The following is a 115,343-nucleotide window of genomic DNA, read 5'->3' as shown; positions in this document are numbered from 1 at the left end:
GATGGGTAAAAACGGCAAATGGCTGGAAGTGCTGGGTTGCGGGATGGTTCACCCGAATGTGCTGCGCAATGTCGGCATTGACCCGGAAATTTACTCCGGTTTCGCCTTTGGTATGGGAATGGAGCGCCTGACTATGCTGCGCTACGGCGTGAGCGATTTACGCGCATTCTTCGAAAACGACCTTCGTTTCCTCAAGCAATTCAAATAAGGCGGGATACTCTCATGAAATTCAGTGAACTCTGGTTACGCGAATGGGTAAACCCGGCTGTCAGCAGCGACGCGTTATCTGATCAGATTACCATGGCCGGCCTGGAAGTGGACGGTACAGAAGCCGTTGCCGGTCAGTTTAACGGTGTGGTTATCGGTGAAGTGGTTGAGTGCGGACAGCACCCGAACGCCGATAAACTGCGGGTGACAAAAGTAAATACCGGCGGTGACCGCCTGCTTGATATCGTCTGCGGCGCGCCAAACTGCCGTCAGGGCCTGCGTGTGGCTGTTGCAACAGTTGGAGCGGTCTTACCGGGTGATTTCAAAATCAAAGCGGCCAAACTGCGCGGTGAGCCGTCTGAAGGGATGCTCTGCTCATTCTCCGAGCTGGGGATCAGTGCAGATCACAGCGGTATTATTGAATTACCGGCAGATGCGCCAATCGGTACTGATCTGCGCGAATACATGAAACTGGATGATACTGCTGTTGAAATCAGCATCACGCCAAACCGTGCGGATTGCCTGAGCATCCGAGGCGTGGCCCGTGATGTGGCTGTTATCAATAAAATGGATTATCAGGCACCGGATATGTCACCGGTTGCTGCTGTTCATCAGGAGACGTTCCCGATCCGCGTTGATGCGCCGCATGCGTGTCCGCGTTTTACCGGTCGTGTGATTAAAAACGTTGATGTGACAGCAAAAACGCCGCTGTGGATGGTGGAAAAACTGCGTCGCGGCGGTATCCGTTCTATCGACCCGGTCGTGGATATCACTAACTACGTTCTGCTGGAGCTGGGTCAGCCGCAGCATGCCTACGATCTGGATACCCTTGAGGGTGAACTGATTGTCCGTATGGCTGAGCAGGGTGAGAAACTGACGCTGTTGGACGGTAACGAAGTCACGCTGACTGACAACATTCTGGTGATTGCTGATCGCCGCGGCGCGCTGGGCATGGCCGGTATTTTCGGTGGTGAGCACTCCGGTGTGTCTGAAACCACCAAAAATATCCTGCTGGAAACGGCGTTCTTCAACCCGCTGGCTATCACCGGCCGTGCACGTCAGTATGGTCTGCATACCGATGCTTCACACCGTTTCGAACGTGGTGTTGACCCGAAATTACAGCGTATGGCCGCTGAACGTACCACGCGCCTGATTCTGGAAATCTGCGGTGGTGAGCCGGGCGAAATTATTGAAGTTGTTTCTGAGGCGGATTTACCAAAAACGGCAACTATCACGCTGACCCGTAACAAACTTGACCGTCTGATCGGTCACCATGTGGATGATGCACAGGTGACTGATATCCTGACCCGTCTGGGCTGCGATGTGAAAACCGCACAGGATCAGTGGCAGGTGACTGCACCGTCATGGCGTTTTGATATGGAAATCGAAGAAGATCTGGTGGAAGAAGTGGCCCGTATTTACGGCTACAACAATATCCCTGATGTTCCGCTGCGTGCTGACCTGATCATGACCTCCCGCCATGAAGCGCATCTGCCGCTTAAGCGCGTGAAAACACTGATGGTTGACCGTGGTTTCCAGGAAGCGATTACTTACAGCTTTGTCGATCCTAAGATTCAGGCTCTGCTGCACCCGGGTCAGGACGCGATTATTCTGCCGAACCCGATTTCTGCGGATATGTCAGCCATGCGTCTGTCATTACTGACCGGTCTGCTGAGTACTGTTGTATACAACCAGAACCGTCAGCAGAGCCGTGTCCGCCTGTTTGAATCCGGTTTACGCTTTGTTCCGGATGCTGCCGCAGACCTCGGGATCCGTCAGGAAACCATGCTGGCAGGCGTTATCGCCGGTAACCGTCATGAGGAACACTGGTCATCGGAAAAACAGGTCGTTGATTTTTATGATTTAAAAGGTGATCTGGAAGCCATTTTAGAATTGACTGGTAAATTAGATCGTGTATCGTTTAAAGCAACGACGAATCCGGCCCTCCATCCGGGACAAGGTGCTGAGATTTATCTGGAAGATGAGCATATTGGTTATATCGGTGTGGTTCATCCGGAACTGGAGAAAAAACTGGATCTCAACGGCCGTACGGTTGTCTTTGAAATCCGCTGGGACGCACTGACAAACCGTATTATTCCTGAAGCTGAAGCAATTTCACGCTTCCCTGCGAACCGCCGGGATATCGCCATCGTTGTGCCGGAAAACGTCGCTGCTGAAGACATTCTGAATGAATGTAAAAAAGTTGGCGTAAATCAGTTAGTTGGCATAAACTTATTTGACGTGTACTGTGGTAAGGGTGTTGCTGAGGGTTATAAGAGTCTGGCGATCAGTCTGACCTTACAGGATACAGAGCGTACACTTGAAGAAGATGAAATTGCAGCAACCGTAAACAAATGCGTTGCCGCGTTGCAACAGCGATTTAAAGCATCCTTGAGGGACTAAACCTATGGCGCTTACTAAAGCTGAAATGTCAGAAAATCTGTCGGAAAAACTGGACCTGAGCAAACGCGATGCGAAGGACCTGGTTGAACTGTTTTTTGAAGAGGTACGCCGTTCTCTTGAGAATGGTGAGCAGGTAAAATTATCCGGTTTCGGAAATTTTGATCTGCGGGACAAGAATCAGCGTCCGGGCCGTAACCCGAAAACGGGTGAAGATATTCCTATCACAGCCCGTCGTGTTGTCACTTTCCGCCCGGGGCAGAAGCTGAAAGCCAAGGTCGAAAAATCGACACCGAAAGAGTAAGACCTGAAACGACCTCGTATGAGGTCGTTTTCTTTTCTGTGGTTTGTCAGACATTAACGTCGTTCTGACTCAGGTATACTGCCTCCCGTCTTTAATAATGACAGGGATCTCATGCATATTCACAACCCCATCACAAAGCTGGTACAGACGCGGAAAAAGCGGGATGTACAGCGTATCATTTTTCTTTCCGTTACGTTACTTATCATGATCACTGTTGCACTCTGTGCCGGTGAGATGTGGATTTTACCGGACCAGTGGTTATCTGAAACCGCACAGCTGTTTGTCTGGGATCTGCGTTTTCCGCGTGTACTGGCCGTGATTGCGGTGGGGGCCGGGCTGGCGATGGCCGGTGCGGTGATGCAGGCTATTTTTGAAAACCCGCTGGCAGAACCCGGATTGCTCGGCGTGAGCAACGGCGCGGGGGTATTTGTTGTCTTTATTGTTCTGTTTTTCAAGGGCATGCCGCCACTGTGGGTGCTCGGGGGCGGGGCGGTGATCGGGGCGACACTGCTGACGCTGATTTTACTTTATTTTGCCCATTTCCGGCGGCTGAGTAACAGTCAGCTGTTACTGGTCGGGGTGGCGCTCGGGGTTATCTGCGGCGCATTTATGACCTGGATGGTGTATTTCAGCACCAGTCTGGATTTACGCCAGCTGATGTACTGGATGATGGGCAGTTTCTCCGGGGCTGACTGGCGGCTCAGTCCGCTGCTGGCGGCCATTGCGGTGGTGGCTGTGTGGCTGCTGTGGCAGGCACCGGTGCTTAATTATCTCGCGCTGGGAGAGGTGAATGCCCAGCAGCTCGGGGTATCAGCTCACCGCTGGCGTAATGTGTTTATTATCGCCGTCGGGTTACTGATCGGGCTGAGCGTGGCAGTGGCCGGGGCTATCAGTTTTATCGGGCTGATTATCCCGCATATGCTGAGGCTGATGGGAATTACTGATCACCGTACATTATTACCCGCCTGTGCGTTATTCGGCGCGGTCAGCCTGCTGCTGGCAGATCTATGCTCGCGGCTGATTTTATCGAATGCAGAAATTCCGATTGGTGTGGTGACCGCGACTATCGGTGCACCGGCCTTTATTTATCTGCTGACCAGGCATCACGGAGGACGGCGCTGATGGAAAAATGCTTACTCGATGTCAGTGCTGTCAGTGTTGGCCGCCGTTTGTCCTGTGAGGCACTGCAATTTTTTACCGGACAGCAGATTCACCTGCTGGGGCCGAACGGTTCCGGTAAGAGCACTCTGCTGGCGGCACTGGCGGATGCCGTGCGCTATGACGGGCAAATCTGCTATCGCGGCACAGATTTAAAAACGATCCCCAAACGGCAGCAGGCGCAGTTTCGTGCTTATCTGACGCAAACCACCGATGGTGTGCCGGTCATGACGGTTTTTCAGTATCTGCAACTCTATATGCCGGCAGTGCAGGAAAATACACAACTTATTTATCAGCTGTGCGGTGATTTTCAGCTGGAGCAGTTATTACCGCGCATGCTGACGCAATTATCCGGCGGCGAATGGCAGCGGGTGAAAATAGCGGCAATATTTCTGCAATTATGGAATACGGATGATTTATCCGGAAAATACCTGCTGCTGGATGAGCCGCGTAATCATCTGGATATTACCCAGCAGGCGATGCTGGATAAATGGATAGCCCGGTTTTGTGAGCAGCGCGGTACGATTATTACCAGCGGTCATGATTTAAACCACAGCTATCTGCACGCCGATGCGGTGGTGCTGCTTAAAGGTGGTCAGTTACTTGCGGCCGGTGAAACTCAGGTAATTATGACAGAAGATATTTTGAGCGAACTTTTTCAGTCTGAAATAAAAAGTATCAGGCCGGCACAAGAAACTCATTGGCAAATAACAGATTGGCATCAACATCACCGCTGATTTTTGTTATGCTGTCACATAAATTTGTTGTTATGTAGTCGACGTAAAGATTAAGAATTGTTTAAACGAAACCCTGGTGTTGAGCGTCAATTGAATCAATTCAGGATATAATCATCACTTCCGATTCTTATTAGGTTGTATTTATGCTTGAGTTTCTTCCGTTTTCCCGGCCTGCTATCGGGGAGTCAGAAATCGCCGCTGTTGAAAAAGTACTGCGTTCCGGCTGGATTACGACCGGCCCGCAGAATCAGCAACTGGAAGCGGATTTCTGTCAGCGTTTCGGCTGTAAACACGCCATCGCTCTGGCATCAGCAACCGCGGGTATGCATGTTGCACTGATGGCACTGGGTGTCGGCCCGGGGGATGAGGTGATCACACCTTCTCAGACCTGGGTTTCCACTATCAATATGATTGAGCTGCTTGGTGCGGTGCCGGTGATGATTGATATTGACCGCGACACGCTGATGATTCAGCCGGATGCTGTACGCGCCGCTATTACACCGAAAACCAAAGTAATCATTCCGGTTCATTATGCCGGAGCCCCCTGTGATTTAGTTGCTTTACGTGCGATTGCACAGGAACATAATGTTTTCCTTCTGGAAGACGCCGCACATGCCGTCGGCACCCGTTACCGGGATGAATGGATCGGCGAAAGCGGTACGGCGATTTTCTCTTTCCACGCGATTAAAAACGTCACCTGTGCGGAAGGCGGATTAATTGCCACAGATGATGATGAACTTGCACAGCGTATCCGCTGTCTTAAATTCCACGGGCTGGGTGTGGATGCGTTTGATCGTCAGATGCAGGGGCGTAAGCCGCAGGCTGAAGTGGTCGAACCGGGGTTTAAATATAACCTGTCAGATATCCATGCGGCGATTGCGGTGGTGCAACTGAGCCGGATGGACGAGCTGAATGCGCGCCGTGCACACCTGGCACAGCTTTACCGCGAAGCCCTGGACGGACTGCCGGTTAAATTGTTATCCGTGCCGGATTACCCGCATCTGCATGCTAATCATCTGCTGATGATCCGTGTGGATAAAGCAGTCTGCGGCATCGATCGCGATACCTTTATGGAGCAGTTAAAAGCGGTCAGTATCGGGACGGGCCTGCATTTCCGTGCAGCGCATACCCAGAAATATTACCGGGAACGGTACCCGTCATTATCACTGCCGGACTCGGAGTGGAACACCGCGACATTATGTTCGCTGCCGTTCTTCCCGGATATGAAAGACAGTGATGTGACCCGTGTGACAGACGCAATCAAAGCTATTCTTGCGGAGCAGAAATAAGTGTCATTTAACGAAATTAAAAAAGTCTCAGTCGTGATTCCGGTATACAACGAGGAAGAAAGCCTGCCTCAGTTGCTGGAACGTACAATCAAATCCTGTCAGTCACTGAAACAAGCCTATGAAATTGTACTGGTGGATGACGGCAGCCGCGACCGTTCAGCGGAAATGCTGACACAGGCGGCGAAAATTCCGGAAAACCATGTGGTTGCTGTTCTGCTGAACCGTAACTACGGCCAGCACTCTGCGATTATGGCCGGATTCAGACAGGCGGACGGTGACCTGGTGATCACCATGGATGCGGATTTACAGAATCCGCCGGAAGAAATTCCGCGCCTGGTTGAGAAAGCGGAAGAGGGTTATGACGTGGTCGGCACACGCCGTGCAAACCGTCAGGACTCCTGGTTCCGTAAAACGGCCTCAAAAATGATCAACAAAATGATCATCGCCGCAACCGGCAGTGCCATGGGTGATTACGGCTGCATGCTGCGCGCCTATCGCCGTCATATCATTGATGCCATGTTACAGTGCCATGAGCGCAGTACATTTATCCCGATTCTGGCGAACACGTTTGCCCGTAAAACGATTGAAATTGATGTTAAACACGCAGAGCGTGAATTCGGCGACTCAAAATACAGTTTCCTTAAACTGATCAATCTGATGTATGACCTGCTGACCTGCCTGACGACCGCACCGCTGCGCCTGTTAAGCATCGTCGGCAGTATCATAGCCGCGTCCGGTTTCCTGCTGGCGCTGTTACTGATTATCCTGCGCGTGGCCTTCGGCGCGCTGTGGGCAGCAGAAGGGGTGTTTACCCTGTTCGCTATCTTATTCATGTTTATCGGCGCACAATTCGTGGCAATGGGTCTGCTCGGGGAATATATCGGGCGGATTTATAACGATGTTCGTGCACGTCCCCGGTATTTTATTCAAAAAGTGGTCGGCGCTCAGGCGAAAGAGACCAGTGAAACTGAAAATCAGGAAAAAAACTAATGAAAGCAATCGTATTTGCCTACCATGATATTGGTTGTGTCGGATTGAAGGCCCTGAAACAAGCGGGCTTTGATATTCAGGCCGTCTTTACCCATACGGACGACCCGGGTGAAAACCATTTCTTTTCATCGGTAGCCCGCGTCAGCGCGGACATGGAACTGCCGGTTTATGCCCCTGAAAACGTTAACCACCCGCTGTGGGTGGATCGCATCCGTGAGCTGAAACCGGATGTTATTTTCTCTTTCTATTACCGCGATATGCTGAGCGAAGACATTCTGGCGCTGGCACCGAAAGGCGCATTCAACCTGCACGGTTCTCTGCTGCCGAAATACCGTGGCCGCGCGCCAATCAACTGGGCTGTTCTTAACGGTGAAACCGAAACCGGTGTCACTCTGCACAAAATGGTCGCCAAAGCGGATGCCGGTGATATCGTTGCGCAGGAAAAAGTCACTATCGGTGCGGATGACACTTCTCTGATTGTTCACGGTAAAGTCCGTGAAGCGGCAGAAATCCTGCTGAATAAAACATTACCGCTGATTGAAGCCGGTACATACAAAACCACCGCGCAGGATGAATCTCAGGCAACGTATTTCGGCCGCCGTTGTGCGGAAGATGGCCTGATTGACTGGAACCAGCCTGCGGCACAGATCCACAACCTGGTCCGTGCAGTGACTGAACCGTATCCGGGTGCATTTACCTTCCTGGGTGAGCGCAAAATGATCATCTGGCGCAGCCGCGTGCTGACCGACAACAAAGGCAAGCGTCCGGGAACCGTTATTTCTGCCGAGCCGCTGGTGATTGCCTGCGGAAACGGCGCGCTGGAAGTGATCAGCGGTCAGGGCGAATCCGGCCTGTATGTGCAGGGTACCCGTCTGGCAGCGGAAATGGGCATTGTGACCGATGTCCGCGTCGGACCGAAAGCCACTGCTCAGGTTGCCCGCCGTAAGCGTGTTCTGATCCTGGGTGTGAACGGTTTTATCGGTAACCATCTGACTGAGCGTCTGCTGGAAGACGGCAACTATGATATCTACGGTATGGATATCAGCTCTTCCGCGATTGACCGTTTCATCGGTGATGAGCGTTTCCACTTTATCGAAGGGGATGTCAGCATCCACACCGAGTGGATTGAGTATCACATCAAAAAATGTGATGTCATTCTGCCGCTGGTGGCAATCGCCACGCCAATCGAATACACCCGTAACCCGCTGCGTGTGTTCGAGCTGGACTTCGAAGAAAACCTGAAAATCGTCCGTTACTGTGCGAAATACAACAAACGGATCATCTTCCCGTCCACCTCTGAAGTGTACGGCATGTGTGATGACAAAGAGTTCGACGAAGACAATTCACGCCTGATTGTCGGCCCAATCAATAAACAGCGCTGGATCTACTCTGTTTCCAAACAGCTGCTTGACCGGGTTATCTGGGCATACGGTGCGAAAGAAGGTCTGAAATTCACACTGTTCCGTCCGTTCAACTGGATGGGACCGCGTCTGGACAGCCTGAATTCTGCGCGCATCGGCAGCTCCCGTGCTATCACACAGCTGATCCTGAACCTGGTGGAAGGGTCACCAATCAAACTGGTTGACGGTGGTGAGCAGAAACGCTGCTTCACTGATATCCATGACGGTATCGAAGCCCTGTTCCGTATCATTGAAAACCGTGACGGTAAATGTGACGGTCAGATTATCAACATCGGTAACCCGGTGAACGAAGCGAGTATCCGCGAACTGGCAGAAATGCTGCTCGATTGCTTCGAAAAACATCCGCTGCGAGACAACTTCCCGCCGTTTGCCGGCTTCCGTAAAATCGAAAGCAGCACCTATTACGGTAAAGGTTACCAGGATGTGGAACACCGTAAACCAAGCATTAAAAACGCGGAGCGTTTACTGGACTGGAAACCGACTATCGACACCCGCCAGACTGTGGAAGAAACACTCGATTTCTTCCTGCGCGGTGCGGTTGAAGAGCTGAGGAATGACGAGTAATGAGAAATGTCGGCCTGCGGGTTGACGTGGATACCTACCGCGGCACATTGGAAGGTGTGCCGCAGTTACTGAAGGTATTTGCGCAGCACGATATTAAAGCCAGTTTTTTCTTCAGCGTCGGGCCGGATAATATGGGGCGTCACTTGTGGCGCCTTTTGCGTCCTAAGTTTCTGTGGAAAATGCTGCGCTCCAATGCGGCTTCATTGTATGGCCTTGATATTCTGCTGGCCGGTACGGCATGGCCGGGTAAGAAAATTGCCCGTGACCTGGGGTATCTGATGAAGCAGACGCTGGATGCCGGTCATGAGGTTGGTTTGCACGCCTGGGATCATCAGGGCTGGCAGGCAAAAATCGGCCGCTGGACACCGGAACAAATCACCGAACAGATCCGCCTGGGTACAGATGCGTTATCACAGGCGACCGGACAGCCGGTGCAGTGCTCCGCTGTTGCGGGCTGGCGTGCGGATGAGCGGGTGATTGAAGCCAAGCAGGCATTTGGTTTTGCATATAACAGCGATTGCCGGGGGACGCATCCGTTTCGTCCGCTTCTTGCAGACGGGACTACCGGAACCGTGCAGATTCCTGTTACACTGCCGACCTATGATGAAGTGGTTGGGCCGCAGGTGGCTGATGCGGATTTTAATGACTTTATCCTCGATGCCATCAGACGGGATCAGGGCGTGCCGGTCTATACTATCCACACAGAAGTGGAAGGGATGTCCAAAGCCGCGCAGTTTGAAGCATTACTGGAACGGATTAAAAATGAGGATTTCCGCTTTTGTCCGCTCAGTGAACTGCTGCCGTCTGATTTATCAACATTACCGACAGGCAAAGTGGTCCGGGGGGATTTCCCCGGCCGGGAAGGCTGGCTGGGCTGCCAACAAGAGGGATAGCATTGCATGCTGAATAACCGGGCGAGTAAAATCGGAGCCTTTCTGCTGGCTCTTTTTTTCGTGTTAACTTACCTTTTCCCTATCAATGATCGTCTGCTCTGGCATCCGGATGAAACCCGGTATGCGGAAATCAGCCGTGAAATGGTGACACAGGGTGACTGGGTTGTCCCCAAATTACTCGATCTGCGTTATTTTGAAAAACCGGTGGCCGGTTACTGGGTGAATAACATCAGCCAGCTGGTCTTCGGTCATACCAATTTTGCTGTCCGTGCCGGCTCCGTATTCAGTGTCCTTATCAGCACACTGCTGGTTTACTGGATGACCCTGCTGATGTGGCGCAACCGCCATACTGCGTTTGTTGCGTCGCTGGTCTTTATCTCCATGTTTCTGGTATTCAGTGTCGGCACATACAGTGTGCTTGACCCGATGTTTGCTATGTGGGTGGTGGCCTCGATGGCTTTCAGCTTCAGAGCACTGAAAGCTGAAAATCTGAAAACCAGGATAACCTCCTGGTGCCTGCTGGGTTTGTCCTGCGGTATGGGATTTATGACCAAAGGCTTTCTCGCACTGGCTATTCCGGTGGTGGCGATGCTGCCGGTCATGCTGTACCAGCGGCGTTTCACTGAATTACTGAAGTTCGGGCCGCTGGCCGTGATCTGTGCTGTACTGATCAGCCTGCCGTGGGCGATAGCGGTACATCAGCAGGAGCCGGATTACTGGCGCTATTTTATTGTGGTGGAGCATTTCCAGCGTTTCTCCGGTGAAGATGCCCAGCACGCCTCGCCGGTCTGGTATTACATTCCGGTGATCCTGCTCGGCTGTCTGCCGTGGCTGGCGCTGCTGCCGGGAGCATTGTCCAAAGGCTGGAAAGAGCGGCGTAATAATCCGCCGATGTTCTTCCTGTTCTGCTGGTTTGTTGCCCCGTTCCTGCTGTTCAGTATTGCCAAAGGCAAACTGCCGACATACATGCTGCCGCTGATGGCGCCTCTGGCGGTAATGATCGCCAAATACGGCGTTGACTGCGTCCGCAAACACCGGATGCGGGCGTTACAGGCGAACGGTATTCTGAATCTGGCTTTTGGTGCTGTCGCTGTCGCCGGATTGATCGTGGCCAGTTATCTGGTCAAAAAACCGATTTATCAGCCGGATGAATGGTCCAAAGTGGTACTGGGTATTGTCGCCTTTACTATCTGGGGCATCATCGGCTATCTCTGTTATCTGCTGAAAGCAAAACACTGGCTGTGGGCAGCTTCCTGCTCGCTGGTAGTCAGTTTGATCTTCGGCAGTGCGGTGCCGGATCGCTCAGTGGACTCAAAACTGCCGCAGCTCTTTATCCGCCAGAATATGGCCGATCTGGAAAAGAGCCCGTTTATTGTCAGTAACAGCGTCGGTATCGGCGCCGGGCTGGCGTGGGAACTGAAACGCGGAGACATTTACCTGCTGAATAATTCCGGTGAGCTGACTTACGGTCTGAAATATCCGGACAGTGAATACCGCCTTCTGAAGGATGCAAATTTCGCAGAATGGCTGGCGGAAACCCGTAAAAAGGGGCAGGTCGCACTGCTGGTAACAGATAAAAATGATACCTACGATGCCAAACTGCCGCCGGCAGACAAGCGCACCGAAAACAGCCGGATGACGCTCTATATCTACGATAAACAGCCATAAGGTGTGATGGTGTTCGGGCAAATCGTTTTACTGATTATTGTGAGTTTTCTCACCTGCGGCGGCCAGATCTGCCAAAAACAGGCAGTGGATGTCTGGCAGGCCGCGCAGGAAAATGCGAAGCGCAAGGGGCTGTACTGGCTGGCACTGGCGGTATTTCTGCTTGGCCTGGGGATGCTGCTGTGGCTGAAATTATTGCAGGTGATGCCGCTGAATATTGCTTATCCTATGCTGAGTATCAATTTTGTGGTGGTTACGCTGGTGGCTCAGTTTTTGTATGGTGAGCGGGTGACCCGTAAACACTGGTGCGGTGTGGCTGCGATTGTCACCGGCGTGATTCTGATGGGAGCCGGACACTGATGCGCGGATATCTCTGGGTACTCGGCAGTGTACTGTTTGTTACCGCAGCACAATTGCTGCTGAAACTGGGTGTGACGCAGTTACCGGATATTGCGCTGAGTTCACAGTGGCTGGATATCAGCCTTCTGTTATCGCAATGGCAGCCGTTTGCTATCGTGTTCGCCGGATTGGCCGGGTATGTCATGTCGATGGTGTGCTGGCTGTTTGCACTGCGGGATTTGCCGCTCAATAAAGCCTATCCGCTTATCAGCCTGAGTTATGTGTTTGTCTATCTGCTGGCGGCATTCCTGCCCTGGTTTAATGAAGGTGTCTCGCTGATCAAAAGTATCGGTATTATTTTTATTCTGTTTGGTGTGCGTCTGATCCACAGTAAAGAAAAACCCGCCGTATAATCATAATACGGCTTAGTGTTTTATTAAGCCGTCATTAAACGGTTAAGCCTGTATTAATCCCTCCGTTTTTTCTTTGTTGTATAAACAAAATATCCTGTTACACCGTGAATTATTTTCCCGTACCCGGGTCTTAATGGAGGTAACAGAGATGATTACCTTATTGTTATCAGATCGTATCTTTGTCCGGAGGTGGTATTGGACATTACCAGCCGTAAGTCCGTGTTTAATGTGGCGTATCCGTCAGCTGCAATGTGGACTGTATTATTCCTGCTGTTTATTGCAGTAACCTATTTTTTACCTCTGGAATTCCGGGCATTATGGCAGCCCGATGAAACCCGCTATGCTGAAATCAGCCGGGAAATGCTGGCTGATGGTAACTGGGTTGTACCTCACCTGCTGGATATCCGCTATTTTGAAAAGCCGGTGGCGGGTTACTGGGTGAATAATATCAGTCAGATGCTGTTCGGGCATACTCAGTTCGCTGTCCGTTTTGGTGTTCTTTTCTCAACCATGGTCAGTACATTGCTGGTTTACCGGCTGGCCATGAAAATGTGGGACGAAAAGGTGATTGCCCGCACTGCTGCGTTCCTGTATGCCAGTATGTTACTGGTACTGGCGCTCGGCACATACAGCACGCTGGACCCGATTCTGACGATGTGGATCACACTGGTGATTTATCTCAGTTACGGGCTGACAACAGCGCAGACGCGCGGTGCGTTGCTGGGGTACTGGGTTGCTTTCGGGCTGGCCTGTGGTATGGCGCTGATGACAAAAGGTTTTCTGGCTCTGGTATTACCGGTTATTGCGCTGATCCCGGTACATATTTTCTACCGCCGTTTAAAAATAATGCTCTGTTATTGCTGGGCGGGAATTACGGCGGCCGGGCTTATCACACTGCCGTGGGCAATTGCGGTGTATCATGCCGAGCCGGATTTCTGGCGTTATTTTGTGGTGGTTGAGCATTTACAGCGCTTTATGAGTAAAGAGGCGCAAAATCTCTCTCCGTTCTGGTTTTTCATCCCGATTTTGTTTGCCGGTGTATTACCCTGGAGCGGTTTTTTATTCGGGGCATTAAAACAGGGCTGGCAGCAGCGCCGGGAAGATAAACCGCTGTTTTTCCTGCTGTGCTGGACCGTATTGCCGTTTTTATTTTTCAGTATCGCCAAAGGGAAATTACTGACCTATATTCTGCCGGTCATTGCGCCGCTGACTATTCTGATGGCGGCTTATATTCATACTTTGATAAAGAAACAGGCTGTTACCGTATTTAAACTGAATGCGGTGATTAATATTATTTTCGGCTGTTGCGCGGTCATTGCGCTCCTGGTGATCAACAATCTGGAAAATACCCTGGTTTATTCTGCCGCTGAACGGGGTAAATTCACCGGCGCTATTGCGATTTTTTTGTTCTGGATTGCGGTGTCGGTGGTTACTCTGATAAAAGGCTGCCGCTACTGGCTGCTGGCGGCATTTTGTACTGTTGCTATCAGCCTGTCGGTCAGTTCGCTGTTACCGGGCCGGACGGAACGGGCAAATTTACCGCAGATTTTTATTCAGAATAATATCGCACTGCTGAAGGATGCGCGTTATATCCTGGTCAACAGCGTTGGTGTCGGGACATCAGCGGCCTGGGAATTACAGCGCAGTGATATTTATATGTTTGATCGTCCGGGAGAGCTGAAATACGGGCTGAGTGATTTATATCCGGATACCAAATCAAAGTTTATCAGCCATGAGAATTTTGAATCCTGGCTGGAAAATGCCCGTAAAACCGGTAATGTCGCGCTGATCCTGCGTGACCGTCACGGGGTGGATGAAAATGATGTTTCTCCGGCGGATGAATTTATCACTGACGATAATCTGACATTACTTTATTACCGGAAAATGCCGTAATACCCGGTAAAATACGTCAAATATTGACTTTCACCCGCAGATATTAATACAGTAATGCGGGTTGAAGGTCAGCTGTACCGGGGATAATACAATGAAAATGATATTCCGCTCTCTGCTTTTTATTTGTGTATTAGCCGTTGTCGGCTGTTCATCGACACCGCGTAAATATCATGCACCTCCGATCAAAACGGAATTATCAGATCCGATTATGGTTATCGCCCAATTGCGGGAACAATTATCGCAATGGTACGGTACGCCTTATCATTATGGCGGAATGGATATAAACGGCATCGATTGTTCCGGTTTTGTCTACCGGACTTTTAACGACCGCTTTGCGATTTCACTCCCGCGCACCACCAAAGCTCAGACAACATACGGTACCCGGATTGATGCTGAAGATTTACAACCCGGCGACCTGGTATTTTTTAAAACCGGCGGTGGCGAAAACGGGTTACATGTCGGTATTTATGATTCTGACCGCGCCTTTATTCACGCCTCGACCAGTAAGGGCGTGATGCGTTCCAGCCTTGATAACGTTTACTGGAAAAAAGTCTTCTGGCAGGCGCGCAGGCTTTAAAATTACCCGGATAAGTATGCTATCTTAACGGCAGCCTATTTTTTCCGGGGAACACTATGTCGTCACTTCGTCTTTTTATTTCTGATTCCTGCGATCCGTGGTTCAACCTTGCCGTTGAAGAGTGTATTTTCCGTCAGATGCCCGCTGACCAGCGCGTGTTATTTTTATGGCGTAATAATGACACTGTCGTTATCGGACGGGCACAAAACCCGTGGAAGGAATGCAATACCCGCAAAATGGAATCCGATCATATTAAATTAGCCCGGCGCAGCAGCGGTGGCGGGGCGGTATTCCATGATATGGGAAATACAAATTTCACCTTTATGGCCGGAAAGCCGGAATATGATAAAACGGTTTCGACCAATATTATTCTTGACGGGTTATCCCGGCTCGGGATTTCGGTGTCGGCATCCGGCCGTAATGATCTGGTGGTCAACAGTGAAGACGGTGAGCGGAAAATTTCCGGTTCGGCGTATCGTGAAACCAAAGATCGCGGTTTCCACCACGGCACTGTGTTAATTAATGCTGACCTGAGCCGCCTGGCGGATTACCTCAACCCGGACCCGAAAAAACTGCAGGCCAAAGGGATCACTTCTGTCCGTTCACGGGTCACTAATCTGGCGGAAATTGTGCCGGGAATTGACCATGAGCAGGTCTGCGAATCGATTAAAGCCGCATTCTTTGATTATTACGGCGAGACGGTACAGGAAGAACGGATTTCGCCGGATTCACTTCCCGATTTACCCGGATTTGCAGAGACATTTGCCAGACAAAGCAGCTGGGACTGGAATTTTGGTAATGCACCGGCTTTCAGTCATCTGCTGGATACCCGTTTTAAGTGGGGAGGTATTGAGCTGCATTTCGATGTGGAGCGGGGCATTATCAGCCGGGCACAGATTTTTACTGACAGTCTCGACCCGGCACCGCTGGAACGACTGGCACAGTTACTGACAGGTCAGCAATACAGTGCTGATGCGGTGAAGGCTGTCTTCTCCGGCCTGATTGCCGGTTATCCGGATATGCACAGCGAGCTGATGCAGTTGCGGGATTGGCTGGTAACAGAACTTAAATAAAAAAATATCCCCGTCCGGCGTTTGTGGCAGACGGGGATACTTTTCAGATTCTTAGTGTGAACCACATTCCATAAAACAGCGGGATTCCGGCAGCTGGCCGTGGTCACGGAATTTTGCCGGAGTGGTGTTGAAATGTTTTTTAAAGATACGGGTAAATGTTGCCTGTGAGCTGAAACCATACTGTAACGCGATGTCCAGAATAGACATATCGTTATCGCGCAGAGACTTCGCTGCTTCCAGCAGGCGGCGCTTACGGACATACTCACCTAATGTACATCCCTTAATATCTTTGAAAATACGCTGGAGATGCCATTTTGAATAACCGCTCTTATCCGCAATCGTATCAATCTTGATCCCTTCATTGCGCTGTAACTGGGTTTCCAGCCATTTGATAATATCGTTAACTACACTTTCTGACATGTTCACCTCCCAATATCGGGCTTACAATCTATAAATTCTAATAATCACATATGTTATTAACCGTATTTTATGAATTTTCCAAGAATTGTGTAGGCAAATCGTGCCTTTCATGATTGAGAATCATTATCAGACCAATAGATGAAACCTATTGTTTTATCGCCAGCAGATAGCACCATATGTCACCAATTATGAATTCATAATCGATAGAATCTGCCGATTACAAATATAATTCAGGATACTTATGTCACAGCAATTTCGGTTTCTTTTCGGGGCAATGGGACGTTTTTTTATGCTGGCGCTGATCATGGCTGCCAGTACCAGTCTGTTATTTATCGATATTCTGGTTCTTAAGAATGATTTGGGCGAAAACTCGGTGACCGAAATTGTCGCCGAGGTGATGTTGCTGGCAGTGATTGTACTGTTTTTCCGCAAAGGGTTGCGGGAACCGGAGGACAGAGCGGGATTTTTCCTGATTGCCGGTTTTTTTGCCAGCATGCTGATCAGGGAATTGGATCAGATTTTTGATTATATTTCTCACGGAGCGTGGTTCTGGTTTGCCGTTCCGGTCTCACTGGCTGCGATCCTTTATGCATTCCTGCATCCGCGGACTGCAATCAACGGATTGTACCGTTTTGTCTCTCATCCGTCGTACGGCATGATGGTTACAGGTCTGCTGGTGGTACTGGTATTTTCCCGTCTGTTTGGTATGGGAATTTTATGGCGCGGTATGATGGGCGATGATTTTAACCGGCTGGTAAAAAATCTGGCTGAAGAAGGCTGTGAGTTGCTCGGATATACGTTATGCCTGCTTTCAGCAATCACTTTTTGCCGCAAACAACGTGTTACGGCAAAAAGCGAAGAGCATTAAGGCGCAAGTAACACAGCGTTATTGCCGGTCAGCGGATGGCGGAGCGTTATCAGATTTACCTGATAGGTTTCCGTCAGTACGGATTGTTGTAATACGTCGGCGGGTGTTCCCCGGCTGATAACACGTCCGTTATCCAGCATTATGATGTGATCCGCATATAAAGAGGCGAGATTCAGGTCATGCAGAATACAGCAGACGGCCAGAGAGGTTGTGCTTGCCCGTTTTTTCAGCATTCGCATCAGGCGTTGCTGGTGGTGAAGATCCAGAGCGGAGGTCGGTTCATCCAGCAATAACAGGCGGGGGATCGGTAAACAGGGGGTCAGTTGTATCAGCGCCCTTGCCAGATGAACCCGCTGTTGCTCACCACCGGAAAGCTGATACCAGCGCTTCTCCAGCAATGATTCACAGGCTGTCAGGTGTATCACCTCATCAATGGTTTCCCGGCGGGTAAACGGACTGCATAAATCCCCGAGTGCGATAATATCCCTGACCAGGAAAGGGGCTGAGATAACACTTTGTTGTGTCATTACCGCTCTGATCTGTGCCAGCGCTTCAGAAGACCATGAGGATATGGGTTTTCCGCGCAGCAGAATCTGTCCGCTGTCACAGGGATAATAGCCGCTGAGTAAGCGAAGAAGTGTTGATTTCCCCGCGCCATTCGGGCCGCTGATAGCCGTGACCGTTCCGCAGTGCAATGTCAGGGATATATCACTGATCACCGGTTGTCCGCCGCGGGAGAAACAGATATTTTCTGCATCCAGAACGGGTGGCAGGGTATTCGGGGTTATACGCGACATATCATTCCTTCACAGAGAAAACCAGCCAGAGAAAATAAGGTGCACCGAGTAATCCGGTCAGCAGCCCGACCGGAATTTCCGCCGGTACAGCCAGTGTGCGGGCGAGCGTATCAGAGAGCAATAACAGCAGTGCGCCGCCAAGAGCGGATGTCACCAGCAGAAGACGATGATGCCAGCCGAAAATCATACGCATCAGGTGAGGGATCACCAGGCCGATAAAACCGATAATCCCGCACAGCGCGACAGCAATGCCGGTGAGCAGTGCACTGACCAGCAGTACATATTGTTGTATCCGGCGGACATTGACCCCTGCATAATGTGCTTCTTCTTCTCCCAATTGGATCATATCCAGCGGACGTGACAGCAGGAACGCGGCACAAAAAACCGGAAGAGCCAGTCCGATTGCGGGTAGTAACAGCATCCAGCTGATATGCCCGGTGTTACCCATCATCCAGAGTGAAAACTGGCGTAATTCTTTATCATCACTCAGATAATTGAGTACACCGACAAAGGACATGCTGATGGCATTGACGGCAATACCGCACAGCAGCAGGCGCAGTAGTGGCTGACGGCGGCGGTTAAGCAGAAAAATCAGGCCGCTGACGCAAAGCGCGCCGCTGAATGCGGTAAAAATATGCAGGTATAGTGCGACCGGACCGCTCAGATAAGGTGCGATAAAGACAATCCCCAGCGCCACCGCAACGGCAGCACCGCTGCTGATCCCGAGTAAGCCGGGGTCTGCCAGCGGATTACGGAACAGCCCCTGCAATAATACCCCTGCTGTTGCCAGAGCCATGCCCGCCAGAACGGCCAGCACAATCCGCGGCAGACGGACCGTTAACCAGATTTGCCAGAGCTGCTGCGTGATTTCCCCGCGCAGGTATGCACTGACGGAAACCGGTAATCCGCCGGTGTTCATGGCGGTAAATATCATCACCATCAGCATAAAACAGAGGCACAGGTGGCGCAGGTGAAAACCGGGTTGATTACTCATAATACAGCGGCTGCCTCCATCGCTTTACGTAACTGGTACAGCGTTTCCGGGGTCTGTAATCCGAAGCCGAGAAACCCCATATCATCAGCCACAAGCACCCGCTGATGTTCTCCCGCAGGTGTCTGAGCCAGTCCCGGTAACTGCCACAGCATATCGGTGCTGCCGATGGAGGCCAGGCCGCTGCGGGTGATCACGACTAAGTCAGGTCGGGCGGCAATCATGCCTTCTGCGGAAAGCGGGCGGTAACGCCGGAAAGAGGCTGCGGCATTTTGCCCGCCTGCGCTGCGGATAAGCATGTCAGCGGCGGTATCTGTACCGGCTGCCAGTGGTGAGGTACCGGTGTGGCTGAGCAGAAACAGAACATTAACCGCCAGCGGTGTTTGTGGTACGGCATCCAGCTTACGGTTAATTTCATCAGTCAGTGCGGCTGCCGCGGATTGTAAAGCCAGCGCCTCTGCGATCTGCCTGACCTTTACGGCTATGGACGGAAGCCCGGCGGCTGCGCTCACGGTAATAACAGGAATACCCGCGGCACTGACCTGAGATAATACAGCAGAGGGATATGCCAGTTCACTGGCGAGGATCATAGCGGGCTGAAGTGACAGTAATCCCTCCGCATTCAGCAGCCGCAAATAGCCGACATCCGGTAATTGCTGAACTGCCGGAGGATGTTCGCTGGTGGTATCGCGGGCAATCACCCGGTCACCTGCACCGAGTGCAAAGACAATCTCTGTCACGTCACCGCCGAGAGTGATAATGCCGCCCTGTGCACTGAGCGCAGAGGGACAAAGGCAGAATAACAGGATCAGTACATATTTTTTCATGCGGCTGCCTCACCGCTGCTGTCTGTCAGCAACGCGTTAACCTGAGTGAGCCAGACGGTTTGTTCCGGCCGGCCTTCAGTGCGTTGTCCGAACAATTGCGCGATAGCCTGACCGTTTTTGTCAAATAATTCCAGACTGGTAACAACACCGTCTTTGGTGGGTTTACGGGTTATCCAGGATTCCGTAATGGCGGATTCGATCAGATGGAGGGTGAACGACGGATTGAAGATATTGATCCAGTGCTGTCCGTCGCGGGGGCTGATATACGGCTCCGACCGTGCAACGGCACCTGTAAAAATCTGCACACATCCGCGGTTGGCGACAAAGATCATAATATCATTCTGCTTTTCGGTGCACTGTGCCAGCAGTCGTGATAACGCACTGTTATCCACCCGCTGTGCCAGTGTGTTATCTACACAGCGAAATGCCTGTAAGCGGCTGATATTAAACTTTTTAAGCAGGACAAAAAACTGATGAACATCGGTCATTTTCTGCCAGTGGCGGGTAAATTCGGCCTGCTGTTCCGGTGTCAGTGATGCCTGCGCGGGAATGACAGCCGGTTCCGGGATAACCGGCGGGTTATCATATGCGGCAAACTGTGCTGTCAGGTAGTGCCAGACGCCCATATCTGTATTGCCGGTAGTATAAATCTTGTGGACAGCATCACCGTGGCGATCAAAAAACTGGAGACTGTGCCGCAGGCCGCGCGGAGTATTTTCCGCAAATGCAAATACTGTCTGCCACTGCGACAGGAAGAAGCGTAAATCCAGCCCGTACGGGTTCAGCAGCAGGCAGGCGTGTTCCCCGAATTCCGCATTATCATAGGTACCGGAATGTTCATGAACAGCATGATCATTACGGGTGATACCTCTGAGTTCCCCTGCGGTGGCCAGTACACGAAAAATAGCAGGGATATCCGGTGTAAGACGGCAGGCATCATAACCGGCCCGGCAGTGTGCCAGTTCCGCCTCGGATATTGCCATGGCTGCAGCAATATCACGGGCATGAATAAGATGTCCCTGTTCTTTCAGGGCGAGATAGCGGGAAAGTGTTTCATTGTGCATGGCAGATCCTTACTTTTTTGTGATCGGCGCCGGACCGGCGCAGACCGGATAATCAATGTCAAAAAGTAAGCTGGCTGCCTTAAGGATGCAGGTGGCTGGCCTGTATGTTATTTGGTCAGAATGAGTTTTCCGTTTTTTGTGCGGCGCAGATGATATTCCTCATTCTGATGACGGATGATAATGCGCTGTTGCGGTCCCAGGAGTGCCTCACTGCTGATAACCGTGATTTTATCTGTTGCTGTGTTGTTATACCCGGCAAGTGAGGGTAAGGGAAAATGTTTATTATTTTCAGTCATATGATTCTATTTGATATCAATTATCATTCGCGAATTATTATCAGCAGGTGGCGGAACCTGTTCAAGTGATTTTTATCCGGCAGAGGAATTTACACAGAAAAAGTGAGCTGTATCTCAACTATATGGGGCAGGAATGATAATTTCAGGTGATGAATAAAACAGGATGCGGAAGCATCCTGTCAGGCCGTTGACAAACCCGCAGGGATTGGCGACGACCGGCAGAGGTTGTAAAAATAAACCAGGAAAATCAATTTATTGATTTTCGGCTGATAACACAACGCAGGAAAAACCACGTTTTATCCTGCGTTGTCAGCAATCTCACAGGATGCGGGAGCATCCTGTTTTACAATAAAAGAAGCGGATTAACAGAAGCGGGCATCTGCCGCATCAGCCAGAATATCCAGCATGGTGACGGTGTCAGACCAGCTCAGGCACGGATCAGTAATCGACTGTCCGTAAACCGGTGCTTTATGGTTTACCAGTTTCTGAGTGCCTTCCTGGATAAAGCTTTCGGCCATCACACCGGCGATAGCCCGGGAGCCGTCTTTAATCTGCTGTGCGACATCACGGGCAACATCCAGCTGACGGCGATGGATTTTCTGACAATTGCCGTGGCTGAAATCAATGATCAGATGTTCCGGCAGATCAAACTGGCGCAACTGGTCACAGGCATGTGCAATATCACCGGCAGAATAGTTCGGTGTTTTGCCGCCGCGCATAATAATATGCCCGAACGGGTTACCTCTGGTCTGGTAAATCGTCATTTGTCCGTCTTTATCCGGGGACAGGAACATATGACCGGCCTGTGCGGCACGAATGGCATCAATGGCAATTTTGATATTGCCGTCTGTCCCGTTTTTGAAGCCGACCGGGCAGGAGAGCGCCGAGGCCATTTCGCGGTGGATCTGGCTTTCCGTGGTACGGGCGCCGATAGCCCCCCAGCTGATCAGATCCGCAATATACTGCCCGGTGACCATATCGAGAAACTCAGTGGCTGTCGGGACATTCAGTGCGTTAACGTCGATCAGCAGTTTCCGTGCCAGGCGGATACCTTCATTAACCTGGCAGGAATTATCCAGACGCGGGTCTGAAATCAGGCCTTTCCAGCCGACAACCGTACGCGGTTTTTCAAAATAGGTACGCATTACGATTTCAAGGCGTGAACTGTATGCAGGCAGCAGTTCGCTCAGACGCTGCGCGTAATCCAGCGCGGCGATTGGATCATGCACGGAGCAGGGGCCGACAATCACCAGCAGACGCGGGTCATCGCCGGTTAAAATGCGTTCAATTCGGTTGCGTGACGTTGTCACATTTTTGTTTATTGCTTCTGTGGCCGGAAACTCACCGGCCAGCGCAGACGGGGTAATCAGTTTGTCTATTGCCCGCGTGCGCAGTTCATCCGTTTTTTCCATAGATTAATGCTGTCTCTGAATTTGTTCAGTTGCTGTGTGAAACCACAGTGATACCGATCACAATAAACGAAAACGTGATGATTACAAGATGCAATTGCAGAAAGCGGATCACCGGGTGAGATGATCCACTTAACCGTTTCCGCCTGTCAGAACATGCGGCGGTTTAATCCGAGAGAATCGATGATTTTTGTTGATATCTCTTCGACAGAATAGTTAGTGGTATTGAGGTAACTGATTTTGTGTTTGCGGTAGAGTGCTTCGACCTCTGCCAGTTCCATCCGGCACTGACGGATTGAGGCGTAGCGGCTGTTCTCCCGGCGTTCTTCCCGGATAGCGGCCAGGCGCTCGGGATCAATGGTCAGACCGAATAACTTTTTATTATACGGTTTGAGGGCTGCGGGCAGCTGAAGATTATCCATATCATCCGCCGTAAACGGATAGTTGGCGGCCTGGATACCGAACTGCATCGCCAGATACAGACTGGTCGGGGTTTTACCGCAGCGGGAAACGCCGAGCAGAATCACCTGAGCCTGATCCATATTGCGCAGGGAAACGCCGTCATCATGCGCCAGTGCGAAATCAATCGCGGCGATACGGGCATCATACTGGCTCAGATTACGCTTGGATAAACCGTGGGTCCGGTTGAATATCGGCTGCGGCTCCATCTGAATCTCTTTCTGAATCGGGGCGACCAGAGTCTGCACAATATCCTGGCAGCAACCCTGACTGCCGGTGATAGCCTCACGCACGTCCTGACAGATAATGGAGTAGAACACCAGCGGACGTAACCCGGTGGTTTCAAAAATGGTATCGATTTTTTGTCTGATTTCCAGCGCACGCTCCACGGTTGCCACAAAAGGCAGGGTGTAAGCGATAATATCAATAGGGAACTGTGACAATACGGCATGACCTAATACTTCCGCCGTAATTGCCGTACCGTCAGAAATAAAGAAGACACTCCGTGTTTCTTTATTCTGTGTATCAGAAGATGAGCCGGTTGTGATAGACATGTTATTTATTTTCCTATGTTTTTTGCTGAATCGATAATCCGGAGCAACGGCACAAATAAATTAAAACATGATTATAAAGGATAAAAAAATATTGTAATCGGGTTGATCGATTCACCTGTCTATATTCTTACAAACATTGTGATAATCTGTTTCTGATGCTCAGCAGAGCCCGTATTTCCGATTTTACCTTCTTTTGAATGTTAAAAGGATTGCTTGCAATGTCCAACAATGGTCAAACCCCGTGTAATGTACTTTGGTATAACCAATTAGGTATGAATGACGTACCCCGTGTCGGTGGTAAAAATGCGTCTTTAGGCGAAATGATAACCAATCTTTCCGGATTAGGCGTGTCTGTTCCCAATGGTTTTGCCACCACGGCACAGGCCTTCAATGACTTTCTTGAGCAAAGTGGCGTCAACCAGCGCATTTATGAGCTGCTGGATAAAACGGATATTGACGATGTCAACCAGCTGGCGAAAGCAGGTGCGCAGATCCGCGCATGGGTAATCGATACCCCGTTCTCCGCTGAATTTGAGCACGATATCCGCCTTGCGTATGAACAGCTGTCCGAAGGTGAGAAAGGCGCATCTTTTGCTGTGCGTTCTTCCGCAACGGCTGAAGATATGCCGGATGCCTCCTTCGCGGGACAGCAGGAAACCTTCTTAAACGTGCAGGGCATTGATGCGATCATGGTCGCTATCAAGCACGTATTTGCTTCATTATTTAATGACCGCGCGATTTCCTATCGTGTGCATCAGGGTTATGACCACCGCGGCGTTGCACTGTCTGCCGGTATTCAGCGCATGGTGCGTTCTGACCTCGCATCGTCCGGTGTGATGTTCACCATCGATACAGAATCCGGTTTTGACCAGGTTGTCTTTATCACATCCGCTTACGGGCTGGGTGAAATGGTGGTGCAGGGTGCGGTAAACCCGGATGAGTTTTATGTTCACAAACCAACCCTGGAAAAAGGCCGTCCGGCCATTGTCCGCCGTACTATGGGTTCCAAGAAAATCCAGATGGTTTATGCGGATGACACCAGCCACGGCAAACAGGTACGTATTGAAGATGTGGATGCGGAGAAATGCAAACGTTTCTCACTGACCGACAGCGAAGTGGAAGAACTGGCAAAACAGGCCGTGACCATTGAAAAACACTACGGTCGTCCGATGGATATTGAGTGGGCAAAAGACGGTAATAACGGCAAGCTGTATATCGTACAGGCGCGTCCGGAAACTGTCCGTTCCAATCAGCAGGTGATGGAACGTTATCAGCTGAACGGCCAGAGCAATGTGCTGGTCGAAGGTCGTGCAATCGGTCACCGTATCGGTGCCGGTGCGGTAAAAGTTATTCATGATCTGAGCCAGATGGATCGTATTCAGCCGGGTGATGTGTTAGTCACTGATATGACTGACCCGGACTGGGAACCGATCATGAAGAAAGCGGCGGCGATTGTGACCAACCGCGGCGGCCGTACCTGCCACGCTGCAATTATTGCCCGTGAGCTGGGTATTCCGGCAGTTGTCGGCTGTGGTGATGCCACCGAGCTTCTGAAAGAAGGCCAGGAAGTGACGGTCTCCTGTTCTGAAGGGGATACCGGTTATGTGTATGGCGGCAAACTGGATTTTGACATCCACTCTTCCGAAATCGACACAATGCCGGAAGTCGGCACCAAAATCATGATGAACGTCGGTAACCCTGACCGCGCATTTGACTTTGCCTGTCTGCCGCATGAGGGTGTCGGTCTGGCGCGTCTGGAATTTATCATCAACCGTATGATTGGTGTGCACCCGCGTGCACTGCTGGAATTTGATCAGCAGACTCCGGAATTGCAGGCTGAAATCCGCAACATGATGCAGGGCTATGATGATCCGGTCGAGTTCTACATCGGTCGCCTGGTTGAAGGGATTGCCACGATTGCGGCAGCTTTCTATCCGAAGAAAGTCATTGTTCGTCTGTCTGACTTTAAATCAAACGAATATGCCAACCTGGTCGGCGGGGATATTTACGAGCCGGATGAAGAAAACCCGATGCTGGGCTTCCGTGGTGCCGGCCGTTATGTGCATGATGATTTCCGTGACTGTTTCGCGCTGGAATGTGAAGCGGTGAAGCGTGTGCGTAATGACATGGATCTGACGAATGTCGAAGTGATGATTCCGTTTGTCCGTACGGTGGCACAGGCAGAAGCTGTGGTTAATGAGCTGGCGGTTCATGGTCTGAAACGCGGCGAAAACGGCCTGCGTCTGATTATGATGTGTGAAATTCCGTCCAATGCCCTGCTGGCAGATCAGTTCCTTGAGTATTTCGACGGCTTCTCTATCGGTTCCAACGATATGACTCAGCTGACACTGGGTCTGGATCGTGACTCCGGTGTGGTGTCCACGCTGTTTGATGAGCGTAATGACGCAGTGAAAGCCCTGCTGTCGATGGCTATCAAAGCGGCGAAAGCACGTAATAAATATGTGGGAATCTGTGGTCAGGGGCCATCCGACCATCAGGATTTTGCCGCCTGGCTGATGGAGCAGGGGATCGACAGTGTTTCTCTTAATCCGGATACTGTAGTGAAAACCTGGATTTCATTAGCAGAAAATTGCTGATTCAATCATTTTAAATGATTAAAAGCCCGGATTGTTTCGGGCTTTTTTTTTATCATTCAATGTTAGAATGTCTGAGCGCATTTAAGGCAAATCAAAACAAAACCAAATGAGCTATCCTGAATTACAGGCAAAAAAAAAGCCTATCATGGGCTGACAGGCAAAGACTACACACAGCAATATTTATATTCGGAAGGTATCATTGTAATGAATAACAATACCTTTTAATTCGTTACTTGATGGCTGATATATTAAAATAATTAAGATATGCCTGCATTAAGAATTGTCTCAATATATATATTTACTGTTTGTTAGATAAGTGAAATATATTCAGAACCTCTGTCTGCAGGCGGAATAAGTCGGGTGACGACATACTGAAGTATATTAATATTTCAAATTATTAATGTTATTTATGAAGAGTAATTGAATAATTAATTAAATATATCAAAGGTGCATTTCTGCACCTTTGATTAAAAACTTATTCTTTTTCCGAGAGTTGTTCTTCCATATAAGCACGAACCTCCGTCAAATCGTCCGACGGCTTAGGTACATCATTCATCCATGCTTTCAACAGGGTATAGGAAACGGCCAGTACGACAGGGCCGATAAAGAGCCCGATCATGCCGAGTGATAACATCCCCCCGATAACCCCGGTCAGAATCAGTATCATCGGTAAATCGGCCCCCATTTTAATGAGATAAGGGCGAAGCACGCCATCCATAGTGGCAACAATGCCCGACCAGACAATCATCACCACCGCCCAGGTGGTATCACCGGTCCAGAACAGATAAATGACGGACGGGATCATAATCAGCAGCGGACCGAGCTGCGCCACACAGCAGATAAAGATAAGGACTGTCAGGATGGCGGCAAACGGCACACCGGCCAGCCCCAGTCCCAGTCCGCCGATGATAGCCTGGGTTAATGCGGTTACCACGACGCCCAGTGCGACGGCCCGCACAGACATTGCAGCCAGCAGTACGGCGGCATCACCGCGCATACCGGCCAGCCGGAGGGCAAAATGGCGGAAACCGCGCATAGCCTCTTCTCCCTGAAGGTAGAGCAGGCCGCTGAACAGCAGCATAATCGCCAGGTGGAACAGGAACTTACCTGCACTCAGCAGCTGTGTCAGGAACCAGGCCGCGCCCTGTCCGAGATAGGGCTGGATTTTCGCCATCATGGCATTGCCGCCGCTGGCGACCAGGCTTGTCCAGCTGGCAAACAGTTTCGGCCCGATAACCGGGACGGAATCCAGCCAGTAGAGTTCCGGCAGTGTCAGTTGCCCCGGAGATTTCACCCAGCGCATCAGCGGTTCACTGTTCTCGACAATACTGTTAATCAGCAGTGCCAGCGGAAAAACAAACAGCAGAATAATCAGCATGACCATAACGGATGCCGCTATCCAGCGGCTGTTACGGACACGGCGGCGGATAGCGGTATAAACCGGCCAGGTGGCAATGACTATCATACCTGCCCAGATGAAGCCGGGAAGGAACGGACTTAATACCCAGAAACTAACAGCAATGAGAATGGATATCGCTGCAACGGCGAATATTAGTTTAGGTAAATCATAACCCGGTTGCGATTTTTCCACGGATAAGTTTCCCTTTGTAAATGAATTAACTGGTTGTTCCCGATAAAGGAGCGCAAATATTGCGTTATTTTATTGCAGGCGCAAAATGAATACATTGTGTGTTAAGGTGAATATTCTCTCATGAATCATGCATCAGAATGAAGAGTTAACCACATAATTATATTGTCAGATTTGCAATGTGACCATTTATGATAAAAGAGCCGCAGATAATGATCCCACGATTAACGCACTCCCCTCAGGTAAGCCCGGCGGTTGAACGTTATATTCACGCCCTCAATGAAAGCGGATTTACCGGTGATACCACCACCCGCTACGGTGATCGCCTGACACTCGCTACCGATAACAGTATTTATCAGCTTCTGCCTCAGGCAATCGTTTTCCCGCGTTCGACTGCTGATGTGATTCTGGTGATGCGCCTTGCCGCACAGGATGAATACCGGTCGGTTACTTTTACCCCGCGCGGCGGCGGTACGGGCACTAATGGTCAGTCGCTGAATAACGGGGTGGTTATCGATTTATCCCGCTATATGAACCGCATTCCGGAAATTAATCCGGAACAGGGCTGGGTGCGGGTGGAAGCGGGTGTGATTAAAGATCAGCTCAATGCGTATCTGAAACCTTACGGCTATTTTTTCGCGCCGGAGTTATCCACCTCCAACCGGGCCACCCTCGGGGGGATGATTAACACCGATGCTTCCGGCCAGGGCTCACTGGTGTACGGAAAAACGTCAGACCATGTGCTGGGGCTGCGTTCGGTACTGCTCAACGGTGATCTGCTGGATACCGCGCCGCTGCCGGTCAGTGAGGCACGGCGCTGCGCGCAGGAGGAGAGTGCAGCCGGGGGACTTTACCGCACCACGCTGGAAAGCTGCGAAACCCACCGGCAGACCATTCTGGACAGCTTTCCGAAGCTTAACCGTTTTCTGACCGGTTATGACCTGCGCCATGTCTTCAGTGATGATATGCAGACCTTTGATCTGACGCGTATCCTGACCGGCTCGGAAGGCACACTGGCGGTGATCACTGAGGCAAAACTCAATATCACGCCGATCCCGAAAGTACGCCGCCTGGTAAATGTCAAATATGATGCATTTGATTCCGCGCTGCGCAATGCGCCGTTTATGGTGGCGGCTCAGGCGCTGTCAGTGGAAACCGTGGATTCAAAAGTGCTGAATCTGGCGCGGGAAGATATCGTCTGGCATTCCGTCAGTGAGCTGATTACGGATGTGCCGGATAAAACGCTGTCGGGATTAAATATTGTTGAATTCTGCGGTGATGATGAAGCGCTGATTGACGGGCAGGTTACGTCACTGTGTGAACGCCTGGATTCATTAATGGCAAATAATGAAGCGGGTGTGATTGGGTATCAGGTCTGCCGTGAACTGAGTGGTATTGAGCGTATTTATGCAATGCGCAAGAAAGCGGTGGGTTTGCTCGGTAACAGTAAAGGGGCGGCAAAACCGATCCCGTTTGTCGAAGATACCTGTGTGCCGCCGGAACATCTGGCGGATTACATCACCGAATTTCGTGCGTTGCTGGACAGCCATCATCTGGAATACGGTATGTTTGGTCATGTGGATGCAGGCGTATTGCATGTGCGCCCGGCACTGGATATGTGCTCACCGGAACAGGAAATGCTGATGAAGCAGATTTCCGATGATATCGTCGCGCTGACTGCCAAATACGGCGGTTTACTGTGGGGTGAGCACGGCAAAGGGTTCCGGGCACAGTACAGTGAGGCTTTTTTCGGTGACACGCTGTACCGCGAACTGCGTCGTATCAAAGGGGCATTTGACCCGGAAAACCGGCTCAATCCCGGCAAAATCTGTGCGCCTTTAACCAGTGATGCACCGATGATGCAGGTGGATGCCGTCAAGCGCGGTACGTATGACAGAACGATCCCCGTTGAGGTCAGAAATACTTTTTCCGGCGCGATGAACTGCAACGGTAACGGACTGTGTTTTAACTTTGATGTCAAAAGCCCGATGTGTCCGTCAATGAAAGTGACACAATCCCGTTTTCACTCACCGAAAGGCCGTGCCGGGCTGGTGCGTGAATGGCTTCGGTTGCTGGCGGAGCAGGGTACGGACCCGGCATTATTATCACAGGCAGTACCGCAGAGCCGGATCTCTCTGCGTGGCTTGATTGAGAAAATCGGCAATACCCGGCGGGCATCACGCGGAGAATATGATTTTTCCCATGAAGTGAAGGAATCGATGTCCGGTTGTCTGGCCTGTAAAGCCTGTTCAACACAATGCCCGATCAAAATTGATGTGCCGGAATTCCGCGCCCGTTTTCTGGCGTTGTATCACGGACGCTATCTGCGCCCGCTGCGTGACCATCTGGTGGCGAATGTGGAAGCCGGTGCACCGCTGATGGCGAAAGCACCGAAGGTGTTTAACTTTTTCCTGAAACAGCCGTGGATGCAGAAACTCAGTGAAAAAACAGTGGGTATGACGGATTTACCGCTGCTGTCGTCACCGTCACTGAAACAACAACTGGCAGGCAGTAAAGCCGTTTCTGTCACACTGGAAATGCTGGAAAGCATGAGTGAGGAGCAGCGGCGTGCCGGGCGCTATCTCTTTATTGTTCAGGATCCGTTCACCAGCTACTTTGATGCAAAAGTGGTGGCTGACTTTGCCGCGCTGACGGAAAAACTGGGTTTTCAGCCGGTGCTGCTGCCGTTCAGCCCGAACGGAAAAGCACAGCACATTAAAGGTTTTCTCGCCCGGTTTGCCCGGACAGCAAACAAAACCGCCGATTTTCTTAACAGAGTGGCACGGCTCGGCTGCCCGATGGCGGGTGTCGATCCGGCACTGGTGCTCTGCTACCGCGATGAATACAAAACGGTGCTGCCGCCGGAAAAACAGCAGTTCCGCGTGATGTTAGTTCATGAATTACTGGCAGAATATGCGGATTCTCTGCCGGTGAATGATGTCAGTGTGAATACTCCCCCCTGGTATCTGTTCAGCCACTGTACCGAGTCCACCGCGCTGCCGGACAGCGTGAAAACCTGGCAGAATCTGTTCAGCCGTTTCGGTGCGTCACTGCAATCCGTCAGCACCGGCTGTTGCGGAATGGCGGGAACCTACGGCCATGAAATGCCGAATCTGGCGTGCTCAAAGGGGATCTATCAGCTCTCCTGGGCTCAGCCGTATCAGTCACTGCCGTCAGAACGCTGCCTGACCACCGGATACTCCTGCCGCAGCCAGGTGAAACGGATGGAAGGTAAAGTCATGCTGCACCCGTTGCAGGCGCTGCTGACACTGGTATCCTGACAGCAGGATAAAAACACGACGCGGAGAGCTTATTAATGATATGGAAACGACCTGCAACACCGGCAGAACTGAATCGCATCTCGGAAGGGAATATGCTCAGTCATCTGGGCATTGTCTTTACAGCGGTGGAGCCGGAACAGCTGATCGCCGTGATGCCGGTTGATGACCGGACCAAACAGCCGCATGGCCTGCTGCACGGCGGGGCATCAGTGGTACTGGCGGAAAGTCTCGGCTCGGTAGCCGGTTATCTGTGCAGTGAAGGGGATGAAACGGTAGTCGGTGTTGAGATTAATGCTAATCATGTCCGTGCGGTGCGCAGTGGTGTTGTTACCGGTTATTGTAAGGCGGTACACCTCGGGCGTAATCAGCAGGTCTGGTCGATAGAGATTTTTGATGAGCAGCAGCGTTTGTGCTGTATCTCCCGGCTGACCACCGCCATTCTGCGCGGAACCGGAAACTAACATCTGAGTAACATTTCAGCCGGTGCAGTGTGAATTTCACCCGGAATCACGTTGCGCCGGCTTCTCTCTGTAAAAGTCGCATTTATAATATTCCTTTTGTGCCATCAGCAATGTACTGAACAGTACGGTAATAAGCATTTATCATTGATAAACAATCTCTTTTACAAACAATGAATTAATTCACTTTCCGCTCAAAAATGATAACGCTTGTCTGATATGCTTGTCTATTATTTAATCAATAATCGGAATATCCTTTCAAAGCAAGTGGTTGAAGTGAGAAATATTATCATTAACATGGTGTTTACGGAGAGCTCCCGTCGAATTTTATGAGGTCAATAATGACAACACACAGCACAAACCCGGTGGAAACTTTTTCACTGAATGATAACGACTGGACAGGGATCACGCTGACAGCGGCCGCTGCAAAACAGATTGTGACACTGATGAATAACACCCCGGACAGTATCGGGCTTTGCCTGAGTGTCAAACAGTCCGGTTGTGCCGGGTTTGGTTATGTTTTCGAAATGATTAATCAGGCGGATGCAGACGACATGCTGTTTGAGCGCGATGGCGCCCGGCTGTATGTTCCGCGCAAAGCCATGCCGTTTATTGACGGTACGGAAGTGGATTTTGTCCGCGAAGGGCTGAATCAGATATTTAAATTCAATAATCCGAAAGCTCAGCATGCCTGCGGGTGTGGTGAAAGCTTCGGGGTTTAAGAGCGAAGCCATATTATGTCTCAGAGCAATGCAGAGATTGGTGAAGACGTTCAGACCTGGCTGAATGACGGGCGCTATAAAGAGGGCTTCTTCACTAACGTCGCCACGGATGAACTGGCAAAAGGGATCAATGAAAATGTGATCCGCGCCATTTCCGCCAAACGAAATGAACCGGAGTGGATGCTCAATTTCCGGCTGGAGGCTTTTCAGCACTGGCTTGGTATGGAAGAACCACACTGGCTGAAAGCGAAGTATCCGCAGCTGGATTATCAGGATTACAGCTATTATTCCGCGCCGTCATGCGGTGCGTGTGACGATACCTGCGGTTCACAGCCGGGGGCGGTGCAAAGCCCGGCAGACAGCTTCCTGACCAGTGAAGTGGAAGAAGCATTTGAAAAACTCGGTGTGCCGGTCCGTGAAGGACAGGCGGTGGCGGTGGATGCGATTTTTGACTCCGTTTCCGTTTCCACCACTTACCGTGATGAACTGAAGAAACACGGTGTGATTTTCTGCTCGTTCGGGGAAGCGATTCATGATTATCCGGAACTGGTGCAGAAATACCTTGGTACCGTGGTTTCAAGCCACGATAACTTTTTTGCGGCGCTCAATGCGGCGGTGGCTTCTGACGGCACATTTGTTTATATCCCGAAAGGGGTGCGGTGCCCGATGGAATTATCCACCTATTTCCGTATCAACGCCGCCAAAACCGGCCAGTTTGAACGCACGATTCTGATCGCCGATGAAGGCAGCTACGTCAGTTATATCGAAGGCTGCTCCGCACCGGTACGTGATACCTACCAGCTGCATGCCGCTGTTGTGGAAGTGATTATCCATAAAGATGCGGAAGTCAAATATTCCACCGTCCAAAACTGGTTCTCCGGTGGTGATACCGAAGGCGGGATACTCAACTTCGTCACTAAGCGGGCACTGTGTGAGGGCGAAAATTCCAAAATGTCGTGGACGCAGTCTGAAACCGGCTCGGCCATTACCTGGAAATACCCGAGTGTGATCCTCAAAGGCGATAATTCAGTCGGCGAATTTTTCTCTGTTGCTCTGACCAACGGCACACAGCAGGCGGACACCGGTACCAAGATGATCCACATCGGCCGTAATACAAAATCCACTATTATCTCGAAAGGGATTTCCGCCGGGAAAAGCCAGAACAGCTACCGCGGGCTGGTGAAGGTACTGCCGGGAGCGGAAAACGCCCGTAACTTTACCCAGTGTGACTCGATGCTTATCGGTACAGAGTGCGGCGCACACACGTTCCCGTATGTGGAAGTGATGAATAACAGCGCGCAGCTGGAGCATGAGGCTACCACCTCGCGTATCGGCGAAGATCAGCTGTTTTACTGCTTACAGCGCGGGATCAGCGAAGATGATGCCATCTCAATGATTGTTAATGGTTTTTGTAAAGATGTGTTCTCTGAATTGCCGCTGGAATTTGCCGTTGAAGCGCAAAAACTGCTGGCGATAAGCCTGGAACACAGTGTGGGTTAATACATCAGAATCAGCGCCTGCGGGATAACCGGCAGGACGGAGTAGTACATTATGTTAAGCGTAAAAGATTTGCATGTCAGCGTGGAAGGTAACGAAATCCTCAAAGGGTTATCACTGGATGTGAAACCGGGGGAAATCCACGCCATTATGGGGCCGAACGGTTCCGGTAAAAGCACCTTGTCTGCCACACTGGCCGGCCGGGAAGAGTATGAAATTGACAGCGGATCAGTCACATTTAAAGGTAAAGACCTGCTGGATCTGGCACCGGAAGACCGTGCCGGTGAAGGGATTTTCCTTGCTTTTCAGTATCCGGTGGAAATTCCGGGTGTGAGCAACCAGTTTTTCCTGCAAACCGCAGTGAATGCGGTGCGCGAATACCGCGGTGAAGAGGCGCTGGATCGCTTTGATTTCGCGGATTTTATCGAAGATAAAATTGAACTGCTGAATATGCCGCAGGATCTGCTGACGCGTGCCGTGAACGTCGGGTTCTCCGGCGGTGAGAAAAAACGTAACGATATCCTGCAAATGGCCGCTCTTGAGCCGTCACTCTGCATTCTGGATGAAACGGATTCCGGGCTGGATATCGATGCCCTGAAAACCGTGGCGAACGGGGTAAACCAGTTACGCAGTCCGGATCGCGCTTTTATTATTGTTACCCACTACCAGCGCATCCTGGATTATGTAAAGCCGGATTTTGTTCACGTGCTGTATCAGGGCAAAATTATTAAATCCGGTGATTTCTCACTGGCGAAAAAACTGGAGGAGCAGGGATATGGCTGGCTTATTGACCAACAGTGAACGTGCGCTGAAACGCCGTGAGGTCAGTGAGCGCAATCTGGCCGCGATGAGCCGGATCGGACAGCTTGTCGCACAGCGCCCGCTGTCCGGACATGCGGCACTGCACTGGCAGCAGGCACAAAAAACCGGCTTCCCGGCATTTCATCAGGAAGACTGGCACTATACCTCTCTGGATGCGCTTCTGGCGGCTGACTATCAGCAGCAGACCGGCACACTGAATGCGTTACCGGACGCGGTGCTGACCTCACTGAATGCATACCGCATCGTGCTGGCGGACGGCGTTTTTGCGCCGCAGTGGAGTGATACGGATACAGGTGTATTTGAATTGACGGTGGCGGATAATCGCAGTGAATTTCCTGAGCCGGTTAACGGGGAGATTTTCCTGCATCTGACCGAAAGTCTGGCGCAGTCGCCGCTGATGATCCGCGTAAAAGCGGGTGCACAGGCGGAAAAACCCCTGTATATCGTCAATATCTCAACGGCACATAATGATGTGCTGAATATGAATCACAGCCGTTATCACCTGGATATCGGTGCGAATGCGTCAGTGTCTGTGATTGAGCACTTTATCAGCCCGGATGAGCAATCAGCGCATTTCACCGGCGCACGGATGACTGCCGCTATTGGTGAAAACAGTGATTTCCGTCACCTGAAACTGGGATTTGAAAATCCGCAGGCGTACCATTTCGCCCATAATGATTTGGTCATCGCTGCACATGCCCGTGTCGAAAGCACCAGTTTTCTGCTCGGCGGCAAACTGACACGGCATCACACCAGCACGCAGCTTAACGGCGAAGGTATTGTGCTGGCCATGAACAGTCTGGTGTTGCCGAAACATGGCGAAATTGCTGATACCCGTACGTATCTGGAGCATAACAAAGGGTATTGTGAAAGCCGTCAGCGCCATAAAACGATTGTGATGGACAACAGCCGGGCAGTATTTAACGGTATGATTAAAGTGGCACCGCATGCCCTGAAAACCGACGGTCAGATGACCAACAATAACCTGCTGCTGGGCCGGAAAGCGGAAATCGATACCAAACCGCAGCTGGAAATCTATGCGGATGATGTGAAATGCAGCCACGGTGCGACGGTCGGTCGTATTGATGAGGAGCAGCTGTTTTATCTGCGGACCCGCGGGATCGCCGAAAAAGCCGCGAAGCAGATGATCATCCTCGCATTTGCGGCAGAACTGACCGATGCGGTCAGTGATGAGTCTCTCAATGATGTGGTGATGGCACGCATCCGTCAGTCGCTGGATCAGGGGGATAAACAGCCATGAGTTATCCTGTGCAGCAATTACGGGCCGACTTCCCGGTGCTGGCCGGGGAGGTGAACGGTAAACCGCTGGTCTATCTTGACAGCGCTGCCAGTGCCCAGAAACCACAACAGGTGATTGATGCGGTGAGTGATTTTACCGCTCACCATTATGCCGCGGTTCACCGCGGCATTCACACCTTAAGTGCAGAGGCAACGGCCGCCACGGAAGCGGTGCGTCAGAAAGCGGCGGCGTTTATCAACGCGCCGCAGACGGAAGAAATTATCTTTGTCAAAGGTACCACAGAAGCTGTCAATCTGGTGGCGGACAGCTTTGGCCGTGCGTTCTGTAATGATGGTGACAACATCATTATTACGGAGATGGAGCATCACGCCAATATTGTGCCCTGGTATATGCTGGCGGAAAGTGCGGGGATTGAGATCCGCGTGTTGCCGATGGCGGATGACGGTACTCTGATCCTGAGCAAACTGCCGGAACTGATCGACAACCGCACCCGGCTGCTGAGTTTTACGCATCTCTCTAATGTCCTTGGTACGGTGAATCCGGTGAAAGCGATTATTGCGCAGGCGCGGGAACTGAGCCGTGCCGCCGGGGGGGAACTGGCGGTGCTGGTGGACGGCGCCCAGGGCGCAATGCATCAGCCGGTGGATGTGCAGGCGCTGGATTGCGATTTTTATGCCTTCTCCGGCCATAAACTGTACGGACCGACCGGTATTGGTATTTTGTGGGGACGTAAATCCCTGCTGGATATGATGCCGCCGCGCGAAGGCGGTGGTGCGATGATCGCGGATGTCAGCCTGACAAACGGCATTACATATGCGGATGTACCGTGGCGTTTCGAAGCGGGTACGCCGAATATTCAGGGGATTATCGGCCTGGGGGCCGCGCTGGATTATCTGAACGCTGCCGGTATGGCGGAGATAGCCGCGTATGAACACACACTCATGCAGTATGCACTGACCCGTCTGGCAGAGGTTCCCGGTATTATTCTGTATGGTAATGCACAGCGGGAAGGGGTGATCGCCTTTAACCTCGGTAAGCATCATGCCTTTGATACCGGTGCGTTTCTGGATCGTTACGGTGTGGCTGTCCGCACAGGGCATCACTGCGCACAACCGCTGCTGGCACACTATGGTGTCAGCGCCATGTGCCGTGCTTCACTGGCGCTCTACACCACCGAAGCAGACATTGATATACTGACGGACGCACTGAAACGTACCGCAAAACTGCTGGGTTAAGGATTCTGATGAAAATTTCGTTGCCGGATCAGGCAAAATTACTGCGCAACTTCTCCCGTTGCCATGACTGGGAAGAACGTTATCTGTATCTGATTGAGCTGGGAGAAAAGTTACCGGCACTGACAGAAGCACAACGGCAACCGCAGTATAAAATATCGGGCTGTCAGAGTCAGGTCTGGATCATCATGCAGCAGGATGAGGAAGGGCGCGTCTGGTTCGCCGGTGACAGCGACGCTGCTATCGTTAAGGGCCTGGTGGCGCTGGTTATCGCGCTGTATCAGGGAAAATTACCGGCTGAAATCCGTGAACTGGATATCGCACACATCTTCTCGGAACTGGCACTTTCTGTCCATCTGACCCCCTCCCGTACTCAGGGACTGAACGCCATGGTCAGAACAATCATACAAAACACGCAGCAAATGAGATAAAACATCGTTCCCTTTTACTTACTCTGCTAATAATATATTACCTGGCGTGGCCGGCAGACGGCCACGTATTTTTTTATACCATCAGCTGAGGATCTGGAATGAAACGAATTCTCCCGTTGCTGGGCGGGCTGTTGTTAGCGGTAACTGCGCTGACAGCCCGGGCAACTGAATATCAACTCCCTGCGGATAAGAGCCGGGTCATCGGCGAAAACGTCACCTATGTTGTTCCGGATGACGGACGCTCGCTGGAAGCGATTGCGGCAGAATACGGTATCGGCCTGCTGGCGATGCTGGAAGCCAACCCGGGGACAGATCCGTATCTGCCGAAGCCGGGCAGTGAACTGATTATCCCGTCACAGCTGATCCTGCCGGATACGCCGCATCAGGGCATTGTGATTAACCTGGCGGAACTGCGCCTGTTCTATTATCCGAAAGGCACTAACACCGTGCGGGTCTATCCGATTGGTATCGGCCAGCTGGGGCGTGATACACCGATCATGACCACCTCAGTTTCCCAGTTGATCAAAGATCCGACCTGGACGCCGACCACGAATATCCGCAAAGCTTATGCCGCACAGGGGATCACCTTACCGGCAGTTGTTCCTGCAGGGCCGGAAAACCCGATGGGGCTGTTTGCACTGCGTCTGGCGCATGGTCGCGGTGAATACCTGATCCACGGTACTAACGCGGACTTTGGTATCGGTATGCGTGTCAGCTCCGGCTGTATCCGCCTGCGTCCGGATGATATTGAAGCGCTGTTTAAAACCATTCCGAAAGGGACCCGGGTTCAGATCGTTAATGAGCCGGTGAAATATACTGTTGAGCCGGATGGCCAGCGTTATGTGGAAGTGCATCAGCCGCTCTCCCGTAATAAGAACGACGATCCGCAGACCATGCCGATTACCCGTTCAGCCGGACTGACCAGCTTTATCCAGTCTCCGGACACCAACAGTGCCATTGTTGAGCAGGCGATTGCACGTCGTTCCGGTATGCCGGTCAATGTCAGCCGTGATGCGCAGTATAAGCAGGAAGCGGTACCGGCAGAGAAAACCAACTTTGCACCGGTGGAAATGGACGAAGAAGCGGAAGTGAAAGCACTGAACCTGCAACCGGCTGATTTTGCGCCGGGTCAGTTAACCCAGCCGGGTCCGATTGTCAGTGAGGAAAAAAGCGCGGAGTAATCACCCGTGATATCTCTGTGACAGATAAAACCGCTTCCGTTTGTGAGGCGGTTTTTTTATGTCTGTCATTTGTATATGAGCATAAATGACAGACATAAAAAATGGCGTAGCATAATTTATGCTACGCCATCTGTTCTTCAGGCAGTGATTACAAATTATTTTTTGTAAGAACGAACCTGGTTGTCTAAGCGCTGGTTAGCGCGTGCTGCTTCGTCTTTAGCCTGCTGAACATCAGCACGGATGGCGTTAACATCGTTGCTCAGTTGATCAACTTTGGCATTCAGCGTCTTAACGTCGTTGTCCAGTTGGTCAAATTTAGCGTTAGAAGAACAACCTGCTAATAATGCAGAAGCTAAAACTACAGCACCTAATACAATCTTAGAACGACCCATTTTAATACCCTCTAGATTAAAGTTAATCACCAAGTAGCAGTAATGATATTACACATTTCAATAGGGAAAGAGAATAGAAATTCAGCGTTTACAAAGATAATTTTCCTGAAACCGCAAAATAAATCAAAAAAAAACGGCAATTGCGTAATTCTCAACCAAATAATCTGATACAGGGCCTGATAAGACAGCGCGGTATCATCCCGTATTCAGAAAGCGGCAATTATTCTGCGGCCGGTTGCTTCATTTCATGTTCTCTTACAGTTTAGAATAAAAAAAGCACCCGTGCAGCGGGTGCTCTTATTAATTCAGATAATGCTGAAAAATATTACAGTAATTGTACCGATGAGGTATTGGTGGTGCCGCTCGGAACCAATGCGCCGGATACCATTACCACAATCTCACCGTTGGTGGCCAGACCGCTTTCCAGCGCGGCTTCACGGCCGATACGGTAGAAATCATCGGTTGATAAGATTTCGCTGACCAGTTTGGTGGTCACGCCTTTTACCAGCAGTAACTGGCGGGCAGTGGTTTCGTTGGTGGTCAGTGCCAGAATAGGGGCTTTCGGGAAGTATTTGCGGACAGACTTCGCGGATTTACCGCCTGCGGTTGCCACAACGATCAGCGGAGCATCCAGGTTTTCTGACATTTCCACCGCGCCGCGGCAGACTGCTTCAGTAACACGCAGCTTTTTACCGGCCGGTAAATCGCCGAGACGGCTGTGCATCACACGATCAGTACGTTCGCAGATGGTAGCCATGATACTGACGGCTTCAACCGGATATTTTCCTTTCGCACTTTCGCCGGACAGCATGACCGCATCGGTACCGTCGAGGATGGCGTTGGCAACGTCACCGGCTTCCGCACGGGTAGGGCGCGGATTTTTGATCATGGAATCGAGCATTTGTGTTGCGGTAATGACCACTTTGCGGGCGGTATTACATTTTTCGATCATCAGTTTCTGCGCGAAAATCACTTCTTCAACCGGGATTTCAACACCCAGGTCACCACGGGCAACCATGATACCGTCGGAAGCTTCGAGGATTTCATCGAAGTTGTTCATCCCTTCCTGGTTTTCAATCTTGGAGATGATCTGGATATGTTCGCCGCCGTTGGCTTTCAGGTGAGCACGGATTTCGTCAACATCGGAACGTTTACGGATAAAGGAAGCCGCAACGAAATCAACATTCTGCTGACAACCGAAAATCAGATCCTGTTTATCTTTTTCTGCCAGGGCCGGCAGGCCGATAGACACATTCGGCAGGTTAACCCCTTTGTTTTCACCGAGGTCACCGTTGTTCAGAACTTCACAGATAACTTCTGTTGCGGTGGTTTCTTTCACACGCATGCCGATCAGGCCGTCATCGACCAGAACGATATTGCCCGGTTTCAGATCCTGCGCGAAACCCGCGTAGGTGACAGCAACACGCTCAGTGTTACCAATGACAGATTTATCTGTGGTGAAAGTAAAGGTCTGACCCGCAACCAGCGGAGCATCATTGCCGCCTTCCAGTTTGATGGTACGGATTTCCGGGCCTTTGGTATCCAGTAAAATGGCTGCTTTCTTGCCGGTACGTGCACAGACAGCACGCAGATTTTTGATGCGCTGACCATGTTCTTCGTAATCGCCGTGGGAGAAGTTCAGACGCATAACGTTCATGCCTGCGTCTAACAGTGCTTCGAGTTTCTCTTCTGATTCGGTTTTAGGTCCGATAGTACAAACAATTTTCGTCTTTTTCATGACAGCCCATCTACAGTTATTGAGAGTAAATAGTGAACAATCGCCTGATTTCACACCATACGGTAAGAATAGGCAATTGTCGGTATCCCCGGTTATTAAAATTAGTCGTTTTTGTAAAAAAACAGATTCAGTATAGCGTGTTTTTTATTGCGCCTCTCTGTTTCAGCGCTTGTAAATCAGTAAGCTGAATCCATTCAACAACCATGCAGGCATTATAGAGGGTTATTAGTGTGATTTGAATCATAAAATCAGAAATAAATTAACATTTTTGCGTTAACGCAAGAAATCAGCCGTATTGATACGCAGAAGTACAGTGAAAACAGAAGAGGGTAACTGATTAAAACTAAATGAACTACTGAAGAGGGAGAGAAAACGGAACAGCTGAGAAATGGTGCGTCCAAGTGGACTCGAACCACCGACCCCCACCATGTCAAGGTGGTGCTCTAACCAACTGAGCTATGGACGCACTGTGTGATAATTGCTTTGCGAAGTAAATGGTGCGTCCAAGTGGACTCGAACCACCGACCCCCACCATGTCAAGGTGGTGCTCTAACCAACTGAGCTATGGACGCATTCTTTAATATCTTCGCTGACAACGGGGACGAATATTAACGATCAGAGCCGGTTCTTGCAAGGGGAAAAACACATTTTCTTGTCCGACTGCTCGTATTTAATGCTATCGGACTGAAAACTGTGCATTTCCCCCGTCAAAAGCCGTTAACGACCGGCGCGTTGCAGGATAAAACTGTCCGGCTGTTTCTGTAACCACAGGATACGGCATGCCATACCGATAGCCGCGGCGGTTAATCCGATAATAAAACCGATCCAGAACCCGGCCGGGCCCATCGCCGGAACCACCAGATCAGTCAGACCGAGGAGATAACCGGACGGCAGGCCGAGAACCCAGTAAGCCGTAAAGGTAATATAGAAGATGGCGCGTGTGTCTTTATAGCCACGCAGCACACCGGCACCGATCACCTGAACGGAATCCGACAACTGGTAAATACCGGCAAACAGCATCAGGCCGGAGGCCATAATCACCACTTCCGGATTATCGTTATACAGCAGGGCGATAGGCTCACGGAACAGCACTGTAAAGAGCGCCGTCACAGCGGCTATCATCAGCCCGACACCCAGCCCGGTATAGGCGGAAACCCGTGCTTTCTCCGTGGAATTTTTCCCGAGGTTAAAACCGATGCGGATAGTAGTGGCGATCCCCAGCGAAATCGGGAACATAAACATCAGCGAGCTGAAGTTCAGGGCGATCTGATGTCCGGCTACAGCGGTAACACCTAATGGTGCAACCAGCAGGGCAACGATGGCAAACAGCGTGACCTCAAAGAACAGCGCCAGGGCAATCGGCAGACCGAGCTGTGTGATCCGCTTCATTACCGCCCAGTCCGGCGGGGTAAATCGGCTTTTCGGCTGCACATCGCGCTGTGAACGGGCATGTTTCACATACCAGCGCATAAACAGGAACATCGCCCAGAACACCGACGCGGTCGCCACACCACACCCGACACCGCCGAGAGCCGGCGCGCCGAATTTCCCGTAAATAAAGATATAGTTGACCGGAATATTGACCAGCAGGCCGAGAAAACCAATCACCATCCCCGGTTTGGTTTTCGACAAGCCTTCACACTGACTGCGCAGCACCTGATAAAACAGGTAACCCGGCGCACCCCACATAATAGCGTGGGTGAACCCGACCGCTTTTTCAGCCAGCACCGGGTCAATATGCGGCATATTTTCAATAATATAGCGGCTGTTATAGAGCACCGCGATGACCAGGACGGATAAAAATGCCGCCAGCCACATACCCTGACGGATCTGATTGGCAATCATCGGACGGCGGCCGGAACCGTTAAGCTGCGCAACCACCGGCGTCAGCGCCATCAGCAGGCCGTGGCCGAACAGGATCGCGGGCAGCCAGATAGAGGTACCGACAGCCACGGCGGACATGTCTGTCGCACTGACTCTGCCGGCCATCACTGTGTCAACCACGCCCATCGCCGTTTGTGTAAATTGCGCGATAATAACGGGAATACCAAGAGCCAGCAAAGTACGCGCTTCTTTTAAATACTTCTGCACGTAATACACCTTATTTATTCTGATAAAAGGAGGAGGAAAGACGTTCCGGGATTCGTAAACTAATTACCGGATCAAGCGGAAAAGTCATTCTAGCGATTAATCAAATACAAGCCAATACAATTAAATGTGCGGGATACCACGGGAAGGGCTGTTTAATTTTTTGTTTCAGGATAAACTGCATAAATCTATCCGAATACTGACTGGAGATCCGCATGTTTACCGGGATTGTACAAGGCACAGGCCCCGTCGTCGCCATCGAAGAAAAAGAAAACTTTCGTACCCACACCGTGAAATTCCCGCCTGAAATGCTGGCCGGGATAGAAACGGGCGCATCAGTGGCGCATAACGGCTGCTGTCTGACAGTCACAAAAATAGACGGGGATTTAATCAGCTTTGATCTGGTTAAGGAAACCTTAAGACTGACCAACCTCGGCAGCATCAAAAGCGGTGATATCGTCAATCTGGAAAGAGCGGCAAAATACGGTGATGAAATCGGCGGGCATATTATGTCCGGTCATATTGTGACCACAGCGGAAATTGCCAAAATTTTTGTCTCTGAAAATAATTATCAGATCTGGCTGCGCATCGAAGATAAATCGCTGATGAAATATATTCTGCACAAAGGGTTTGTCGGTATCGACGGAATCAGCCTGACTATCGGTGATGTGGTCAATAACCGTTTCTGTGTGCATCTGATCCCGGAAACCCGTGAGCGCACCACACTGGGCAAAAAACGGCTGGGTGATAAAGTGAATATTGAGCTTGATCCGCAGACGCAGGCTATTGTCGATACCACGGAGCGGGTACTGGCGCAGAAAATGCAGCAATTGCAGGAAAGTCTGATCCCGGCGGCAGAAACTGAAAAACCGCAAATCTGATGTGATTCAGATAAAAAAATCCGGTGCTGATTATTGTCAGACCGGATTTTTTATTACGGATAGCTTATTACGGACAGTTTATTACGGACAGTTTATTGAGGGCACGAAATCAGCGCGGAACGCGTAATCCGCCCTCACAGCCCTGCGGGCTCCATAATATCTGCCACAGCTGGATATCTCGGGCACGGAATGCACCGGCACAGGCATTGAGATAATAAGTGAACATCCGTTTAAAGCGCGGGGTGTAATTACTTTCCAGTGACGGCCAGGCAGCCTGAAAACGGGAATACCACGCCATCAGTGTCCGGTCATAGTCTGCCCCGAAATTGTGCCAGTCTTCCATCACCAGTTTATTTTCACTGCTGTCGCCGATATTCTGAACTGACGGCAGACAGCCGTTCGGGAAAATATATTTACCAATCCAGGCATCGACATTCACTTTATTACGGTTTGAACCGATGGTATGCAGTAAAAATAATCCGTCCGGTTTCAGGTTACGCCGGACCACATCAAAATAGGTGGCGTAATTTTTCGGACCGACGTGCTCAAACATCCCGACAGAGACAATTCTGTCATACTGCTCATGCAGATCGCGGTAATCTTCCAGGATAATATTAACATTAAGATCCGCACAGCGTGCCTGCGCATATTTCTGCTGTTCGGCAGAAATCGTCACACCGGTCACGGACACGTCAAAATGTTTCGCGGCATATGCGGCGAGTCCGCCCCAGCCGCAGCCGATATCCAGCAGTTGCATGCCCGGTTTCAGCTGTAATTTTTCACAGATGAGATGCAGTTTCTGCTCCTGCGCCTGTGCCAGATTGGCGGGGTCATCGCTGAGACCTTTCCAGTAACCGCAGGAGTACTGCATATAAGGGTCGAGCATCAGCTCAAACAGGTCATTACCCAGATCATAATGTTCTTCACCGACAATCCGCGCCCGTTTTTTGGTTTGCAGGTTACGCATACGGGCCATGGCGATTTTTATAATATCGTTGATATTCTGCGGCAGTTTATTTTCCAGCCCGGCACGCAATACCCGCTGAAAGAAAATATCTAACCGCTCACAGTCCCACCAGCCGTCCATATAACTTTCACCCAGTCCCATCGAGCCTTGTTGTAATACCCGTTTAAAGAACTGGTTGTTATGTACCTGAATATCGAAAGGGCGGGAACCATTAACTTCAATGCCGGCTTCGTCTAAAAGATCGGAGGCAATCCGCTGCCAGGAATCGGCAGGCGTTTTTTGATTTTCGACACAATCAGAACTCATATTATCTCCAATTTTTATCAAAGCGGGATTCTGAGTGCTTTATTTATGACGTTTTGCGCGGGAACAACAGAACCGGTGTGATTGGCCGTCATCGGGTGACAGTCTGCGTATTAACGTAATCGTTAAGACAAAAACAAAGCTCAAAATCCGGATTCAGAACGAATTGTCTGAAAAGTATAGGAGCCTGAGATTAAAATTCAATGGCAAAAAAGGCCGTACATGAGTACGGCCTTTAATTAGGAATATTCTTAATTGCTGCTTCAATCTATTGATTTTGTTCCGCAATAGTCACGGAGGTACGTGAAGAGCGGCGCTGGATAATATAACCGCCGATAGTCAGCACCACGGTTGCAGCCATCACGGCGGTGGTGGAGAGCAGGGGTTCGTGCATCAGCGCAGAGACCAGGAAACTGATCGCGGAGCATAAACCAAGCTGAATCGCATTCTGTAATGCCGCCGCTTTACCGCTGTGTTCCGGGTAAACCGCCAGGGCGTTTGATACCGCAATCGGGTAAGACGCACCGTTCATTGCTGCCATAAAGCAGAACGGGATCAGAATCGCCACCAGTGACGGGTTACTGAATTTTGCCATGGCATACAGACCCACCATGCTGACGGCATAACCGGCCAGCAGGAACGGCAGCAGTGTTTTGCCGTTAATCCGTGACAGCAGGGCACGGCAACCGTAGCCGCCGACCATAAAGGCGATGGTCTGCGGGATATAGCTCAGGCCGATATCATTCGGGTTATAACCCATATCGCGCAGGATAAACGGTGAGCCGGTCAGCCAGGCAAAGAAACCGGCACTGCATGCGGCGTAAATCAGTACGTTACCGCTGTAGACCGGCGATTTCAGCAGACGGAAAAATGAGATTTTCTGTTTTTCTGTTTTGGCGGTATCCGGTGTGATGTGATGTTTTTCTTTCAGCATCAGAGTCGGGATCAGCACCAGCAGCGTGATGCCGCCGAGCACGAGGAAAATTTCGTGCCAGCCGCCGTGATTGAGCAGCCATGCGCCGAGTAACGGTGCCAGCGCCGGAGAGAGTGCCACCAGCGGCATAATAGCGGCAAAAACACGCTGTGCGCGGTGATCATCATAACGATCGATAACCAGCGCCTGCCAGGTGACCGCCGCAGAGCAGACACTTACGGCCTGCACAAAACGAAGTAATAATAATTGCGCCGGGGTGGTTACCCAGATCATTGCCAGACAGCTCAGGGCAAACAGCCCGAGGCCCATCAGCAGAACCGGTTTACGGCCGATTTTATCGGAGAGCGGTCCCCATAACAGCTGGCCGATGGCAAAGCCGACCAGGAAAATACTCAGACTGGCGCTGATAGCGCTGGCAGTGGAGTTCAGAGATTCCTGCATCATACCGAATGCAGGCAGATACATATCAATCGCGAGGTAACCCAGCATGCTGAGCCCGGCGAGATAAAAGAGAAAGCCGCGGGAAGGCGATGTGTTGACTGTCACAGAAAAATACCTGAATGTTAAATAAGTGTAATGCGTGAGTTGTTATTTTAACTATTCGAGTTTTTCTTTGTAAAACGTTATTATTTGCACATTGCTGTGAAATTTTTTGAAAGGAAGGATTATGTGGTCAGAATATACACTGGATGTGGTGGATGCGGTGGCACGGACAGGCAGTTTCAGTGCGGCAGCAGAGGAACTGCACCGGGTACCTTCCGCTATCAGCTACAGCGTGCGCCAGCTGGAAGAGTGGCTGGCGGTTCCGCTGTTTGAACGGCGTCACCGGGATGTTGAACTGACACCTGCCGGTGTGCTGTTTGTCAAAGAAGCGCGTGATGTCATCAAAAAAATGAAATCCACACGTCACCAGTGCCAGATGATTGCCAACGGCTGGCGCGGACAGTTCAGTATCGCTGTTGACTGTATCGTAAAACCGGAACGGATAACGCGACTTCTGCTGGATTTTTATCATCATTTTCCGGATATCGAATTGTATATTTATCCGGAGGTGTTTAACGGTGTGTGGGATGCGCTGGTGGACAGACGGGTGGATGTGGCTATCGGTGCGACACGCGCATCCCCTATCGGTGAGCGTTACAACTTCCGTGATATGGGCTTTTTGCCGTGGCGTGCGGTGGTCAGTCCGGCACATCCGCTGGCATCTGCCGGTCATGTTCTGACCAATGAGGAGATGGTGCCGTACCCGAGCTTATGCCTGGAAGATACCTCACGTTCCCTGCCGAAACGCGATACCTGGGCACTGGATAATCAGCGCCGTCTGGTGGTACCGGACTGGGATCGCGGGATTGCCTGCGTGGAAGCCGGTCTGTGTGCGGCGATGATGCCCGCACACCGGGCAGATCCGCTGATTGCGCAAGGCCGGCTGACAGCGCTGAAGATTGAACAGCCGCTGCCGGACAGCCCGTGCTGCATCACCTGGGTGGATAAGGATACTTCACCGGCACTGAGCTGGCTGCTTGATTATCTCGGAGACAGCGAAACACTCAATGCCGAATGGCTGAGATGATCGTCAGCGGCGGTAGTCGATAAACGGACCATCCGCCACGGAGCGGCGTTCGACCAGACGCGGATGCACCTCAATGGTCTGCGCGTCTTCGCGTTTGTTGACGATACGGTCGAGCAGCATGGTCAGCGCCATCTGTCCCAGACGCTCTTTCGGCTGGTGGATGGTCGTCAGGGCCGGCGTGAAGTACCGGGCGTTACGGATATTGTCATACCCGATCACAGAAATATCCTGCGGTACACGCAGTCCCAGTTCATCGGCGGCGCAAATTGCGCCCATGGCCATGGCATCACCGCCGCAGAATACCGCGGTCGGCCGTTGTTTACCGGATAAAATCTGTGTCATCGCCCGGTAGCCGGAATCCGGTTCAAAATCACCCTGGACGACCCATTCATCACGCACAGTAATTCCGGCTTCTTTCATTGCCTTACTGAATCCTTCCAGACGGTTGCCGCCGGTATTACGTTCAAGCGGCCCCGGAATGACCGCGATATCGCGGTGACCGCGTTCAATCAGGTAACGTCCGGCAAGATAACCGCCGTGCAGGGCGTTATCGATAATCGCATCGGTGAAATCCCCGCGCGCTTTGCCCCAGTCCATCACCACCATCGGAATATTGCGGTAGCCTTCCAGCATGGTAATAAGCTTATCCGGATACTCTGAACACATGACCAGCAGACCATCGACGCGCTTTTGTGCCAGCATCGCCAGATAGGCTTTCTGCTTGTCAGGATTATTATGTGAGTTGCACAGCACCAGGGTATAGCCTTTGCTGTAGCAGCTGTTTTCCACCGCCTCAATCACTTCCGCGAAATACGGGGCTTCACTGGAGGTGGCCAGCAGACCAATCGATTTGGTGTTATTGACTTTCAGACTGCGCGCCACGGCGCTCGGTGAATAGTGCAGTTCTTTGATTGCAGCCCAGACAGCCGCCTTCGTTTCTTCCGCAACGAAACGGGTATTATTAATGACATGGGAGACGGTTGTGGTGGAGACGCCCGAGCGCTTAGCCACATCTTTAATCGTTGCCATGATGAAAACAACTCCTGACCTGCCGGTCTGTATTTTATTATTCGGTTAATCGATTGCTATTATAGTGCCATTATGCAGTAACAATAGAAAAATTTCTGTAAAAACAGGCATTGTTGTCTGATCCGGGTCAAAAGTAAAAAATATTACCTGTGCTATGGTTATTGATATGGTCAGCTATTCGGGTTTTCCGGTCAGACCATCCGTTTTAATTATTTTGATGATTCAGGATGTCAGGTAGTCATCATTGGTCACTAAGCAGCTATTTTGGAGATAAGAATGGATACAGATCTGAAATATGGTTTGTCAACAGCGGTTGCAGCATTGGTTATGATCGTACTGTTTTCAATAATGCTTTTCTGATATACCCCATACAGTACAAAAGGGCGGAAAATTCCGCCCTTTTTTGATCAACTGTTTTTGATCGACCGTTTTTAAACAACAGTCTTTAAACAACAGTCTTTTGTTCCCGGATTACGCCAGGTTTTCTTCCGCAAATTTCCAGTTCACTAATGCCCAGAAGTTTTCCAGGTATTTAGGACGGGCATTACGGTAGTCGATATAATAAGCATGTTCCCAGACATCGACGGTTAAGATTGGTTTATCGTTACCGCTGACCGGGGTTGCCGCGTTAGAGGTATTCACGATAGCCAGGCTGCCGTCTGCTTTTTTCACCAGCCATGTCCAGCCGGCACCGAAGTTTTTCACTGCGGCATCGGTAAACTGCTGTTTAAATTCAGCAAATGAACCGAATGTGCTGTTAATGGCGTCAGCGATTTTACCGGTCGGCTCGCCACCGGCGTTTGGTGCCAGGCAGTGCCAGTAGAACGTGTGGTTCCAGACCTGGGCGGCGTTATTGAAGATACCGGCATCAGAGGTTTTGATAATCTCTTCCAGTGACTTACCTTCAAATGCGGTGCCTTTGATCAGGTTATTCAGATTAACCACATAAGTGTTGTGGTGTTTGCCGTAGTGGTATTCCAGTGTTTCTTCAGAAATATGTGGCTCTAATGCATTTTTTGCATAAGGCAGTGCAGGTAATTCAAACGACATTGCATTCTCCTTGTTAAGGTTGAGTCAGTAACCTCATCACAGATGGATTACTGTTATTATTCTGCGAATTATCTTAACAAGTTTTGTCATAAAAAACAGCGTGAAATACCATGGATGATATTATTCACATGGTGAAAGATAAAATTGCCCACAGGATGATATCTGTCACGATAAAAGCGATTAGCAGGGTGTACAGCTTATGGCAGCAGATCCAGTTATAGAGTCGTTTCATTCTGTTTTCTCCGTATAACTGCGGAAATATAAATATAACGGATTTACGGGCTGAAATCCGGGTAAACTGAGTAATTTATACCGGAAACGTGACTACAGCTGTTGTTTGTCAATCGCCGGAAGACCCTTTACAATTCCCGCTATGACGAAAGGACAATAATGATCATTATGCTGGCAGATTATATTTTTCGTGCAATACAAAACAATACTGATTGTGACGTTATTTGTGATCATTCTCAGAAAGATGAACCGGCTGAAGTGATCAGGCGTGTCCGCCGGTGGCAGTTCCGGGACGGTATTGAGCTGATGTGCAGTGAAGAGACAGAAACTGCGGTACAGACAGGGGATGAACAGTGCCCTGAGCAGTGGATAGTCTGGCCTGTGGCCGGTGACACAGAAAAAAAAGTATCACCGCAGCATAAAGAATTTTTCAGTCTGTGCCAGCAGCGCTATTGGCTGAAAATACAGATGGCCTGATGTGCCGGATACAATCCTGAAAATTACCGGTATAATTACCCGTAATTATTAAACTGATTCAGAAAAAGAATATGACAAAACTCACGTTGCAGGAACAAATGCTGAAAGCCGGATTGGTGACCAGCAAAAAAATGGACAAAGTCCGCAGAACGGCAAAAAAATCCCGTGTTCAGGCCCGCGAAGCCAGAGAAGCGGTGGAAGAAAATAAAAAAGCGCAGCTTGAGCGCGATAAACAGCTGAGTGAGCAGCAAAAACAGGCTGTCTTATCCCGAGAATATAAAGCACAGGTGAAACAGCTGATTGAAATGAACCGGATCATTATTTCAAAAGGCAATATTGATTTTAATTTCACCGACAGCAATGTGATCAAAAGTATCACCGTAGATAAAACCACTCAGTCTCAGCTGATCAGTGGTCGTCTGGCCATTGCCCGGTTAAGTACAGAAAACAGCGATGTCAGTGAATATGCCATTATTCCGGCGGTTGTTGCGGATAAAATCACACAACGTGATACGGAAAGCATTGTCCTGAATAATGCGCTGGCACAGGATGAAGCGGATGAAGACGATCCGTATGCTGATTTTAAAATCCCGGATGATTTGATGTGGTGATCCGCATTTGCCTGCTTTTCCTGTTCAGAACGGGCAGGGACTGCGGGCATTTACCGGTTCGCCGCTGACCGGATGTACAAAATCCAGTTCACCGGCGTGCAGCATCAGCCGCGGAATATTCCCGGTGCCCGGTAACTCTTTTCCGCCGTAGAGATCGCATCCTAAAATCGGATGGCCCAGATACTGACAATGGATACGGAGCTGATGCGTGCGGCCGGTTTCAGGTGTCAGTTTCACCCGGGTGACCGGCAGAGACACCCCGTCTTCTGTTTTATAATAAAAACGGCCAGTCACCTGATAATGTGAACGGGCCGGTTTTCCCCGGACAGCACATATCGTCATGCGCGGAAACAGCGCCGGGTCTTTGGCAATCGCCGCATCAATCATTCCCTCATTGTTACTCAGATGCCCGCACAGCAGGGCGCTGTAGCCTTTCTGTACTGCACGCTGACTGAACTGACGGCAAAGTGCGGCATTAATTTCTTTATTGCGGGCAACCACCAGCAGCCCGGACGTACCGAAATCCAGCCGGTGCACCAGGGCACAGCCGGGAAACAGCTGTACCAGCCGGTAATGCACGGAATCCAGATTTTGCGGATTTTTTCCCGAAAGACTGAGCAGCCCTGCGGGTTTGTTAATCAGCAGCAGGTGTTCATCCTGATACAGAATATCAATCTGTTCCGGGCATGGCGGGGCAATAAAGGTATCGGTAATGTCAGACATCGGGCTATCCGGGTAAAAAGCGGAAAGGGATGATAACGAATTTTCAGTGCGGTGGCGAATCATGTTGTCCGGATATCCTATTGCGTAATTTTGCGGAATGATCCACGCTTATTACCAGTATAAATACGCAGAGGTTGTGCTATGCGCAGATTCACACAGGTATGCCATGCAGTACTGTTAATGACCGGACTTTTAGTGGTGCCGGTATCGTCTTATGCGGACCGGGATCATGATAAAAGACACGGTCACCGGTATGAGCATAATCATGGTCATTATAAGCACAGAGATAATCATTACCGTAAGTACAAAAACGATCTGACTTACGCACAGGCACGCTGGCTGGCGTCAAAAAACGGATTGGTCGGATATCATTCATTACCGCCGGGAATTGCGAAAAACCTCGCCAGAGGAAAACCGCTCCCTCCGGGTATTGCAAAACGCGCGGTACCTGCGCACATGCGTGACCGGCTGCCGCATTACCCGGGTTATGAGTGGAAAATAGCCGGTGACGATTTAGTGCTTATTGCACTGAGCACCGTGGTGGTGACCTACATTATTAATGATGTTTTTGAGTAGTCGTTTTTGATTAGTATTTTTTGAGTAGTACTATAACGTCCCGCAAACCGGCGGGACGTATTTCTGCTCAGGCTGGACGGGTAAAGGCGAGCAGAGCACCGACCAGCATAAATAATGATCCGAACACTTTATTCATTGCACGGTTCTGTTCCGGGCTTTTGATAAATACAGCAATTTTCCGTGCCAGCACGGCATAGCCGGTCATAACAATAGTATCAGCAATAACAGAGGTTATTCCTAATATCAGATACTGTATCAGCTGCGGCTGATGGGGAATAATAAACTGCGGAAACAGCGCTGCGAGAAAGACAATGCTTTTGGGATTCGAAATATTCACCAGCACGCTATTCTGATACAGCTTTTTGCGTGACTGTGTTGCTGTCAGTGTGCTGAGCGCAATAGTGCCTGCCGCCCGCCACTGGCAGACTCCCAGCCAGATAAGATAGGCCGCCCCGGCCCATTTCAGTATTTCAAATGCAAGAACTGACTGTGACAATAATGTGCCGAGCCCGACACCGACCAGAATAATCAGCAGCAATAACCCTGTCTGTAATCCGGCAATGGCCGCGACGGCTCCCCGGTAACCGTGATTGACAGACGTTGTCATGCTGTTAATCGCACCTGAACCGGGGGACAGACTGACAATAACGGACGTCATCAGATAGGCAAACCACCACTCAAAGGTCATTTCGGGCTCATCAGATTATTAACAGAAAAAGAATATCCGGATTATGGCATTGTCAGGTGAGGTAAAAAATGATGAACGTCTTGTTTTCAGGAGGAAAATACGGGTGATGATGGGTTTAATGCCGTATTTTCTCTGTTTTTCTTTTGTGCGGCACCCTGATGGTGCGCAGGTCTGTTTTACCGCAGCTGTCGTTCTGTATTAATCTGAGTTATACAGGACAAAAATACGCCTGGCTGATTTTAACAGTATGTTAAAAGCAATACCTCTTTGCAGTGAAAAGTGGTATTCTGCGCGTATGTTAACACCGGTCTAACCGATCTGAAGTGAAGGACGTTTTACATGACGACGACTATTGAAAAAATCGAACGCCAGATTAAAGAAAACCCGATTCTGCTGTATATGAAAGGCTCCCCGAAGCTGCCGAGCTGCGGTTTCTCCGCACAGGCGGTACAGGCGCTGGCTGCCTGTGAAGAGCGTTTTGCTTATGTGGATATTCTGCAGAATCCGGATATCCGTGCTGAATTACCAAAATACGCTAACTGGCCGACCTTCCCGCAACTGTGGGTTGACGGTGAGCTGGTCGGCGGTTGTGACATCATTATGGAGATGTTCCAGCGCGGTGAATTACAGACACTGATTAAAGAAACCGCAGCAAAATACCGGACTGAAAACGAAGAATAATCACGTCCAGTACTATTTATTGAAGCCCCGCAGGGTAAACCTGCGGGGCTTTTGTCTTTCTGATGGCGGTGAAATGAAAGTTGTTGATGCGGTAATTTTTTAAAGTGCGGTATCAATCACACTGAAAGGAAGAAAGATGGATCCAGTTCCAGCGGGGCAGAATGTCAGATTAACCGGGCATTTTTCATATCAGGGCACCAGTGGTATGACCGGTGAATTAAGAGAACAGGTATCAGTAAAATCGTCGGATTTATCTAAGCGGTTCACTGAGATCCGTAACAGTGCAGCAGCGTTTTTCACATCTGTGAAAGGAAAAATAAATAATGTGTTTGAGCCATTAGGGAATTGGATAAGTAAGATAATAATCCGGAAAGAAGAAACGGTTGTTGAGGGCGCACAGCTGGTGCTGCAAATAGCGCAGAAAAACGTGCCGATATATTTAGATAAAGTCCATGCGTTTCTGGGTGAAAATAAACCTCTGGATACCGCTTCACTGAAGATGTTCTCAAAAGACATACTGAGACCATTAGTCACATTTCTGAGTGGTGTGGATAAAATAAAAGGCGCAGATAAACCAGCAGAGAAATTCATGGCCGAATTTATTCACAAAGTAAATAGTGAGTTATCCGCTGCTGCCGGCTGCGGCCCGAGGCCCTCTGAAAAAGTAAATCAGCTTGCGTCAATCTGTGATGATGATAAGGCCAACGCTTATTTAGCCACAGAGAATTTTGAACAGGACTTCAAAGCAAGAATGATGAGACTGATGACGGATATTGAAGGGGCGATTCTGCCTGATTTGATGTCTATCAAACCTGCAGATGTCGTCGCCCGGCATAGTGAGCAGAAACCGAAGGAAATCTGGCGCGAGTTACCTTATGACTACGCCACCGCTGAAGTAGAGTTCAGGCCGTTGACAAACCCGCAGGGGCTGGCGACGACCGACATAGATTGTAAAGATAAACCAGGAAAATCAATTTATTGATTTTCGGCTGATAACACTTTCGGCTGATAACACAAAGCAGGAAAAACCACGTTTCATCCTGCGTTGTCAGCAATCTCAAACGCCACCGCTGAGGTGGCGTTTTCTCACTGATGACTGTCTGCCGCAGGCGGCCAGCCGCCCAGTTTCTTCCAGCGGTTGACGATGTCACAAAAGAGCAGGGAGGTGCGATCGGTATCATACGCCGCGCCGTGAGCCTGTTTACTGTCAAACGGGATACCAGCGGCGATACAGGCTTTTGCCAGAATCGTTTGTCCCAGTGATAATCCGCTTAATGCGGCCGTATCAAAAGTGGCAAACGGGTGGAACGGGTTACGTTTCAGCCCGCAGCGTGCGGCTGCTGCCATCACAAAACTGTGATCAAAATTCGCATTGTGCGCCACGATAATCGCCCGCTTGCAATCCGCGTCTTTCATGCCTTTGCGCACCATTTTAAAAATGGCATGCAGAGCCTCATATTCAGTGACCGCATTACGCTCCGGATCTGCCGGATTAATCCCGGTGAACGCCAGTGCGGCAGGATCAAGATTTGCACCCTCAAAAGGCTGCACATTGAATTCAAGCCGCTGATCCGGCATCAGCCAGCCGTTATGATCCATTTTGACGGTAATGGCAGCGATTTCCAGCATACCATCGGTTGCGGCATTAAAACCGCCGGTTTCAACATCGATAACGACGGGATAATACCCGCGGAAACGTGCGCTCAGAGCATTGTGATTTTGATTTTCAGACATGGGACTCTTAATTAAACGAACAAAACGCACTATTCTAGCGCGGCTTGCCTGCAGGAGAAAGGGCTGTTCAGTGCTGCGCCGGAAAAGAAGGATCGTTCTGATCCTTCTTACAGGGGGAATCAGTTACCGAGTGCAGCTCCGGCACTTTTATTTTCAATTAATTCAATCTTATAACCATCAGGGTCTTCCACAAAGGCGATAATGGTGGTGCCGCCCTTAACCGGACCGGCTTCACGGGTCACATTGCCGCCCGCTTTACGGATGGCATCGCAGGTCGCCGCGACATCATCCACGCCGAGCGCGATATGGCCGAATGCCGTTCCCATCTCATAGGAATCCGTACCCCAGTTATAGGTCAGTTCAATCACGGAACCTTCACTTTCGTCACTGTAGCCCACGAATGCCAGTGAATATTTGTATTCCGGGTTTTCACTGGTGCGCAGTAAGCGCATGCCAAGAACCTTGGTATAAAAATCGACGGAACGTTGCATATCACCCACGCGGAGCATGGTATGGAGTACACGCATAAAGTAACCTCTCAGAGTGCTTTCAGTTATTTATCAGTAATGGCTCACACTATAACGTGATAATTGACTACAATTCAAATTATCAGGATGCTGATGGTTACAGGATAACCATTACCTGTCCGGCAGGGCATCAGACAAAAGGACATCAGCCGATGGCAGAACAACTTCACTTTTTTGATATCCCGTCACCGTGTGTGGGGATATGTCAGCTGAATGAAAAAGGGTATTGCCGGGGATGCTACCGGAGCCGTGATGAGCGCTTTCAGTGGCTGTCGATGAGTAATGCGCAAAAAGAAAATATTATCCGTTTGTGTCGTCAGCGTCGCTACAGAGCGGTTAAAGGTGAAACTCCGCCGGAATTACCGTCCGGACAGTTAGATCTATTTTAATTAAATAATTGCAAATCTATATATTAGTCTTGAATTAATATAGTGGGATTATTTAGTGTTGTTGATTTATATATTATAGAAATAATGTTTTTTGTCGCATTTGAATTTATAATCAAGAGTGAAATTATATAAACACAATATAAAATTATTGTGATGCGGGTGGGTGGTTCAATATAATAGTAACCTCATGTTTAATAAGATTAATTACATGAAATAAATTATTTTTTGTTAAAAATAAAATGGTGGTTATGTAAAAAAATATAGATCCCGGCAGTGATGATCGCTATTCTTAATCCCGAACAAGTTCATCAACTTAATCAATTAAATTTGTATAAAAAGCTAACTATTTCATGGCAATAAAAATGGTTATGAAATAGTCATGAACTGTTTTTGTTACGCAGCAATATTGCGTCGCTGTTAATGAACACAATAGTGCCGCGTTTCTTTTTATTGGGTGATTGAAAGACATGAGGGCGTGTTTATACGTCCGTACCGTATTCACATAAGGAGAAATTTGTGGAGTTAACATTGGGATCAGACTTAGCGAGGTTAGTGCGGATATGGCGATCACTGATTGACCACCGGCTCAAACCACTGAAACTCACACAGACACACTGGATTACACTCTACAATATCAGCCTGCTGCCGCCGGATCAGTCTCAGATTCAGCTGGCGAAAGCGATCGGTATTGAACAGCCTTCGCTGGTCCGCACGCTGGATCAGCTGGAAGAAAAACAATTAATCACACGGCATATCTGTATTAATGACCGCAGAGCGAAACGGATAAAACTGACGGAGGAGTCCGAACCCTTTATCCGTGAAGTGGATGCGGTGATTGAAAAAACACGGCGTGAAATTCTGGGCGGAATTACACAGGATGAATTATATACACTGGCGGAGATTGTCAGGAAACTGGAAAATAATATTGTGCAGCTGCATAACCGTAATTAATGTCAGGTAATAAAAAAGGCGAAACGGGTGTTTCGCCTTTTACCGGTAAACCGGGAAAATTAACGCGGAGATACGGTATAGGTTGAACCGGATTTCGCGATACGCACACGCTGACCGACGGAGAACGGAGTTTTACCTTGTTTTTGTACAACAACAATGATTTCGCCGTTATCCTGTTTCAGTTCGAGTTCAACACCGGATGTGTTGTTCATCGATGCCTGAACGTTCTGGCCTGCAACACCACCTGCAATAGCCCCTGCTGCGGTAGCCAGAGTCTGGCCGGTACCGCCGCCGATTGTGCTGCCTAAAATACCACCCAGAATTGCACCACCTGCCGCACCGAGGATATTTTCGTCACTGCCGCCCTGAATAGTCACCGGACGGGCGCTCATTACTGTACCATAGGTAACGGTCTGAACACGTTTCGCCTGGTCTGCACTATAAGTGTCACCACTGAGTGTGTCCATATTCACACAACCGGAAAGTGCCACGACGGTAAATACACCGACGAGAAAACGCTTATACATACTTAACTCCTGATTATTGTATTCACAGATTCAGATGTGTTCATTATCTGCAGTGTAATATTTTACCTATTATCGCAGAATAATTTTGCATTAAAAATGTTTTATTTGCACCTTACATTAGGAACAGCTTAAAGCCAAATGTTCCGGCGGCAAGGTAAATCGTCTTATTTCACAAATGTGAGGTGTGCATCAGAACAGGGATTAAGTAGGGTCACGATGCGAAAAGGGATGAATCTGCGGGGCACCCTGATTATAGTAATCACACCGGAATATGAATATTATATTTTTATCAGATGGTTATTGATTAAAAGGAATCGGTTATGCGTTCGGGACGTTATATCGGCGTGATGTCAGGAACCAGCCTTGACGGGGTGGATGTTGTGCTGGCCGCGATTAATGATTCAGTGGTTGCGCAGCAGGCGGCGTACTCGCATCCGTTTCCGCCCGCGCTGAAAACGCGCATACTGGCGGTATGTCAGGGGCAGCAGACAACGCTGTCGGAAATCGGCCGTCTGGATTATGAACTGGGTACACTGTTTGCTGATGCCATCCGCGGTCTGCTGGCACAAACCCGGCTGAATCCGCAGGATATTGCCGGTATCGGTTGTCACGGACAGACCGTCTGGCATGAGCCGGACAGCGACACTCCGTTTACCCTGCAACTCGGGGATAACAACCGGGTTGCCGCGCTGACTAATATCATGACGGTCGGGGATTTCCGCCGCCGTGACATGGCTTATGGCGGACAGGGGGCACCGCTGGTGCCTGCATTTCATCAGGCGGTACTCGGTGTACCGGATGAAAAACGGATTATCCTGAATATCGGCGGGATCGCCAATATCACGACGCTGATCCCGGGGGCGGAGGTCAGAGGGTATGACACCGGTCCGGGCAATATGCTGATGGACAGCTGGACATGGCGGCACCGTGCGGCACCGTATGATAAAGACGGTGAATGGGCAAAAACAGGGTGCATCAATGAGGATTTACTGGCACATATGCTGGGTGATCCCTATTTCCGCCGTCCGGCACCAAAAAGTACCGGCCGTGAATATTTCAATACGCAGTGGCTGACCAGGCAGCTGGATAAATTTCCGGGCCTGAAACCGGAAGATGTGCAGGCAACTCTGCTGGCGCTGACGACGGTCAGTATCAGTGAACAGGTCACACTGTGCGGCGGCTGCGAACGCCTGCTCGTATGCGGCGGTGGTGCACGTAATCCGCAGATCATGGCGCAGCTGTCAGCACAACTGCCGGGTACTGAAGTGAGCCCGACCGATAAATACGGCCTGAGCGGTGATGATATGGAAGCCCTGGCATTTGCCTGGCTGGCCGCGCGGACACTGGCCGGTGAACCCGGCAATCTGCCGTCGGTCACCGGTGCAGACAGAGAAACCGTACTGGGTGCGGTATATCCCGTTATCCGTCAGTGGCCGTAATAAAAGATTACACACAGTTATTCAAAAGAATTAAGAGGATAAAAGGCATGTCAGACGAGTTTACGGACGTTGCTTCACTGCGGCGTGAATACACCAAAGGGGGATTGCGCCGCCGTGATCTCAGTGATGAACCGCTGGAAATGTTTGAACGCTGGCTCAAACAGGCGTGCGAGGCCAGACTGACTGACCCGACCGCGATGTGTGTGGCCACTGTGGATGAAACCGGTCAGCCGTATCAGCGCATTGTGCTGCTTAAGCACTTTGATAAAGACGGGCTGATTTTCTATACCAATATGGGCAGCCGCAAGGCACAGCATCTGGCAAAAAATCCGAAAATCAGTGTGCATTTCCCGTGGTACAGCCTGGACAGACAAGTCTGCTTCCTGGGGGAAGTGGAGCGTTTATCGACACTGGAAGTGGTAAAATATTTCCACAGCCGTCCGAAAGACAGTCAGATAGCCGCCTGGGCATCACAGCAATCCTCGCGGATTTCTGCCCGCGGAATTCTGGAAGGTAAATTTCTTGAACTGAAACAAAAATTTAAGCAGGGTGATGTGCCGCTGCCAAGCTTCTGGGGCGGGTTCCGGATTAAATTTAATTCGGTTGAATTCTGGCAGGGCGGTGAACACCGTCTGCATGACCGTTTTCTGTATACCCGTACAGCAGACGGCTGGGACATTGACCGCCTGGCGCCGTAACCGGTTGTTACCGGAATTTCTTCTGCAAAATCATTTTAATTGCTGGCACTTCACGGAGTGCCGCTTTATGCTATAGCCTTCATATTTCTAATCCACTATTTTTGCATAGACAAAACAGAACTGACGGAGTCATTGATGTCTGGTACGAACCTGATAAAACAACTGCAAGAGCGGGGCCTCATTGCCCAGGTTACGGATGAAAAAGCGTTAGCTGAGAGACTGGCGCAGGGCCCGATCTCCCTCTATTGCGGTTTCGATCCGACCGCTGACAGCTTGCATTTGGGCCACCTGGTTCCGTTGCTGTGCTTAAAGCGTTTCCAGTTAGCCGGTCACCGTCCGGTGGCGCTGGTTGGTGGGGCCACGGGGCTGATTGGCGATCCGAGCTTCAAAGCAACGGAACGCAAACTGAATACACAGGATACGGTTCACGGCTGGGTGGATAAAATCCGTCAGCAGGTTTCTCCGTTCCTCGATTTTGACTGCGGTAAGAACAGCGCCATCGCGGCAAACAACTATGACTGGTTCGGTTCTATGGATGTGCTGACCTTCCTGCGTGACATCGGTAAACACTTCTCTGTGAACCAGATGATCAACAAGGAAGCGGTTAAACAGCGCCTGAACCGGGATGACGTCGGGATTTCGTTCACCGAATTCTCCTACAACCTGTTACAGGGTTATGACTTCGCCCGTCTGAATAAAGATCACGGTGTTGAACTGCAAATCGGCGGTTCCGATCAGTGGGGTAACATCACCTCCGGTATCGATTTAACCCGTCGTCTGAACCAGCAGCAGGCCTGGGGTCTGACGGTTCCGCTGATCACCAAATCTGACGGCACCAAATTTGGTAAAACTGAAGGCGGCGCGGTATGGCTGGATCCGAAGAAAACCAGTCCGTACAAATTCTATCAGTTCTGGATCAACACGGCAGATGCGGATGTATACCGTTTCCTCAAATTCTTCACCTTTATGAGCCTCGAAGATATCGATGCACTGGAAGCGGAAGACAAGGCCAGCGGCAAAGCACCGCGTGCTCAGTATGTTCTGGCAGAACTGGTGACAAAACTGGTTCACGGCGAAGCGGGTCTGACGGCAGCACAGCGTATTACTGACAGCCTGTTCAACGGTGATATCTCCAACCTGACCGAAGATGACTTCGCGCAGCTGGCGCAGGACGGCATGCCGCATATTGAACCGGACAGCGATGCGGATTTACAGCAGGCGCTGGTGCTTGCGGAACTGGTTCCGTCACGCGGCCAGGCCCGTACCATGATTAGCTCCAACGCAGTATCACTCAACGGTGAAAAACAGTCAGATGCGGAATACCGCTTCACTGACAGCGACAAGTTATTCGGCCGTTACACATTGCTGCGCCGCGGTAAAAAACATTACTGTCTGATCTGCTGGAAATAATAGTTTACGGTAAACAAGGGCAACGAAAGTTGCCCTTTTTGATCTGTCAGCAAGATCTTTTCTGCTTCACAGAATATGATATGCGCAGTAATAATAAAAAATCAGGTTGTATCAATGAAAAATATTCTCTCTATCCAATCCCATGTTGTGTATGGTCATGCCGGTAACAGTGCGGCTGAATTCCCGATGCGCCGCATGGGTGTTAATGTCTGGCCGCTTAATACCGTCCAGTTTTCTAATCACACACAGTATGCACAAGGCTGGACCGGCTGCGTGATGAGCGCAGAGCACATCACGGAGATTGTGGACGGCATTGATAAAATCGATCAGCTGACCCGCTGTGATGCGGTACTCAGCGGTTACCTCGGCTCAGCAGAGCAGGGTAAACGTATCCTGGATGTGGTGAAAAAAGTCAAAACCCGTAATCCGCAGGCATGGTATTTCTGTGATCCGGTCATGGGGCATCCGGAAAAAGGCTGTATCGTGGCGCCGGGTGTGGCAGATTTTCTGTGTCAGGAAGCGCTGGCAGTCAGCGATATGATCGCACCGAACCTGCTTGAGCTGGAAACCCTGAGCGGACAAACTATTCACAATGTGGGTGAAGCCGTTGCCGCTGCCCGTGAACTGTGCAAAAAAGGGCCGCGCCTGGTGCTGGTCAAGCACCTGTCCCGTGCCGGTTACCGCGCCGACCGCTTTGAAATGATCCTGGTCACCGCCGATCACGCCTGGCATGTCAGCCGTCCGCTGGTGGATTTCGGCGAACGTCAGCCGGTGGGTGTGGGTGATTTAACCAGTGGTCTGATGCTGGTGAACCTGCTGAAAGGTGAAGAACTGCCGAAGGCTCTGGAACATGTGGCCGCCGCTGTTTATGAAGTGATGCTGAAAACCAAAACCATGAATGAGTACGAACTGCAATTGGTTGCGGCTCAGGATGAAATGGTACTTCCGGTGCACAAATTCTGTGCGGAACAGATCGACTGATCCCGTCTGCACGCCATATCGGTATAAAGAAAACGCCGGATTATCCGGCGTTTTTTGTCTCTGTATATCAGAACGATTAAATCAGACCTTCCGCTTCCATCGCATCCTGCACATGCGGGCGGTGCGCAATTTTCGCCAGATAAGCCTGTAAATGCGGATACGGCTCCAGTGAAATCTTCAGGTGCGGCGCCCAGCCGCAGACGGTAAACAGATAAGCATCGGCTACGGTAAAATTGTTGCCGGTAATATACGGGCTTTTCGCCAGCACGCTGTCCACATAAGCAAACTTATTCGTCAGATTACGCAGCGCAATCGGCCGGTAATCTTCCGGCGTTTCCGGCGAGAACAGCGGGCCGTAGCTTTTATGCACTTCGCTGGCAATATAGTTAAGCCATTCAATCTGATGGTAGCGCTCCATCGTTCCCGCCGGGGCAATCAGCTTGCGATCCGGTTTCTGATCAGCAAGATACTGCACAATAGCCACACCTTCTGTCAGCAACTGACTGTCACTGATACTCAGTGCGGGGACTTGTCCTTTCGGATTAATTTTCAGGTAGTCATCACCGTTTTCGGTTTTCTTCTCTTTCAGATTGACACGAACCAGTGAAAAATCCAGGCCGGTTTCACGCAAAATAATATGGGGTGATAGTGCACAACTTCCCGGGGTATAGAACAATTGCATGGTATGCTCCTTAGTTAAAACAAAAGAACGGACATGGCGGTATTTGATGAAGTATAGACCGGTATTCGCGGGCGTAATGTATTCCGGGTGCGAATTATTTGTCGGTTAACCCCATCTTTCCATATAATCGCCCCGGATTCAATTTGTGAAAAGACTCTGTAATTCATTGTTACAAAACAATAAAAGGTAAAGCACATATGAAAAAAATCCGTATCGGTGTCGCCGGGCTGGGCGGAATAGCACAAAAAGCGTATTTACCGGTTCTGACCAGAACGGATAACTGGGTGCTGTCCGGCGGGTTCTCACCGAATCAGGAAAAAGCCCGTCAGGTCTGTGATGCTTACCGGTTTCCGCTGTTTCCGTCACTCCGCGCACTGGCAGAACAGTGTGACGCGGTATTTGTGCACAGCAGTACAGAGAGTCATTTTCAGGTTGTCAGTGAACTGCTGAATGCGGGTTGTCATGTTTGTGTTGATAAGCCGCTGGCGGCAACGTATGAGCAGTCAGAAGCGCTTGTCAGTCTGGCAGAGAAAAAACAGCGGGCGCTGATGGTGAGTTTTAACCGTCGTTTCTCACCATTTTATCTGCAACTCAGGGAGCAAATTGCCGGAAAAACCGCATCCATCCGCATGGAAAAACACCGCAGCAACAGTGTCGGCCCGAACGATGTCCGTTTTACAGTGACAGATGACTACTTACATATCGCAGATACCCTGCTGTGGCTGGGACGGGACGGGAATGCCGTACTGAAAAGCGGGCATATGCAGGTAAATGAGGCCAATCAGCTGCTGTATGCTGAACACCATTTACAGACCGGCAACGGCGCCTGGCTGACGGCATCCATGCACCGCTGTGCGGCGAGTCAGCGGGAGCAGGTCAGTGTGACGGGGCGTGACGGCTGTTATCAGGTAACGGATATGACTCACTGGCGCAGTGAAACCGCCGCCGGGATACAGGAACAGCATCCGAAGGCGTGGGAGCCGCTGCTGGTTCAGCGCGGGTTTGACGGTGCGGTGCGGCACTTTATTGAATCTGTTGCTAATCAGACACAACCGCTGGTCAGCGGCGAAGAAGCGCTTTATGCGCAGCGGCTGACAGAAACGTTACTGACAGACAGGTAATTGAAAGGCGTGTTTTCTGAAAGCGCGGAGAGCAGCAGATAACAGGCAAAACGAAAAGACGCTGTAAACACTTCCCTGTGCGCTCAGGCGCGTCATCCATGACGCGCATGCTTTTCGTCCGCTTGCCTGTTATCTGCTGACTGATTTGTCCGGCGGTGATCTCAATGAAAAACCGGACAGAAGCCGTATTATTTCAGTTCCAGCTCATTCATTGCCGCGATACTGAAACCGCCGTCAACGTGCAGTATTTCACCGGTGATACCGCCTGCCAGATCAGAGCACAGGAACGCTGCGGCATTACCCACATCTTCGGTGGTGACTGTACGGCGCAGCGGAGTAACTGCTTCGCAGTGTGACAACATTTTGCGGAAATCTTTAATCCCGGATGCTGCCAGTGTCCGGATAGGCCCGGCAGAAACCGCATTAACACGGATCGTTTCTTTCCCCATCGCATTCGCCATATAACGGACGTTCGCTTCCAGAGAGGCTTTTGCAAGACCCATGGTGTTGTAGTTCGGGATAGCGCGCTCCGCACCCAGATAAGAGAGTGTGAGAAGGGCAGAATTCGGGTTCAGCATACTGCGGCAGGCTTTTGCCATCGCCACAAAGCTGTATGCGCTGATGTCGTGGGCAATGCGGAAGCCTTCACGGGTCACCGCATCCACATAATCGCCGTCTAACTGATCCGCCGGTGCAAAGCCGATGGAGTGAACAAAACCGTCAAATTTCGGCCAGACTTTGGCTAACTCAGTGAACAGATTTCCGATGCTTTCATCTTCTGCCACATCACAAGGCAGAACGACGGAGGAACCCAGAGACTGAGCGAACTCTTCAACACGGGGCTTCAGCTTGTCATTCTGATAAGTGAAAGCAAGTTCGGCCCCCTGTTCACGCATTGCTTTGGCAATACCGTAAGCAATCGATAATTTGCTTGCAACCCCTGTGATCAGGATGCGTTTACCGGTCATAAAACCCATAGCAGTTTCCTTGTGTGTTCTCTGTCACCCTCTGTGCCGCACATCCGGCAGGTGACGCGGTTATAAAAAATCCGGCGGATATTAACAGATTACCGGAAATTAAGATGTAACCGGTCTGAACTATCAGAATCGCGGCAGTTAATCCACATCCTGACGCCAGGCCTCGGCGGACAATGCTTCACCAAAATGGCTGGTGATAAGACGACGCGTCACATCGTGCAGCGGTGATGCCAGCACTTCCGCGGTGTTACCGCGCTCGACGACTTCGCCGTTATGCATCACCAGTATCTGGTCACTGACATGTTTTGCCATGCCCAGATGCTGTGTGACATAAATATAGGCAATTTTCTGCGTTTCCTGGAGTTCCAGGATCAGATTAATAATTTGCGAACGTAATGACATATCCAGCGATGCCAGTGCTTCATCCGCCACAATCACTTCCGGCTGCAAAATCAGGGCGCGGGCGAGTGCCACGCGCTGTTTTTGTCCGGAGGCCAGCATGTGCGGATAATAATCCGCGTGATCAGGCAGCAGACCGACCTGGCGCAGTGTCGCGTTAATACGCAGACGGCGTCCGGTGGCATCCAGATCAGTATTGAGCATCAGCGGCAGCTCAAGAATCTGCCCGGTACGCTGACGCGGATTGAGTGAGGTGGCCGGGTCCTGGAATATCATCCGGATACGCTGGCTGCGGTAACTGTAGTCACCGAACGTCAGCTTGTGTTTGTCGATCAGAATTTCCCCGCCGCTCGGCTCAATCATACCGGATAGCATCCGGGCGAGGGTGGATTTTCCGGAGCCGTTTGCGCCGGTAATCGCGAGTGTCTGGCCGGGTTGCAGTGTAAAACTGACCGGTTTAACTGCTTCAAGCCGGTGACGGCGGAAAAAGCCATCCCGGTAACGGAACGTTTTGCTCAGATTTTTAACTTCCAGCAGCGGACCGGGCATTATACGTCCTCCATATTCAGCGGGAAGTGGCAGGCAAAACTGCGGTTTTTAACGGTCCGCAGACGCGGCGCATCAATGCACACTTTCTGGGCATACGGACAGCGCGGCCCCAGACGGCAGCCGACCGGCAGATGCTCCAGTGACGGAATCGCACCCGGCAGGGTATTCAGGCGGCATTTGTGCGCCAGCGGCTTCTCAAAATCAGGGATAGCCCGCATCAGCGCCTGAGTATACGGATGGTGCGGCTTGAGCAGCAGGTCATCCGGCTCGGCGCTCTCCACTGTCTGTCCGCAGTAGAGCACATTAATACGATCCACCAGCTGGCTCATTAACTGCAAATCGTGGCTGATCAGCAGAATCGTCATATTGTTGTTCTGGTTCAGCCGGGTCAGCAGACGGAAAATCTGTGCCTGTGTATCGGGTTCCATGGCGTTGGTCGGCTCATCGGCGATCAGCAGACGCGGCTGATTGGCCAGGGCGATGGCAATCATCACCTTCTGGCATTCCCCCTCGGTCAGTTCATAGGGATAACTGCTCATCACATCTTTGTGATCTTTAATACCGACGCGGTGCAGCAGCTCAATCGCACGGCGTTTGCGCCAGTGAAAACGCTGCCACCAGCGGCCTTTGTAGGTCCAGCCGGGGATGGTCTGAATCAGTTGCTTACCGATATTTTCTGACGGATCCAGGCAGGATTGCGGCTCCTGGAAAATCATCGACACATTATGGCCAATCACCCGGCGGCGCTGACGGGGGGAGAGCTTCAGTAAATCGATATCATTAAAGCGGAACCGGTCAGCGGTTACCCGCAGATTATCTTTGGTAATACCGGCAATCGCTTTGGCGATCAGACTCTTACCGGAACCTGATTCTCCGGCAAGCCCGCGGAACTCGCCCTCGGTCAGGGACAGTGTCACACGATCAACGGCCTTGACCGGCCCGGCAGCTGTCATAAATTCAATGGTTAAATTGCGGATATCCAGTAACGGCATTATTCAACTCCCGCATTAATGGCGCGCTGTAATCCGGTGCCGAGCAGATTTACCAGCAATACACTGATAAGTATAGCGGTTCCCGGCAGGAGTACGGTCCAGGGGGCGACATAAATCAGTTCCAGCGAATCCCCGAGCATAGCTCCCCATTCCGGCGACGGCAGTTGTGCCCCCAGCTCCAGAAAACCGAGTGCGGCAATATCCAGAATGGCAATAGACAGGGCGCGCGTCAGTTCGGTAACGGTTACCGCACTGATATTCGGCAGTACAGTGTGTATAAGAATATTGAGATTGGAGGCGCCGTCGAGGCGGGCGGCAATCACATATTCCTTATCAAGCTCATCATGTACTGCGATATAAATCATCCGCACAATACGGGGCAGCAGTGCCAGCGCCACGGCGATCATCGCGTGACTGAGACTGGCACCGAAAAATGCCACAACAATAATCGCCAGCAGCAGAGAAGGCAGTGCCAGCAGGGTATCAAACATATGATTAAAGATGGCGGAGCGCAGACCGGAGGTCATTCCCGCCAGACAGCCGATAATAATACCGGCTACAGTGGCGGTGACAGTGACCAGCAATGCGCCGCCGAAAGTCGATTGTGTGCCGAGGATAAGACGACTGAAAATATCGCGGCCGAGATCGTCCGTACCGAGGAAAAATGCGACATTCCCGTAATGGGACCAGGACGGCGGTAATAACTGGTGACCGGCAAACTGCTGGTCGAGGGCATAAGGGGCTATCCAGGAGCCTGCGATTGACAGCGCAATCAGAAACAGTACGCCGTAAAAGCCGATCATCGCCGGAATATCTGCGGTGAAATGCTGCCAGATAACCCGCCCCGGGGACGGCATCCGGTCTTCACGGTAGAAATTATCTGAAGGCATACCATTCCTTATGTTTCAGCGGGCTGCTGACGGCACCCAGGATATCTGACAGCATATTGACAATAATCACCATGGCGCCGACCAGCATGACACCGGCAGAAATCGCGGCAAAGTCCTGCTGGCGGATAGCGGTGATCAGCCAGCGGCCGATCCCCGGCCAGTTAAACACCACTTCCGTCACCATTGCCAGCGTCAGCATGGTGGAGAACTGCAACCCGAGTTTCGGGATCACCGGCGGCAGCGCATTATGCAGCAGGTGGCGGCGGATAATCGTCAGACGTGATAACCCGCGGATAGCGGCGGCCTTAATATAGTTCTGGCTGATAATCTCTTCGGTACTGGTACGCATCAGGCGGATAACTTCAGTCATCGGCGCGATGGAAAGGGTGATCACCGGCAGCACCATATGGGACAGCACATTGAGGATCATCGCCTGCCGGTACGGTGAATCGGACAGCCAGGCATCGATCACCGCAAATCCGGTGACCGGTGTTAAATCATACAGCAGGTCAATACGTCCTGAGACCGGCAGCCAGTCCAGCCGCAGAGAGAAGAACAGCGTGAGCAGCAGCGCCAGCCCGAATACCGGAACCGAAAAACCGACCAGGGCAAAGGTGCTGATGGTGATATCCGCCATCTTATTGCGCCAGACCCCGGCGATAATCCCGGCAGGAATGCCGATCACCAGCGCCAGCATGAACGCCAGACCGCACAGTTCCAGCGTGGCGGGCAGTACCGCCCATAACTGCTGGCTGATCGGTTCACCATTAATGACTGAACTGCCGAAATCCCATGAAAACAGGCTCTTATAATAGAACAGCACCGCATCTGTCAGAGACGCGCCGCTCAGCGGTGCGTTGGCCGGAAAATAACTCAGGCTGAAACTGAGAACAGACAGAAAACATAGGGTGATCAGCACCAGCAGCAGACGGCGAAGAATAAAGATGATCATGGCTTATCCTCCGGTTCCGGCGCATCCCCGGTATCACGGTAAACCCCCGCAAAGGAGGTATTGCCGAACGCGCTGAGCACCAGCCCTTTGATATCATAACGGAATGCCTGCAAACGCAGGGAATAAGCCAGCGGCAGCACCGGCAGATCCTGTGCCAGAATCTGCTGTGCCTGGTGATAATACTCTATCCGGCTGCTCAGTTGCTGTTCAAGCAGCGCCTGGTGGATCACATCATCAAATTCCGGGGAACACCAGTGGCTCAGGTTGGTTTGCGAACCGATGGCCGCACAACTGAGCAGCGGGCGGAAAAAACTGTCCGGGTCATTACTGTCGGTTGACCAGCCCGCAAGCGTAATATCGTGGCTGCGATCCATCAGGCTGTTTTCCTGAAAACGCCCCTCAACCGGGCGGATGTTCATTTTAATCCCGGCGCGGGCCAAATCAGCCTGAATCAGCTCAGCCATTTTCAGCGGGCTGGGGTTGTAGGACTGCGAAGCGGTCGGCACCCAGAGATTCAGTGTGATATCGCTGAGTCCCAGCTCACTGAGCATCGCTTTTGCTTTTTCCGGATTATATTCCGTGACACGGGCCTGGTTATCATACGCCCAGGAAACGCGCGGCAGGATAGAGGCGGCGGTTTCCGCCGTGCCGTAATAGATGGATTTCATCAGGCGCTCATTATTAATCGCGTATGCAATTGCACGGCGCGCCTGCGGATTATTAAACGGCGGTTTACTGGTGTTAAACGCCAGATACGCGATATTCATCCCCGGGCGCAGCATCAGACTCAGGCGCGGATCATCACGCAGTACCTGCAACTGACTTGCGGCGGGATAGGCCAGCACATCACACTCGCCGGTGATCAGTTTTGACATTCTGCCGGTACCGCCAGCTCCGAGATCAACCACCACTTCCTGCATGCGGGGTTTCCCTTTGCGGTAGTTGTCATGGCGTTGCAGACGGACAAACTGACCGCTCTGGTAATCATCCAGATAATACGGCCCGGTCCCGACCGGTTTCCAGTCGAGCTGCTCCTGACGGCGGGTTTTCAGCAGGTTATCGGCGTACTCTTTGGACAGGATGGGTGCGTAATGGGTTGCCAGGTGCCACAGAAAAGAGGCATCCGGGGTATTCAGTTTAAATTCAACGGTGTGGTTATTGATTTTGCGGATGGATTTAACGTTGGACGCGAACTGGAGGCTGTCAAAATAGGGATAACGCCCGCCGTTGACATAGTGATACGGATTCTGTTTATCCACCACGCGGGAAAAGCTGAACACCACATCATCCGCATTCATTTTACGGGTCGGTTTGAACCAGTCTGTGGTCTGAAAATCGGTATCACGGCGCAGATAAAAACGGTAAGTCGCGCCGTTATCCAGTACGGTCCAGCGGGCGGCCAGTTCCGGGATCAGGCGGTAAGTGTAAGGGTCAACATCCAGCAGGCGGTCGTAAATCTGCGCTGCCAGCGGTTCGACAATCAGCCCGCTGCTGGCCAGCTGCGGGTTAAATGTACTGATGTTGCCGTTCACACAGTAGACAAAACCGGTATCGCGGACAGGCGGCAGTACGGCGGTCTGAGCCGTTACCGGTTTTACCGGCTGGTCTGTCTGCGGGGCGGGGGCGGCGGCAAAGCCTGAAACAGGCAGGAGAACCGCGCATGCCCGGATAATCCAATGGCGCATAAATCAGTTACCGTTAAAAATGAACAGGGTATTGTATCGCAATTTGTGAGACTAACCAAAAACGAAAGCATTTAATCCGGCTGCGGGCTGCCGGCATGCTTTTTCAGTAATCCGCGAAACTGATGATAGGTCAGATTCAGCAATTGTGCTGCTTCGCGCTGATTAAATTGTGCACGTTGCAGCGCGGCATCCAGCGCGTCTTTCTCCTGCGTGTGCTGCCACTGTTTCAGGGAAAACGGCAGCGGCGGCAAAGGCGGCTCCCCGGTATCCGGCGCATGAGACTGAGTGGTGACAAACGGATTGATCACCAGTTCCGCCAGCAGTCCGGTGGTATCTCCCTGGCGGTACAATGACCGCTCAATCACATTTTTCAGCTCACGGATATTGCCCGGCCAGTGATAGCTCTGCATCTGCTGTAATGCATGCGGGGAAAAACCGGCAAAAAAAGGCGTGCCCATCTCCTGACACATCTGCACGGCAAAATGACCGGCGAGTTCGGTCAGATCGCGCGGACGTTCACGCAGCGGCGGGATATTAACGACATCAAAGGCCAGGCGATCGAGTAAATCCGCGCGAAACTTTCCCTCTGCCGCCAGTGCAGGCAGATCCGCGTTGGTGGCACAGACAATCCGCACATCCGCTTTCAGTGTCTGCTGCCCGCCGACACGCTCAAATTCCCCGTATTCAATCACCCGCAGCAATTTTTCCTGTACTGTAAGCGGTGCTGTACCCAGTTCATCAAGAAACAGTGTTCCGCCATCCGCCCGTTCAAAACGTCCCTGATGGCGGCGCTGCGCACCCGTAAATGCCCCGGATTCATGACCGAACAGCTCGGAATCGAGTAAATTATCGTTCAGTGCCGCACAATTAAGCGCAATAAACGGCTCATCCCAGCGGGGGGAGAGATAATGAAGACGATGGGCAAATAACTCTTTACCGGTACCGCGTTCACCGCAAATCAGTACCGGACGGGCAATTTTTGCCAGCCGCGAGACTTTTTCCAGCGCGTCGAGAAAGTTGTTATCGATACCGATCAGGGTTTCAGTATTATTTTTCATGATTAATTTGACCACTAAATGGTTAATGTGACCACTTTACAAAAAGTTATGACAAAAGGGAAATAAATAAATCCGATAAAAAACAAAAGGATAAAAATAATCACAACATTGGCACGCATCTTGTAATAGTCAGCGTGTCATAAGACATAATTGCTGATAAAAGGACATCAATCATGGGAATTTTTTCACGTTTTGCCGATATCATTAACGCCAACGTTGCGTCGCTGCTGGATAAAGCGGAAGATCCGCAGAAAATGATCCGCCTGATGATTCAGGAAATGGAAGATATGCTGGTGGAAATCCGCTCCACCTCTGCCCGCACACTGGCGGAACGCAAAAATCTGTCACGTCAGATTGAAGGCGGTGAGCGTCAGGTGAGTGACTGGCAGGAAAAAGCGGAACTGGCGATTGTTAAAGGGAAAGAAGATCTGGCGCGTGCCGCACTGCTGGAAAAACAGCGTGTGGAAAGCCATGTCGATACCCTGCGTCATGAGCTGATTATTCTGGACGAAACTATCGCCCGGCTGAAAAATGAAATTAACGAACTGGAACAGAAACTGACCGAAACCCGCGCCCGCCAGCAATCCATGGTGGTGCGTCACGAAGCGGCAAAATCGTCCCGTGCGGTGCGCCGTCAGCTCGACAGCGGCCGGATGGATGAAGCAATGGCCCGTTTTGAGCAGTTTGAAGCGCGGATTGACCACATGGAAGGCGAAGCCGCAAGCTATGGTCTGGGGAAAGAAAAATCACTGGAACAGCAGTTTGCCGAACTGAAAGCCGAAGATGAGATCAGCGCACAAATCGCGGCCATCAAAGCACGTCTTGAAAAAGAAGAGAAGGGCGAATAAGGTCGGTACAGGCTTTCCTGAATTAATACCATTAAGGACAAACATATGGCATTTGTATTTTTAGGTATACCACTGACAATTTTTGTGTTGTTCGTGCTGCCGATCTGGTTATGGCTGCACTATAACAGTCAGCGGGGAAGCCGGGCCGGTGAATTCGAAACCCGCCGCCTTGCGGCGCTGGCGGAAAATGCTCAGCAGATGGAAGCACGGATTAAAACCCTGGAAGCGATTCTGGATGCGGAAAATCCGGGCTGGAGGCAATCATAATGGAATTTCAGTCACGTAAACTGTACCGCTATCCGGATGACGGTATGTTCCGGGGCGTATGTGCCGGTATTGCCAACTATTTTGAGGTTCCGGCCTGGATGATCCGCATTATCGCAGTAGTGGCGACATTTACTGGTTTCTTCTGGCTTACTATCACCCTCTATATTTTACTGGGGATGGTACTGCCGGTGGTGCCGCGTGATTATCCCGGCCGTGATGGCGGGCCGAATGCCGCCATGCTGCTGGAGCAGACGGAACGCAGTCTGGCACGCACTGAAAAACGGGTCCGCGACATTGAGCGCTATGTAACATCGGAACAATATGCTCTCAACCGCCGCTTCCGTGATTTGTAACCGGACAAACGGAGAATACGATGAAATGGCCGGATAAACACACGCTGCTGCGTGCCGGAAAAACCGGGGTGCAGCTGTTAACCACGGCAGCGCTGGCGGCTGCACCTGCCGGTATTGCAGGTGTGATTCTGAAATCAGTTACCCGTCCGGCCTTGCGCGGGGCGGCAATACTGGTACTGGAACCTGTTATCCGTGCCGGTATGAAAAAAGTCATTGGCCGTTTTACACCGGAGAATTATGAAACGTCTGCAAAATGAGCTGAGCGCCCTCGTTAACCGCGGGCTGGATCGCCATCTTCGTCTTGCCGTTACCGGATTGAGCCGCAGCGGCAAGACCGCGTTTATTACCTCGTTTGTTAATCAACTGATGAATGTACAGAGCGGCGCACGTCTGCCGCTGTTTTCGGCTGCCCGTGACGGGCGCATTCTCGGCGTAAAACGGATCCCGCAGCGGGACCTGGGGGTTCCGCGCTTTGCTTATGATGAGGGGCTTGCCTCACTGTACGGCACGCCGCCGGACTGGCCGGTACCGACGCGCGGTGTCAGCGAAATCCGTCTGAAACTGCGCTACCGCACGCAGGACAGCCTGCTGCGTCATTTTAAGGAAACGTCGTCGCTCTATCTGGAAATCGTTGATTATCCGGGAGAGTGGCTGCTGGATCTGCCGATGCTGGAACAGGATTACCTGACCTGGTCGCAGCAGATGAAAACACTGCTCAAAGGTGAGCGGGGCGAATGGGCGGAGCCGTGGCTGGCACTGTGCCGCCAGCTTGACCCGGATGCTCCCGCGGATGAACAGCAGCTGGCGGCAATCGCACAGGCGTATACAGACTACCTTCACCGCTGCAAAACGGCGGGATTTCACTTTATCCAGCCCGGTCGTTTTGTGCTGCCCGGAGATATGGCCGGTGCACCGGGGCTGCAATTTTTCCCGTTTATCACCGACCTGATGCCCGACCCGTCCCGGCTCGCCAAAGCGGCGAAAAGCAGTGTGCTCGGCATGCTGCGCGACCGCTATCAATACTATTGTGACCATGTGGTCAAAGGTTTCTATAAACACTATTTTCAGCATTTCGACCGCCAGATTGTGCTGGTGGACTGCCTGACCCCGCTCAACAGCGGGCCGCAGGCGTTTACGGATATGCGTCTGGCGCTGACCCAGCTGATGCAGAGTTTCCATTACGGCAAACGCACATTATTACGCCGTCTGTTTTCCCCCTGCATTGATAAACTGCTGTTCGCCGCCAGCAAAGCGGATCATGTCACCGCTGACCAGCATGCGAACCTTGTTGCGCTGCTTCAGCAGCTGACGCAGTCAGCCTGGCAGCAGGCTGCTTTTGAGGGGATTAAAATGGACTGCACCGGGCTGGCCTCGGTACAGGCTACTGAATACGGCATGGTGATGCATAACGGGGAAAAAATGCCGGCACTGAAAGGTACCCGGCTGGCAGACAACGCCCCGCTGACGTTCTATCCGGGCGAAGTGCCGAAGCTGCTGCCGGATGCAGACTTCTGGCAGCAGCAGGGGTTTCAGTTTGAATCTTTCCGGCCGTTACCGATGCGGATGGATACACCGCTGCCGCATATCCGGATGGACAGCGCGATGGAGTTTTTACTGGGAGATAAACTGTCATGAGTGAGCCGATAAAATCCCGGATTGATTTTGAGGAAGCACCGTTATCGCCGCCGGTACAGGAAACGTTAAAACCGGCACAACAGTTTGCGGACGATGACAGCATACAGTTTGAACGCGCGGAATTCACGGCGGAACAGGATACGGAAGGGGAAGCAGAAGCTCTGCTTATTCAGGCACTGAAACCCCGGCGCAGCCTGTGGCGTAAACTGGTGTTTGTCGCGGGCGGATTGCTGGGGATCAGCGCCGTCGCACAACTGATTCAATGGGTGAGTGATGCGTGGACAGGTAATGACTGGACTGCCCTCGGCGGGATCGCCGCGACGTTTCTGGTGCTGATTGCCGCGGCCGGGTCTGTTATCACGGAATGGCGGCGCATGTACCGCCTGCGTCAGCGCGCCACAGAGCGTGAAGCGGCAGAAGAGCTGCTGCAAAGCCACCGTATCGGTGACGGACGCGCGTTTTGCGAAAAACTGGCAAAACAGGCCAATATCCCGTCACACCATCCGGCGTTACAGCAATGGCAGAGCCTGTTACAGAGCAGTCATAACGACCGCGAAGTGGTGACGCTTTACTGTCAGATTGTTCAGCCGGTGACCGATGAACAGGCGCGCCGGGTGATCAGCCGTTTTGCGGCGGAATCTGCGCTGATGATTGCTGTCAGCCCGCTGGCACTGGTGGATATGGCCTTTATTGCCTGGCGTAATATCCGGCTGATCAACCAGGTGGCGGCGATTTACGGTATTGAACTGGGCTATTACAGTCGTCTGCGTCTGTTTAAACTGGTTCTGCTGAATATTGCTTTCGCGGGAGCCTCCGAGCTTATCCGTGAGGTGGGAATGGACTGGCTTTCTCAGGACATCACCGCACGGTTATCTGCCCGTGCGGCGCAGGGTATGGGAGCCGGGCTGCTGACTGCCCGTCTGGGGATCAAGGCGATGGAGTTATGCCGTCCGCTGCCCTGGACCACAACGGATAAACCTAAACTGATGGATTTCCGTAAACAGTTGTTACAGCAGCTTAAACAGGCCGTCCCGAAAGGGAAAAGTGCGGAAAAATCCGCCCTGTAACCGATAACCCGGCCGGATGTGCATTTTGTGATGTCATCCGGCTTTTTTATGCAGAAATCTCTGTCACGTCACTGTTTTTTCCACAACAATCCCGCTATGCTCCCAACGTGTCACCGTACCACCTCTCCGGCGCGGTTTGCCGTCCGCGCTGAATAAAACGTCATTAACCGACTGACATATCTGTACTTTCATTGCCTTTTCACACGGAACTGTGGATAAACACCGCAGGAACGCATTTATTGTGTCAACAAATCGTGACAGTTTTCATTTTATACCGTAAAATCAGTTTCAATTAACGGGAAAATAATAACTTAAGTGTAAATAGGATCGTAACGATGCGATTGGAAGTAATTTGCCAGGACCGAATCGGACTGACGCGGGAGTTATTGGATCTGCTGGTATTGCAAAATATCGACCTCAAGGGTATTGAAATTGCCCGTAACGGCCGGATATACCTCAATTTTATGCAGATAGATTTTTCTGTGTTTCAGTCCCTGATGGCTGAGATCCGCCGGATTCCGGGCGTGGTGGATGTCAGAACTGTTCACTTTATGCCGTCTGAGCGCGAACAGCGCGCGATGTGGGCATTACTCGAATCTCTGGAAGACCCGATTTTATCCCTCGATCTGCGCGGAAATATCGAACTGGCCAACAGCGCGGCACTCTCCCTGTTTGCCACCACCGAAGAGCGTATCCGCCAGCGTAACATCACCTATTATTTCAGCCAGTTCAACTTCACCCGCTGGATTGAGGATGATGAACCCGCGCCGTACAAAGAAACCATCAGCCTCAAGGGGCGTTCTTACACGCTGAGTGTGACGCCGATTAACTTTGATGAAAAAGATGATGCCTCTGCCACGATCGGCGCGGTTGTGCTGCTGCGCACGGTCAGTGAGAGTGTCAGCGGGCAGAAACGCCGTATGCAGGTGATGCATTCCGGCAGTTTTGATGATCTGGTGGCGAAAAGCGCCAAAATGCGCCACGTGGTTGAACAGGCGCAGCGCATGGCAAAAATGGACTCCCCGCTGCTGCTGGTCGGCGAAACCGGTACCGGGAAAGACGTGTTTGCCAAAGCCTGTCATCTCTACAGCGTGCGCGGCAATCAGCCGTTTCTCGGGCTGAACTGTGCCTCGATGCCGGATGATGTGGTGGAAACCGAGCTGTTCGGTTATGCCGCCGGTGCTTACGCCAACAGTACGGAACCGAAAAAGGGCTTTTTTGAGCAGGCCAACGGCGGAACCGTCCTGCTGGATGAAATCGCGGAAATGTCTCCGCAGATGCAGATCAAACTGCTGCGTTTCCTGAATGACGGTACATTCCGCCGTGTCGGGGAAGAGCATGAAGTCAAAGTGGATGTCCGGGTTATCTGTGCGACCCAGAAAAATCTGCTGGAACTGGTAAAAGAGGGCAAGTTCCGTGAGGATCTCTATTACCGCCTCAATGTGCTGACGCTGACTATTCCGCCGCTGCGTGAGCATCAGGAAGATATCCTGCCGCTGACCCGTGATTTTGTGAAGCGTTTCTCTGAGGAGCAGGGCTGTGAGGAGCCGCGTCTTGCACCGGAGCTGGGACAATTTCTCTGTGCCTATCACTGGCCGGGCAACGTCCGCCAGCTGCGTAATGTGATTTATCAGGCACTCTCTTCTCTGGAAGGGGCATTGCTGCGTCCGCAGGATATCGTTCTGCCGGAGCTGGAAGCAGAAATTGGTTTCAGTGAGGATATTCTCAGCGGGTCGCTGGATGATATCACCAAACGGTTTGAATGCTCTGTACTGACACGGCTTTACCGTCACTATCCGAGTACACGCAAACTGGCGAAACGTCTGAATGTCTCACATACCGCTATCGCCAACAAGCTGCGTGAATACGGGCTGAGCCAGCGGCGCGGTGCGGCAAAAGAGGATGAGGGTGAAGAGGAATAATTCACTCCCGCAATAAAAAATAACCCCGCGGCCGTCACCGGCAGCGGGGTTTTTTACAGATACGGGTAACTTATTTCAGTGCATTCAGCGCGCTGTCATAATCCGGCTCTTCTGTAATTTCACCAACCAGCTGGCTGTAGATCACAGTGTCGTTTTCATCCAGCACGATCACCGCACGGGCACACAGACCGGCCAGCGGGCCGCTGCCGATACCGACGCCGTAATTCTCACGGAATTCCGGGTCACGCAGGGTGGAGAGCATCACCACATTCTCAATACCTTCCGCGCCGCAGAAGCGGGACTGAGCAAACGGCAGATCCGCGGAAATACATAACACCACGGTATTGGAAAGTTTTGCGGCAGTTTCATTAAATTTGCGCACAGACGTGGCGCAGACACCGGTGTCCACACTCGGGAAAATATTGAGGATCTTACGCTTTCCGGCGAATTTGGTGAGCTGGACATCTGACAGATCATTAGCGACTAATTTGAATGGCACGGCTTTCTCACCGGTACGCGGAAGTGCGCCGTAAACCAGAACATCATTACCCTGAAGTTTTACAGTTTGTGTCATTTTTATCATCCTCTGAACGGGCTCATAATTGTTGGTATCAAAAATACCTTGCAGGTGTATTCTCACCGGATATCGTTAATTAAAATGTAATATCCGGTTGTTGTGTTTCGGTAATCATCAGATAATCTATCGGTTTACCATTTTTAATACAAGGCGTCCGTTATGCTCAGGCCGGCAAAATTTTCCCGTTCCGCACTTCTTGCCGGAACGTTTTTCACTTTTTCTTCTCTGTTTTGTGCAACTGCGGCGGAGATCCCCGCAGGAACACAGCTGGCAAAAGAACAATCTGTTTATCGTCATCTGAAAGATGAACCCGCATCTCTGGACCCGATTAAAGCAGTCGGACTGACCGAGGCTCAGATTCTGCGCGATTTATTCGAAGGGCTGACCAGTCAGGGAGCGGACGGTAAACCGGTGCCCGGTGTCGCGCTTTCGTGGGAAACCCGCAATAACCAGGTATGGACATTCCGCCTGCGTGACGATGCCCGCTGGTCAGACGGCTCACCGGTAACGGCACAGGACTTTGTTTACAGCTGGCAGCGGCTGGTGAACCCGGAGAACCTTTCGACATTTGCCTGGTTTGCACCGCTGGCCGGGATTAAAAATGCACAGGCGATTATCGACGGCAAAATGCAGCCGGAAGCCCTCGGTGTGGAAGCGGCTGACGCCCGGACACTGCGTGTCACGTTAGATCGCCCTGTGCCGTATTTCCCGAACTTAGCGGCGAATTTCAGCCTTTTCCCGGTACATCGCGCCACGGTGGAGAAATACGGTGACAACTGGATCCGCACCGGGCATCTGGTCGGTAACGGCGCGTTTGTTCTGCATGACCGCGTGGTGAATGAAAAAATTGTCCTGACACCCAATAAGCATTACTGGGATCACAAACACACAGTACTGACATCGGTCACCTTTGTGCCGATTAACCATGAATCTCAGGCCACCAAGCGCTATCTGGCCAATGATCTGGATATCACGGAATCGTTCCCGAAAAATCAGTATCAGAAACTGAAAAAGGCGATCCCCGATCAAATTTATATTCCGGATCAGCTCGGTACCTATTATTACGCCTTTAACACGCAGCGCGCACCGACGAATGACCCGCGTGTGCGGCAGGCGCTATCCATGACTATTGACCGTGCGGTGATCGCGGAGAAAGTGCTTGGCACCGGTGAAAAACCGGCCTGGCATTTTACGCCGGATGTCACTGCCGGATTTACACCGGAGCCGGGTCTGTACCAGAAATTCACACAGGACGAACTCGACAGCCAGGCGAAAACCCTGCTGGCCGCCGCCGGTTACGGTCCGCACAATCCGCTGAAATTATCCCTGCTGTATAACAGCTCGGAAAATCATCAGAAAATTGCGATTGCAGTCGGGTCGATGTGGAAGAAAAAGCTGGGCGCGGAAGTGAAACTGGTTAACCAGGAATGGAAAACGTATATCGACAGCCGCAATACCGGTAATTTTGACGTGATCCGCGCCTCCTGGATCGGGGACTATAACGAGCCGTCAACGTTTCTGTCTCTGCTGACCAGCACACACAGCGGTAATATCGCGCAGTATCATAATGAAAAATATGATGCCCTGCTGAAAACGGCGGCGCTGGAAACGGATGATAACGCACGTAATACGGATTATAACGATGCAGAAAAACTGCTGGCGGAAGATATGCCGATAGCGCCGATCTATCAGTACACCAACGGCCGTCTTATCAAACCGTGGCTGAAAGGATATCCGGTCAATAATCCGGAAGATGTGGCATACAGCCATAATCTCTATATCATCAGACACTAAGCCTGCTTCCGGAGCCTGCTGCTGAACGCGGCAGACTCCGGCTGAACACACTCATCAGCTGTTTTATGAACAACGGGGAGGACGCATGGGCGCTTTGTACGGTTCTGCTTTTCAGGGAACAGATCCCATCTGCCGGGTACAGTTTGACGGAGAGGGCGGTTGCACGCCGGTGGATGTCAACGCCGTTGCCGGGATAAAAGAACCGGTGTGGCTGCATCTGGACTATTTATCCGCGGATAACCAGCGCTGGCTGCGTGAAACGGAACTGCTGCCGCCGCAGGCGCGTGACGGGCTGACAAACAATGTTATCCGCCCCAGGACACTCCGTATTGGTGAGGGTGCATTAATTACCCTGCAAACCATCAACAACAATGACGGTGACCGGCCTGACCAGCTGGTGGCATTCCGTATCTGGATCTGCGGCAGTTATATTATTTCCACCCGCCACCGTAAAGTGCACTCCATCCAGACCATTCAGGATGATTTACAGAACGGGGAAGGGGTAAAAAATACCGGTGAATGGCTGGCGGAAGCGGCATTTTGTATCACGGATGAAGTGGCGGATTTTATTGAAGATCTGCACGATACCCTGATTGATATGGAAGATGCGATACTCGATCAGCATATTCCGGCACGCGGTGAACTGGCCCTGCTGCGCAAACAGCTGATTATATTGCGCCGCTACATGGCGCCGCAGCGTGATGTGTTTTCACGGCTGGCTTCTGAGCGTTACACCTGGCTTTCAGAACAGGACAGGCATCAGCTGACGGATGTCAGTGACCGGCTGGGGCGGATTATTGACGATATCGACTCCTGTATCGCGCGGACATCGGTTATCTCGGATGAAATCACCAATATGATGGCGGATGCCATGAACCGCCGTACCTACACCATGTCGCTGCTGGCGATGGTATTTCTGCCGACGACGTTTCTGACCGGACTGTTCGGGGTTAACCTCGGCGGTATCCCGGGCGGGGATTTTCCGTTTGCTTTCAGTTTGTTCTGCGTGGGACTGGCGGGTGTTATCGGATTTGTTGCCTGGTGGTTACGTAAGAGTAACTGGTTGTAAAAACGTGTATTTTTATATGATTTTACGTACCGGACTTGAGATATATCAAGAAACGGCGCGCCCGGTTAGGGCACTATTACTCCCGCAGGTGAATACAACGTTGAGCGATGAACGTTGTGCTCCATAATTATAGTTTTTCTCATATTGAGTTCTTATACAGAATATTGACCATTATCATGCCGGTGTATTTTATACATCGGTTTTTTTTTGCCTGAAAAACACAGATGCAAATGCGCCCTGCTGACAGGGCGATATTCAGGCCGCACCCTCCGTGGCGCGGCAGTATGACGGGGCGTTTATTTTACTTCCGTCACATCCAGACGTAATTCTGTAAAATCCGGACCTTCGCTGTCGTCATCCTCATCTTCCCATACCGGCTGAACAGGCAGTGTTTCGCGGTCAAACGCAAGATCACCACCGTCAACGACCTCACTGCCGTGATGGATAGATTTAAAATCAAATAATTCAGTGTCACATAAATGGGATGGTACGACATTTTGTGTGGCGCGGAACATGGTTTCAATCCGGCCGGGATAGCGTTTGTCCCAGTCGCGCAGCAGATCTTTGATCACCTGGCGCTGAAGGTTCGGCTGAGAGCCGCACAGGTTACACGGAATGATCGGGAAGCCTTTAGCTTCGGCAAAACGCTCAATATCTTTCTCGCGGCAATAGGCCAGCGGGCGGATCACCACGTGTTTTCCGTCGTCACTCATCAGCTTAGGCGGCATACCTTTGAGTTTTCCGCCGTAAAACATGTTCAGGAACAGGGTTTGCAAAATATCGTCACGATGATGACCGAGCGCGATTTTGGTTGCACCGAGCTCAGTCGCGGTGCGGTACAGAATACCGCGGCGCAGACGGGAGCAGAGAGAACAGGTGGTTTTCCCCTCCGGAATTTTTTCTTTCACAATCCCGTAGGTATTTTCTTCCACGATTTTGTATTCAACGCCCAGTTTTTCCAGGTATTCCGGCAAAATATGCTCCGGAAAGCCCGGTTGTTTCTGATCGAGATTCACTGCAATCAGGGAAAAACGGATTGGCGCACTTTGTTGCAGGCTCTGCAGAATGGAAAGCAGGGTATAGCTGTCTTTACCGCCGGACAGACAAACCATAATCCGGTCGCCGTCCTCAATCATATTAAAATCTGCGATCGCTTTGCCGGTATGGCTGCGCAGACGCTTTTGCAACTTATTGATGTTGTACTGTTCTTTCGGTGTATTCATGTCTTACTGTTCTTAACGGGTTTGGCTGATGCCTGTGTCAGGCTGCACGGCAACGGAAATCTGAAATAAGGACGCAATGATAGCAGAAGGACGGGGGATTCGGATACGTATGGATTAAAAAGGATGACAGCCCGGAACGGAATGATCCGGGATGACGGGGACGGGCTGTTGATTGTGACTGATGTTATTATTTTTTGCGGCGGGTTTTACCTCTGTTTCTGTTCTTCATATCAATCGTGATGATGTCGTAGTCAGTTTCACAACTCTTTTTCTCTTTATAATTAAGTTTCCTGAGTTTGTTATTGTTTTCGATGCAGTCAATAAAAAAGCTTTTTACATCGACATTAAATAAAAAAGAAAGCTGTAACAGTGTGCTTGCTCTTATATTGGTCACACCCTGTTCATAACGGGATATCTGCTGCTGACTTAACCCTAATAATTCGGCCAGTGCTTTACCGGAAAGACCTGATGATTTTCTCCGCTTCATAATTTGCTGGCCGATAAAGAGACTGATTTCTCTCTCATCCATACGATATGCCCTTAAATAAAATGCTGTGTGTAGTGATAAATTTATTAATTATGTTTATATTGTTCAAATGTTCCCAGATAACTGCTGTCAGTATATATATTCAGATGGTTTGACATATGGGATAATAGTTTCTTGGCGTCAGGATCTCTGTTTAATATAAATAATACTCTGTGAATGAACTTTTCCGGAGATATATTAAAAATCCGAAGAATTAATATTAGTGTATCCAGAGGAATAGCACTGTCACCGTTCTCATAACGAGATATCTGCTGTTGTGATAATTTTATTATTGAACCTAATTCATAGCCGGTGATGCCTTTTGATTTTCGTAATGTTTTAATTTCCTGTCCTATAACGGTATGAAGTTCCTTTTTAAAAATTTGGTGCTGACAGCTAAGGTCGCGGTAATTATCGGGGTGCATAAAGATACCATCAGGACGTCATTAAGATAAATGTATATTTTAAATGCTACAATATAAGATACCAGTAGTAAGAGACAAACTGTATATTGCGCATAATAGGCAAGCCTTATAACTGTTGTCAATAAATAAAATTTGCAATAAAAATGAACAAATAAATAATAAGTGAAATTTAAAACTGAAAAGAGTCAGATATTGAATGCGGGATAAGAAAGGAAATGTCTGATGTATTGAATATGATATCCTTTTGATATGTAAAATAAAATATAAGTGCAGCCGGGTAATCGGACAAATAACTATTCAATGTTGTAATTATACTCACCAAAAGAGTTAAGTTAAGAGGTGTTCAATATGATGATATTCTTTTTATCAATATTATAATTGGATATGTCAATTTTTAAACCGAAATTATTGTTTTTGATAGGCGATAATCTTTACATAAACAAAACTAAAGGAGGTTTTGCGGATATCTTACCGTACCTTTATGCATCAAAAAAGGACACATGGCTGTATAAAACCGATATCCGGACTGTGATTGAAAAGATATCGGCGAAATCATCAATATCTTTAGGTTTAATTTCTTAATGTTTTGTTTTTTCTTGCTTTTATGAGTCAATGTATAGCCGGAAAATATCTTTTATTTCATTGTGTTGATGATGATAATTTCTTTTTTTCTCTCCGGGCGACATCAGTATGAATCAGGAAATTGTTTATCAAAAATAATAATTCGTTATAAACAGGAGAAATTAAACGCTTGTTTATATCAAAACCGAAACAATTATAACAACAATGAAACCTTTTCAGATAAGGATAATAAAAACCTGTCATATTATTCGCTATTACCTGTCATTGGTTGTCAGGGGCGACTTTTCCGTATCTCCGGGATGTATGTTATGGCTGACAGCCGGTTACGGCAGCAGCCATAGAACGGATAAAAATTAAGCATGTTTTTGCATAACAGAATTGAGCGTTTTAACGACAAGCAGATTGCCGTTTTTCAGTGCGGCATAGTTTTCCTTTATTTCGGAAGCCGCATATGCACGAATTTCATTATTCAGATACTCAATCAGCTCAGTTTTACAATCCTTATTTGATTTGTCCAATGCGGAAAAAGGCGTACTGAGATCTTTATTATCTTCAATCAGCCGCTGAAGGAGTGATTTATCTGCTGCCCGGTCAAAATACTGATTGACAGAAATACCCCGCTCAAGGCCGGTCAGTTTCATCACCATCAGGGTTAATCTGGAACATACAGAATAAACAGTTTTATCACTGACAGACATACTTACCTCATTTACGGAAACCTTAAGATTTATGCTGGTGTGAAAGTTTACAGTATTTCTTTTTTTTAAAAGGTAGAATAATCTGAATGTTATGTAAAAAAGTCAAATTAGGCATATGAAGATTACGTATTGCCGCGTAATATCCGTTTGTTTACGTAGTATTTTTTATCATAAAGGAATAAACGAATGATGAAGAGACGAGTGAGTATATTGATGGTTCTGACCTTATCCGGATGTGCATCATCTGTTATACCACCGGAGCAATCTGAAAAAAATAAAGACGATCCGTACAAAAACAGTACTGTAAATACTATCCGGGAAAACCAGGAGATATACAGAGAACAACTTAGGTCAAATGGTATTTATTAATCGCTTTATGGTGACAGAGAAAATGCGAATGGCACTATGTGTTATATTTTAATCATAATTTAATGTACAAAACAGACAGCAATATATCAGCGGAGATGAAGCATGGCAGATATCACAGATAAACAGGAATATACCGGCATCCGGTTTGAAAATACGGATTTAAGTGATCAGACAATCAGTGGCGTGATATTTGAAGACTGTACCTTTACCCGCTGTGATTTCAGCTCAGGCGTGGCGGACCGGTGTCGTTTTATCGACTGTGTGTTTATGCAATGCAATCTGAGTTTACTGGCTGTACCCGAAACCCGTTTTTCCGGCACGGAGTTTAACGGGACAAAAATGACCGGCATTGACTGGACAAGAGCACACTGGCCGAAATTTGATTTCTATTCTCAGCTTGTGTTTAAAGAATGCATTCTGGACAGCAATAACTTTTTTGACCTCAGTTTGCATGAGTCTCATTTTGAATCCTGCCGGATCCATAATGCAGATTTCAGACAGGCGGAGCTGAATAAATCCGTTATACAGGATTGCGATTTAACCGATAGCCTGTTTATGCATACCAATCTGGAAGAGGCGGATTTTACCGGTTCTCACTCTTTCTGCATCGATATCCGTGAAAACAAAACCGCCAAAGCGACATTCTCTTCTTATGAAGCGCTGAACCTGCTGCGGGTTCTTGATATCCGCCTGTCTGATTAAATTGTGCAAAGTCGTGTATATGAGACAGATATCTGCTGAATAAAGCGTATAATTACGCAGTAACATCTTCATCAAATCTGATTTTGATGAATAAAGCGGCAGTAAGGCTTCTGGTCAGTTGCCGGTCTTTGATATGATCGGTAACAAATCACTCAATGTATATGGGCGGGACAATGAGAAAATTTATCATATCAGGGGTTATGGCCGTATTATTATCCGGCTGTGCAGGTACAGGCAGTCAGACACCGGAAGCACCCTGGGGCTTTACATGGGGGCAGACTCCCGCAGAATTAAAAGCACTGAATCTTGATGAGTTTGATTGCACAACAACCCGTGACGGCGGACAGTTATGCAGCGCTCTGGAATCACCGGATGTTAAAAAACAATTCTTTATGATGGTCTTCTCACCGGAAGGGCAGAAATTAAATGCCATATCCCGTTTTGGTGTCTGGAATCATGACCAGACTGCATTGCTGAATGAATATGATAGCGTTAATGCGGAAATGGAAAAAATCTACGGCAAACCGGCCGGGATAAATGAAGAATATGACCGCAAAACACCGTTCCTCGAAAAAGTCGCCAAAGGAAAAATCGGGCAGTTTAAGCGCAAATATGAATCAAAAGATACTGACGTTGTGGTGGGTGTGGTCAGCAACGCCAATCTGGTACAGATAAATGATGAAAAAGATGTCACTTATACTGTGCTGACCATGTATACACTGAAATAAACCGGTATCAGCGGTGCTGAATATGATTATGATTCAGCACCGTTATTTTTTTGCATAGCACTCACCAGTTGTTTATAACTTTGCTTTTCAATCATATCATCCGTCAATCCGAATTCTGCGGCTGTCTCCCGCAGTTGTTCCCTGTATTCGGTTAATTTAGTTTCATCGTGCGTCATAATGGCAAATTCGGCAAACCAGCCTGTGCCGTTAATATGATCCAGTGTGATATGAATATCCCCGAGAAACCAGACACTGCGGGTTTTGGTTAAGGTCATTGTACAGCGGTAACCCAGTGTTTCCAGCATATTTCTGACATGCTTGTCGTCATCAATATTTATAGCTTTGCATTCACTGGCGGCGGGGCCTTTCACTATCCACAGCTTAATACCCGAGGGGGTCATTGTTCTGACCGACATACTGACATTACCGTCTGCCAGATGTGTTTGTGGTGTGTCGAAAAACCAGTCCGTTTCTTCGTTATTCACCACAAAAGGCTCTGCATGCATTGTGCTTAATTGTGATAAAAAAGCACTATGATCAGCCAGGTGATATTTTATTTCCGCTTCATATTTACCATCAAAGTGATTACTCATGAATTTATCCGCTGTAAATAACCGGTTTGTGACCGACCTGATAATATCACGTAACCGGAGGAACAGATCGGGTAAAAGAATGTGATCAATTTCGCTTAATGCCATCTGTTGCTGATTTTTGATACAGCAAAAAAATAGCCTGTGGTATCCCTTTATCAGTTTTTTTATTTCAAAGGGGATTATCAATGAAATTTACTAATCGTTACAGTGCCATTGCACTGGCTGTTGGTCTGCTGACGCTGAATATGACTGCACAGGCTGAAACCGTGTCGCTGAATGCAACCGTTGCATCGCAGACGGCAGCAGAAACACAGGTTTTACAGCAGGGACAATGGGACAATTTTAATAAGCAGCGTCTGGACGCCATGATTGCAAAAGCAAAACAATCACCGGCACATACCTATTATTCAGTCTTTGATTTTGATAACACTACGGCATTTCTGGACATTGAAGAAGCGGTGATGATTTATCAGCTTGAACACCTGTTATTTGCCATGACGCCGCAGGAACTGAAATCCGTTATTTTCAAAGATATTCCGGCGTCGGATTTCTCTGCTGATTTTAATAATAAAGACGGTAAACCGGTCAATATTGACAAGGTGGGTGCTGATATTCTGGAAAGCTACCAGTGGCTGTATGATAATTATGACGGACTGAAAGGTGATAAGCCGCTGTCCGAAATCAAAAAATCACCGCATTATCAGAACTTCATCACCAAGATGCGCTATTTATATGCGGCTATCGGCGGAACATTTGATCATGCTGTTTCCTATCCGTGGGTTACCTATTTATTTATGAATATGACACCGGAGCAGGTTGCGGATATTACCGCTAAAACTATCGAATGGCAGAAATCAGAGCCGGTTGAAGGTGTGGTATGGGAAAGTCCGGCATCATTGCCGGGACAGGCCGGGGTTGTTGAGATTGACTGGCATAATGGCTTCCGCCTGGTGCCGGAAATGCAGGATCTGTATCAGCAGCTGCAAAAATCCGGTATTGATGTGTATGTGATTTCTGCGTCAAACCTTGAAGTCATTAAATCGATTGTCACACAACCGCCGTATTCCGTGCCGGAATCTCAGGTATTTGCCATGCATTTGCTGCGCACCGGCGATAATAAACTGACATCCGACCTGGACCCGGCGTATCCGCAGACTCAGGGTAAAGGAAAAACAGAGACTATCCGTAAATTTATTCAGGATAAATATGCCGGTAAAGGGCCGTTATTAGTCGCCGGTGACAGTGAGGGCGACCAGAATATGATGTCCGATTTCCCGGATACGGAGGTCGTACTGATTATTAACCGCCTGCGCTCACCGGATACCATCATCGGTCAGTTATCAAAACAGGCCGTTAAAGAACATGGTCAGAAAGACGCCAAAGTATTATTGCAGGGACGTAATGACAGCACCGGCGTATTTGTACCGTCACAACTTCATACACCATTGGGTGCGAAAGAAGGGCGGGCGTTAAAATAACAGCCGGTTTGGTCAGTTTAAGGAAATACTGATAACCCTGGCCGGTAATACACATTATGATAGTAAAAAGTAACTATTTCAGGGATATCAGAAAGGTATGGATAAATATATTGTGTGTTATGAAGGTCTGGGGTTAACCGGCTCGGTATTGTTCCGCAGCCAGGTGGCAATTAATACCGATATCAGCAGAACAGAAGCAGAACGCTTTATTGCGCTGTTTCATAATGCCGCTGCCGCAGATGCGGTAAAGCATAATATTAACGCAGCACGTTATGTCATTGTGAATATCTGCAAACTGTAAAAACGAAATACGGCGGGGCTGCCGCCGTATTCTTTTCTCAGGATATCTTTTCTCAGGATAATGTCAGTGTATGGGTAATGGCACAATTCTCAGTAAACGCCTCATCATGACTGACCAGCAATAATGCGCCCTTATAACTGCGCAGTACACTTTCCAGTAATAGCCGGGAATCGAGATCCAGATGATTATCCGGTTCATCCAGCAGCAAAATATCCGGCAGAGGTTCGGATAACGTCAATGCCAGCAGGGTCACTTTCAGTTGTTCGCCGCCGCTTAATTGTGACAGCGGAATTAATCCCTTATCCCCCCTGATCCGCAATGCACCAAGGTGTGTCCGCCAGGTTTGCGCCGGAATGGCCGGATCAAATTCACACAGTGCTTCTGTGACCGGCAGTGACTTATTCAGCAACGCCAGGTGCTGATCCAGATAACGCAGACGGCCGTGCAGGGAATACTGCCCGGATTTTGCGGTCAGCAGTCCGGCCAGCACTTTCAGTAAGGTGGATTTCCCGCAGCCGTTACGTCCGGCAATATGCCAGTGTTCACCACCGGAAATAGTCAGTGACAGCGGCTCTTGTGTCCCGAACGGCAAAATCAGATCCGCGGCATTTATCCGCACCCGCTTTTGCTCCCCGGTGTAATTAAACGCCAGCATCTGCGGGGTGATATGTTCTATTTTCTCATTCACTTCCCGGCGCTGAGTGTCCAGCTGAGTCATAACCCGATCATGACGGCCGGTGATTTTTGATTGTTGTTTCTCCGCTTTATTCTTTTTCATATCCAGCAGCAGGGCTGAGGAAGAGCCGGATGAGCGTACCTTTTCACCCTGGCGGCGGCGCTGTGCTTTCTTTTCCAGCGCGCACTGTAACGCTGTTTTTTCCCTGTTCAGTTGTGACTGAAGCTGCTTTTCCTCATTTTGCAGCGCACTGAGCTGAAAGGCTTTCTGCTCTGCATAATGAGTGTAATTGCCGCCGTATTCGTCGAGTGCGGAGGGCGTGAGTTCAAAGATCCGCTGCATGGTATCCAGTAAACGCCGCTCGTGGCTGATAACCAGTGCCCCGGCAGGATGATTCAGCAGTTGTTCACTCAGCCAGCGGCGTCCGGCTGCATCCAGGTGGTTTCCGGGTTCATCAAGTAAGAGGAACGCGCCGGGTTGCAAAAAGGCACGGCAGAGCGCCAGCCGGGTCTGTTCACCGCCGCTCAGGCTTGTACAGTGTGTCTCCGGCGGGAGATGTGCGAGCTGTGCGCTTTCCAGCAACGATTGCTGCTGTCGCGGCATGTCCCATTTATCAGCCAGAAAATCGTAATCGTCCGGTGTGGCTGTGCCGTCCTCAGTACGGCGGATGGCCGCCTGAATGCCGGTGATCCCGAGTGCGTCCGACAGAGTGATACCGGAAAGGCGGGTCAGCTGCGGCACATAATAAAACGGTACCTGCCAGCGGACAGTGCCGGAAGCCGGTTGCCGCTGCTGCGCAAGCAGTGACATCAGCACGGATTTACCGCGTCCGTTATGGCCGGTCAGCCCCTGAACCTGACGGGTTAATGTGCCGCTGATATTGTTAAACAGCGGAATGTCATTAAAAGTGACTGATAAATGAGAAAAACAGCATTGTACGGGCATAAAAAAGCTCCTGAATAATCAGGGACAGGCCGATATGCCGGATAAAAAAGAAAACAGTGACGAGGATAGCTGCCTGCCCGATATCAAAACAGCGCATTAACAGAAATGCGGATGATACAGCAATAGGATTCAGGCAATTAAATCATGTCGGCAGACATCCTCAGGGGAAATGAACTGCGACAATGGTGTCAAATAAATACCGGATTGTAAACCCCCTCTTATATTTCCGGATACCGTAAAGCATTCAGACAGTATTTTTCCCGGAATCTTACTGTCAACCGGCGATATTTTCGTTATCCTGTCCGGCCTTAATCATTTTTTATTTTTCCGGCAGCGGATATTCAGTAACAGGATGGGTTATGAATTCAGCAGAAACAGTCTATCAGGTTGATCAGAAACGCAGGATTATCACCTGTGTTATTACATTCTTTGTAGTCATTGTTCTTTATATTGCACTGGCGTATTTATTTCAGACCCGGATGCCGGGTGTGGCAGCTGCGCTGGGTCTGACTGTATATGTTTATATTGCACAATTTCCGGTGATTAAAGTGTACGGCGATAAGCTGACCTCCAAAATTGCTGTCGGTAAAGTGGTGTCTATGCCGTTTGACGGCGGGCATTTCTCCTTACAGGAAGTGAAAGGGCTGAAAGCGTTAATGGTCTCTTTTTCCACGGATTCCTGTATTCTGAGCTACCATCCGGCAAACAGCCGCCGTGTCCGGATTGTCGGGCCGACACTGAAAAAAGAACAGTTAAAAGCTATTTTTGATGCTATTCCGGCGGCGTCAAAACGCGCGTTATAATACGGTTGCCCGGTTATGATCCCGGGCACTCCCCGCATTTCCCGTAAAAATCATATGTGTTAACATGGTCACACTTTTCCGCTAAAAGCTGTATCGATACAGCTGCCTCGTACGGAGGATCATCATGACTGAAACCCTGTCAAGAAATCAGGCCTGGCTGCGGGTTATTGTGCTTGCCGTGGCGGCATTTGTGTTTAATACCACTGAATTTATTCCGGTTGCACTGCTGAGTGATATCTCGGCGGGCTTTGCGATGCAACCCGCACAGACCGGACTGATGATCACTATTTATGCCTGGGTGGTGGCGCTGGCGTCGTTACCGCTGATGCTGCTGACGGCACGTATTGAACGGCGGAAATTACTGCTTTGGCTGTTTACGGTGTTTGTGATAAGTCACATTGTGTCGGGACTGGCGCAGCGTTTTGATGTGCTGGTGGTCAGCCGGATAGGTGTGGCGCTGGCACACGCGGTGTTCTGGTCGATCACAGCCTCTCTGGCGGTCAGGGTAGCACCGCCCGGTAAAAAATCCCAGGCGCTGGGACTGCTGGCAACCGGTACGGCACTGGCAACGGTTCTGGGGCTGCCAATCGGCCGTGTTATCGGGCAGTGGGTCGGCTGGCGGATGACGTTCTTTTGTATCGGGGGTCTGGCGCTGATTACGATGGCGGCGATGGCGCGTTTTCTTCCGCTGTTACCGAGTGAGCATTCCGGTTCACTGAAAAGTATACCGGTTCTGTTCAGACGGCCTGCTTTAGTGGGGATTTTTGTCCTGACAGCGATTGTGGTGACGGGGCATTTCACGGCATATAACTATATTGAGCCGTTTGTGCAGACTGTGGCCGGGAAATCACAGGATTTCGCCACGCTGTTTCTGCTGATTTTCGGTGCGGCGGGGATTATCGGCAGTGTTATTTTCAGCCGCTATAATACCCGGCTGCCGCTGGTGTTTCTGCCTGCGGCGATCACATTATTAACCGTGTGTCTGATGCTGCTGATGACCAGCCGTATGAATGACACCTGGCTGATTGTCCTCGGGATTGTCTGGGGGATCGGCATGATGTGTACCGGGCTGGGGTTACAGGTCAAAGTGATTGATTTGTCACCTGATGCAACCGATCTGGCGATGTCTGTTTATTCGGGCATTTTTAATATCGGTATCGGCGGCGGGGCGCTGCTGGGTAATCAGGTCATTATGCATATGGGTATGGAACAGATAGGGTATGCGGGTGCCGTATTTGCTGTGGCGGGTGTGCTTATCTCGTTCTTTGTATTCAGCCGTTACCGGGCACTGTTTATTCAGAGGCCGAAGGCGGAGAGCCGCATTACCTCTCACAATCCGTCATAAATAAATATAATCCCGCACCTTTTTATTGCGGGATTTTTTCTGATTTCTTTATACTGTCCGCCATACTGAATGACAAAGGCATTAACGGGTGATTTATGAATGGGTTATTATGGCTGACACTGGCCGTGGGGGCAGAAGTCATTGCCACCTCCATGTTACGGGCAGCAGACGGTTTTACCCGGCTGATTCCGTCGGTCGTGGTGGTGATCGGCTATTGTGTGTCGTTCTGGGCGTTATCACAGGTGGTGCGGATGATGCCGCTGGGAATTGCCTATGCTATCTGGTCCGGCATGGGGATTGTGATAGTCTCTGCGGCCGCCTATTTTATTTATCACCAGAAACTGGATTTACCCGCAGTTATCGGGATGGCTCTCATTATCGCGGGTGTGTTAGTGATAAATTTATTCTCGAAAAGCAGTGTTCACTGAGCTGCATCGGCAGCTATGAGGCCATTATCATGATATCAGTTCCATTTTTCCGCCGGCCGGGGCGGGTATTGTGCAGTGTTATTGTTACGGCAGCGGCGTTTGCCGCCGGTTGCAGCAGTTCACCGGATACGGTGCAGCAAAAACAGATCCCGCGTTATCAGCAGCCGTTAATTGATTTAACCGAGGATGCCCGGGCCAGTTGCAGCTATGCGGGCGGAACACCGTCACTTATCCGCGAGCTGAACGGCGCACAGACACCGGGCTGCCAGTTTGCCAACGGTAAGCGCTGCAGCCAGGAATCGCTGCTTTCCGGCAGTTGCGGAGCGGTATTGTAGATTAATACAGAACAGCCGCATCATACGGATGCGGCTGTTATTGACGGCGTCAGGATCAGAACAGACGGCGCGGCTGTTTGCGGTGAATAAACTGGGATAACAGTACCAGAGCACTGATAAGCAGATACACAACAAAAATACCGATAAGCCATTGCGGCATATCCAGTTTCAGGAACACCCACTGCTGAACAGAGCAGTCACCGGATGCTTCAAACACCGACGGCAGCCAGGTATTGAGCGGCAGCCATTCCGGGAAATTCACAAAGAAATCACAGGTATTGAACGGGGACGGGTAGAGCTGGATCATGGTGTGTTCCCATGACAGCTGTAATCCGGCAATACCGCTGTAAATCCACAGAGCAATGGCCAGCCAGCGGATAATGACGCTGCGCGGCGCTATCCAGCCGATAAAACCGGCAAACGCGATACCCAGAACGGCGATACGTTCATAAATACACATCACACACGGCTGTAATCCCATTCCGTGCTGAAAGAACAGGGCGATACCGTCGAGCGCCAGTGCGGAAATCATCAGTAAAAACCATGCACTGCGGCCCCGCGAACACTCATAAAGGTAAGTCAGCATAATTGTATCCGGTTTATCCGATTAAGAAGAAACAGACTAACGCAGCGACTGTACGATAAAAATTACAGCGACGCATCCCTTTTCCGCTTTTGTCACTGACAGAAATAAAAAAACCGGAATAACACGGTTATTCCGGTTAGTGCAATGTAAAAACGTGGTTACGGCAGTGTGATCACACCATTCGCAGCCATCCATTCTGAAACAGGCACCAGCCATAATTCAACGCCGAAGAAACCGACCAGCGTCATCACAATGGTGTAAGGCAGGGCCATGATCACCATTTTCCCGTAGGAAAGGCGGATCAGCGGAGCCAGCGCCGAAGTCAGCAGGAACAGGAATGCGGCCTGGCCATTTGGTGTTGCCACTGACGGCAGGTTTGTCCCGGTATTGATAGCGACCGCCAGATATTCATACTGTGTATAGGATACCAGTCCGGCTTTCATTGCCGTCATCGCCTCATTGATATACACCGTGCCGACAAAGACGTTATCTGATACCGCCGAGAGCAGGCCGTTGAACAGATAGAACAGCGACAGCTGCGAGGACGGATCTGAACTGAGAACGAACTGGATAAACGGTGTGAATAATTTCTGATCAACAATCACCGCGACAACAGAGAAGAATACGGTCAGCAGGGCGGTAAACGGCAGTGCTTCCTCAAAGGCTTCACCCAGAGCATGCTCTTCGGTGATCCCGCAAAATGCGGTCGCGAGAATGATGACAGACAAACCAATCAGCCCGACTTCGGCCAGATGAAAGGCCAGTGCGGCGATCAGCCAGATACCGATAAGGCCCTGAACGATCAGCTGCATTTTTTCCTGTTTGGTCCGGCGTGCCGCGGATTTTTGTGCATTATCCTCAAGTACTGCTCTGACCCGTTCCGGCAGTTCCGCACCGTAACCGAACAGTTTAAAGCGTTCCACCAGATAACAGACCAGCAGACCACAGACAAATACCGGAATAGTCACCGGCGCCATGCGCAGGAAGAAATTCACGAAATCCCATCCGGCATGTTTGGCAATGATCAGGTTTTGCGGTTCACCCACCATGGTCATCACGCCGCCCAGTGCAGTACCGATACCGGCATGCATCATCAGGCTGCGCAGGAAAGCGCGGAACTGATCCAGCGTCTGGCGTTTTTCGGTGCTGTCGATAAATCCGTCATCACTGAGAGTGACTGTTTCTTTTCCCGAAGAGGCATACTGATGATAAATCGCGTAAAACCCGACGGACACACTGATCACGACGGCAATGACCGTCAGTGCATCCAGAAACGCGGATAAAAATGCGCTGGCCAGGCAGAACGCAAGTGAAAGCGCGCGTTTGGACCGGATAGAAAGGAGCAGTTTGGTAAACAGAAACAGCAGGAGCTGCTTCATAAAGTAAATCCCGGCAACCATAAAGATCAGCAGCAGGATAACCTCAAGGTTATTCATTATCTCATGGCTGATTTGCGCCGGTGATGTCATCCCGATCAGTACCGCCTCAATCGCCAGCAGACCGCCGGGTTGCAGCGGATAGCATTTCAGCGCCATCGCAAGGGTAAAAATAAATTCAATAACCAGCAGCCAGCCGGCGGTAAAAGGGTCAATAAAGAAGTAAACAACCGGATTTATAATTAAAAAAAGAATAATAGCAAGCTTATACCAGTCAGGGGAGTGACCCATGAAGTTCTTCAGGAAGGCCTGCCGCATTGATATTTCCATTATTGCTGTGTGTCCTCCGCAGGGGGGTGAAAAAACGATCCGCGTATAACTACAGTGCTTTATACTACGCCGGTATTCTGAATTTATTAAGAATTTAAATCAACTGATGGTTACCGGTTGCACCATTATGATTTATGACCGGATTCACTCTTTCGCAAGCTGATTGCTATATCGTGGCGCCGCATTCTGTTATCATCCGGATAATTGAAAGGTTAATTAATTGCTTTGGACGAAGTCACCTATGGTAATCAAGGCGCAGAGCCCTGCGGGGTTTGCAGAAGAGTATATTATTGAAAGTATCTGGAATAATCGTTTCCCGCCGGGCTCTATTTTACCCGCAGAGCGTGAATTATCCGAACTGATTGGTGTGACCCGTACGACACTGCGTGAAGTGTTACAGCGCCTTGCCAGAGATGGCTGGCTGACCATTCAGCACGGTAAGCCGACAAAAATTAATAATTTCTGGGAAACCTCCGGACTGAATATCCTGGAAACGATCGCCCGTCTCGATCACGAAAGTGCGCCGAAACTGATTGAGAATCTGCTGGCCGCCCGGACAAACATTGCGTCTATTTTTATCCGTACCGCGTTTCGCAATAACCCTGAGCAATCACTGGAAATCCTCAGTGCCGAAAATGAGCCGGATGATAACTCTGATGCCTTCAGCCAGTATGATTATGATGTATTCCGCGGTCTGGCTTTTGCTTCCGGTAACCCGATTTACGGTCTGATCCTTAACGGACTGAAAGGGTTATATACCCGTGTCGGCCGTTTCTATTTTGCGAGCCCGGAAGCCCGCAAACTGGCACGTAATTTTTACCGGCAGCTGACCGGTCTGTGCCGTGAAAAGGCTTATGATAAGGTACTGGATTGTGTCCGCAGCTACGGTAAAGAGAGCGGCACTATCTGGCAGACGATGCAGAGCGGCATCGTGCAGGATCTGAATCCGCAGTAACGCAGGATGAACATAATAAAAACCGGCGCAGTGAACAAAACTGCGCCGGTTTTTTATTGTCAGCGGGCCAGTGCCTGCAATATCGCCTGTGATTGTGTCCAGAGCAGGGAGCCGCCTTCTTCCGCAAACAGATGATGTTCCGCCCGGGGGAAACGCCCGGCCAGGATTCTACCGCCATCCGGGGAGTGTACGGTGCTGGTGTCTTTTTCGCCGTACCACAGGGAAACCGGACAGGTAATGTGTTCCGGTGTAAATCCCCACTCCTGCATTGCGAGCAGCAGATCCTGTGTATAGCCTTCATTACCCTGAGAAAATGCTTCCGCCATACATTGCCGGTAAGCCGGTAAAAAATCCGCTGCCTGATAAACGGCCAGATCCGTTTTTCCGCTGTAATTCAGAATGAAATTCATCAGCCAGTCTGCGGTGATATTGTCCCGCACCCATGCCGCGAAACCGTCAGGCTGCGTTCTTGCGCGAGTCTGCATATCAATCACATCCGCAGATAACAGGGCCCGTGTTGCCGGGTAACCGAGCTGATCCTGTCCTGAGATCAGCGCCAGCGCGGAAACGTCCGCATAACAGGCCAGCGCCATGGCATAAACCGCGCCCTGAGAGAATCCGGCTGCACGGAATCGCGGATACCCCAGTGACTGCATCAGAAACGTGACATCCGCGGCAAAGGACTTCAGGGATTTTCCGGCATCAGGAGAGGAATCACCCAGTCCGGGGCGATCCGGGGTGATTAGCCGGATATTTTCATGTTCAAGGTACGAAAGACCAAAGCCGAGTGAGCCGCTCATGCCTGCGCCGGTACAGAATACAACCGGAATACCGGTTTCCGGACCGGAATCATACCAGCTGAAGCGGCGGCCGCCGGGTAAGGTGGTGATGTTTTTGCGTTGGTTTTTAATATTCATTGTCATTAACCGGAAAATATGCCGGAAGGCATAAAAAATAAGGAAGTGATTCTGATAAATAACTGTCATAACGAAAATACACAGGTTATTTATTCAGTCTGGTGTCATCGGCAACAAGGACGGGAGTCCGGTTGCGTTTCGCGATGAGTTCACAGCGGTGCCTGTGACAGATAGTGGGCATACTATTTAACAAATGCTTGTATTACAAGATAATAAAACAATTTTCAGATAAAAGAATCATTTAATTAATGAGTTAAGTGATTAAAAAAAACACTGTTTTGTGACCGGCTGCAAAGAAACAGACTTAATATGATATGAGGGGATTCCGCTATGTTGGCAAAATGTTTCTGAAATATTATGCTGATGATAATGTCAAATTAAATAAAAGGCAGCAATATGAACATTGTCATCCTGGGAAGTGGTGTTATCGGTGTCACAACCGCCTGGTATCTCGCGCAGAAAGGGCACAATGTGACTGTCATCGACAGGCAACCGGCCGCGGCGGAGGAGACCAGTTTCGGTAATGCCGGTCAGATATCCCCCGGCTATGCCACTCCGTGGGGCGCACCGGGTATACCGCTGAAAGCCGTGAAATGGATGTTTGAAAAGCATGCGCCGCTGGCCATCAGACCGGACGGTTCGCTGTTCCAGTTGCGCTGGATGTGGCAGATGCTGCGTAATTGCGGTGCTGATTATTATGTAATGAATAAAAGCCGTATGGTGCGAATTGCGGAATACAGTCGTGACTGCCTGAAAACGCTGCGCGCGGAAACCGGATTGCAGTATGAGGGGCGTCAGGGCGGCACATTACAACTGTTCCGTACGCAGAAACAACTGGATAACGCCGCCAATGATATTGCTGTCCTGAAACAGGAGGGGGTGCCGTACCGCCTGCTGAGTGCCCGCGAACTGCATGAAGCGGAACCGGCTCTGGCCCATGCGGAACATAAACTGGCGGGTGGACTGCAACTGCCGAATGACGAAACCGGGGATTGTAATCTCTTTACCAAACGTCTGGCGGAGATGGCGCGGCAGGCCGGGGTGAAATTCCGTTTCGGTGTGAATATCCACCGTCTGCAATTCAGCGGTGACCGCGTCAGCGGGGTGATTTGTGATGAGGAAGTGATCACCGGCGATCAGTATGTGGTGGCGCTGGGATCATACTCAACTAAATTACTGCACGGACATATCGCCATTCCGGTGTATCCGCTGAAAGGCTATTCGCTGACTATGCCGATCATTGATGAAAGCCGCGCTCCGGCATCGACTGTGCTGGATGAAACCTACAAAATCGCCGTAACCCGTTTTGATCAGCGCATTCGTGTCGGGGGCATGGCGGAAGTGGTCGGTTTTAATCTGGATATTGTCAAACGGCGCTGTGAAACACTGAAAATGGTGGTTCAGGATCTTTACGGCGGCGGCGGGGATATCAGTAAAGCAACGTTCTGGACAGGTCTGCGCCCGATGACACCGGACGGTACACCGATTGTCGGCCCGACCGCGTACAGCAATCTGTTCCTCAACACAGGACACGGTACGCTTGGCTGGACAATGGCCTGCGGCAGCGGGCAGTTGCTTGCCGATATTATGTCCGGTGACAAACCGGCTATCCGTGCGGATGATCTCGCGGTTTCCCGTTACCTGAACGGGTTTAAAACCCGGCTGGTGATCCCGCAGCAGTTGCATACGGCCTGAATAAAACAATAAGGAATGGTGATGGTATGCCTCGTCCGATACAGGCAGTGATTGACAGTGAAGCGGTCCGCTATAATCTGGCTCAGGTAAAAGAACGGGTCAGTCCGTCCCGGATGTGGGCGGTGGTGAAAGCAGACGCATACGGGCACGGCATTGAGCGGATTTTTCCTGCTCTGGCACAGGCGGAGGGCATTGCGCTGCTGGATTTCAGTGAGGCGGCGAAAGTCCGGGAACTGGGCTGGCAAAAACCGGTTCTGCTGCTGGAGGGATTTTTTCAGCCGCAGGATCTGTCTCTGATTGACCATTTGCAGTTATCAACATCGGTACACAGCGAATGGCAGATAAATGCCATTGAGGAAGCAACGTTTATTCATCCTCTGAATGTGTATCTGAAACTGAACAGCGGGATGAACCGGCTGGGCTTTTCACCGGCGGCGTATCTGAATGCACTCCAGCGCCTGAAAGCCTTGCCGCAGGTCGGCAGTATCACACTGATGAGTCATTTTGCGGACGCCGATTTAACCGCCGGGATCCGTAAGCAGATGTCGCGAATTGCGCTGTTCAGTTCGCTGAACTTACCGCAATGTCTGGCAAACTCTGCGGCTGCCATATGGGAGCCGGAAGTCCGTGCAGATGAAGTACGCTGCGGTATTATTCTTTATGGTGTATCACCAGGCGGTAACAGTGCGGATATTGCAGAGTTCGGCCTGAAACCGGCGATGACACTGCGCAGTGAAATTATTGCTGTTCATGATATTGAGGCTGGTGAAACCGTCGGTTACGGAAGCCGTTTTACCGCACAGAAACCCATGCGGATTGCCACTATCGCCTGCGGTTATGCCGATGGTTATCCCCGTCATGCGCCGGATGGCACCCCGGTATGGATTGCCGGTCAGCGCTGCCCGCTGGCCGGACGCATATCTATGGATATGCTGACGGCGGATATCACCCATTGTCCGGAAGCGGATATCGGTACACTGGTTGAATTGTGGGGAGCGAATCTTCCGGTGGATGATGTCGCGCAATATGCCGGGACTATCGGCTACGAATTGCTGACGGCACTGGCACGGCGGGTACCAGTGGTCACCGCCGGGTAATTATACGTCTTTCCGGCTGTTTTTATGATCCTGATAAATACCCGGCCACGCGGAGCGCAGTAAACTGTGGCGGTTGAAATCAGTCAGGAGCGCGTTATGCAGGCGGGTGTGGAAATCCGGGTGAAGGGAAAAGTCCAGGGGGTCGGGTTTCGTCCGGCGGTCTGGCAGATAGCTCATCAGATGGGATTGTGCGGCGATGTCAGCAATGACAGTGAAGGGGTGCTTATTCACCTGCCCGCAGATGCGGATATCGCCGGTTTTATCCGCCGGTTACAGGCTCAGTGTCCGCCGCTGGCAAGAATCGACCATATCGGGCAGCAGGATTATACTTTTGAACAGTGTCCGGCGGCATTCACCATTACGGCCAGCGGGCAGGGTGAAATGGATACGGAGATTATACCGGATGCGGCCACCTGTGATGCCTGCCTCTGTGAATTGTTTGATCCGGAAAACCGCCGTTACCGCTATCCCTTTATTAACTGCACGCATTGCGGGCCTCGTTTTACGATTATCCGCGGAATGCCGTATGACCGTCCGAACACGGCCATGTCAGTTTTTCCGTTTTGTCCGGTGTGTCAGCATGAATATGGTGACCCGGCTGACCGCCGCTTTCATGCCCAACCCAACGCCTGTCCGGATTGCGGTCCGCATATCTGGCTGGCTGACCCGCAGCAGCAGATTACTGCCCGTTTTGATGATGCATTATCAGCCGCTGTCCGCTTACTGAAAGACGGAAAAATTCTGGCGATGCAGGGACTGGGTGGTTTTCATCTGGTGGCGGATGCTCAAAACAGTGATGCGGTGTCTGCATTGAGAGCCCGCAAACACCGGCCTGCCAAGCCGTTTGCGGTGATGCTCCCGTCTGTTGACTGGCTGGCGGAATGCGCAGAACACCAGCCGGACGCCGGCCTGATAACCTTACTGAAAAGCCCGGCAGCACCGATAGTGCTGACAGATGAACCGGGCCTGTCCGCTGCATTATCACCGCTGGTCGCGCCGGGATTGTGTGAAACCGGCATTATGCTGCCCTCTAATCCGTTACAGCATCTGTTATTGCATGATATTCAGCGCCCGCTGATTATGACGTCCGGTAACGCATCGGGCCATACACCGGCGCTGGGTCACGCGGCGGCATTTGAACAACTCAGTACCATTGCGGATGCTTTTCTCCTGCATAACCGCGAGATTATTCAGCGTGCGGATGATTCAATCGTCCGTTATCAGCCCGGTGATATTCAGGTGATACGGCGCGCACGCGGCTATGTGCCTGATGCAATCGACGTCAGTGCGGTGACAGGCCAAAATCCGCCTGCCGTAGTGGCGCTGGGCGGTGATCTGAAAAATACCTTCTGTCTGCTGCATCACCATCAGATAATTACCGGACCGCATTTGGGCGATTTGTCCGATCTCTCCGTACAGGGGCAACTTGAAGCGTCTCTGACACTGTTCGAACAGATTTATCAGATCCGGCCGCAGGCGATTGCCGGGGATGCTCATCCGGGCTATATCAGCCATCAGAAGGGCATTGCCATGGCGCAGGCACGCGGGGTGCCGTTTATTCCGGTTTACCATCATCACGCCCATATTGCCGCTTGTCTGGCAGAGCACGGCTGGCGTCCGCAAGATGGCGAAGTGGCGGGGATCGCGCTGGATGGTTTGGGATACGGCGCGGATGATACATTATGGGGCGGGGAAATTCTGGCGGGTGATTACCGGCAGATGATCCGCACCGGCGGGTTACCCGCAGTGAGTTTACCCGGCGGTGATAAAGCCGCGGTACAGCCTTGGCGTAATCTGCTGGCACATCTGCATCACGCCGGACTGTGGCCATCGTCACCACTGGCCGCCCGGCTGGCCGGAAAAAATACGTCATTACTGATCAAAGCGATTGAACAGGATCTTAACGCACCGAAAGCCTCTTCCTGCGGGCGGTTGTTTGATGCCGCCGCCTGTGCACTCGGGCTGACGGCTGATCAGATAAGCTGGGAAGGGGAAGCGGCCTGTGCGCTGGAAGCGTGCGCGTTACAGTGTCACAATCAGGATGCACTTACTACCGGCGACACATTACCGCTGACGGCGGATAACATCATTGAGTTACGCCCGCTCTGGCAGATGCTGGCGGATGAGACACTGACCGTACCGGAAAGAGCATTCCGTTTTCATGTGCTGCTGGCGAATACATTGGCGGGACTGGCCGATGATACGGCAACCCGGCGGAAGACGAATACGGTTGTACTCTCCGGTGGCGTATTTAATAACCGCCTGCTGCGTCGTTTCATTAAGAGCGGATTAAATCACAGACAGGTACTCGAACCCCGGCAACTGCCGTGCGGGGACGGCGGGATAGCGGCCGGACAGGCGCTGATCGCGGCAATCGCATTAGGTCACTGAAACCGGCGGCACAATTTGGCACAGTAAATATTTGTAATTTTTGTCATCGCTGAATTATCATTCACCGTAATATATTCGCCCCGCGAACATTTGTTGCGGTGATTTGCACATGAATTTAACTCAGGAAATGATAATGCATAAGAAATCAGCCGGCCTGGTCAGCCTCGGAATGTTAACGATCATGTCAGCCTCTGCCTTTGCAGACGACGGAAAATGGTCTGTCGGTGCGTCTGTTCTGTATCAGGAGCAGGCATACCGCGGTACAAAATCCTCTGACAAGTTTATGCCGGTTCCGATGGTTAACTATGAGGGTAAGAACTTTTATTTTCATACATTAGCGACCGGTTATTATCTGTGGAACGACAAAAAAGATCAGCTGTCCGTTGACCTGTTCTACTATCCGCAGGCATACCGTGCCAAAGATAATAAAGATTCCCGTATGCGCAAGCTGGATAACCGCCGCGATACGGCGATGGCCGGGTTTAGCTACCGCCATCACGAAGAGTGGGGTACTTTGCGTACCAACTTCTCAGGGGATATCCTGGGTAAAAGTGATGGTATGCGTTTTGATGCCGCATATCTCTACGGATTTGAAGGTGACTCATGGTCTGTTCAGCCGGGCGTCGGTGTTATCTGGTCAAGTGAAAAACAGAACCGTTATGAATACGGGATCACCGATTCAGAATCCCGCCGCAGCGGTCTGGATGAATACCGTCCGGGCAGCAGCTGGACACCGTATATTGAAGTCACCGGTCATTATCAGTTTGATGAAAACTGGTCTGCCTTCGCGATGGGCCGTATCGACCTGTTACCAAGCGAAGCCAAAGACAGCCCGATGGTGGATAAAAAATACACCTCTATCCTGTGGACGGGCGTAACTTATACTTTCTGATAATTCAGTGGTATAACAGAACTGCACCTGACTGTTGTCCGGTGCAGTTTTTTTATGGCTGAAACCCTGCCGGAGGTTTTTGTGGTCAGAGTATTGCGTTATTTTCTGATATTGCTCTGTTGTGCGGTGCCTGCGGTATATGCCTGGCAGCCGCAGCAGGGCGATATTATTTTTCATACCTCGCGCTCCTCCCAGAGCCTGGCTATACAAAAAGCGACCGGTTCGGTATACAGCCATATGGGAATTATTCTGCTGCGTAACGGAAAACCGTATGTGTATGAGGCGGCAAAAACTGTCCGCTTTACACCGCTGGCACAGTGGATTGCACGCGGCACCGGCAGCCGTTATGTGGTGAAACGGCTGAAAAAGCCGCTGAGTGCATCACAGCAACAGCAGTTATACCGGCAGGCACTTCATTATCAGTCACGGCCTTATGATCTGACCTTTTCATGGGATGATGAGCGGATTTACTGTTCTGAACTGGTCTGGAAAATCTATAAATATGCTCTGAATACAGAAGTCGGTCAGTTACAGGAATTGCGGGAGTTTGATTTATCCTCACCGGAAGTACAGGCGAAGATGAAAGAACGGTACGGAGAGCATATTCCGCTGAATGAAACGGTGATTTCACCGGTGGCGGTGTTTGATTCACCGCTGCTGACAACGGTATATGAAAGCCGGTAACCATTCACCGGCTTTATTAGCCTCTTAACAGCCCGTCAGCCGATTTTCGGGTTCAGGCGGATACGGACAGAGAGATGAGACGGTTTGTCGCCCTGCGGTGCCATAGGGCGGTTAATCCGCGCACTTTCGACACACACCATGGTTTTGTAACCGTCATCGGGCATATCGGCCATTGAGGCGGATAATGCCGCGCCCGGGTTCCGGGATACCACATCACTGTGATGAAAATGCAGCACTATCCTTATAATGTCTGAACAGTCCGTCAGCCGATTTTCGGGTTCAGGCGGATACGGACAGAGAGATGAGACGGTTTATCGCCCTGCGGTGCCATAGGGCGGTTAATCCGCGCACTTTCGACACACACCATGGTTTTATAACCGTCATCGGGCATATCGGCCATTGAGGCGGATAATGCCGCGCCCGGGTTCCAACAGACCACATCACTGTGATGAAAATGCACCACTTCAATATGACGTTTTAATTTCTTATCATGAATATACGTGGATTGCTCCGGCTCGGTATAGATACGGTCTGTACGGCCATTGAACACCAGTTTTGTCTCTTCCGTATACTCTTCGCGCTGTGACAGATTATCCAGCAGATGCTGACCCAGCCCGCTGACACTGACCTGCGCAACATCCCCGACAGTAAAATAGGTATGCAGTGCAGCAGTTGCCTGATACTGACCGTAGGCTTCCAGTTCAACCTCACAGGTTTCTCCCAGACGGATACGGGCGATCAGCGTGAATTCATGCGGCCATAATTTACGGGTTTCCGCACTGTCGCGCAGGGTGAAGGTCAGAAATACACCTTCTTCATTTTCATTATGGGCGGTGAACTCCCACTGCATAATGCGGGCAAAACCGTGAGAGGGTGCCTGCACAGGGCCGAACCACGGCCAGCAGATCGGTATCCCGCCGCGGACAGCCACGCCCGGGGTAAATGCGCTGTTCTCACTGAGCCATAACCCCGGCTGTTCTGAACCGGCCGGTTGCCATGCCAGTACCTGTGCTCCCTGAAAACTGACGGCCGCACGGACTTTCGGATGGTCGATCACAATAACCGGCAGTTCCCCGATCTGACGCTGAGACAGCGAAGGGGTGATCGGACTGGTAACCGGTAACGCAAGAAGGCGCTCAATCATAATTTACCCTTTTGTAATAAAAACAGGACATTTACTCTGTACTTTACGACTGTTTACCACAAAAAAAAAGAGCCGCAAAAGCGGCTCAGGCCGTTGACAAACCCGGAGGGATTGGTGACGACCGGCAGAGGTTGTAAAAATAAACCAGAGAAATCAATTTATCGATTTTCGGCTGATGACATAAAACAGTAAAAACCACGTTTTATCCTGCTTTGTCAGAAATCTCAGCCGTAAAAGCGGCTCCGGGGACGTTATGCCGGATTGATATATTATCAAAGCAAGCATAGAAAAGATGATGTGAAAGATCTGAAAAACTCTGTTCACTCAGTGAAGTGCCGCCGGTATTACTCATGATACTTTCATTTTTATAATGCGCGGCCATCACTTGAGCGGTCAGTGTACGGTGCCTCCGGTTTGCTGCGCTACGAAGTATCTCAAGTTTTTCCGGTGTAATGCAGATCTCTTTATTCTGAGTATTTTCTGCCGGTTTTACGGTAACAATATACTTGTCCTCATAACGGGAAGAATGATCTCTGGCCAGACAAAAGCCCTGTTCTGCCATCTCAAGCACCATTTGTATGGTATCTGCACTTTTTTGTGAAAGCCCGCTTTCGGATGACAGATATTTATCCTGTTGTTTTTTGAGCATATTATATGCTGTTTGTGCTGAGGAAGATGAGGTCTTCAATACGGACAATTTACCGATGGATGGTGTCGACTGATAGTTTTCTGACGAAACGGGTTCAATTTTATCCGGCAATGTGAAGTTGATTTCTCTTGCGCACGCTGCTAGTTGAGACGTCAGATAACATTCGGGCATAATGCAGGCCAGTGCAATTAATTGTTCACAGACTTTCCGGATATTATGGTCTTTCTGTGTATGACATCCGGTTGAGAATGTTTTGACACTATTAATAACGGAAGCGAGGTTGTCTTTCAGATGGCTGAAAACAGGGTGATTTTCAGTACAGCTTTCTGCATGTAATGGCTGATATTTCGGAGCATGGAATATTTTTATCACGGTTACTTTCCTGTTTATGGTAGTCACCGGAAAAATAATATGAAACAAGTAACGAAGTGTATTTAAAGATATCACCATTTAAATCTGCATGATGCTGTCACGATGTACAAAATAAAAAATGGCCGCAATCGCGGCCATTTCAGAGAACGTGAGTGCAGACTTATTTGGAGATGTGTGCAATCAGATCCAGAACTTTATGAGAATAACCGGTTTCGTTGTCATACCAGGAAACCAGTTTCACAAAGTTGTCGTTCAGTGCGATACCGGCTTTGGCATCGAATACAGAAGTCAGTACTTCGCCGTTGAAGTCAGTGGAAACCACGTCATCTTCAGTGTAACCCATCACGCCTTTCAGTTCGCCAGCTGCAGCCGCTTTGATTGCTTCGCAGATTTCAGCGTAGGTTGCTGATTTTTCCAGACGGACAGTCAGGTCAACAACAGAAACGTTAGGGGTAGGAACACGGAAAGACATACCGGTCAGTTTACCGTTCAGTGCAGGGATAACTTTGCCCACTGCTTTTGCTGCGCCGGTAGAAGACGGGATGATGTTCTGGGATGCGCCGCGGCCGCCGCGCCAGTCTTTGTGTGAAGGACCGTCAACGGTTTTCTGAGTGGCTGTGGTGGCGTGAACAGTGGTCATCAGACCTTCAACGATACCGAATTTGTCGTTGATGACTTTTGCCAGTGGTGCCAGGCAGTTAGTGGTACAGGATGCGTTAGAGACGATTTCCTGGCCCGCGTAATCTTTGTGGTTAACACCCATAACAAACATCGGGGTTGCATCTTTGGAAGGACCGGTCAGAACAACTTTCTTCGCGCCTGCCTGGATGTGTTTACGTGCAGTTTCGTCAGTCAGGAACAGACCGGTTGCTTCAGCAACAATATCAACACCGGCTTCGTTCCACTTCAGGTTTGCAGGGTCACGCTCGGCGGTAACGCGGATAGTTTTACCATTAACAACCAGATGGCCATCTTTCACTTCAACGGTTCCGTTAAAACGGCCGTGAGTTGAGTCGTACTTCAGCATGTATGCCATGTAATCTGCATCGAGCAGGTCGTTGATTGCAACGATTTCGATATCTGAACGCTCTTGTGCAGCACGGAATACGATACGGCCGATACGACCAAAACCATTAATACCTACTTTGATAGTCATAGTATTACCACCAGCTATTTGTTAGTGAATTAAAGTTGCTACTAAAGTTACCAAAACCTTGCCAGCCGTCAAGCGGAATCGTGTCAATTAATGTCATTTAACATTTGATCTGCTCAACAAATCGCCACTTTCAGTAAATTTGTCGCCGCTATTATCGGGAGTTACCGGAATAAAGACAGCGTGTATGGGGCATAAATGTGAAGAATGTCACAAATAAGTGGTGTCAATGCTGACATGACAAGTTTAGAATAACATCCGGTCATTTGATGTTAATTTTTTGTTATTCTGTATTCTGACTGACCCTGCACAATAATGATAAGGATTCAGCTATGTCCGGGACTGATAAAAAGCGGGATACACCCGCTGAGCTGACAGAGATTCAGCGCTATGTCACACAGGAAGCGGGAACTGAGCACCCGTTTACCGGCCGCCTGCTCTATAATGAGAAACAGGGGGTATATCGTTGTATTTGTTGCGGTTCTCCGCTTTTTTATTCGGATACAAAATTTGATGCCGGTTGCGGCTGGCCGAGTTTTTATGAACCGGTCAGCAAAAGTGCAGTCCGGTATATTGACGATACCTCACATGGCATGCATCGTATTGAGACCCGTTGCGGTCATTGTGATGCTCATCTGGGGCATGTTTTTCCTGACGGGCCGGCCCCGACAGGGCAGCGTTATTGTATTAATTCAGCATCCCTGAGTTTTGAAGATGAAAAAACAAAAGCGATAACAAACGGTTAGTTTGGTTATATTGAAATTTAACATTTGTATAACGACAGAAAAAACGATTCAGCTTCTGATGTGATAAAAACGTAAAATCAGACGCTTTTCGGGGAAGGAAGAGTATGGAAATTGATAATTTATTGTCTGCCATGACGCCGGAAGTGTACGGCCGCCTGGTGACAGCGGTTGAACTGGGTAAATGGGCGGACGGTGTACCACTGACGGAATCCCAGAAAAACAGCAGTCTGCAACTGGTGATGTTATGGCAGTCCCGGCATAATGCCGACCCTGCACATATGACGGTCGGTACTGACGGGGAGATCAGCCTGAAAAGCAAACAGGAACTGAAAGCGCTGTTTACCGACACACACCTTGCCACACTGAAGCCGCAGGACTGAAGATAAAACGGGACAGTGCTTGCTGTCCCGTCATGACGATCGCTATTCTTTTTCGCCGCAGAACTGAGCTGCTGTCTGCAAAACCGCTCCGGCGTTTTCCATCTCTGTCAGTGCCCTGAGACTGTCTTCTGCCTGTAAATTAACCCCCCGGCAGCCGTCCGTAATCACGGTGACGGCAAATCCTTCCGCCAGTGCATCCAGCACCGTAAATTTCACACAGTAATCAGTGGCGATCCCCAGTACCGCGAGATGCGTGATGTGCTGTTCTGCCAGCAGCGGCAGCAGGGCGGTCGGCTCCCGGTGGTCGTTATCATAAAACGCACTGTAGCTGTCCACCGCCGGGTTTTCACCTTTATAAATAATATGGGTGATGCCGTGTTTATTCAGGTCAGGATGAAAATCAGCTCCCGCCGTGTTCTGCACACAATGTACCGGCCACCAGACCTGAGGCAGTCCGTTCAGTTCACCGCATTCACCAATTACTGTCCCGGAATTGACCGCGAAGCTGAGGTGGTTTGCCGGATGCCAGTCCTGGCTGGCGATCACCGGGATACCCTGCTGCTGACAGCGGGTTATCATCCGGTTTGCTGTGAGGATCACGGTATCACTGTCGCGGACAGCCAGACTGCCGCCCTGACAAAAATCATTCTGGATATCCACCAGAAGCAGTGCCGGTTTCATTGCAGACTCCTCAGTTATCGTTATAGCTCAGCTCACCGCGCAGATCCTGCTGCATCAGAATGCGGATTTCGTCGCTGGTGTAATCCTGACTGAGCAGATAATGCAGCTTGGTCAGTGCCGCTTCGAACGTCATATCAAAACCGCTGATCACACCGGCTTCCGCCAGGGCATGACCGGTGGCATAACCGCCCATATTGACACGGCCGGAAATACACTGTGTCAGATTGATGACAATGATACCGCGCTCAGTGGCTTCCCGCAGGGCGGTGAGCAGTTTCGGGTGCTGCGGGGCATTACCGACGCCGTAAGAGCGGATAATCAGTGCTTTTACCGGCTGCTGCAGAATGTTATTGACCACATCGACTGACAGACCCGGATACACCGTTACCACACCGATAGGCTGCGGAGTGATGTTATGCAGTGTGAACGGTGCGGTGTTCTGCGGCAGCGGGTGGGTGTTGAGATTCCGGATATTAATCCCGGCTTCCATCAGCGGCGGGTAGTTCGGGGAAGTAAAGGCCGCAAAGCCGTCAGCATGTGCTTTGACGGTGCGGTTACCCCGGTATAAGCGGTTATTGAAGAATAATCCCACTTCATTGACCGGATAATTGGCTGCCAGGTAAAGGGCATTCAGCAGGTTGATCTGCCCGTCAGAGCGCAGGGCTTCAAGCGGAATTTGTGACCCTGTCACAATAACCGGCTTGGTCAGATTCTCAAACATAAAGGAGAGTGCGGAGGCGGTAAACGCCATGGTATCCGTACCATGCAGGATAACGAAACCATCATAACGGTCATACTGGGCTTTTATATCATCCGCGATACACTGCCAGTCATCCGGCGTCATATCGGACGAGTCAATCAGCGGCTGGTGTTCGGTAATGGTAAAATCCGGCATCTCCGGACGGAAAAATTCCGGCATTTTGGCTACCTGGCGCTGAAGGTGGCCGGATACAGGGATATAGCCCTGCGCCGAGTGCTGCATACCGATAGTCCCGCCGGTATAGACCACATAAATGGATTTCTTTTGCATGTTACTGCTCTTAACGATGAGTACAGGGAAGGAAATTATAGGGGCTTCAGAAATAAAAAAAAGCCTGTTCGTCACGAACAGGCTTCTGAGAGTAAAGAATAAAACTTATTGAATATTGGTGCAATTTAAGCAGAACGCATAACGGTACTGCGGATCAGTCAGCATTTTCATAAAGGATGCCTGCTGTGTCAGCTGTGCACCGACCGGAGCCGGGATCAGTCCCTGAAGGGAAGACGGCAGGGTGACTTTCACATTCCCGGCGGTTTCCGCAAGCAGTTTGTCGATAAAGGTCATTTCCGGCTGCATCCAGTTGAGAACCGGCTGCTCAACAGAGGCCAGCTCTGCCGCTTTGGCGACGGCGTCATCAAAATCACCGAGTTTATCAACCAGACCGTTAGCTTTGGCATCCGTACCGACCCAGACACGACCCTGGGCAATTTTATCCACCTCTTCCGGTGTTTTGTGGCGTGATTTTGCAACGAGGTTAATAAAATTGCTGTACCCGTTTTCGATATAAAGCTGCATCAGCTCTGAGAATTCCGGTGTCAGCGCTTTGGTCACACTGGTATCTGCCAGCGGTGAAGTGGAAACACCGTCGGTATGTACACCGATTTCACTCAGGGTGTTTTCAAACGTGGTGACCACACCGAAGATACCGATGGAGCCGGTAATCGTACTCGGGGACGCAATGATGTAGTTCGCCGGGGTTGAAATCCAGTAGCCGCCGGAAGCGGCCAGTCCGCCCATGGAAACCACCACGGATTTACCGCTTTGTTTCAGTGCCGCGACTTCCGCACGGATCTGATCGGATGCGGTGACACTGCCGCCCGGGCTGTTCACCCGCAGTACCAGCGCTTTTATTTCCGGATCCAGACGGGCTTCACGGATTTGTGCGGCGATGGTATCACCACCGGCCATTCCCGGTGCATCCGGGCCGTCAACGATGGCACCCTGAACTACGATCACGGCGATATTGCCGGTGGTTTTACCCTGCGGTATGCCGATATTCATGTTTTTGGCATACTCGGCAAACGGAATGGCATTGATGGTGTTGTTTTGTTTATCCCAGCCGAATGTTTTGGACATTTCTGCCTCAAACACGTTAGCCGGCATAATCTCATCGACCAGTTTTTGTGTGACAGCATAACCGGCATTATCGCCTTTCGCGGCTTTCATCAGTGCCAGCATCTGCTGTGCGCCCGGGAAAATCGTATCTTTAGCGGTTTTACGGTTTTCCGCAAGGGTAGTGAGATAATTATCCCACAGCACGCTGATAAAACGCTGTGTGGATTCACGGGCTTCCGGCGACATATCGTTACGCATCATCGGTTCAACCGCTGATTTATAAGTGCCGACGCGGAAGATATGTGTTTTCACCTTCAGCATTTCCAGCAATTCGTTATAATACAGCGTATTGGTGGCAAAGCCGTAGATACCGACGCTGCCCTGCGGCGGCATGTATATTTTGTCTGCATAAGAGGCCAGATAATATTGAGATTGGTTATAGTTGCCGCTGACGGCGTAAACCCGCTTACCCTGTTTGCGGAATTCAGTAATGGCTTTGCCGATATACTGAAGTGACGGCTGATCAGCACCGACGAAATCATCCAGTTTCAGGATCATTCCGGTGATGTCCGGGTCAGTGGCGGCGGTACGGATAGTTTCCACCACGTCAAACAGGGAGTTTTCCTGTAACTGACCGGAGGACGCCCCGAGCAGCTGAAGTGAAAGGCTTTCCAGCGGACTGTTACGGGTCAGCTGATCGACGACAACGCCGGAGAGATTTACATATAATGCACCGGGTTCACGGCTGACCTGAGCATCCTGCTCAGTCAGCAGTGCATAGGTTCCGGCGGCAAGCAGCAGTATAATGATAAAAAGGACATTGGCGGCAAGCTGACGCACAAAATTCAGTATTCGCCAGCTCCATTTAAATATTCCGGCAATGATAGTCCATAAAGTATGCATGACGGCTCCAAAGACAAAGATGTCCTGCTATCGTAAAGAGGATGTGCGGATTTGTCAGCCTGAAAACGACACATTGCGGAAAATATAAGCAGTTAAGCAATCTATCCTTAAAAATAGTGAAAAAAGTGGTAGCTTATTAGCGACTCAAAAAGGGGAAAACCGATGGATGCACTGACATTATTACTCAACCGCCGTTCTGCTTCCCGCCTGACCACACCTGCACCTGAAGGCGAAGCATTAAAAAATATTCTCAATGCCGGGATGCGTGCGCCGGATCATGGCGCGTTACAGCCCTGGCATTTTATCGTGATGCAGGGTGACGGCATCACCAAATTCAGTCAGTTGCTCGAAAATGCGGCAAAAACAGCCGGGCTCGGGCCGGAGGTCGAAGAAAAAGCCCGCAACGCGCCATTACGTGCGCCGCTGATTATCACGGTTATCGCGAAAGTGAAGCCGGAACATAAAGTTCCCGGATGGGAGCAGGTTGTGGCGGCGGGCTGTTCGGTTCATGCGATGCAGATGGCTGCTGTGGCTCAGGGCTTCGGCGGGATCTGGCGTACCGGTGCGTGGACAAAAGATCCGGTGGTCCGGGAAGGCCTGGGATGTGAGGAGCACGATAAAATTGTCGGCTTTCTGTATCTCGGTACTCCGGCACTGAAAGCGCCTGCCAAAGTGGCAGCACCGGATCTGACACCGTTTGTCACGTATTTCTGAGCGGACTGACGCTAACAAGGAGACTATCATGTCAGAAGCGGTGCGTTTAACGCAATACAGTCACGGCGCGGGTTGCGGCTGTAAAATTTCCCCGAAAGTGCTCGATACTATCCTGCACAGTGAGCAGGCAAAATTTATCGATCCGAATCTGCTGGTCGGTAATGAGTCCCGTGATGATGCGGCGGTGTATGATATCGGTAACGGGACCGGCATTATCAGTACCACCGATTTCTTTATGCCGATTGTGGATGACCCGTATGATTTCGGACGTATTGCCGCCACCAACGCCATCAGTGATATTTATGCCATGGGCGGCAAGCCGATTATGGCAATTGCGATCCTGGGCTGGCCGATTGCCAAACTGGCTCCCGAAATCGCACAGCAGGTGATTGAGGGCGGACGTGCGGTCTGCCGTGATGCAGGTATTTCACTGGCAGGCGGGCACTCCATTGATGCGCCTGAGCCGATTTTCGGCCTGGCCGTCACGGGGATCGTCCCGACAGATAAAATCAAACAAAATAACCGTGCGAAAGCCGGTTGTCAGCTGCTGCTGACCAAACCTCTGGGTATCGGCATTCTGACTACGGCGGAAAAACAGAGCAAACTGCGTCCGGAACATAAAAATCTGGCGCGTGACACTATGTGTCAGCTCAACAAGCCCGGCGCGGATTTCTCTGAAATTGACGGTGTAAAAGCAATGACAGACGTGACCGGATTCGGTCTGCTCGGCCACCTGAGTGAAATTTGTCAGGGTTCCGGGTTACAGGCCATCATTCACACCGATTCTGTTCCGGTGCTGCCGGGTGTCTATGATTATATCGCACAGGGCTGTTGCCCGGGCGGTACACAGCGTAACTTTGACAGCTACGGCCACCTTATCGGTGAAATGACCGATGTACAACGCAAACTGCTGTGTGATCCGCAGACATCCGGCGGCCTGCTGCTGGCGGTCGATCCGGCGGCGCGTGAGGAAGTGGAGGCGGTTGCCCGCAAATACGGCCTGACATTAAGCCCGGTCGGTGAACTGACTGAGCCGGACCCGTCCCGTGCACTGATTGAAGTCACCGCATAAACATGCGTTTGTTTATTGCCGAAAAGCCCAGCCTCGCCCGTGCGATTGCGGATGTATTACCCAAACCGCACCAGCGGGGGGACGGCTTTATCCGCTGCGGTCAGAATGACTGCGTGACCTGGTGCATCGGCCACCTGCTGGAACAGGCAGAGCCGGATGCCTATGATCCGCGTTACGCCCGCTGGAACCTGGCTGACCTGCCGATTATCCCGCAAAAATGGATCCTCAGACCCCGCGACTCAGTAGCGAAACAGCTGCGCACTATCGGTACGCTGCTCAGTTCTGCCACCGAAGTTATCCACGCCGGAGACCCCGATCGAGAAGGGCAACTGCTGGTGGATGAGGTTCTGGATTTCCTGGAGTTACCGCCGGAAAAACGACAGCAGGTACAACGTTGTCTGGTCAATGATCTTAACCCGCAGGCAGTAACACGGGCGGTGGATAAAATGCGTTCCAACCGTGATTTTATCCCGCTGTGTGTTTCGGCACTGGCGCGGTCACGTGCCGACTGGCTCTACGGTATCAATATGACGCGCGCCTACACCATTCTCGGCCGCAATGCCGGGTATAACGGTGTGCTCTCGGTCGGCCGTGTGCAGACCCCGGTACTCGGGCTGGTGGTGCGTCGTGACGAAGAAATTGAAAACTTTGTGCCGCGGGATTTCTTTGAGGTACGGGCACATATTGTCACCCCGGCAGATGAGCGCTTTACGGCGATGTGGGTGCCGAGCGACGCCTGTCAGGACTATCAGGATGAAGAAGGGCGTCTGACCCACCGGCCGCTGGCGGAACATGTGGTCAGCCGCATTACCGGTAAACCGGCCTATGTGACGGATTTTCAGGATAAAACCGAAAATGAGGTCGCGCCGCTGCCGTTTTCATTATCCGCCTTACAGATTGAGGCTGCCAAACGCTACGGGCTGAGTGCCCAGGCGGTGCTGGATGTCTGCCAGCGTTTGTATGAAACCCACAAACTTATTACCTATCCCCGATCGGACAGCCGTCATCTGCCGGAAGAGCATTTTGCCGGGCGTCACAGTGTACTTAACGCCATTTCTGTACATACCCCGCATCTGCTGCCGCAGGATAACCTTGATGATTCGCTGCGTAACCGCTGCTGGGACGATAAAAAGGTGGATGCGCACCATGCCATCATTCCGACGGCAAAATCGGTCTCCGTGTCGCTGAATGAGAATGAAGCCAATATCTACGAGCTGATTGCGCGTCAGTATCTGATGCAGTTC

General features: G+C 50.6%; 114 protein-coding genes, 2 tRNA genes and 1 pseudogene (2 of these 117 only partly in view). 69 read left to right on the top strand and 48 right to left on the bottom strand.

Translation table 11 applies throughout. From position 1 onward, the window contains the following. The 15 genes from pheS to AAZR23_RS06870 form a co-directional block, all read left to right on the top strand. A protein-coding gene (gene pheS, locus AAZR23_RS06940; protein ID WP_052926825.1) for a phenylalanine--tRNA ligase subunit alpha crosses the window boundary here: on the top strand, positions 1-208 show its 3' end. 776 nt of this gene lie to the left of the window's left edge; 208 of the gene's 984 nt are visible here — the last part of the coding sequence; its start codon lies off the left edge, out of view; the stop codon is at positions 206-208. A 14-nt stretch (positions 209-222) separates the two neighbouring features. Continuing rightward, on the top strand, positions 223-2,610 hold the full coding sequence (gene pheT / locus AAZR23_RS06935) for a phenylalanine--tRNA ligase subunit beta (RefSeq protein WP_434691468.1): 2,388 nt from the start codon (positions 223-225) through the stop codon (positions 2,608-2,610). Positions 2,611-2,614: 4 nt separating this feature from the next. Next, on the top strand, positions 2,615-2,911 hold the full coding sequence (gene ihfA / locus AAZR23_RS06930) for an integration host factor subunit alpha (protein WP_004235369.1): 297 nt from the start codon (positions 2,615-2,617) through the stop codon (positions 2,909-2,911). Between the two features lie 111 nt (positions 2,912-3,022). Then, on the top strand, positions 3,023-4,033 hold the full coding sequence (gene btuC / locus AAZR23_RS06925; protein WP_072125171.1) for a vitamin B12 ABC transporter permease BtuC: 1,011 nt from the start codon (positions 3,023-3,025) through the stop codon (positions 4,031-4,033). Next, positions 4,033-4,806 carry a vitamin B12 ABC transporter ATP-binding protein BtuD gene (locus tag AAZR23_RS06920; protein WP_434691463.1) on the top strand — a complete coding sequence of 258 codons (774 nt, stop codon included), beginning with the start codon at positions 4,033-4,035 and terminating at the stop codon, positions 4,804-4,806. The genes btuC and AAZR23_RS06920 overlap by 1 nt, the downstream gene beginning before the upstream one ends. A 143-nt stretch (positions 4,807-4,949) precedes the next feature. Beyond that, positions 4,950-6,095: a UDP-4-amino-4-deoxy-L-arabinose aminotransferase gene (gene arnB, locus AAZR23_RS06915; RefSeq protein ID WP_434691460.1), complete on the top strand. Its 1,146-nt coding sequence runs from the start codon at positions 4,950-4,952 to the stop codon at positions 6,093-6,095. Beyond that, on the top strand, positions 6,096-7,085 hold the full coding sequence (gene arnC, locus AAZR23_RS06910) for an undecaprenyl-phosphate 4-deoxy-4-formamido-L-arabinose transferase (RefSeq protein ID WP_434691457.1): 990 nt from the start codon (positions 6,096-6,098) through the stop codon (positions 7,083-7,085). Continuing rightward, positions 7,085-9,070 carry a bifunctional UDP-4-amino-4-deoxy-L-arabinose formyltransferase/UDP-glucuronic acid oxidase ArnA gene (gene arnA, locus AAZR23_RS06905; protein WP_283623806.1) on the top strand — a complete coding sequence of 662 codons (1,986 nt, stop codon included), beginning with the start codon at positions 7,085-7,087 and terminating at the stop codon, positions 9,068-9,070. The genes arnC and arnA overlap by 1 nt, the downstream gene beginning before the upstream one ends. Further along, positions 9,070-9,963, top strand: a complete 894-nt coding sequence (arnD, locus tag AAZR23_RS06900; protein ID WP_107679755.1) for a 4-deoxy-4-formamido-L-arabinose-phosphoundecaprenol deformylase — start codon at positions 9,070-9,072, stop codon at positions 9,961-9,963. Before arnA ends, arnD begins: the two co-directional genes overlap by 1 nt. A 6-nt stretch (positions 9,964-9,969) precedes the next feature. Then, positions 9,970-11,631, top strand: coding sequence for a lipid IV(A) 4-amino-4-deoxy-L-arabinosyltransferase (gene arnT, locus AAZR23_RS06895; protein ID WP_166708029.1), 1,662 nt, complete (start codon positions 9,970-9,972; stop codon positions 11,629-11,631). A gap of 6 nt (positions 11,632-11,637) precedes the next feature. Continuing rightward, the gene (arnE, locus tag AAZR23_RS06890) at positions 11,638-11,988 is read left to right on the top strand and encodes a 4-amino-4-deoxy-L-arabinose-phosphoundecaprenol flippase subunit ArnE (RefSeq protein ID WP_166708027.1); all 351 of its coding nucleotides are present in this window, start codon (positions 11,638-11,640) and stop codon (positions 11,986-11,988) included. After that, on the top strand, positions 11,985-12,380 hold the full coding sequence (gene arnF, locus AAZR23_RS06885) for a 4-amino-4-deoxy-L-arabinose-phosphoundecaprenol flippase subunit ArnF (RefSeq protein ID WP_434692421.1): 396 nt from the start codon (positions 11,985-11,987) through the stop codon (positions 12,378-12,380). Before arnE ends, arnF begins: the two co-directional genes overlap by 4 nt. 195 nt (positions 12,381-12,575) lie before the next feature. Further along, entirely contained in the window at positions 12,576-14,273 is a 1,698-nt protein-coding gene (gene arnT, locus AAZR23_RS06880) for a lipid IV(A) 4-amino-4-deoxy-L-arabinosyltransferase (RefSeq protein ID WP_434691453.1), read from the top strand. Between the two features lie 91 nt (positions 14,274-14,364). Further along, positions 14,365-14,850: a C40 family peptidase gene (locus AAZR23_RS06875; protein ID WP_052926832.1), complete on the top strand. Its 486-nt coding sequence runs from the start codon at positions 14,365-14,367 to the stop codon at positions 14,848-14,850. Positions 14,851-14,906: 56 nt separating this feature from the next. Next, positions 14,907-15,923 carry a lipoate--protein ligase A gene (locus AAZR23_RS06870; protein WP_434691452.1) on the top strand — a complete coding sequence of 339 codons (1,017 nt, stop codon included), beginning with the start codon at positions 14,907-14,909 and terminating at the stop codon, positions 15,921-15,923. 51 nt (positions 15,924-15,974) lie between these two features. Here the strand turns inward: AAZR23_RS06870 and AAZR23_RS06865 are convergent, their stop codons facing one another. Next, complete coding sequence (locus AAZR23_RS06865; protein WP_434691449.1) at positions 15,975-16,343, bottom strand: helix-turn-helix domain-containing protein; 369 nt, start codon at positions 16,341-16,343, stop codon at positions 15,975-15,977. A gap of 241 nt (positions 16,344-16,584) precedes the next feature. On the opposite strand from AAZR23_RS06865, the gene AAZR23_RS06860 reads away from it, so the two are divergent. Next, on the top strand, positions 16,585-17,211 hold the full coding sequence (locus tag AAZR23_RS06860) for a hypothetical protein (protein WP_243846823.1): 627 nt from the start codon (positions 16,585-16,587) through the stop codon (positions 17,209-17,211). Here the strand turns inward: AAZR23_RS06860 and AAZR23_RS06855 are convergent. From AAZR23_RS06855 to ppsR, 7 genes are all read right to left on the bottom strand, one after another. Continuing rightward, the gene (locus tag AAZR23_RS06855; protein WP_434692418.1) at positions 17,208-17,999 is read right to left on the bottom strand and encodes a heme ABC transporter ATP-binding protein; all 792 of its coding nucleotides are present in this window, start codon (positions 17,997-17,999) and stop codon (positions 17,208-17,210) included. The two genes, AAZR23_RS06860 and AAZR23_RS06855, sit on opposite strands and share 4 nt — an antisense overlap. A gap of 10 nt (positions 18,000-18,009) precedes the next feature. Continuing rightward, the gene (locus AAZR23_RS06850; RefSeq protein ID WP_434691446.1) at positions 18,010-19,002 is read right to left on the bottom strand and encodes a FecCD family ABC transporter permease; all 993 of its coding nucleotides are present in this window, start codon (positions 19,000-19,002) and stop codon (positions 18,010-18,012) included. Continuing rightward, positions 18,999-19,826 (bottom strand): heme/hemin ABC transporter substrate-binding protein, encoded by an 828-nt coding sequence (locus AAZR23_RS06845; RefSeq protein WP_218426194.1) that lies wholly within the window; start codon positions 19,824-19,826, stop codon positions 18,999-19,001. The genes AAZR23_RS06850 and AAZR23_RS06845 overlap by 4 nt, the downstream gene beginning before the upstream one ends. Continuing rightward, complete coding sequence (locus tag AAZR23_RS06840) at positions 19,823-20,890, bottom strand: hemin-degrading factor (RefSeq protein ID WP_182106895.1); 1,068 nt, start codon at positions 20,888-20,890, stop codon at positions 19,823-19,825. The genes AAZR23_RS06845 and AAZR23_RS06840 overlap by 4 nt, the downstream gene beginning before the upstream one ends. Positions 20,891-20,997: 107 nt before the next feature. Further along, positions 20,998-21,186 (bottom strand): hemin uptake protein HemP, encoded by a 189-nt coding sequence (hemP, locus tag AAZR23_RS06835; protein WP_046893622.1) that lies wholly within the window; start codon positions 21,184-21,186, stop codon positions 20,998-21,000. A 362-nt stretch (positions 21,187-21,548) separates the two neighbouring features. Next, a complete protein-coding gene (locus tag AAZR23_RS06830) occupies positions 21,549-22,598 on the bottom strand; it encodes a 3-deoxy-7-phosphoheptulonate synthase (protein WP_046893553.1) in 1,050 nt (349 codons plus the stop codon). 146 nt (positions 22,599-22,744) lie between these two features. Next, positions 22,745-23,608 (bottom strand): posphoenolpyruvate synthetase regulatory kinase/phosphorylase PpsR, encoded by an 864-nt coding sequence (gene ppsR / locus AAZR23_RS06825; RefSeq protein ID WP_046893552.1) that lies wholly within the window; start codon positions 23,606-23,608, stop codon positions 22,745-22,747. Positions 23,609-23,826: 218 nt separating this feature from the next. Between ppsR and ppsA the strand changes: the two genes are divergently transcribed. Continuing rightward, on the top strand, positions 23,827-26,205 hold the full coding sequence (gene ppsA / locus AAZR23_RS06820) for a phosphoenolpyruvate synthase (protein ID WP_434691442.1): 2,379 nt from the start codon (positions 23,827-23,829) through the stop codon (positions 26,203-26,205). A 475-nt stretch (positions 26,206-26,680) separates the two neighbouring features. On the opposite strand, the gene ydiK is transcribed toward ppsA, so the two are convergent. Further along, the gene (gene ydiK, locus AAZR23_RS06815) at positions 26,681-27,796 is read right to left on the bottom strand and encodes an AI-2E family transporter YdiK (RefSeq protein WP_052927527.1); all 1,116 of its coding nucleotides are present in this window, start codon (positions 27,794-27,796) and stop codon (positions 26,681-26,683) included. A gap of 209 nt (positions 27,797-28,005) precedes the next feature. On the opposite strand from ydiK, the gene ydiJ reads away from it, so the two are divergent. From ydiJ to AAZR23_RS06770, 9 genes are all read left to right on the top strand, one after another. Beyond that, positions 28,006-31,074 carry a D-2-hydroxyglutarate dehydrogenase YdiJ gene (ydiJ, locus tag AAZR23_RS06810; protein ID WP_434691440.1) on the top strand — a complete coding sequence of 1,023 codons (3,069 nt, stop codon included), beginning with the start codon at positions 28,006-28,008 and terminating at the stop codon, positions 31,072-31,074. A 35-nt stretch (positions 31,075-31,109) separates the two neighbouring features. Beyond that, positions 31,110-31,535: a hotdog fold thioesterase gene (locus tag AAZR23_RS06805; RefSeq protein WP_046893549.1), complete on the top strand. Its 426-nt coding sequence runs from the start codon at positions 31,110-31,112 to the stop codon at positions 31,533-31,535. 338 nt (positions 31,536-31,873) lie between these two features. After that, positions 31,874-32,254: a Fe-S cluster assembly scaffold SufA gene (gene sufA, locus AAZR23_RS06800; protein WP_127376853.1), complete on the top strand. Its 381-nt coding sequence runs from the start codon at positions 31,874-31,876 to the stop codon at positions 32,252-32,254. 15 nt (positions 32,255-32,269) lie between these two features. Beyond that, positions 32,270-33,754: a Fe-S cluster assembly protein SufB gene (gene sufB / locus AAZR23_RS06795; protein ID WP_052927528.1), complete on the top strand. Its 1,485-nt coding sequence runs from the start codon at positions 32,270-32,272 to the stop codon at positions 33,752-33,754. Positions 33,755-33,805: 51 nt separating this feature from the next. Then, entirely contained in the window at positions 33,806-34,552 is a 747-nt protein-coding gene (gene sufC, locus AAZR23_RS06790; RefSeq protein WP_046893546.1) for a Fe-S cluster assembly ATPase SufC, read from the top strand. Continuing rightward, complete coding sequence (gene sufD, locus AAZR23_RS06785) at positions 34,527-35,834, top strand: Fe-S cluster assembly protein SufD (protein ID WP_434691437.1); 1,308 nt, start codon at positions 34,527-34,529, stop codon at positions 35,832-35,834. Before sufC ends, sufD begins: the two co-directional genes overlap by 26 nt. Further along, positions 35,831-37,069, top strand: a complete 1,239-nt coding sequence (gene sufS / locus AAZR23_RS06780) for a cysteine desulfurase SufS (protein WP_052927530.1) — start codon at positions 35,831-35,833, stop codon at positions 37,067-37,069. Before sufD ends, sufS begins: the two co-directional genes overlap by 4 nt. Positions 37,070-37,077: 8 nt before the next feature. Then, on the top strand, positions 37,078-37,497 hold the full coding sequence (sufE, locus tag AAZR23_RS06775; protein ID WP_046893543.1) for a cysteine desulfuration protein SufE: 420 nt from the start codon (positions 37,078-37,080) through the stop codon (positions 37,495-37,497). A 98-nt stretch (positions 37,498-37,595) separates the two neighbouring features. Then, on the top strand, positions 37,596-38,678 hold the full coding sequence (locus AAZR23_RS06770; RefSeq protein WP_218426191.1) for a L,D-transpeptidase family protein: 1,083 nt from the start codon (positions 37,596-37,598) through the stop codon (positions 38,676-38,678). Between the two features lie 155 nt (positions 38,679-38,833). On the opposite strand, the gene AAZR23_RS06765 is transcribed toward AAZR23_RS06770, so the two are convergent. The 5 genes from AAZR23_RS06765 to AAZR23_RS06745 all read right to left on the bottom strand — a co-directional run bounded on the left by AAZR23_RS06765 (position 38,834) and on the right by AAZR23_RS06745 (position 42,899). Beyond that, positions 38,834-39,070, bottom strand: coding sequence for a major outer membrane lipoprotein (locus AAZR23_RS06765; protein ID WP_004239093.1), 237 nt, complete (start codon positions 39,068-39,070; stop codon positions 38,834-38,836). A 325-nt stretch (positions 39,071-39,395) separates the two neighbouring features. After that, a complete protein-coding gene (gene pykF / locus AAZR23_RS06760; RefSeq protein ID WP_166708002.1) occupies positions 39,396-40,808 on the bottom strand; it encodes a pyruvate kinase PykF in 1,413 nt (470 codons plus the stop codon). Between the two features lie 389 nt (positions 40,809-41,197). Beyond that, positions 41,198-41,274, bottom strand: a tRNA-Val gene (locus tag AAZR23_RS06755). A gap of 29 nt (positions 41,275-41,303) precedes the next feature. After that, positions 41,304-41,380 (bottom strand) — tRNA-Val (locus AAZR23_RS06750). 145 nt (positions 41,381-41,525) lie between these two features. Then, positions 41,526-42,899, bottom strand: coding sequence for an MATE family efflux transporter (locus AAZR23_RS06745; RefSeq protein WP_166708001.1), 1,374 nt, complete (start codon positions 42,897-42,899; stop codon positions 41,526-41,528). Between the two features lie 212 nt (positions 42,900-43,111). Here AAZR23_RS06745 and AAZR23_RS06740 point away from each other — a divergent pair, with 212 nt between their 5' ends. Next, positions 43,112-43,777, top strand: a complete 666-nt coding sequence (locus AAZR23_RS06740) for a riboflavin synthase (protein ID WP_046893540.1) — start codon at positions 43,112-43,114, stop codon at positions 43,775-43,777. 109 nt (positions 43,778-43,886) lie between these two features. On the opposite strand, the gene cfa is transcribed toward AAZR23_RS06740, so the two are convergent. Both cfa and punC read right to left on the bottom strand, forming a co-directional pair. Further along, complete coding sequence (gene cfa, locus AAZR23_RS06735; RefSeq protein ID WP_046893539.1) at positions 43,887-45,050, bottom strand: cyclopropane fatty acyl phospholipid synthase; 1,164 nt, start codon at positions 45,048-45,050, stop codon at positions 43,887-43,889. Positions 45,051-45,315: 265 nt separating this feature from the next. Next, the gene (gene punC, locus AAZR23_RS06730; RefSeq protein ID WP_072056867.1) at positions 45,316-46,527 is read right to left on the bottom strand and encodes a purine nucleoside transporter PunC; all 1,212 of its coding nucleotides are present in this window, start codon (positions 46,525-46,527) and stop codon (positions 45,316-45,318) included. 121 nt (positions 46,528-46,648) lie between these two features. Here punC and punR point away from each other — a divergent pair, with 121 nt between their 5' ends. Next, complete coding sequence (gene punR, locus AAZR23_RS06725) at positions 46,649-47,551, top strand: DNA-binding transcriptional activator PunR (RefSeq protein ID WP_046893538.1); 903 nt, start codon at positions 46,649-46,651, stop codon at positions 47,549-47,551. Between the two features lie 3 nt (positions 47,552-47,554). On the opposite strand, the gene purR is transcribed toward punR, so the two are convergent. Next, on the bottom strand, positions 47,555-48,580 hold the full coding sequence (purR, locus tag AAZR23_RS06720; protein ID WP_046893537.1) for an HTH-type transcriptional repressor PurR: 1,026 nt from the start codon (positions 48,578-48,580) through the stop codon (positions 47,555-47,557). A 276-nt stretch (positions 48,581-48,856) separates the two neighbouring features. On the opposite strand from purR, the gene AAZR23_RS06715 reads away from it, so the two are divergent. Next, on the top strand, positions 48,857-48,940 hold the full coding sequence (locus tag AAZR23_RS06715) for a YnhF family membrane protein (RefSeq protein ID WP_107679736.1): 84 nt from the start codon (positions 48,857-48,859) through the stop codon (positions 48,938-48,940). Between the two features lie 111 nt (positions 48,941-49,051). Here AAZR23_RS06715 and sodB read toward each other — a convergent pair whose 3' ends face one another. Further along, on the bottom strand, positions 49,052-49,630 hold the full coding sequence (gene sodB / locus AAZR23_RS06710; RefSeq protein WP_046893536.1) for a superoxide dismutase [Fe]: 579 nt from the start codon (positions 49,628-49,630) through the stop codon (positions 49,052-49,054). Between the two features lie 390 nt (positions 49,631-50,020). Here sodB and AAZR23_RS06705 point away from each other — a divergent pair, with 390 nt between their 5' ends. Then, a complete protein-coding gene (locus AAZR23_RS06705) occupies positions 50,021-50,338 on the top strand; it encodes a hypothetical protein (protein WP_434691431.1) in 318 nt (105 codons plus the stop codon). A 71-nt stretch (positions 50,339-50,409) separates the two neighbouring features. Next, positions 50,410-50,949: a DUF2058 domain-containing protein gene (locus AAZR23_RS06700; RefSeq protein ID WP_434691428.1), complete on the top strand. Its 540-nt coding sequence runs from the start codon at positions 50,410-50,412 to the stop codon at positions 50,947-50,949. A gap of 24 nt (positions 50,950-50,973) precedes the next feature. Here the strand turns inward: AAZR23_RS06700 and AAZR23_RS06695 are convergent, their stop codons facing one another. Next, positions 50,974-51,672, bottom strand: a complete 699-nt coding sequence (locus tag AAZR23_RS06695; protein WP_434691425.1) for an RluA family pseudouridine synthase — start codon at positions 51,670-51,672, stop codon at positions 50,974-50,976. A 180-nt stretch (positions 51,673-51,852) separates the two neighbouring features. Here AAZR23_RS06695 and AAZR23_RS06690 point away from each other — a divergent pair, with 180 nt between their 5' ends. After that, positions 51,853-52,248, top strand: a complete 396-nt coding sequence (locus tag AAZR23_RS06690) for an anti-virulence regulator CigR family protein (protein ID WP_434692415.1) — start codon at positions 51,853-51,855, stop codon at positions 52,246-52,248. Positions 52,249-52,315: 67 nt separating this feature from the next. On the opposite strand, the gene rhtB is transcribed toward AAZR23_RS06690, so the two are convergent. Further along, positions 52,316-52,936, bottom strand: a complete 621-nt coding sequence (rhtB, locus tag AAZR23_RS06685; RefSeq protein ID WP_166707991.1) for a homoserine/homoserine lactone efflux protein — start codon at positions 52,934-52,936, stop codon at positions 52,316-52,318. Positions 52,937-53,275: 339 nt separating this feature from the next. On the opposite strand from rhtB, the gene AAZR23_RS06680 reads away from it, so the two are divergent. Continuing rightward, on the top strand, positions 53,276-53,617 hold the full coding sequence (locus AAZR23_RS06680) for a Grx4 family monothiol glutaredoxin (RefSeq protein ID WP_107679729.1): 342 nt from the start codon (positions 53,276-53,278) through the stop codon (positions 53,615-53,617). A gap of 136 nt (positions 53,618-53,753) precedes the next feature. Next, positions 53,754-54,599, top strand: a complete 846-nt coding sequence (locus AAZR23_RS06675) for a hypothetical protein (protein WP_434691421.1) — start codon at positions 53,754-53,756, stop codon at positions 54,597-54,599. Between the two features lie 104 nt (positions 54,600-54,703). Here the strand turns inward: AAZR23_RS06675 and rnt are convergent, their stop codons facing one another. Continuing rightward, complete coding sequence (gene rnt / locus AAZR23_RS06670; protein ID WP_434691418.1) at positions 54,704-55,351, bottom strand: ribonuclease T; 648 nt, start codon at positions 55,349-55,351, stop codon at positions 54,704-54,706. A 119-nt stretch (positions 55,352-55,470) separates the two neighbouring features. After that, the gene (gloA, locus tag AAZR23_RS06665) at positions 55,471-55,878 is read right to left on the bottom strand and encodes a lactoylglutathione lyase (protein ID WP_004235481.1); all 408 of its coding nucleotides are present in this window, start codon (positions 55,876-55,878) and stop codon (positions 55,471-55,473) included. 152 nt (positions 55,879-56,030) lie between these two features. Here gloA and AAZR23_RS06660 point away from each other — a divergent pair, with 152 nt between their 5' ends. Beyond that, complete coding sequence (locus AAZR23_RS06660; RefSeq protein ID WP_434691415.1) at positions 56,031-56,267, top strand: DUF1289 domain-containing protein; 237 nt, start codon at positions 56,031-56,033, stop codon at positions 56,265-56,267. A gap of 516 nt (positions 56,268-56,783) precedes the next feature. Then, positions 56,784-57,218 carry a transcriptional regulator SlyA gene (gene slyA, locus AAZR23_RS06655; RefSeq protein WP_046893527.1) on the top strand — a complete coding sequence of 145 codons (435 nt, stop codon included), beginning with the start codon at positions 56,784-56,786 and terminating at the stop codon, positions 57,216-57,218. 59 nt (positions 57,219-57,277) lie between these two features. Here the strand turns inward: slyA and AAZR23_RS06650 are convergent, their stop codons facing one another. Further along, the gene (locus AAZR23_RS06650; RefSeq protein WP_046893526.1) at positions 57,278-57,745 is read right to left on the bottom strand and encodes a glycine zipper 2TM domain-containing protein; all 468 of its coding nucleotides are present in this window, start codon (positions 57,743-57,745) and stop codon (positions 57,278-57,280) included. Between the two features lie 320 nt (positions 57,746-58,065). Between AAZR23_RS06650 and anmK the strand changes: the two genes are divergently transcribed. The 4 genes from anmK (at position 58,066) to pdxY (ending at position 62,273) form a co-directional block, all read left to right on the top strand. Next, positions 58,066-59,184: an anhydro-N-acetylmuramic acid kinase gene (gene anmK, locus AAZR23_RS06645; protein ID WP_218426186.1), complete on the top strand. Its 1,119-nt coding sequence runs from the start codon at positions 58,066-58,068 to the stop codon at positions 59,182-59,184. A gap of 47 nt (positions 59,185-59,231) precedes the next feature. Beyond that, positions 59,232-59,882 (top strand): pyridoxamine 5'-phosphate oxidase, encoded by a 651-nt coding sequence (gene pdxH, locus AAZR23_RS06640; protein WP_046893524.1) that lies wholly within the window; start codon positions 59,232-59,234, stop codon positions 59,880-59,882. 135 nt (positions 59,883-60,017) lie between these two features. Next, positions 60,018-61,292, top strand: coding sequence for a tyrosine--tRNA ligase (tyrS, locus tag AAZR23_RS06635; RefSeq protein ID WP_218454146.1), 1,275 nt, complete (start codon positions 60,018-60,020; stop codon positions 61,290-61,292). Positions 61,293-61,406: 114 nt separating this feature from the next. Then, on the top strand, positions 61,407-62,273 hold the full coding sequence (gene pdxY, locus AAZR23_RS06630; RefSeq protein ID WP_054425175.1) for a pyridoxal kinase PdxY: 867 nt from the start codon (positions 61,407-61,409) through the stop codon (positions 62,271-62,273). A gap of 76 nt (positions 62,274-62,349) precedes the next feature. Here the strand turns inward: pdxY and gstA are convergent, their stop codons facing one another. Beyond that, a complete protein-coding gene (gstA, locus tag AAZR23_RS06625; protein ID WP_052927539.1) occupies positions 62,350-62,955 on the bottom strand; it encodes a glutathione transferase GstA in 606 nt (201 codons plus the stop codon). Between the two features lie 197 nt (positions 62,956-63,152). Here gstA and AAZR23_RS06620 point away from each other — a divergent pair, with 197 nt between their 5' ends. Further along, positions 63,153-64,076 (top strand): Gfo/Idh/MocA family protein, encoded by a 924-nt coding sequence (locus AAZR23_RS06620; RefSeq protein WP_230061194.1) that lies wholly within the window; start codon positions 63,153-63,155, stop codon positions 64,074-64,076. A 188-nt stretch (positions 64,077-64,264) separates the two neighbouring features. Here AAZR23_RS06620 and fabI read toward each other — a convergent pair whose 3' ends face one another. From fabI to pspF, 7 genes are all read right to left on the bottom strand, one after another. Continuing rightward, the gene (gene fabI, locus AAZR23_RS06615; RefSeq protein WP_046893519.1) at positions 64,265-65,053 is read right to left on the bottom strand and encodes an enoyl-ACP reductase FabI; all 789 of its coding nucleotides are present in this window, start codon (positions 65,051-65,053) and stop codon (positions 64,265-64,267) included. 138 nt (positions 65,054-65,191) lie between these two features. Beyond that, on the bottom strand, positions 65,192-66,001 hold the full coding sequence (gene sapF, locus AAZR23_RS06610) for a putrescine export ABC transporter ATP-binding protein SapF (protein ID WP_046893518.1): 810 nt from the start codon (positions 65,999-66,001) through the stop codon (positions 65,192-65,194). Then, entirely contained in the window at positions 66,001-66,993 is a 993-nt protein-coding gene (gene sapD, locus AAZR23_RS06605; RefSeq protein WP_046893517.1) for a putrescine export ABC transporter ATP-binding protein SapD, read from the bottom strand. Before sapD ends, sapF begins: the two co-directional genes overlap by 1 nt. Further along, entirely contained in the window at positions 66,993-67,883 is an 891-nt protein-coding gene (gene sapC, locus AAZR23_RS06600) for a putrescine export ABC transporter permease SapC (RefSeq protein ID WP_046893516.1), read from the bottom strand. Before sapC ends, sapD begins: the two co-directional genes overlap by 1 nt. After that, positions 67,870-68,835: a putrescine export ABC transporter permease SapB gene (gene sapB / locus AAZR23_RS06595; RefSeq protein WP_046893515.1), complete on the bottom strand. Its 966-nt coding sequence runs from the start codon at positions 68,833-68,835 to the stop codon at positions 67,870-67,872. The genes sapC and sapB overlap by 14 nt, the downstream gene beginning before the upstream one ends. Next, a complete protein-coding gene (gene sapA / locus AAZR23_RS06590) occupies positions 68,832-70,520 on the bottom strand; it encodes an ABC transporter substrate-binding protein SapA (protein WP_434691405.1) in 1,689 nt (562 codons plus the stop codon). The genes sapB and sapA overlap by 4 nt, the downstream gene beginning before the upstream one ends. A 71-nt stretch (positions 70,521-70,591) precedes the next feature. Beyond that, the gene (gene pspF / locus AAZR23_RS06585) at positions 70,592-71,578 is read right to left on the bottom strand and encodes a phage shock protein operon transcriptional activator (protein WP_046893616.1); all 987 of its coding nucleotides are present in this window, start codon (positions 71,576-71,578) and stop codon (positions 70,592-70,594) included. Between the two features lie 173 nt (positions 71,579-71,751). Here pspF and pspA point away from each other — a divergent pair, with 173 nt between their 5' ends. The 7 genes from pspA (at position 71,752) to tyrR (ending at position 77,670) form a co-directional block, all read left to right on the top strand. Continuing rightward, on the top strand, positions 71,752-72,426 hold the full coding sequence (pspA, locus tag AAZR23_RS06580) for a phage shock protein PspA (protein WP_046893513.1): 675 nt from the start codon (positions 71,752-71,754) through the stop codon (positions 72,424-72,426). A 45-nt stretch (positions 72,427-72,471) separates the two neighbouring features. Further along, positions 72,472-72,693: an envelope stress response membrane protein PspB gene (pspB, locus tag AAZR23_RS06575; protein ID WP_024473219.1), complete on the top strand. Its 222-nt coding sequence runs from the start codon at positions 72,472-72,474 to the stop codon at positions 72,691-72,693. Continuing rightward, positions 72,693-73,046 (top strand): envelope stress response membrane protein PspC, encoded by a 354-nt coding sequence (pspC, locus tag AAZR23_RS06570; protein ID WP_046893512.1) that lies wholly within the window; start codon positions 72,693-72,695, stop codon positions 73,044-73,046. The genes pspB and pspC overlap by 1 nt, the downstream gene beginning before the upstream one ends. A gap of 20 nt (positions 73,047-73,066) precedes the next feature. Then, on the top strand, positions 73,067-73,303 hold the full coding sequence (locus AAZR23_RS06565) for a hypothetical protein (RefSeq protein ID WP_434691401.1): 237 nt from the start codon (positions 73,067-73,069) through the stop codon (positions 73,301-73,303). Continuing rightward, positions 73,284-74,681, top strand: a complete 1,398-nt coding sequence (locus AAZR23_RS06560) for a YcjX family protein (RefSeq protein WP_434691400.1) — start codon at positions 73,284-73,286, stop codon at positions 74,679-74,681. The genes AAZR23_RS06565 and AAZR23_RS06560 overlap by 20 nt, the downstream gene beginning before the upstream one ends. Continuing rightward, positions 74,678-75,748 (top strand): YcjF family protein, encoded by a 1,071-nt coding sequence (locus AAZR23_RS06555; protein WP_434691398.1) that lies wholly within the window; start codon positions 74,678-74,680, stop codon positions 75,746-75,748. The genes AAZR23_RS06560 and AAZR23_RS06555 overlap by 4 nt, the downstream gene beginning before the upstream one ends. Before the next feature lie 335 nt (positions 75,749-76,083). Further along, positions 76,084-77,670, top strand: coding sequence for a transcriptional regulator TyrR (gene tyrR, locus AAZR23_RS06550; RefSeq protein ID WP_046893508.1), 1,587 nt, complete (start codon positions 76,084-76,086; stop codon positions 77,668-77,670). 70 nt (positions 77,671-77,740) lie between these two features. Here tyrR and tpx read toward each other — a convergent pair whose 3' ends face one another. Then, complete coding sequence (tpx, locus tag AAZR23_RS06545; RefSeq protein WP_046893507.1) at positions 77,741-78,244, bottom strand: thiol peroxidase; 504 nt, start codon at positions 78,242-78,244, stop codon at positions 77,741-77,743. Between the two features lie 162 nt (positions 78,245-78,406). On the opposite strand from tpx, the gene AAZR23_RS06540 reads away from it, so the two are divergent. Further along, the gene (locus AAZR23_RS06540) at positions 78,407-80,041 is read left to right on the top strand and encodes a peptide ABC transporter substrate-binding protein (RefSeq protein WP_434691394.1); all 1,635 of its coding nucleotides are present in this window, start codon (positions 78,407-78,409) and stop codon (positions 80,039-80,041) included. An 85-nt stretch (positions 80,042-80,126) separates the two neighbouring features. Then, the gene (zntB, locus tag AAZR23_RS06535; protein WP_046893505.1) at positions 80,127-81,110 is read left to right on the top strand and encodes a zinc transporter ZntB; all 984 of its coding nucleotides are present in this window, start codon (positions 80,127-80,129) and stop codon (positions 81,108-81,110) included. Between the two features lie 296 nt (positions 81,111-81,406). Here zntB and ttcA read toward each other — a convergent pair whose 3' ends face one another. From ttcA to AAZR23_RS06515, 4 genes are all read right to left on the bottom strand, one after another. After that, on the bottom strand, positions 81,407-82,333 hold the full coding sequence (gene ttcA / locus AAZR23_RS06530) for a tRNA 2-thiocytidine(32) synthetase TtcA (protein ID WP_218426180.1): 927 nt from the start codon (positions 82,331-82,333) through the stop codon (positions 81,407-81,409). A 187-nt stretch (positions 82,334-82,520) separates the two neighbouring features. Further along, complete coding sequence (locus AAZR23_RS06525) at positions 82,521-82,862, bottom strand: helix-turn-helix domain-containing protein (protein WP_434691392.1); 342 nt, start codon at positions 82,860-82,862, stop codon at positions 82,521-82,523. A gap of 44 nt (positions 82,863-82,906) precedes the next feature. Further along, positions 82,907-83,284, bottom strand: a complete 378-nt coding sequence (locus tag AAZR23_RS06520; RefSeq protein ID WP_071243245.1) for a helix-turn-helix domain-containing protein — start codon at positions 83,282-83,284, stop codon at positions 82,907-82,909. A 935-nt stretch (positions 83,285-84,219) separates the two neighbouring features. Then, positions 84,220-84,564 carry a hypothetical protein gene (locus AAZR23_RS06515; RefSeq protein ID WP_218426178.1) on the bottom strand — a complete coding sequence of 115 codons (345 nt, stop codon included), beginning with the start codon at positions 84,562-84,564 and terminating at the stop codon, positions 84,220-84,222. Positions 84,565-85,035: 471 nt separating this feature from the next. Here AAZR23_RS06515 and AAZR23_RS06510 point away from each other — a divergent pair, with 471 nt between their 5' ends. Together AAZR23_RS06510 and AAZR23_RS06505 are read left to right on the top strand one after the other, a co-directional pair. Further along, entirely contained in the window at positions 85,036-85,635 is a 600-nt protein-coding gene (locus AAZR23_RS06510; protein WP_166707971.1) for a pentapeptide repeat-containing protein, read from the top strand. Positions 85,636-85,835: 200 nt separating this feature from the next. Next, entirely contained in the window at positions 85,836-86,363 is a 528-nt protein-coding gene (locus tag AAZR23_RS06505) for a hypothetical protein (protein WP_243846821.1), read from the top strand. Positions 86,364-86,389: 26 nt separating this feature from the next. Here AAZR23_RS06505 and AAZR23_RS06500 read toward each other — a convergent pair whose 3' ends face one another. Beyond that, on the bottom strand, positions 86,390-86,956 hold the full coding sequence (locus AAZR23_RS06500; protein ID WP_434691388.1) for a class IV adenylate cyclase: 567 nt from the start codon (positions 86,954-86,956) through the stop codon (positions 86,390-86,392). Positions 86,957-87,141: 185 nt separating this feature from the next. Between AAZR23_RS06500 and AAZR23_RS06495 the strand changes: the two genes are divergently transcribed. Both AAZR23_RS06495 and AAZR23_RS06490 read left to right on the top strand, forming a co-directional pair. Beyond that, positions 87,142-88,434: a haloacid dehalogenase-like hydrolase gene (locus AAZR23_RS06495; RefSeq protein ID WP_349416611.1), complete on the top strand. Its 1,293-nt coding sequence runs from the start codon at positions 87,142-87,144 to the stop codon at positions 88,432-88,434. Positions 88,435-88,531: 97 nt separating this feature from the next. Further along, positions 88,532-88,735, top strand: coding sequence for a hypothetical protein (locus tag AAZR23_RS06490; protein WP_107679709.1), 204 nt, complete (start codon positions 88,532-88,534; stop codon positions 88,733-88,735). Between the two features lie 52 nt (positions 88,736-88,787). Here the strand turns inward: AAZR23_RS06490 and AAZR23_RS06485 are convergent, their stop codons facing one another. Beyond that, entirely contained in the window at positions 88,788-90,356 is a 1,569-nt protein-coding gene (locus AAZR23_RS06485; protein ID WP_434691384.1) for an ATP-binding cassette domain-containing protein, read from the bottom strand. A 359-nt stretch (positions 90,357-90,715) separates the two neighbouring features. Here AAZR23_RS06485 and AAZR23_RS06480 point away from each other — a divergent pair, with 359 nt between their 5' ends. The 4 genes from AAZR23_RS06480 (at position 90,716) to AAZR23_RS06465 (ending at position 93,267) form a co-directional block, all read left to right on the top strand. Continuing rightward, the gene (locus tag AAZR23_RS06480) at positions 90,716-91,159 is read left to right on the top strand and encodes a hypothetical protein (RefSeq protein ID WP_247717232.1); all 444 of its coding nucleotides are present in this window, start codon (positions 90,716-90,718) and stop codon (positions 91,157-91,159) included. 124 nt (positions 91,160-91,283) lie between these two features. Beyond that, positions 91,284-92,504 (top strand): sugar transporter, encoded by a 1,221-nt coding sequence (locus AAZR23_RS06475; RefSeq protein ID WP_218426173.1) that lies wholly within the window; start codon positions 91,284-91,286, stop codon positions 92,502-92,504. A gap of 95 nt (positions 92,505-92,599) precedes the next feature. Beyond that, positions 92,600-92,932 carry an SMR family transporter gene (locus tag AAZR23_RS06470; protein WP_107679706.1) on the top strand — a complete coding sequence of 111 codons (333 nt, stop codon included), beginning with the start codon at positions 92,600-92,602 and terminating at the stop codon, positions 92,930-92,932. Positions 92,933-92,961: 29 nt separating this feature from the next. Further along, positions 92,962-93,267 carry a putative hemolysin gene (locus AAZR23_RS06465; protein ID WP_434691380.1) on the top strand — a complete coding sequence of 102 codons (306 nt, stop codon included), beginning with the start codon at positions 92,962-92,964 and terminating at the stop codon, positions 93,265-93,267. A 55-nt stretch (positions 93,268-93,322) separates the two neighbouring features. Here AAZR23_RS06465 and dsbB read toward each other — a convergent pair whose 3' ends face one another. Further along, positions 93,323-93,853 carry a disulfide bond formation protein DsbB gene (gene dsbB / locus AAZR23_RS06460; protein ID WP_107679704.1) on the bottom strand — a complete coding sequence of 177 codons (531 nt, stop codon included), beginning with the start codon at positions 93,851-93,853 and terminating at the stop codon, positions 93,323-93,325. 158 nt (positions 93,854-94,011) lie between these two features. After that, entirely contained in the window at positions 94,012-95,559 is a 1,548-nt protein-coding gene (nhaB, locus tag AAZR23_RS06455; RefSeq protein ID WP_166707963.1) for a sodium/proton antiporter NhaB, read from the bottom strand. Between the two features lie 241 nt (positions 95,560-95,800). Between nhaB and fadR the strand changes: the two genes are divergently transcribed. Further along, a complete protein-coding gene (gene fadR, locus AAZR23_RS06450; protein ID WP_046893491.1) occupies positions 95,801-96,514 on the top strand; it encodes a fatty acid metabolism transcriptional regulator FadR in 714 nt (237 codons plus the stop codon). Between the two features lie 59 nt (positions 96,515-96,573). Here fadR and AAZR23_RS06445 read toward each other — a convergent pair whose 3' ends face one another. Then, positions 96,574-97,431, bottom strand: a complete 858-nt coding sequence (locus tag AAZR23_RS06445) for an alpha/beta fold hydrolase (RefSeq protein WP_434691376.1) — start codon at positions 97,429-97,431, stop codon at positions 96,574-96,576. A 396-nt stretch (positions 97,432-97,827) separates the two neighbouring features. On the opposite strand from AAZR23_RS06445, the gene AAZR23_RS06440 reads away from it, so the two are divergent. The 5 genes from AAZR23_RS06440 (at position 97,828) to AAZR23_RS06420 (ending at position 104,190) form a co-directional block, all read left to right on the top strand. Further along, positions 97,828-99,126 carry a D-amino acid dehydrogenase gene (locus AAZR23_RS06440; protein ID WP_166707961.1) on the top strand — a complete coding sequence of 433 codons (1,299 nt, stop codon included), beginning with the start codon at positions 97,828-97,830 and terminating at the stop codon, positions 99,124-99,126. Between the two features lie 26 nt (positions 99,127-99,152). Beyond that, entirely contained in the window at positions 99,153-100,223 is a 1,071-nt protein-coding gene (alr, locus tag AAZR23_RS06435) for an alanine racemase (protein WP_434691373.1), read from the top strand. Between the two features lie 96 nt (positions 100,224-100,319). Continuing rightward, a complete protein-coding gene (gene hypF / locus AAZR23_RS06430) occupies positions 100,320-102,614 on the top strand; it encodes a carbamoyltransferase HypF (RefSeq protein WP_434692412.1) in 2,295 nt (764 codons plus the stop codon). Between the two features lie 133 nt (positions 102,615-102,747). Next, entirely contained in the window at positions 102,748-103,506 is a 759-nt protein-coding gene (locus tag AAZR23_RS06425) for a MipA/OmpV family protein (protein WP_046893486.1), read from the top strand. Between the two features lie 54 nt (positions 103,507-103,560). After that, the gene (locus AAZR23_RS06420; protein ID WP_434691370.1) at positions 103,561-104,190 is read left to right on the top strand and encodes a YiiX family permuted papain-like enzyme; all 630 of its coding nucleotides are present in this window, start codon (positions 103,561-103,563) and stop codon (positions 104,188-104,190) included. Between the two features lie 35 nt (positions 104,191-104,225). Here the strand turns inward: AAZR23_RS06420 and AAZR23_RS06415 are convergent. The 4 genes and pseudogenes from AAZR23_RS06415 to gapA form a co-directional block, all read right to left on the bottom strand. Continuing rightward, a pseudogene (locus AAZR23_RS06415) lies at positions 104,226-104,423 on the bottom strand (D-hexose-6-phosphate mutarotase); the annotation flags it as partial. Positions 104,424-104,452: 29 nt separating this feature from the next. Further along, complete coding sequence (locus AAZR23_RS06410; protein WP_434691367.1) at positions 104,453-105,334, bottom strand: D-hexose-6-phosphate mutarotase; 882 nt, start codon at positions 105,332-105,334, stop codon at positions 104,453-104,455. A gap of 202 nt (positions 105,335-105,536) precedes the next feature. Then, the gene (locus AAZR23_RS06405; protein WP_434691365.1) at positions 105,537-106,355 is read right to left on the bottom strand and encodes a hypothetical protein; all 819 of its coding nucleotides are present in this window, start codon (positions 106,353-106,355) and stop codon (positions 105,537-105,539) included. 160 nt (positions 106,356-106,515) lie between these two features. Then, a complete protein-coding gene (gene gapA, locus AAZR23_RS06400) occupies positions 106,516-107,511 on the bottom strand; it encodes a glyceraldehyde-3-phosphate dehydrogenase (RefSeq protein WP_052927560.1) in 996 nt (331 codons plus the stop codon). 329 nt (positions 107,512-107,840) lie between these two features. On the opposite strand from gapA, the gene msrB reads away from it, so the two are divergent. Further along, positions 107,841-108,254 carry a peptide-methionine (R)-S-oxide reductase MsrB gene (gene msrB / locus AAZR23_RS06395; protein WP_004235540.1) on the top strand — a complete coding sequence of 138 codons (414 nt, stop codon included), beginning with the start codon at positions 107,841-107,843 and terminating at the stop codon, positions 108,252-108,254. Positions 108,255-108,358: 104 nt separating this feature from the next. Then, a complete protein-coding gene (locus tag AAZR23_RS06390) occupies positions 108,359-108,634 on the top strand; it encodes a YeaC family protein (RefSeq protein ID WP_046893482.1) in 276 nt (91 codons plus the stop codon). Positions 108,635-108,676: 42 nt separating this feature from the next. On the opposite strand, the gene pncA is transcribed toward AAZR23_RS06390, so the two are convergent. From pncA to sppA, 3 genes are all read right to left on the bottom strand, one after another. Then, entirely contained in the window at positions 108,677-109,315 is a 639-nt protein-coding gene (gene pncA, locus AAZR23_RS06385; RefSeq protein WP_434691360.1) for a bifunctional nicotinamidase/pyrazinamidase, read from the bottom strand. Between the two features lie 10 nt (positions 109,316-109,325). Continuing rightward, positions 109,326-110,345, bottom strand: coding sequence for an asparaginase (gene ansA / locus AAZR23_RS06380; RefSeq protein WP_046893480.1), 1,020 nt, complete (start codon positions 110,343-110,345; stop codon positions 109,326-109,328). Between the two features lie 105 nt (positions 110,346-110,450). Beyond that, entirely contained in the window at positions 110,451-112,313 is a 1,863-nt protein-coding gene (gene sppA / locus AAZR23_RS06375) for a signal peptide peptidase SppA (RefSeq protein WP_434691357.1), read from the bottom strand. Positions 112,314-112,475: 162 nt separating this feature from the next. Here sppA and AAZR23_RS06370 point away from each other — a divergent pair, with 162 nt between their 5' ends. The 3 genes in view from AAZR23_RS06370 to AAZR23_RS06360 are tightly spaced (at most 28 nt apart) and all read left to right on the top strand, a layout consistent with a single transcriptional unit that may run on beyond the window. Next, positions 112,476-113,027, top strand: coding sequence for an NAD(P)H nitroreductase (locus AAZR23_RS06370; RefSeq protein ID WP_046893478.1), 552 nt, complete (start codon positions 112,476-112,478; stop codon positions 113,025-113,027). Positions 113,028-113,055: 28 nt separating this feature from the next. Then, on the top strand, positions 113,056-114,099 hold the full coding sequence (gene selD / locus AAZR23_RS06365; protein ID WP_410795828.1) for a selenide, water dikinase SelD: 1,044 nt from the start codon (positions 113,056-113,058) through the stop codon (positions 114,097-114,099). A 2-nt stretch (positions 114,100-114,101) separates the two neighbouring features. Continuing rightward, on the top strand, positions 114,102-115,343 hold the 5' portion of the coding sequence (locus AAZR23_RS06360) for a DNA topoisomerase III (protein ID WP_434691355.1). 723 nt of this gene lie beyond the right edge of the window; the window shows 1,242 of its 1,965 coding nt (coding positions 1-1,242); it begins with the start codon at positions 114,102-114,104; the stop codon falls past the right edge of the window.

Origin of the sequence: Morganella sp. Je.2.23, assembly GCF_051129855.1 — a bacterium.
Taxonomy (GTDB): domain Bacteria; phylum Pseudomonadota; class Gammaproteobacteria; order Enterobacterales; family Enterobacteriaceae; genus Morganella; species Morganella sibonii.
The sequence above is the reverse complement of the archived record's forward strand: the minus strand, read 5'-3'. Positions and strand labels throughout refer to the sequence as shown.

Coding starts and splice junctions, on each gene's coding strand:
- pheT (WP_434691468.1), top strand. CDS start 223: ATGAAATTCAGTGAACTCTGGTTACGCGAATGGGTAAACCCGGCTGTC.
- ihfA (WP_004235369.1), top strand. CDS start 2,615: ATGGCGCTTACTAAAGCTGAAATGTCAGAAAATCTGTCGGAAAAACTG.
- btuC (WP_072125171.1), top strand. CDS start 3,023: ATGCATATTCACAACCCCATCACAAAGCTGGTACAGACGCGGAAAAAG.
- AAZR23_RS06920 (WP_434691463.1), top strand. CDS start 4,033: ATGGAAAAATGCTTACTCGATGTCAGTGCTGTCAGTGTTGGCCGCCGT.
- arnB (WP_434691460.1), top strand. CDS start 4,950: ATGCTTGAGTTTCTTCCGTTTTCCCGGCCTGCTATCGGGGAGTCAGAA.
- arnA (WP_283623806.1), top strand. CDS start 7,085: ATGAAAGCAATCGTATTTGCCTACCATGATATTGGTTGTGTCGGATTG.
- arnD (WP_107679755.1), top strand. CDS start 9,070: ATGAGAAATGTCGGCCTGCGGGTTGACGTGGATACCTACCGCGGCACA.
- arnT (WP_166708029.1), top strand. CDS start 9,970: ATGCTGAATAACCGGGCGAGTAAAATCGGAGCCTTTCTGCTGGCTCTT.
- arnE (WP_166708027.1), top strand. CDS start 11,638: ATGGTGTTCGGGCAAATCGTTTTACTGATTATTGTGAGTTTTCTCACC.
- AAZR23_RS06875 (WP_052926832.1), top strand. CDS start 14,365: ATGAAAATGATATTCCGCTCTCTGCTTTTTATTTGTGTATTAGCCGTT.
- AAZR23_RS06870 (WP_434691452.1), top strand. CDS start 14,907: ATGTCGTCACTTCGTCTTTTTATTTCTGATTCCTGCGATCCGTGGTTC.
- AAZR23_RS06865 (WP_434691449.1), bottom strand. CDS start 16,343: ATGTCAGAAAGTGTAGTTAACGATATTATCAAATGGCTGGAAACCCAG.
- AAZR23_RS06860 (WP_243846823.1), top strand. CDS start 16,585: ATGTCACAGCAATTTCGGTTTCTTTTCGGGGCAATGGGACGTTTTTTT.
- AAZR23_RS06850 (WP_434691446.1), bottom strand. CDS start 19,002: ATGAGTAATCAACCCGGTTTTCACCTGCGCCACCTGTGCCTCTGTTTT.
- AAZR23_RS06845 (WP_218426194.1), bottom strand. CDS start 19,826: ATGAAAAAATATGTACTGATCCTGTTATTCTGCCTTTGTCCCTCTGCG.
- AAZR23_RS06840 (WP_182106895.1), bottom strand. CDS start 20,890: ATGCACAATGAAACACTTTCCCGCTATCTCGCCCTGAAAGAACAGGGA.
- hemP (WP_046893622.1), bottom strand. CDS start 21,186: ATGACTGAAAATAATAAACATTTTCCCTTACCCTCACTTGCCGGGTAT.
- AAZR23_RS06830 (WP_046893553.1), bottom strand. CDS start 22,598: ATGGAAAAAACGGATGAACTGCGCACGCGGGCAATAGACAAACTGATT.
- ppsR (WP_046893552.1), bottom strand. CDS start 23,608: ATGTCTATCACAACCGGCTCATCTTCTGATACACAGAATAAAGAAACA.
- ppsA (WP_434691442.1), top strand. CDS start 23,827: ATGTCCAACAATGGTCAAACCCCGTGTAATGTACTTTGGTATAACCAA.
- ydiJ (WP_434691440.1), top strand. CDS start 28,006: ATGATCCCACGATTAACGCACTCCCCTCAGGTAAGCCCGGCGGTTGAA.
- AAZR23_RS06805 (WP_046893549.1), top strand. CDS start 31,110: ATGATATGGAAACGACCTGCAACACCGGCAGAACTGAATCGCATCTCG.
- sufA (WP_127376853.1), top strand. CDS start 31,874: ATGACAACACACAGCACAAACCCGGTGGAAACTTTTTCACTGAATGAT.
- sufB (WP_052927528.1), top strand. CDS start 32,270: ATGTCTCAGAGCAATGCAGAGATTGGTGAAGACGTTCAGACCTGGCTG.
- sufC (WP_046893546.1), top strand. CDS start 33,806: ATGTTAAGCGTAAAAGATTTGCATGTCAGCGTGGAAGGTAACGAAATC.
- sufD (WP_434691437.1), top strand. CDS start 34,527: ATGGCTGGCTTATTGACCAACAGTGAACGTGCGCTGAAACGCCGTGAG.
- sufS (WP_052927530.1), top strand. CDS start 35,831: ATGAGTTATCCTGTGCAGCAATTACGGGCCGACTTCCCGGTGCTGGCC.
- sufE (WP_046893543.1), top strand. CDS start 37,078: ATGAAAATTTCGTTGCCGGATCAGGCAAAATTACTGCGCAACTTCTCC.
- AAZR23_RS06770 (WP_218426191.1), top strand. CDS start 37,596: ATGAAACGAATTCTCCCGTTGCTGGGCGGGCTGTTGTTAGCGGTAACT.
- AAZR23_RS06765 (WP_004239093.1), bottom strand. CDS start 39,070: ATGGGTCGTTCTAAGATTGTATTAGGTGCTGTAGTTTTAGCTTCTGCA.
- pykF (WP_166708002.1), bottom strand. CDS start 40,808: ATGAAAAAGACGAAAATTGTTTGTACTATCGGACCTAAAACCGAATCA.
- AAZR23_RS06740 (WP_046893540.1), top strand. CDS start 43,112: ATGTTTACCGGGATTGTACAAGGCACAGGCCCCGTCGTCGCCATCGAA.
- cfa (WP_046893539.1), bottom strand. CDS start 45,050: ATGAGTTCTGATTGTGTCGAAAATCAAAAAACGCCTGCCGATTCCTGG.
- punR (WP_046893538.1), top strand. CDS start 46,649: ATGTGGTCAGAATATACACTGGATGTGGTGGATGCGGTGGCACGGACA.
- purR (WP_046893537.1), bottom strand. CDS start 48,580: ATGGCAACGATTAAAGATGTGGCTAAGCGCTCGGGCGTCTCCACCACA.
- AAZR23_RS06715 (WP_107679736.1), top strand. CDS start 48,857: ATGGATACAGATCTGAAATATGGTTTGTCAACAGCGGTTGCAGCATTG.
- sodB (WP_046893536.1), bottom strand. CDS start 49,630: ATGTCGTTTGAATTACCTGCACTGCCTTATGCAAAAAATGCATTAGAG.
- AAZR23_RS06705 (WP_434691431.1), top strand. CDS start 50,021: ATGATCATTATGCTGGCAGATTATATTTTTCGTGCAATACAAAACAAT.
- AAZR23_RS06700 (WP_434691428.1), top strand. CDS start 50,410: ATGACAAAACTCACGTTGCAGGAACAAATGCTGAAAGCCGGATTGGTG.
- AAZR23_RS06695 (WP_434691425.1), bottom strand. CDS start 51,672: ATGTCTGACATTACCGATACCTTTATTGCCCCGCCATGCCCGGAACAG.
- AAZR23_RS06690 (WP_434692415.1), top strand. CDS start 51,853: ATGACCGGACTTTTAGTGGTGCCGGTATCGTCTTATGCGGACCGGGAT.
- rhtB (WP_166707991.1), bottom strand. CDS start 52,936: ATGACCTTTGAGTGGTGGTTTGCCTATCTGATGACGTCCGTTATTGTC.
- AAZR23_RS06680 (WP_107679729.1), top strand. CDS start 53,276: ATGACGACGACTATTGAAAAAATCGAACGCCAGATTAAAGAAAACCCG.
- AAZR23_RS06675 (WP_434691421.1), top strand. CDS start 53,754: ATGGATCCAGTTCCAGCGGGGCAGAATGTCAGATTAACCGGGCATTTT.
- rnt (WP_434691418.1), bottom strand. CDS start 55,351: ATGTCTGAAAATCAAAATCACAATGCTCTGAGCGCACGTTTCCGCGGG.
- gloA (WP_004235481.1), bottom strand. CDS start 55,878: ATGCGTGTACTCCATACCATGCTCCGCGTGGGTGATATGCAACGTTCC.
- AAZR23_RS06660 (WP_434691415.1), top strand. CDS start 56,031: ATGGCAGAACAACTTCACTTTTTTGATATCCCGTCACCGTGTGTGGGG.
- AAZR23_RS06650 (WP_046893526.1), bottom strand. CDS start 57,745: ATGTATAAGCGTTTTCTCGTCGGTGTATTTACCGTCGTGGCACTTTCC.
- anmK (WP_218426186.1), top strand. CDS start 58,066: ATGCGTTCGGGACGTTATATCGGCGTGATGTCAGGAACCAGCCTTGAC.
- pdxH (WP_046893524.1), top strand. CDS start 59,232: ATGTCAGACGAGTTTACGGACGTTGCTTCACTGCGGCGTGAATACACC.
- tyrS (WP_218454146.1), top strand. CDS start 60,018: ATGTCTGGTACGAACCTGATAAAACAACTGCAAGAGCGGGGCCTCATT.
- pdxY (WP_054425175.1), top strand. CDS start 61,407: ATGAAAAATATTCTCTCTATCCAATCCCATGTTGTGTATGGTCATGCC.
- gstA (WP_052927539.1), bottom strand. CDS start 62,955: ATGCAATTGTTCTATACCCCGGGAAGTTGTGCACTATCACCCCATATT.
- AAZR23_RS06620 (WP_230061194.1), top strand. CDS start 63,153: ATGAAAAAAATCCGTATCGGTGTCGCCGGGCTGGGCGGAATAGCACAA.
- fabI (WP_046893519.1), bottom strand. CDS start 65,053: ATGGGTTTTATGACCGGTAAACGCATCCTGATCACAGGGGTTGCAAGC.
- sapF (WP_046893518.1), bottom strand. CDS start 66,001: ATGCCCGGTCCGCTGCTGGAAGTTAAAAATCTGAGCAAAACGTTCCGT.
- sapD (WP_046893517.1), bottom strand. CDS start 66,993: ATGCCGTTACTGGATATCCGCAATTTAACCATTGAATTTATGACAGCT.
- sapC (WP_046893516.1), bottom strand. CDS start 67,883: ATGCCTTCAGATAATTTCTACCGTGAAGACCGGATGCCGTCCCCGGGG.
- sapB (WP_046893515.1), bottom strand. CDS start 68,835: ATGATCATCTTTATTCTTCGCCGTCTGCTGCTGGTGCTGATCACCCTA.
- sapA (WP_434691405.1), bottom strand. CDS start 70,520: ATGCGCCATTGGATTATCCGGGCATGCGCGGTTCTCCTGCCTGTTTCA.
- pspF (WP_046893616.1), bottom strand. CDS start 71,578: ATGAAAAATAATACTGAAACCCTGATCGGTATCGATAACAACTTTCTC.
- pspA (WP_046893513.1), top strand. CDS start 71,752: ATGGGAATTTTTTCACGTTTTGCCGATATCATTAACGCCAACGTTGCG.
- pspB (WP_024473219.1), top strand. CDS start 72,472: ATGGCATTTGTATTTTTAGGTATACCACTGACAATTTTTGTGTTGTTC.
- pspC (WP_046893512.1), top strand. CDS start 72,693: ATGGAATTTCAGTCACGTAAACTGTACCGCTATCCGGATGACGGTATG.
- AAZR23_RS06565 (WP_434691401.1), top strand. CDS start 73,067: ATGAAATGGCCGGATAAACACACGCTGCTGCGTGCCGGAAAAACCGGG.
- AAZR23_RS06560 (WP_434691400.1), top strand. CDS start 73,284: ATGAAACGTCTGCAAAATGAGCTGAGCGCCCTCGTTAACCGCGGGCTG.
- AAZR23_RS06555 (WP_434691398.1), top strand. CDS start 74,678: ATGAGTGAGCCGATAAAATCCCGGATTGATTTTGAGGAAGCACCGTTA.
- tyrR (WP_046893508.1), top strand. CDS start 76,084: ATGCGATTGGAAGTAATTTGCCAGGACCGAATCGGACTGACGCGGGAG.
- tpx (WP_046893507.1), bottom strand. CDS start 78,244: ATGACACAAACTGTAAAACTTCAGGGTAATGATGTTCTGGTTTACGGC.
- AAZR23_RS06540 (WP_434691394.1), top strand. CDS start 78,407: ATGCTCAGGCCGGCAAAATTTTCCCGTTCCGCACTTCTTGCCGGAACG.
- zntB (WP_046893505.1), top strand. CDS start 80,127: ATGGGCGCTTTGTACGGTTCTGCTTTTCAGGGAACAGATCCCATCTGC.
- ttcA (WP_218426180.1), bottom strand. CDS start 82,333: ATGAATACACCGAAAGAACAGTACAACATCAATAAGTTGCAAAAGCGT.
- AAZR23_RS06525 (WP_434691392.1), bottom strand. CDS start 82,862: ATGGATGAGAGAGAAATCAGTCTCTTTATCGGCCAGCAAATTATGAAG.
- AAZR23_RS06520 (WP_071243245.1), bottom strand. CDS start 83,284: ATGCACCCCGATAATTACCGCGACCTTAGCTGTCAGCACCAAATTTTT.
- AAZR23_RS06515 (WP_218426178.1), bottom strand. CDS start 84,564: ATGTCTGTCAGTGATAAAACTGTTTATTCTGTATGTTCCAGATTAACC.
- AAZR23_RS06510 (WP_166707971.1), top strand. CDS start 85,036: ATGGCAGATATCACAGATAAACAGGAATATACCGGCATCCGGTTTGAA.
- AAZR23_RS06505 (WP_243846821.1), top strand. CDS start 85,836: ATGGCCGTATTATTATCCGGCTGTGCAGGTACAGGCAGTCAGACACCG.
- AAZR23_RS06500 (WP_434691388.1), bottom strand. CDS start 86,956: ATGAGTAATCACTTTGATGGTAAATATGAAGCGGAAATAAAATATCAC.
- AAZR23_RS06495 (WP_349416611.1), top strand. CDS start 87,142: ATGAAATTTACTAATCGTTACAGTGCCATTGCACTGGCTGTTGGTCTG.
- AAZR23_RS06490 (WP_107679709.1), top strand. CDS start 88,532: ATGGATAAATATATTGTGTGTTATGAAGGTCTGGGGTTAACCGGCTCG.
- AAZR23_RS06485 (WP_434691384.1), bottom strand. CDS start 90,356: ATGCCCGTACAATGCTGTTTTTCTCATTTATCAGTCACTTTTAATGAC.
- AAZR23_RS06480 (WP_247717232.1), top strand. CDS start 90,716: ATGAATTCAGCAGAAACAGTCTATCAGGTTGATCAGAAACGCAGGATT.
- AAZR23_RS06475 (WP_218426173.1), top strand. CDS start 91,284: ATGACTGAAACCCTGTCAAGAAATCAGGCCTGGCTGCGGGTTATTGTG.
- AAZR23_RS06470 (WP_107679706.1), top strand. CDS start 92,600: ATGAATGGGTTATTATGGCTGACACTGGCCGTGGGGGCAGAAGTCATT.
- AAZR23_RS06465 (WP_434691380.1), top strand. CDS start 92,962: ATGATATCAGTTCCATTTTTCCGCCGGCCGGGGCGGGTATTGTGCAGT.
- dsbB (WP_107679704.1), bottom strand. CDS start 93,853: ATGCTGACTTACCTTTATGAGTGTTCGCGGGGCCGCAGTGCATGGTTT.
- nhaB (WP_166707963.1), bottom strand. CDS start 95,559: ATGGAAATATCAATGCGGCAGGCCTTCCTGAAGAACTTCATGGGTCAC.
- fadR (WP_046893491.1), top strand. CDS start 95,801: ATGGTAATCAAGGCGCAGAGCCCTGCGGGGTTTGCAGAAGAGTATATT.
- AAZR23_RS06445 (WP_434691376.1), bottom strand. CDS start 97,431: ATGAATATTAAAAACCAACGCAAAAACATCACCACCTTACCCGGCGGC.
- AAZR23_RS06440 (WP_166707961.1), top strand. CDS start 97,828: ATGAACATTGTCATCCTGGGAAGTGGTGTTATCGGTGTCACAACCGCC.
- alr (WP_434691373.1), top strand. CDS start 99,153: ATGCCTCGTCCGATACAGGCAGTGATTGACAGTGAAGCGGTCCGCTAT.
- hypF (WP_434692412.1), top strand. CDS start 100,320: ATGCAGGCGGGTGTGGAAATCCGGGTGAAGGGAAAAGTCCAGGGGGTC.
- AAZR23_RS06425 (WP_046893486.1), top strand. CDS start 102,748: ATGCATAAGAAATCAGCCGGCCTGGTCAGCCTCGGAATGTTAACGATC.
- AAZR23_RS06420 (WP_434691370.1), top strand. CDS start 103,561: ATGGCTGAAACCCTGCCGGAGGTTTTTGTGGTCAGAGTATTGCGTTAT.
- AAZR23_RS06410 (WP_434691367.1), bottom strand. CDS start 105,334: ATGATTGAGCGCCTTCTTGCGTTACCGGTTACCAGTCCGATCACCCCT.
- gapA (WP_052927560.1), bottom strand. CDS start 107,511: ATGACTATCAAAGTAGGTATTAATGGTTTTGGTCGTATCGGCCGTATC.
- msrB (WP_004235540.1), top strand. CDS start 107,841: ATGTCCGGGACTGATAAAAAGCGGGATACACCCGCTGAGCTGACAGAG.
- AAZR23_RS06390 (WP_046893482.1), top strand. CDS start 108,359: ATGGAAATTGATAATTTATTGTCTGCCATGACGCCGGAAGTGTACGGC.
- pncA (WP_434691360.1), bottom strand. CDS start 109,315: ATGAAACCGGCACTGCTTCTGGTGGATATCCAGAATGATTTTTGTCAG.
- ansA (WP_046893480.1), bottom strand. CDS start 110,345: ATGCAAAAGAAATCCATTTATGTGGTCTATACCGGCGGGACTATCGGT.
- sppA (WP_434691357.1), bottom strand. CDS start 112,313: ATGCATACTTTATGGACTATCATTGCCGGAATATTTAAATGGAGCTGG.
- AAZR23_RS06370 (WP_046893478.1), top strand. CDS start 112,476: ATGGATGCACTGACATTATTACTCAACCGCCGTTCTGCTTCCCGCCTG.
- selD (WP_410795828.1), top strand. CDS start 113,056: ATGTCAGAAGCGGTGCGTTTAACGCAATACAGTCACGGCGCGGGTTGC.